The organism is Flavobacterium sp. DSR3-2, assembly GCF_049896525.1.
GTDB lineage: Bacteria > Bacteroidota > Bacteroidia > Flavobacteriales > Flavobacteriaceae > Flavobacterium.
In genome coordinates this window covers 1-115,343 of record NZ_JAFCUM010000013.1, presented here as the reverse complement: position 1 = coordinate 115,343, position 115,343 = coordinate 1, and the positions used below count along the sequence as shown (strand labels likewise).

Sequence of the window (115,343 nt, the reverse complement as noted above, 5' to 3'; positions counted from 1 at the left end):
CTTTATTTTCAATCAAATTCAGATGTAATTTCTCCAATAACACATTAAAATCATACGGTTTCGACAAGTAATCGTTCATTCCGTTATGCAAACATCTTTTCTCTTCTTCTACTGTAGCGTGGGCAGTCAAGGCGATAATAGGAATCATAGATTTATCCCCCATTTTGGTTCGAATGAAACGTGTCAGCTCATTTCCATCCATTTCCGGCATTTGGATGTCCATCAAAATAATATCATAATCATTATTCGTTATCTTTTCAATCGCAATTTTTCCATTAGCGGCGATATCAATTTCTTTGTTCCATTTTCCAAAAACTTTCATTGCAAGAAGCTGATTCAATTCATTATCCTCCACTAAAAGTATTTTTTTGTCTTTTAAAAAATCGGGAGCGATTGCTGTATTTTTTAATTTAGTGTTGCTGGCAGTTCCTTTCTGAGTCTTTTTAAATTTTAATGAAAAAGAGAATTCACTTCCTTTAGAAACAACACTTTCAACAGTAATCTTTCCGCCCTGCAACTCAACTAGTTTTCGAGTAATAGTAAGACCAAGTCCGGTTCCTCCATATTTTCTGGTTGTTTCGTTCGAAGCCTGGTTAAAACTTTCAAATATAGAATCGATTTTATCTTCCTGAATACCAATTCCGGTGTCGATTACTGAAAATTTGATTAGCGAATCTGATTCGGTTTCCAGCATTTTAGTAACTACCATTTCCACATATCCTTTTTCGGTAAATTTTAATGCATTCCCAACCAGATTCATTAAAATTTGAGACAGTTTTGTAGGATCTCCAATTAAATTATCATTTATATTCGGATCAATATTGGATAACAATTTTATTTTTTTCTCTTTTGCATTTAAAAATAGCAACTCAATCACATAATTGACTGTTTTTGACAAAGAAAAATTTACGGCTTCAAAAGTCATTTTATTAGCTTCAATTTTCGAGAAGTCAAGAATATCATTGATAATAAACATCAAATTATGACTGGCTTTTTTTATCGCTTCCACACTCTGTTTCTGGTCATTGTCTAAATTTGTACTTTCGAGAATTCTGGCAAATCCTATGATTCCATTCATCGGGGTCCGAATTTCATGACTCATATTAGTAAGAAACTGTTCTTTTATAACGACCGCATTTTCCGCTAATTCTTTTGCTTTTATTAATTCTGCTTCCGTACGTTTTTGTTCACTGATATCTTGAATGGTTCCCAAAATTTTACAAGGTTTACCATTTCCGTCATTCAAACACTTGATGAATACATTGATATATTTTAACGTCCCTTTTTTACTGGTGATGCTGTGCTGGAACTGTACCTCTGCATTTGTATTTTTGACATGATCAAGATTATTTTCATAAAGAGCTAGATCTTTGGCATCAGTAAAAAATGATTTAAAAAAATCAACAGAAGCAATCGCCTGATTTTCTACTTCAAAAATAGTAAAGAATCCATCTGAAAAATAGGCTTCATTGTTGCTTAAATTGATTTCCCAACTTCCTATTTTAGCCAGCTTTTGTGCTTCCAATAATCGGTTAGCATTTACCTTTAAAGCTAATTCTGTATCTTTTCGGAGTTTTATACTGTCATGTAAATTAATGGCATTTCTGATACTTTGGGAAATTCCATCAGGAGTCAATAAGGTTTTCGGAATATAATCCGAAGCACCGCTTAATATCGCCTGGCTGGCAATTTTTTCGTCTCCTTGTGAGGTTACAAAAATGATCGGGGTTTCAATTCCGGACTCTCTTACTTTTTTCAAAAAAGAAATTCCATCCGTATCCGGCATCATATAATCTAAAAAAATTAAGTCATACTTCAATGATTGAATCTTTTCTATACCTTCATCTGCTGAAAACACACTGTCTACCTCAGCAATAATTCCGGATTTAGATATGGAACGGCTGATGGTAATGGAATCGATTTTGTCATCATCGATTATTAATATTTTTAATACGACGGCCATAGGGTGCTATTATTTTTGATTGGAAAATTCAATGATATTCCAATAGTCATTCAATACCGAGAAAAAATGATTTAATTGTTCCCTTTCGAATGAGAGCGGAATGTATCCGGCAATATTTAAGTCTAAAGCTGCTGTTTTATTTTTACCGTGCTCTGAGTCCGTAATTACGAACACCAAAATCGATTTTAAATGCGGATGATTCCGTATTGAATTTAATAAATTTATTCCTTTGTTCTTTGTTCTATTCACATCAATCAGTAAAATTTTAGGAACAGGTGTCAGTTTATGGGTGCCATTTAACATTAACCATGCCTCATTTTCGTTTTTTGCTGAAAATAAAGTATGTTTAATATTGACCACTGAAAAGGACTTTTTAATATTTTCAATAGTGGTTTTCCTATTATCAACCAGCAAGATGTTTGTGTGTCCCAAAATCAATACAAATTAGATAAATTACATTTCACATAACTGCCAGAAATTTTTTAGCGTTGCGACTGAGGTCAGAAATTTTTCAAAAGAAAGCGGTTTAAGAATGTAACCGGCAACGTTCAAATTATACGCATTGATCTTGTCACTATCTTCGTTTGAAGTGGTCAGGACAAAAACCGAAATATTTTTAAGCTTCTCATTTTCCCTTATAATTTTAAGAAATTCGATTCCATTCATTTTTGGCATATTAATATCCAAAATAATGATTTTAGGCAAAGGAATAATTTTGTCATCCAGCATTTCGAGTGCTTCCACTCCATTTCCGGCTACAAAAAGCGGATTCATAATCTTGTTTTTAGAAAATGCTCTTTTTACATTCATTACATCTATCTCATCGTCTTCGACTAATAAAATATTTACCAATTTTTGGTTCATAATTTTAATTTTTTAATGTTATTATTTTGGGCCAATTTATTGTAAAAACCGAACCGCTGTCTACACCAGGAGAATATTCTATTTTCCCTCCCACTAATTTCATGATTTTATAACTGATAGCTAATCCTGCTCCAGTTGTATCCACAATATCTTTAGAATTAACGGTGGAGAAAATAGAGAAAATTTTATGAATGACCTGTTCTGGTATTCCGGGTCCGTTATCGCTTATTTTTATTTCGTAATCATTGTCATTTTCTACGATGCCAATGAATACCTTCCTATTTTTTTCATGATGAAAGCGAACGGCATTATCAAGGACACTCATTACTACTTTTTGCATTTTCACACCTAAAGTAACACAATTTTCATTAACGATATTAGCCTTATAATGAAAGTCGACATTTAATTCACGGTCAAATAAATCAATACAATTCGCAATCATTTTAGGAATATTTAATTCGTAAAATTCTAATTCTGTTCTGTCAACACGGGAAAGTTCCAGCAATGCATTCATCATATTTTCAAGGCGGTATACTCTGTTTTTCAATAATCCTAAGTTAGTCAAAACGTCTTGATTTACAACACTTCGTAAATCTTCCTCAATCCAGGTTGTTATATTTGTTATTGCTCTCATTGGCGACTTAATATCGTGTGAGACGATATAAATAAACTCTTCAAATTCTTTTTTAAGAGCTACCAATTCTTCTTGGCACTTCTTTTCATATTCCTCCATTTGTATTTATTTTGGTACGGTGAAAATGAAACTACACCCTTTATTTTGTTCGGATTCAATATAAATTGTTCCTCCTTTTTCTTCAATAATTTTCTTGACAATAGACAATCCTATTCCGGTGCTCTCTTTAACATCGCGTGCCTCAATAGTTTGAAAAACTTTAAATACTTTTTTATGATATTCTTCCGCAATTCCGGGACCATTATCTTTGATACTAAATTGGTGAAAACCAGATACCGATTGATAATGACATTCAATTTTCCCCAAAGCTTTATTATTGTGTTTTACTGCATTGCTAATCAAGTTACTAAACACCTGTTGCAGCAATATTCGTTCAGATACAATAATCGGAAAGTTGTCGTCAACTGCGATTTCGAAACCTTCAGCCGGAACTATCGAATCAATCACCTGGCTTAGCATCAGTTTCAAATCAATGGTTTCTTTCTCAATTTCAACCCGACCAATACGGGAATATTCTAAAACTCCGTTAATCAAGTTTTCCATTCGTAACACACGGCCGCGCAATAAATCAAAGTTTGCGCTTGCCTCTTTTGGCATATCCGGCATATCTTCAACAATCCATTCCGAAAGATTATTTATTGCCCTGAGCGGAGCTTTCAAATCATGAGAAACTACGTAAGCAAACTGATCGAGTTCTTTATTCTTCTTTTCAAGATTCAGCAACGCATAATTTAGATTTTCCTCTGCGTTTTTTTGATCCGTTATATCCGTACTTATTGAAATATATTGATAGGGTTTATTTTTTTCATCCAAAAAAGGAACGATTGTGGCTTTCTCCCAGTAGTACGAACCGTCTTTGGCTAAATTGCGTATTTCCCCTTTCCAAATAGTATCCTTAACAATGGTTCGCAATGTGGTTTTAGTCGATTCTTTAGGAAAATGCCCAGTTATACTGCGCTGATCTTTGCCTATAAGTTCGTTCTTGTAATATTTAGAAATAGTACAGAAATTATCGTTCACGTACGTAAGCAGTCCTGATTGATCTGAAATAGATACAATTGCGGATTCATCAAGAGCCGATCGGATGTCTTGTATTTCTTTCGATTTTTGAATGATTTTTTGTTCGGCGATCGTTATCGCGGTGATGTCCTGAACAATACCTTTTAATACGGTCGACTCGCCATTTTCATTTTTAAAAGGCTGACCAATCTCTAATATATGTTTAACTCGTTGATCCGGAAATACTATTCGGTATTTGATTTTGAAATCTTTTCCAGTTTTGTTCACATTTTCACTGACTTTATCCAGCTTTGCTAAATCATCCTTATGAATTCTGCTTCTGTATGCTTTATACAATTGATCCGTAGGCAACTTGTCAATTTCAAAAATACGATAATGACCTTCCGACCAAATTAGGTCATTAGTAACCAAATCAAATTTCCAGCTGCCAATTTTTGCAATACTTTGCGATTCATCCAGTAATCTGTTCCCATCAATTAAGCTTTGTTCTGCTTCTTTCTCTTTTGTCATATTTCGGGCAATACAATATAGATTTCCAGTAGCAGGATCTGGAGAAGTATTCCAGCTCAAGACAACATATTTCCCGTTTTTACATCTATACCTGTTCTCAAAGCTAATGGTCAATTCCCCTTTAGAAAGTTTTTCAACTTCGTGGTACGTGGAAGCCAAATCATCGGGATGAACAAAGTTGACAAAAGGACTTCCTTCCAGTTCTTCTTTGGAATACCCTAAAACAGCTGTAAATGCTGGATTTACTTTATAAAATAATCCATCTACATTTGCAATACAAACCAAATCTTTAGAGAGGTTTATAAAATTTTGCAACTCTCTCTGTGATTTATTAAGGTCTATATTTTTCTTCCGCGAATTTAGTAGCAAAACAACCTGATCGGCCAATAATTGCAATGCGTTTTTTTGTTCTTCAGTAAGCATTTTGGGTTTTGTATCCATAACACAAAGTGATCCTAAATTAAAACCATTTGCATCCTGAAGAGGTGCTCCAGCATAAAATCGGATATTGGGAGCTCCCGTTACGAAAGGATTATCAGCAAATATTTCATTTTCCAAAGCGTCACTTACCTCGAAAACACCATCACCCATGATGGTATATTGGCAAAAAGAATCGTCTCTGGAACTTTCGATAACATCTATTCCAACGGTAGATTTAAGCCACTGCCGTTCATTATCAATTAAACTTACAAGTGCGATGGGAGTTTCACAAATGTAGGAAGCAAGCTGGGTGATGGAATTATATTCTTTTTCTGGTAATGAATCTAGTACCGAATATTCTTTCAGAGCTTTCAGTCTTTCTAATTCATTCTCCGGTTTTGGATGTATTTTCATCAATATGAGACTTTTCTTTAATGGTACTAATAAAAATTAATAATTTCTGGCGGTTGCATTATTGTTTTTTTCAATGTTCACAAACAACCTTTCCATACTTTTATCACAGTAGTAATATGTTTCATTACAAAAATAAAATTAATTTTGAATTAAACAGAAAATTCACAACATAAAATTACGTCCTATCGTAAAGATTAAACTACGGTTTAAAATCCAAATGATAAAGCATCACAAGTACTTGAATGGCAAATTAAAAACCAATTGAAATAAAAATTATCCGTTCTTTATACTAACTTCTTATTAAAAAAACGTCCCTCAATCACCGCCTCTTGCCAAAAATAATAATATTTGAAAAGTACCTAGTAAAAGACACATTATTATGATTTACAACAACTTAAACACAAAATAAATACCATTTTTAAAGATTAGAAAAAATATTTTATTAATTTTACAGTATTAATTTTAGCAAGAAGAATATCCTACTTCTTGTTTCTTTCAACGTAAAAATGTCCTGTGAAATTTAAACCTACCGCCAAATTTCAAAATTTATAATCGGATTAATTTAGAGCCCCTTCCTATTTTTTAATACTATTATTTTAATAGCCTCCAAAGAAAGCTTGTTTTTATTTAAAAAAAAATGAAATGGAAAAGTACAAACACATCCTGTTTTTCAATCAAATTGGTATTGAATCCCTTAGCAAAGTTGGAGGCAAAAACGCTTCTCTTGGCGAAATGTACAATCAGCTAAATCCAATTGGCATTGCCATTCCAAACGGATTTGCAGTTACCGCCGAAGCATACCGATTATTCCGCAAAGAAAACAATCTGGAACAGCCGCTTCAAGAGTTGTTGATGTCACTGGATACTAAAGACTATTCAAATCTTTCTTCCATTGGAGAAAAAGCCAGAAATCTTATTTTATCAGCCACCATTCCGGAGGAAACTCTTGCTGAAATTGAGGTCGCTTACCAATCGCTTGGCGAACAATGCGGCACAAGCAATCTAGATGTGGCGGTTCGAAGCAGCGCTACTTCGGAGGATTTACCGACCGCCAGTTTTGCCGGAAGAATGGAGTCATTTTTGAATATTAACGGAACACAACAATTGCTCGAAGCCATTCGCCGGTGCTATGCATCTTTATTTACAGACCGCGCCATAAAATACCGTTATGATATGGATTTTGCCAAATTAGACATTGCAATTTCCGTTGGTGTGCAACAAATGGTGCGGAGTGATAAAGCATCTTCAGGAGTTGCCTTTACCATAGATCCAGACAGTGGATTCCAAAATACTGTTATTATAAATGGATGCTGGGGATTGGGTGAAAATATTGTTCAGGGAACCGTCACGCCAGATGAATGGATGATTTTTAAGCCTACTTTAGAAAACCCGGATCTAAATCCAATGCTGAAAAAACAATGTGGCAGAAAAGAGTTCACGATGATTTATTCCGATACATCAAAAAGTAGCTCAGCAGAAAACACAATTGTAAATACCGAAACGACTTTGGAAAAACAAAACCAATTTTCCTTAATCGATGAAGAAGTCATCCAACTATCCCGATGGTGCGTTAAAATTGAAAAACATTATCAGAAACCAATGGATATTGAATGGGCGAAAGACGGTTTGAACAACCAATTGTTCATTGTTCAGGCACGCCCGGAAACCGTTCACGGAAAAAAAAATAAGCAGGTTCGGGAGATATACACATTGAAAGAAAAAAGCACGCTTCTGACTAAAGGAATAGCTCTTGGCGATAAGATTGCTTCGGGTAAAGCCCGAATTCTGAACAATCCGCAAGAAGGTGCTTTGTTGCAAAACGGAGAGATTATAGTCACTGATTTGACTAATCCGGACTGGGATCCCATTATGAAAAGAGCTTCGGCGATTATCACCAACAAAGGCGGACGCACCAGCCATGCGGCCATTGTCGCCCGCGAATTGGGAACGGTTGCGGTGGTGGGTTGTGGAGATGCAACCGCAACAATACAAAACGGGCAGGAAATCACAGTGTCCTGTTCCGAGGGCAAAGTAGGCAATATTTATGACGGGAAATTGAAATGGGAAATAACAGAACAGGATTTCAGTAAACTTGAAATGCCTAAAACAGATCCGATGCTAATTCTTGCTGATCCAGAAAGAGCCTTTGAATTAAGCTATTATCCCAATCAGGGTGTGGGTTTAATGCGGATGGAATTTGCGATTTCGAATACCATCAAAATTCATCCTTTGGCGTTGTGCGAACCTGAAAAAATACAGGATGAGGATGTAAAATTGGAAATAGCGGCATTGACAATCGGCTATGAAGATCCTAAAAAATATTTCGTTGACAAACTCGCCGAAGCAGTAGCTATTGTGGCCGCTGCTTTCTTTCCAAAAGAGGTTATTGTGCGTATGAGTGATTTTAAAAGCAACGAATACGCCAACCTCATCGGAGGGAAATATTTTGAGCCTGATGAAGAAAATCCAATGATTGGCTTTCGGGGCGCATCGCGTTATTATAGTGATTTCTATCGAAAAGGTTTTGCCTTGGAGTGCGAGGCGATGAAAAAAGTACGTAACGAAATGGGACTTCACAATGTAAAACTGATGATTCCATTTTGCCGCACGGTCGAAGAAGGTGAACGTGTATTGGCCGAAATGGCTAAAAATGGTTTGATACAAGGCATCAACGGATTGCAAGTTTATGTTATGATTGAAATCCCAAGCAATGTATTGATGGCGGATGATTTTGCAAAACTCTTTGATGGTTTTTCTATTGGTTCCAATGATTTAACCCAACTCACTCTGGGGCTGGATCGCGATTCGGCATTAGTGAGTTACTTGTTCAGCGAAGAAAATTCTGCTGTCAAAGCGTTAATAAAAGAGACCATAAGAGTGGCGAAGCGTTATGAAATAAAAGTGGGGCTATGCGGACAAGCACCGAGCGACATCCCTGAATTCGCCACGTTTTTAGTAAATGAAGGCATTGACAGTATCTCTTTTAACCCAGATGCTTTGATAAAAGGAATCGAAAATATTTTGGAAGCAGAACAAAAAACAAAAAGAAAAATCATAGTCTAAAAAAACCAAATCATGGAAACAATATTTAAGAACAAAGTAGCATTAGTGACAGGTGGTCGCTCGGGAATTGGTAGAGGCACTGCACTTGCTTTCGCCAAAAAAAGAGCCAAAGTAGCCGTGGCAGACTGGAAAGAAAATGATAAAATGGTAGACCTGATCAAAGAATTAGGCAGTAAAGCCATTTTTCTTGAATGGGACGTCTCAAAAACCGATGAAGGGACAGCAATGGTTGCACAAACGATTGCCGCATTTGGCCGATTGGATTATGCGTTCAACAATGCCGGAATCGAGGGTGCGACTGCTTCTACCCAAGATTGATCTGAGGAAAATTGGGGTAAAATTATTGGCCTAAATCTAAAAGCTATTTGGCTCTGCGTTAAATATTAAATTCCCGAAATACGCGAACAAGTCAAAGGGGCAATTATCAACTGTGCCTCTGTAGCCGGAACGGTTTGTTTTGCAGAAATACTGACTTCTGTGGCTTATAAACATGGCATTGCAAGACTTACAAAAACGACTGCTTTATAATGTGTTATTCAAAGAATCTGAGTAAATGTTATGTGTCCTGGCGTTATTCAAAGACCAATAATTGCTTGACTGACCGGAAAAAACAAAGAAAGAATTGAGCGATTTTAAGGCTTTGAACCCACTAGGCGTTTTGGTCTTCCGGAAGAAATAGCCAATGCAGAGGTCTGGATGTGCTCAAATGAAGCGTCTGTTGTAACCAGACATGTGCTGGTAGCAGACAGCGCATTTACTTAACAGTAATTTGAAATGGTATCCAAAAACATTCCAAAATGAAAAGTATAAGTCTTTGTTATTACTGCTTATCCGTTTCTAATAAATAAATTAAAAACCAAAACTGAGTCCCTTTTGAGATAACAAGAATTTAGTTCTTACGAGCCCATCAAAAACCCGATATACACCCAAAATAAATTAGAAACTACATAAAGAAAAAAAGCTAACTATTTAAATCAACCCACGTGGAAAACACACCTTTTTATTGTCAAAGTTGCGGAATGCCACTGACTACAGAAGACACCAAAGGAACCGAAAATAACGGTCAGAAAACGAATGACTATTGTAAATATTGCTATGAAAACAGTCATTTCAAAAACCCGGATATGAACTTGGAACAAATGAAAAATACCGTAAAAATGCACATGAAGAAAAAAAATCTTCCGAATTATATGATACAAAAAGCACTAAATATTTTACCGGTTTTGAAACGCTGGAAAAACATACAATTTTTAATTTAAACCCCAATCGCTATGCATCGCGGACAAAAGTATCAGGCAATTAATGTAAAAACATTGGAAGATTTATTTAAAAAAAAGTTTTGTAAAGCAATGAAAATACTGAAAGCATTATCTCGATGAGCAAAAATTTGAACTAGAAAATGAGAATACCAGATCTAAGAAAAAATGGGTAAATAAGCAGTTGAATACCTTAAAAAAATAAATCAAAATTCCACAAGAACATTATGGTCCAATCGCCAAATTACCAAAACTGACGGCTCACCTTAAAAATAAAAAACCATAAAACAAAAGTATTAGTTTACAGAATTTTTGGGGTATGATAAGCCATTTATGGAAAAAGTAGAGCATCGAAATCATGAATTGGTTTTTACGGAGCAGCATTTGAATAAAAATACGGTTTTGCAAAAACTCCCTATATGCGGTGTTAAACAAATTGCGCTGCGGGCAATACAGTCAGATTTTATTGATATTCCAAGGGCAAAAGCTATGGCAATGAGGGTAGCAAATGTCTCCATGTATTCACCCTATTCTGCTGCTGAACAAGCTGTTGTTTTCGTATTGGCACTGAACAAGAAATTCATTTTAGGGTAGATATTATTGGATATTGAAGATTACCGAATGGATCATTGAGTCGGTTTTGATTTACATCGAAAAACAGTAGAAAATATTGGAACCGGAAAAATAGGCGCTGCTTTCGCACGGATTATGCGTGGCTTTGGTTGTAAAATTATAGCTTATAAAACTGACGAAAATCAGGAGTTACTGCATGAAACCCCTAAATCCTACAAGACTTTGGACGACGTCTTCGCGGTTTCAAGTGTGTGATCGGTACAATCTACCTGAAAAGAATCATCCTATCATTTGTTTGACAAAACTACCTTTTCAATATTCAAAAAAGGCATGATCTTTATTAATACGGCACATAGAAAATTCGTAAATACCGAAGATTTAATAGACGTGATTAGCAACAAAATCATTGCTGCTGTCTTTTAAGACGGTTATCAAAAAGGAAGATTCTATATTTTGTAAGGATCATACCGAAGCTCCTATTACAGATATCTTATTTTTGAAAATCCGCTCCTATCCCAACGTCATAATTACCGGACATCAGTGATTTTTGACCAATGAAACGCTGGCTGGAACTGCACATAGTACGATTTTCAATTTAAATGCTTGGGCTTACAATGGCATTTCTGAAAACGAAATTAATTGATGAAATATGTTGTTTGTTTTTCAAAGAGAATACTCGAAACTGATCGTTAATTATTTTTCAAATTATAATCTTAAAAACGCACCAAATGAAAGGCTCCTTTAAACTCGGAAAAATAGCAAACATAGGTATTTTTGTTCACTGGACATTCTCGTTACTTATTCTGTTTATCGTTTACATTAATTATCGATCAGGTCAAAATGCAACTCAAATTGTATGGTCAGTTGTATTTGTTTTGAGTGTTTTCATAACTGTCGTATTGCATGAATTAGGACATGCTTTGGCAGCAAAAAGGTATCATATAATTACAAAAGATATCACACTATTGCCCATTGGTGGTTTAGCCCGACTCGAAAAAATTCCTGAAAAACCAATTGAGGAACTAATCTTGGCTGTCGCAGGCCTTTTGTCAACATCGCTTTGGCATTTATTACCGGACTTTTCATCACCATTCCCAATACTTCAGAACAATTGATGGCAGAATTATCTAATGGTGTCAATGCCAATAATTTTTTTCTGAATTTCTTTTTGGTCAATTTCTGGCTGGCGCTTTTTAACTTAATTCCAGCGTTATCGATTGATGGCGGCCGCATTTTACGCGCTTTATTATCCTTCCGAATGCAGCGCCATGTAGCTACCAGAATATCGGCACGGATTGGTCAATTTCTAGCTTTGGGATTTATACTTTTTGGTTTTTTTATCTCACCTATTTTAATTTTTATTGGTATTTTTGTAATTATTGGGGCTCAGATGGAAGCGGATTATACCGAATCGAAATTCAAGCTAAAAGGATTTAAAGTCCAAGACGTAGTGATGAAAGACTATCCAAAAATTGATGCCAATGCAACCGTAAAATCTGCTGTAACATTAGTTTTGGACAGCCAAAACAAGAATTTTTTAATCGTGGAAGGAGCGACGCCAGTAGGAACGCTAAATCGCAATCAAATCATAATGGCACTCTCCAAAAAAGGCGAAGATGAATTTATTTATAATGTGATGGATCGGAATTTAATTTTTCTCGATGCAAATTCGCTTCTGGAAAATGTTTTTGAACTGATACAACTCAACAAATCAAGGTTAATGCTCGTTATCGAAAATAATAAAATCGTCGGAACTTTGGACATCGAAAATCTAATGGAATTTATTTTGATAAATGAGATTACAATAAATAAAGTGCATGATAAAAACTAACGATAGCTTTAATGTTCCTAATAATCTGGAGCTGGTGTACAGTGGCGAAGATTATTTTTCCCGTTTAGAAGTTATCATCTCGGAAGCACAATCTCAAATACACCTGCAAATGTATCTTTTTGAAAATGATGCAACGGGAAAAAGAATAGTCAACGCACTAAAAGAAGCCGCGCTCCGGAACGTTGAAATTTACATACTTTTGGACGGTTTGGGCTCATTATCTTTTCCGGCAGAATTGCTAGAGGATCTGAAATATAGCGGCGTTAACATTCGTTTTTTTGCCCCTTTATTTTCGACATATACTTTTTACCTCGGACGAAGATTGCATCGCAAAGTGGTTGTTGCTGATGCAAAAGTTGCGCTGGTTGGTGGCATAAATATCGCTGATAAATACCACGGTTCCGCTACAGAAAAACCTTGGCTGGACTATGCCGTCCAATTAAACGGAGAAATTGCCCAACCACTGCAACAGCTTTGTCATGATCTTTATTTTAAAAAAAGACACCTGAGAAACAAAAAAATTAGATCTGCATTTAATATCCAACAACATACTACCGTTCGCATCCTCCAAAATGACTGGTTAAAAGGGAAAAACGAAATTTGTGATGGTTATATCAAATCCATTCGGCATGCTAAAAAGGAAATCATCATTGTAGGCAGTTATTTTCTTCCTGGAATCCGGATTATTCGAGCCTTAAAAAAAGCGTCTAAAAATAAAGTAGTCATCAAATTGATTCTCTCAGGAAAATCAGATCTTCCGCTGACAAGACGGGCAACTTGCTTCTTGTACAGCAAACTTCTGGGTTATAACATTGAATTATTCGAATGGAATGAATCCGTTTTACACGGAAAAGTTGCAGTTGTGGACGGCAATTGGTCGACAATTGGTTCCTTTAACCTGAATAATTTGAGTTCCTACGGAAGTCTGGAAATGAATGTCGAAATCCTTTCGGAATGTTTTTCAGCAATGTTTCAGAAGCACCTCAACGAAATTATTTCGCAATGCCAAAGCATCACTCCGGAATCATTAAAAACCAAAACCACTATAATGACAAAGTTCATTAACTTGATAGCGTATGTTGTCACCAGAATCGTAGAAGTAGTTGTTACTTACACTCCCTATAAACGGTTTTATAATTAAAAAAGAACAATCCATTCTTGCGTTTTTAATTTTAAAAACGGGTGTAAAAGGCAATTTAAAATTAAAACTAATTTTTTTGACAAATCACGCGGTCAATTCATTTTTTTTGTAACTTTATATTTGTAATGTATTGTATATTAAAACATTGCAAAAATTAAATGTTGATTTTAATTTTTAAAAAATGAAACCGTACCGATTTAAAACCCAAAAAAAAGAGGATTGGATCCAAAAGGATTTTGAAAGACAAATCCCTAAATTGGACTGTAAAAAAATATTTGTCCCCAATCAGGATGAACTGTTTTTTTAATTCATTTTTAAAAAGCAAATTTGTTACCCAAGGTTACCAACGGAGCCGTGAGTCACTGTTCTGTAATTGAATGTTCTTTCAAGCACCAGGTTTAAAAGATTCTCCGCAGAGCTCCGAACTTTTAACCCGGTTTTCTTAATTGGGTATAGGGACATAAATGTCCCTTCCCCATTAATGACCTAACCTTATGGATTTTACACATTACAAAGAAGCTTTTTTAAAGGAATCTCGGAAATTAGGCTTTTCGCTTCCTAACATTCAGCGTTGTCTGGATTATGCCGAAGTTTTATATTCGCATCAGGTTCCGGTGATTTACAATACTACACATCTGTCGGCTCTTGTGGGTTACAAAAAAGAATACCTAAAAAAAGCATCACTGTTTACCAACCATTTTTACAGAGATTTTGAAGTTGCAAAAAAAAATGGAAGCAAACGACTTATATCTGAGCCACTCCCCAGTTTGAAAGAAATTCAAATGTGGATTCTCAGAAACATACTATATAAAGTTCCCATCAGCGCTTTTGCGAAAGCATACAGACCAACCGTATCATTATTGGAGAACCTGAGATTTCATAAAAACCAACCCAAAGTTTTCACGCTAGATTTAGAAAATTTCTTTCCGTCAATACGCGTTGAAGCTGTAGAAAATGAATTTCTGGAATTGGGCTATTCCAGAATAATATCAAAACTTCTGTCCAGATTATGCACCAGAGATGGCAGTTTGCCTCAAGGAGCGCTCACGAGTCCCTATCTTTCAAATATTGTTTTTAAAGTGGCCGATGCTGCAATTGCAGCGTATTGCAAAGAACATAAAATTCGCTATACCCGTTATGCGGACGACATGAGTTTTTCTGGCGATTTTGATGAGAATAAATTACTTCAAATTGTGACAGAAATTTTAGAGAAAATGGGGCTTCGCATCAATTCCAAAAAAACCAAACTGATGACGCCCGATATGCGACAAATAGTTACTGGTGTTGTAGTTAATCAAAAACCGCAGGTGATTTTCCATAAACGCAATCAGTTGCGACAGGCCTTATATTACATTCAGAAGTTTGGTTTTGAGGAACACCGCGAATACAAAGAAATTACTCAGAAGAATTATATGGAACATTTGTTAGGAACAATAAATTTTGTGCTCCAAATAAATCCAAAAGATGCAGAATTTATAAAGTACAAAGCGCTACTTTTTGACTTGAAACACAAACAAGATTTAAAGACAATAGAAAACGAATTGTTTTCGATATAAAAATAAAAAAATCCATTTTAAAAGCTCCATTTTAGGAGCTCTAAATTTTTATAACTAACTATAATAAAACGCTTTATTGCTATTGTATCATCTAATAAATGATTAAATTTGATAGACAATTTTTTTGGAAATAATGATTTTAGATGTCAGAATAAATTCGATTTGAAATTCCTTAACTGCTTTATAGCATGTCTAAATTAAAAAAATAAGTCATGAAAAAAATAGTAACAATTATCACCACATTATTTTTATGCACTTTTCTTTTTGCCCAAACAACTTGGAAAGCTGATCCAATGCATTCTAAATTAACTTTTAGCACGGTACACAATGGTATCTCTGATATTTCCGGATTGTTCAAAATATTTGATATTACCGCAATTACTACTAAAACTGATTTCAGTGATGCTGTTTTTGAACTTTCAACAACTGTAGCGTCAATCAATACCGAAGTGGAAATGCGTGACAATCATTTACGAAGTGATGAATTTTTTGATGTTGAAAAATATCCAAAAATGACTTTCAAAAGCACATCAATACAAAAAACAGAGAAAGACAAATACGAACTAACGGGCCAACTCACATTGCACGGAATAACTAAACCGGTAACGATTACTATGTGGTACAGAGGAACTATTGAAAATCCCCAATCTAAAGCGCCAACTGCTGGTTTTAAATTTAGCACTGTCATAAAACGTTCTGATTTTAATATTGGTCCAAAATTCCCTGCGCCAATGATTAGTGATGAAGTAAAAATTAAAGCCGACAGTGAATTTATAAAACAATAAGTATCAAAAAAACATTTTTTTTGTCTCCAAATGCTGCAAACGTAACCCAATTACCACAACATAAAAATAATCGCAATGGCATTCATAGACTATTACAAAATTCTTGAAGTGGACAAAAAAGCAACCGAAGCCGAGATTAAAAAGGCTTACCGCAAACTTGCGCGTAAATATCATCCCGACCTTAATCCCAACGATAAGGAAGCTGAAAAGAAATTCAAGGACATCAATGAAGCGAATGAAGTGTTGAGCCATGCTGAAAATCGTAAGAAATACGATAACTATGGCGAAAACTGGCAGCATGCGGAAGAGTTTGAAAAATCAAAACAGCAACGACAATACCATGGAAATGGACGACAAGGTGGTTTTGAAGGAGGATTTGGCGGAGGTGGTGATTTCTCTGATTTTTTTGAATCTATGTTTGGTGGTCCTGCCTCTGGTGGCGGTGGACGCGGAAGTGCGCAGTTTAAAGGACAGGATTTTAATGCTGAACTGCATCTGGAACTCAAAGACGTGTACACGACGCACAAACGCACGCTGACCATTAATGGCAAAAACATTCGCATTACTATTCCTGCCGGGGTTGAAAACGGGCAGCAAATAAAAATAAGCGGTATGGGTGGCGAAGTTTCCGGTGGTGGTCCCAAAGGCAATTTGTACATTAAGTTCACGGTAAAAAATCACACAAAGTTTAAACGTGATAAAAATAATCTTTATGCAACAGTGAATCTAGATTTGTATACCGCATTATTGGGCGGCGAGATTACCTCAGATACTTTCGACGGAAAAGTAAAACTGACCGTGAAACCCGGAACTCAAAATGGAACTAAGGTCAAATTAAAAGAAAAAGGGTTTCCGCTATATAAAAAAGAAGGAGAATTTGGTGATTTGTACTTAACCTATCAAATACAAATGCCTACTAATCTTTCTGAAAAAGAAAAAGAATTATTTACGGAACTCGCTACATTAAGAACCGCATAAACATGGAAAACCTGATCCCGATACCAGTATTATGTGATTATTACGAAGTAAAACTGTCTTTTTTTACAAACCTCAGCGACATGGGTTTATTGGAAATAAAAACTATAGAAACCAGCCAATATATTGATTCCGATGCAGTTTATGAAATCGAAAAAATGGTTCGCATGCATCAGGAACTGAACGTTAACATAGAAGGAATTGATATTGTTTTTAATTTGCTACAAAAGATTGATGCTTTACAGAATGAATTAACCGCTCTCAAAAACAGATTGCGTTTGTACGAAAGTTGAAATATGTCCCTATTGAATCTAACCTGACTAAATTTGTTTTTTACTATTTTAAAAATAGAAAAATTCTAATGCCGTTCATATAAACTAAAATTATATAATAGTCATGTCCATCTATTTAAGCAAGCAACAACCAATAAATAAAAAGTAGCTATTATAAACGACCGCTAAAAATAATTTTTACAGCTATGAAAACAATACTTGTGCCAACAGATTTCTCGATTCCGGCAGATTCCGCTATTCATTATGCTGTAAAATTAGCAGTACTTTGGGACGCTTCACTCATTTTGTATCACAGTTTCATTCCGTATGAAAGCGGTTTTTACCTTCTTGCTCTAAACGAAAAAGAAAATATGGAAGCCCATAAAAAAGTAACAAACAGGCTTACTGCCATGAGTAATTCTATTGTAAAAAAAAATCCTAATCTTTCTATTTCAATTCATGTCGATCAGGGTCCGGAAGGTATAAAGATTATTGATTTTTGCAAAAAAAGCAAAGCCGATTTAATTGTAATGGGGACCAAAGGTGCTAGTGGTTTGAAAGAAAAACTCATAGGAAGTTTTACCGCCGAAGTAATCATCAACGCTCCTTGTCCGGTATTAGCCATCCCAAATAAGTATAAATTTAAAGTGCCCGAAAAAATTACATATGCAACCAATTATTCCAAAAAAGATAGGAAGATGCTTCAATCGTTATTGGAATTTAACCGGACTTTCAATGCTGAAATTAACATTTTACATGTTGATTGGGGAATAACGTTATTTACAGCAGATGAAGATTATGATAGGTATAAAAAAACAATCCAAAATCACTTTAAAGATTTTGAATTTACTTATCATCATACTGTTGGAAAAGACATTTCAAAAACCATTTTAGAGGAAACGCTGATTGATAAAACCGACATGATTGTGATGAATCCTTTGAAAAGAAAAGGAATTTGGAATCGTATTTTTCACAAAAGTGTAACTAAAAAAACGGTTTATCATGTTCCCATTCCGTTGCTGACTATCCCAATTAAATAATTCTGCTTTACACTTTAAACAATAGAAAAGTTGTCACTAAAAGCAGCCTCTACTTTAGTAAATTAATTTATTTAAACCCGGGTATTATCGTTGACCAAAGCAGTCATGCAAGGAAACTAAAGACGTTAAGAAAGTAATTACAGCGATACGAATGCTTAATATCTGAATTGTATCGGGTTTCTGATTGCAGAAACAGGGAGTGTAACAACGGGTTCGAAACTTTCTAAATACGTTAATATTATGGTCGTTATGATGGGTTGTGGAAAATGTTAATGGTTATTATTTTTATAATTTTACCTTGTAACGATTGGGGTTATTTTTCTTTATGATAAGAAAGAAAATAATCATCGGGACGTGAAGAAAAATACCTATTCGCTCATCTTACAACAGGTAGTTGTTCCTAATTCAACGAATGATAATGTTTTAATGGCAGTTGCCATGCTATTGCCTTATTTTGGAAAACGTCTTGCGGAACCAAGCTATTTGGAACAGAGTTTTTGTGGTACTTTACTCATTGCAGCTTCCACTTTACTTTCCGAAATGGTAGTGTCCAAAGCCGCAATCCGGATTAGAACTATCGATCCAGTAATTGAAACTATTTTTAGAAGTACTTTTATAATATTGCAATTCTAACTCTTGACGATATGTTAAACACAAAAGGTCATACTTTTCAATTTACAAATCCCAATCATATTGTACCCGTTCTTGACACCATTATCATTACGACAATGGCATTATCGAAATTGTTTTTAAAGAAGAAAAAAAGTAAAAAATTGCCATTGATATTGAATTAATTGCTGCAGCTTATGCAGTCATGATGGGATTCTTGTATCATAAGAAATAAATAAAAGCTATAAACTAGCATATACTCCGACAATCAGAAATAACGAAGTTGTTGAATACAACTCCAAGCGGGCTAGATGAAATAATGGTATCAAACCACTTTTACAAACATGGGGAAAACCAAAGAGAAGACACAAAAAAGAAAACTGTTTTACAGATGATTTTTTCTCAATTATCTGATTTCATGCTTATGATTCTGATTGCAGCGGCAATTATTTCAGTTATCGTGATGTAACGTATACGATAATCATTCTTCCCATTATTATCAGTAATGATACTGCAGGATTTATTCAGAAATATCGAGCCGAAAAAGTAATGAAGGCACTAAAAAATATGGCGGGAAGTCAAGCTCGAATTTTACGTGAAGGAAAAAAGATCGACATTCCAACTTCAAATTTGCTTCCCGGAGATGTTGTGGTTCTGGAGGCCGCCAATGTTATTCAAGCTGAAATACGGTTTTTTAAAACACATCAAACAAAATTTTACGAATTAACACTTATCGGCGAGTCCAATAATGTAAAAAAAGTACCAAGGAACTCGCAGAGGGAAATTACGTTATTGAAGACCAAAAGAATATGGGTTACAACTGCATTTTGGTTATTAATGACTGAGCGCTAGGATCTGTATTGGCAACTGGAATTCAAACGAAACTGGGCCATATTGCCAATATGATCCAAACGGATGAAACCACAACGCCATTATAAAATAGAATCTCCACTTTTGGCAAACGATTGTTTATCGTAATACTCATTATTTGCACAATCATATTCGTAATCTGGTGGTTAACGGGAGCATCTGTAATAATAATGTCGATAACTTCTATTTCCCTTGCTGTTGCAGCAATTCCGGAAACAGTACTAACATTAGTAACTATTGCATTAGCCTTTGGTGCTAAAAAATTAGCGAAAAACAACGCGCTGATTCGCAAATTACCGGCCGTGGAAACACAGGGTTCCGTTACATACATTTGTTCGGATAAGACGGGAAGGCTTGTGATATTCATTTTGCAAACCTGCACTGGCAAACTATAGCTTTTACAGTGTTTTATTTTATTTACTTGGGCCATATAATGGTAATTGGTTTCGGACGAAATCCTATTTTAAAATTATTTTTTTCTCCTACAAACCAATGGTTGACGCATTACTACTTACTGTTACATTGCAGTTTATTATTATTTACATGCCTTTTTTTAATGAAATTTTTAAGACGCAACCACTCACTTTTAATGAATTACTGCGGACATTGGCAGTATCAACCATTATTTTAGGTGCAGGGTAATTAGAAAAATGGATTTAAAACACAAAAGATAAAGACAAGCAGCAACAAAAAAAATGAAAATACCATTGATTTGTTACTTGTAATTTAGCTACAGATTATTATAAATTAAATGGATTTCTCCAATTATGATAAATAAGACTCAATAACTGATAAATATTTTCGATTCATAATCATCTAAATTGTTTTACCGGACATCAGTAAATAATAGTATTATCCGATTAAATCACGGCTTTTTTGACCTTCATTATATCAAAAATCACATCTGTATTTGTAATTTTAAAATTGAAATTATTCGCCCGGATAAAAATAACGATTGCAAAAATGTCTCTCTTTTTTAAAATCGTCATTTTCCCGACAAAACCCTCAATATTATAGGCAAACAACATCCTTAATAAATATGATAATCAGATAAATAACTATATATTTGAGTGGCTAATTTCTGTTGAAAACTAATTCATTTGCTTATGAATACTATTTCTAAAATAACTGAATTATTCAAAGCTGTTTTAATCGAAATTGGCGAACTCTCCTACTTTTCAGCGCGTTTTTTTCAAGAAACTTTTAAACGTCCTACGGAGTTTAAAGAGTTTTTACGGCAGTGTTTTAATATGGGAAATCGTTCCTTGCTTCTTGTTGCCGTTACGGGATTTATTATTGGTTTGGTGTTCACGCTGCAATCGCGTCCCACACTGCAGGAATTTGGCGCCGTTTCCTGGATTCCATCTATGGTTAGCATTTCACTGATCCGAGAAATCGGTCCTATTATAACGGCTCTGATTTGTGCAGGACGCATCGGATCGGGTATTGGCGCTGAATTAGGTTCGATGCGGGTTACGGAACAAATTGACGCCATGGAAGTTTCCGGTACTAATCCGTTCAAATATTTAGTGGTAACTCGTGTACTGGCTACGACTTTTATGTTGCCCGTTTTAGTTTTTTTTGGAGATGCTATCGCAATTTTCGGTTCTTTTCTTGTGGAAAACATCAAAGGAAGAGTTTCCTTTTTATTGTATTATAACCAAGTTTTTAATGCACTAGAATTTGCTGATTTAATTCCTGCAACCATCAAAACGTTCTTTTTTGGTTTTGCGATCGGAATAGTTGGCTGTTTCAAAGGATATTATTGTAAGAAAGGGACAGCCGGTGTGGGTTTAGCAGCTAATTCGGCAGTAGTTTTTACGTCGATGTTGCTGTTTATTATCGACTTTATTGCTGTTTTTGTTACCGGTATATTTTATGATATATGATGATTATGACCGCCCCGAAACCAAATCTTAACCGAATTATAGAAATCAAAGACTTGCGTAAAAGCTATGGTGACAATCATGTTTTGGATGGTTTTAATATGGTGCTGAATGAAGGCGAAAATCTGGTGATTATGGGGAAATCAGGTTCTGGAAAATCAGTGATGATTAAATGTTTAATTGGGCTGGAACAGCCAGATAGCGGCTCTATCATTGTGATGGGAAAAGACATAACGCAACTCGATCGCGAGGAACTGGACGATTTACGGACTGAGGTTGGATTTCTTTTTCAGGGAAGCGCGCTCTATGATTCGATGACGGTCAGGGAAAATCTGGAATTCCCGTTGCGACGGCACAAAAAAAAGTTTGGAGTTATCAAAGACACCACACAATTAGTGATGGAAGCTTTGGAAAACGTGGGATTAGCGCACACGATTAATTTAATGCCTGAAGAGTTATCGGGTGGAATGAAACGTCGAATTGCTTTGGCCAGAACATTGATTCTGCAACCCAAAATAATTTTGTATGATGAACCTACGACGGGATTAGATCCCATTACTGCAAAAGAAATTTTGCTGTTGATGATGTCTATCCAACAAAAATACAATACTTCGGCAATTATCATTACCCATGATGTGGATTGCGCCAGAGTAATTTCGAACCGAATGATTTTATTGGTCGATGGCATCAATTATTCCGAAGGTACTTTTGATGAATTATCCCTCTCGAAAGATCAAAAAGTTCAAGCTTTCTTTAAATAAGAATAAAATGGAAAAAACGACATCACAAAAATTGCGTCTTGGACTTTTTGTAATAATCGGGTTGTTACTGTTCATACTCGCCGTGTATTTTATTGGCGATAAGCAACAAATGTTTGGTAAAACCAATAAATTATCTGCGGTTTTCAATAATGTCAGTGGCTTACAATTAGGAAACAACGTACGCTATTCCGGAATAAATGTGGGAACGGTTCGCGGTATAGCAATGATTAATGATACGGCGATCAGAGTCGATATGCTGATTGACAAAACCATTTTTCCACACATCAGGAAAAATGCAATTGCCACAATAGGTTCTGATGGTTTGGTAGGCAATATGATTATCAATATTATTCCCGGTAAAGAAATAGCCGCCTCAATAATAGCAGGAGATGAGATTCGAACATTAAACCGCATTCGCACTGATGATATGCTGAATACACTTGGTAAAACCAATAAAAATGCAGCACTTTTGACGGCAGATTTACTTAAAATCACAAAAGAAATCAACCAGGGAACAGGTACTGTGGGTTTATTGATTAAAGATTCAATGTTAGCTAAAGATCTCAAATTAACAATGCTCTATCTGAAAATCACAGGAAAAGGAAGTTCGGAATCGATGATAAAACTAAACCGACTTATTTCTTCTTTAGAAAACAAAGACAATGTAATCGGTGTTTTAAAAGATACAGCTGTTGCCAATAATCTTAAAGCAATAGTTCGCAATTTGAAGCAAACAAGCACTGAAATAGATAAAATAATAAGCAAAGTAGATACTACAATTGTGAATATAAAAGATGGAAAGGGAGTGATAAATTACCTTGCAAATGACCCGAAATTAGTTCATAAAATAGATTCGACGATGACTAATATTAATGATGCGAGTTTCCGTTTAAATGAAAATTTAGAAGCCTTGAAACACAATTTTTTATTTCGTGGCTATTTTAGAAAACAGGAAAAAGCCAAATTGAAAGAACAAAAAAAGGAAGAGCAACAAAAATAACTTTGGATATTACTTTGAATTTAGATTTACATAAAAGACGATTGCAACATGGTTACAATAGAAAAACTAGGAATAATTTTAAGTCCCACCGAGCACCAATTTGAAAATAATGGCGTGCTTAATCCGGGGATTTATCAGGAAGGAAATACAATTCATATTTTATACCGAGCAGTGGAACACGGAAATTATTCAACCATAGGTTATGCAAAGATGGATGGTCCTTTAAAGGTAATTGAACGCCACGAAAAACCCCTAATTACGCGTGATTTTGAATATGAAAAACACGGTGTGGAAGATGCCCGTGTTGTCAAAATTGCAGATACCTATTACGTTACTTATACCGCCTATGATGGTGTCAATGCAATGGGAGCACTTGCTACTTCTAAAGATTTAATTCATTTTGAAAAACACGGTATCATAACGCCACATGTCAATTACCAAGAATATGAAAATTTTGTAAACTGTTGTGATCGAAATAAACTCAACCCAAAATACCATAAGTATTACAATCTTTTTGCTCAAATAGGATTAGTTGCAGATGAATTCAGGTTGCTCAGGGATAAAGACGTGGTGTTGTTTCCACGGAAAATAAATGGGAAATTTATGTTATTGCATCGAATTTGGCCCGGAATTCAAATTGTAGAATTTGAGGATTTCAAGGATTTAACCGAGTCTTTTTGGAAAGAATATCTTATAAATCTTGTGGATCACATTGTACTGGATCCAAAGGATGCATTTGAAGTGAATTACATTGGCGCAGGCGGTCCGCCCATTGAAACAGAATATGGTTGGTTACTTATTTATCATGGTGTACAAGAAACTGTCCAGGGAAAAATATATCATACCAAAGCCGCTTTATTACAATTGGACAATCCGAAAATGGAAATTGCGAGATTACCATTTCCGTTGTTTTCACCTACAAAACAATGGGAAATAGAAGGTGAAGTAAGCGATGTTGTTTTTCCAACTGGACATGCGTTATTTGGAAACGACTTATACATCTATTACGGCGTGGCCGACAAAAATATTGCTGTTGCAAAAGTAGACCTGAACGAATTACTTCTCGAACTGAGAAAACAACCCTGAAAAATAACGCTATGAAAATCGAGAAAGGAATAAAAATGCTAATTGTAAGCTCGTATCCTCCAAGAGAATGTGGAATAGCAACTTTTACCAATGATATTGTCAATGCGCTGCATGTTGTTTTTGGAGATACGCTTCCCGTGGAAGTGTGCGCTTTGCAAAATAGGGATCAGGAATTCCAGTACACCCCGGAAGTTACCTACATCTTGCCCGTAGATTCTTTAGTACATTACAGGATCGTTGCTGAAAAAATAAATGAACGTACCGATATTGGACTGGTATGCATTCAACATGAATTTGGTCTTTTTAGAGGGGAATATGGTGATCATATTCTTTCCTTTATATTAGCGCTCAACAAACCTATTGTAACCGTTTTTCATACTGTACTACCTAATCCGGATGAAAAAAGAAAAAAAGTGGTTTATGCCTTAACTGATTTATCCGATAAAGTCGTTGTTCTTACCAAAAAATCAAAGGAAATTTTGAGCGATTATTACAACTGTCCGCATTCTAAAACGGTAGTTATTCCTCACGGCAATCATACCGTGCTTTGGGAACAAAAAAAGGTGCTGAAAAAAAAATATAGTTTTAAAGACAAAGTGGTATTATCAACCTTTGGATTAATTAGTGAAAATAAAGGAATTGAAACCGTATTGCATGCATTACCGGAAATTGTGACTCAACATCCTGAAGTTATTTATTTAATTATAGGAAAAACACATCCTGAAGTTTTAAAAACAGAAGGAGAAAAATATCGAAATTTACTTACTTCTATTGTAAAGGAACTCGATCTGGAAAACAATGTGATTTTCATTAATGAATATCTTCAATTAGAACAGTTATTGGAATTTTTAACTTTATCCGAAATTTATTTATTTTGCTCAAAAGACCCAAATCAAGCGGTAAGTGGAACCTTTGCGTATGCTATGAGTAGTGGTTGCGCTGTGATTTCCACTCCAATACCACATGCTGTCGAATCGCTAGGCAATGGTAATGGAATCCTGTTAAAAAATTTCGATAATCCAAAAGAATTTGAAAAAGCAATACGCTATCTTATTGAAAATAAAGAGCAACGAATAGCATTGGGAAAAAATGCTTTTTCTATGGCTCGTGCAACAAATTGGGAGAATATTGCGATACAATACCGCCTTTTGTTTGACCAATTAACAAACAGAGAAGATGATTTGAAATTCAATTTTCCAACTATAAAATTAGACCACATAAAAAAAATGACTACCAATTTTGGAATTCTTCAGTTTTCAAAATTCAGCCAGCCTGATCCTAAATCAGGCTATACATTAGACGATAATGCCAGAGCATTAATCAATATGGTGATGTATAACAAAGCTTACCCCAATAATGAGAATTTAAAATTAGCAAATATTTATTTGAACTTTATTGAAGGTATACAACAACATGACGGCTGGTTTTACAATTACAAAGACTTTAACAATCAGCTAACAAAGCAAAACGGAGAAGTAAATCTGGAAGATGCCAATGGAAGAGCGTTATGGAGTCTGGGAACTGTGATTTCTAACAGACAAAACTTACCGCTGGACATGATCTGTCGAGCGGTAAAATGCTGGGACAAAGCGATAAAAAAGATTGATAATTTTAAATCTCCCAGAGCCATAGCCTATGCTTTAAAGGGACTTTACCTCTATCATGAAACGTACAAAGACAGCGAAATCAAAAATCACATTACCACACTTGCCGATAAACTTTTACATCATTATAAAATTAATTCAGCTGAGAATTGGTGCTGGTATGAAGATTACATGACCTACGCTAATAATGTGCTGCCCGAAGCCATGATGTATAGTTATTTAATCACCAAAAATCCAAAATATAAAAAAATTGCACTCATCACATTCGACTTTTTGCTTTCTCATTATTTCATGAAAGGACAACTGAAAGTAATTTCGAACAGAGGTTGGTTTAAAAAACAAAACGAAAGAATATTCTATGGCGAACAGCCAATTGAAGTGGCAACTACCATAATTGCATTGGATTTATTTTATGAAATTACGCAAAATAATAAATATAAAGACCAATTAAAACTCGCTTTTATCTGGTTTTTAGGAAATAATCATTTGAAACAAATCATGTACAATCCGGCAAACGGCGCTTCTTACGATGGATTAGAAGACAAACACATCAATATTAATCAAGGAGCAGAATCGACCTTATGCTTTTTTAAAGCGCGCTTAATTATGGAAAAATACGCCTGAACAGTTATCTAAAAATTAATTAATACCCAAAACGAAGCGAATGAGAACCTAAATACCACTAAAGATTTGCTGTACCGCAGAACTTTTATATGGTTTTTAGTGCAACAATAAGTGCATCAATATCTTCTTTTGTATTGAAATGACTAAAAGAAATTCGTAAACTAGGTTTCTTTAAATCTTCATTCGAAAGCATTTCGGCTAAAACATGCGAAGGTTTGATACTTCCGGATTGGCAAGCGCTTCCGCGGGAAACTGCAATCCCTTTCATATCCAAATGAAATAAAATCATTGCTGTTTTATCCGCTGAAAAAGGCAATAAAACATTCAAAACCGTATAAAATCCATCAACATTTCCATTGATTTCAAAAGTTGGAAATTCAAGTTCAAGTTGGGTAATTAAATAATTTCTTAATTCAAAAATATGAGTTCGTTCCGTTTCTAAATTGCTGTACGACAATTCCAATGCTTTTGCCATTCCGGCAATTTGATGCAAAGCCTCAGTTCCGGCCCGAAGTCCTTTTTCTTGTTCACCTCCAAAAAATAGCGGTTGTAACCCGGAATTTTTTCGAATAAAAGCAAAACCAACTCCTTTTGGTCCGTGAAATTTATGCGCACTGGCCACGATAAAATCAACCGATAATTTTTGTAAATCGATTGTTGTTTTTCCAACAGACTGCACCGTATCCGAATGAAATAATGCGCTGTGCTCCTGGCAAATGCGGCTTATTCGTTCCAAATCCAGAACGGTTCCTGTTTCGTTATTCACATGCATCAAACTAACTAATGTCTTCTTTTCCTGCGAAAGTAATTCCACCAAATCTGTGATGTCAATTTGCCCATTCGATTTTATTGCAACATAATCTACCTGAATACCATACTCTTTTTCTAATGCTAAGGCCGTATACAAAACCGCATGATGCTCGATTTTACTGGTAATTATTCGTTTTACTTTCAAATCTTTAACGGCAGAACGAAGAATCCAATTGTTGGCTTCCGTACCGCAAGAAGTAAAAATAATTTCCTGAGCCGTAGCATTCAAATTTTTGGCGATTGCTTTTCTGGATAGCTCCAAGATATTTTTTGCGGTACGTCCTAAACTATGTGTTGACGAGGGATTTCCGTAATCCTCCATTAAAACTTTGGTCATTTCCTGAATTACTTCGGGGCGAATCGCAGTGGTGGAGGCGTTATCAAGATATACTTTTTTCATTTTTTAAAATTATAAAATTATTTTAAACCCTCGATTTCTGTTCGAATCATTTTCGATCTTCTGGAAAAGAGTATTCTTTCATTAAAAACAACTATCGATACCAAAATTAGAAAATAAGAGAACAATTGAATGAAACTTACTTGCTCTTTGTAATAAAATATGGCCAATAAAAAATTAATAATAGGGTTGATGTAAATCATAATTCCTACCGCAGAAGAGTTGATTCCTTTTAGCGCATAAAGATTTAAAAACAATGGAATAATGGTGAAAAACACCACAATCATAAACATACAGCTATAAAATAAAGGCTCCATAGGAATTACTCCACTGTATTTTGGATAAAAAGGAAGCAGTACAACTGCTGTAAAAATCAACTGAATCGTCAGCCCCAAAAATTTATCTAAATCGTTGTTTTTTCGTTGGCTCACTAAATAGAACGCATATGTCGCCGCGGTAATAAGGCTGTAGAATATATCCTGAAAATGGTTGAATGATAATAATATACAACTAAAAAAACTGATTGAAACAGCGACCCACTGCCATTTACTGAGCGTTTCTTTCAACATAAAAAAGGCAAAAACAGTCGTTACAATTGGACAAATCAAATAGGCTAGTGATGCCGCATTGACACTGACATGATTCATCACATATATGTAAACAAACCAGTTTGAGGAGAGAAACACGCCACCGCCAAGTGTCAATAAAATAACATTTCTCTTCTGTTTAAAAGAGATGTTTTTGAAATGATTCCAATTTTGTCGCATTACTTTTCTGCGGAAAACAACATTGATTAATACCATCGTAATCACGCTAAAAAATACCCGATAAAACAAAATATCCAAAGAAGGATAATTATGCAAGGGTTTTAAAGCAAAACTAAAAAAACCCCATATAAAAAAAGCTATGAAAGCAGCCGAATAATATTTGTTAAGTTTCATGAACAGTATTAAATTGGTGCAAAGATAACGAATCCAATTGGCTTTGAATGACAGCAATCCTCACAATAGCACCAACCAATATTTGATATTTACAGTGTAATTATTCGAATATAAAACTTAAAACCCTGTTAAATAATCTATTTTTAAACGGTAATGTAATTGGAACAAATTAAAAATTCTATTTTTGTTATAAATATTATAAAAATGAAAAGAGTCCTTAGCTTGTTGGTTTTTGTCCTGTTCTTAAATGGTTGTGATGATGGCGATTTAATTCAAGAAGACATCAATTTCGAAGATGTTATTGCACAAAAATGTCCCACAAATAGCATTATTTATAAACTAAAAGACAGTGAAGCACTTATTTTTGAAGCAACCGGAATTACTTTCCCAACGGAAACCACTTCACAAGAATTTACTATCAGTGATTCCAATCGCGTTCTTTATCGTTTTTATAATGGTCTAGTAAGCAATTTGACAATCTGCGAATCAATACCGCCAGCAACTCCCATCGTCACGGATCAATGGACCGCTACAGGCGGACAAATAGTGATAAATACAACTGCTGTAAAAACCACAAATGTAACAGATAACAGAACGACAATAACGGGATATAACCATAATATCACCTTTAAAAACATCACATTTAATAAAGGAAATGGAACTCAAGTCTACGAGACATTCGCCTTCGGAGACTATTTGACTGCGGCAACACCTCTGCCTTTCGCATTCAATAAGACTCTTGAACAATGCAGCGCTTCGAAGCAATTATATGATTACAATAGTAGCGAAGCACTAATTCTCGATGTTGATTCTGCTTTAATTGTTAATGAAGCAACTCCCCTTAATGCTCCAAGAACCGGATTAATAAGTGAAACAAAAAACAAACTTACCTATCGATTATTCTCTGGTTTAGTAACTGGCGCTTATTTTTGTAATGCTACTTTTCCGGCTACACCCGTAGTGACTGAAGAATGGATTGGAGTGCCTGGAGTTGCTAATACAAACGGTATAGTTGAAGTAACCACCACTGTTTTTGGAAACGGCTTCAAACACACCGTTGTCCTTAAAAAAGTAAAAATGAAGAAAGGAAACAGCGATTTTATTTTGGGTGATAATTACATTTACGGTGAGTTATTAACTACGAAATAATGCTGAATTCAATCAAAATTCAACGCTAAAAAAAGCTATTATTATGGCAAAAGAATCCCGATTTTAAATGAATTTCAATTAGAAAATTCGTTTAAAATCGGGATTCTTTTTTCTATAACTATTGTAAACAATACTAACTACATGGCACTTTGTTTAATAAAAACTTCAGTGGCTCCTTGACCATATTTTTGATAGTTGCCTTCTTGAAAAGCAATGTTATCATAACGCCCTAAAAGGAAATCCAACTCTGCTTTTAAAATTCCTTCACCAACTCCGTGGATAAAAACAATCTTAGGAATGCGATTCCGAATGGCAAATTCTATGTGGCGTTTTGCTGTTTCAGTCTGCAAAGTCAAAATATCATAATTAGACATTCCGTGTTTATTTGGAACTAGTTTTTCGATGTGTAAATCAAACTCCGGAGCTGAAATCTCATGTTTTGATTTCTTTTCTTTAATAAAACTTCTTGGTTTTGGGATCTCTTTTTCTTTTGAAACTTCACTTACATTTATTCTTCTTATAGAATCCATTAAATTACTGGAATCGTTTACTTTAATCAATTCATTGACAAAAAATGTCATCGTAAATCCATCCTCTGTCTCTATCGTTACCTGCTGCTCTTTTACTGATAATACTACCCCGTTCATCGCTTCATCCAGCACTGAAACCTTATCTCCCTTGTTAAACATTTTCGTCTTCTTTATCTTGATTCTTACTTGGCGTTTTGGCACTCAATTGCATCATTCCCATCATGAAAATTACAATGGCGATTATCATTACATACACATTTTTTTCGGCACTTACCTGCTCATATAAAGCAACAATAATGGCGATAATCATTATAGGAATTATAAACTTTTTCATCTTTTAAAATATAATATTCCAAAAGTAATGAATTTAAAATTGCTTCATTTAATATTGAAAAAGTTTCTTATTTTTTCGTAGAATTGTAAAAAGAAAAACCATTGGATTTAGAAAAATACATGATGCCGTGTTTGAGCAAAACTCTTTTTGGAGTGGAGTGTTTAGGCTGTGGTTTTCAGAGAGGATTTTTGCTGCTTTTGCAAGGCGATTTCGTAGGTGCTTTTAAGATGTATCCGGCCATTTTTACTACGTTGTTATTTTTAGGAATTCTAGGTCTGAATCTTATCGACAAAAATAGGAGTTACAAAAAAATCATCATTACCTCCGCAATCCTCAATGGTGTTTTTATGATTGCGGGTTATTATTTTAAGCACTAATAACACATTATTTTTTTTGACTTTAAAACAAAAAAAGCAATTTACTCCTGGTCAAAATATCATTCATCATTTCGATTTGCACTTTCTAAATTTCTATTAATTCCTCTTTTTGACGCATAATCGAATAATCCAGTTTTTCATGAAGTATTTGGATCTCAAGATCTGATTTTAGATTTAGTATATATTCTTTTTTGGGTCTGCCGCGGTCTTTTACTTCCTGTAGATTTTGACTCTTCATAATTACCGTAGTTTATAGTGCGGCAAGACACGACAAAATTAGATTCAATAAAATAAACGGATACTTATCAAAACCGTTATTCATCGGAATATAAATTTTGGCCAATATTCGCAACAAAATAAATACACCAAAGAAAATGATACATTTCCAGCTTCCGCCAAAAGAAGCTACTTTATCCGCAACTGAAAATTACTTTTTTAGAAATATCACTTATAAAAGTCGAAGTACTTTTCAAAGATTTTTATTTAATAGCTAATTTAAAAAAAACGTTGGTATCAAAACTAAATAATGATATGAGGACATTGAAAATAAGTATGTATGAAATAATTCTTTAGTTTCAAAAATCACGAAACAATCGTAAACACCGTCTTCACGGAATATTTATTTAACAAAATTGTCTCAATAAATTCGATAGCTTTAAGTCCATCAAAGTAATATTCCGAAATAGTTCAATATCTTTGTGGTTCGTTTTAAAACCTTTGAAAATGTCACCGAAATACAAAAACATTCTTTTCCGCTGTTGCTGTTGCTGTTTTTAAAATTAGCGCTTTATAAATAGTTTTTACCAATAAATACGTATTGTAATTTAAGGAATAATCAGATTACTACAATTCAAACACAAGACATTAAACAGCATGAAACCACAAAAAATATTAGATTTAATAGGAAATACTCCTTTAGTCGAATCTACCCATTTGATACAAAATAAAAACGTAAAACTTTTACTGAAACTGGAAGGAAATAATCCCGGAGGAAGCTTGAAAGATCGTGCGGCGTACAACATGATAAAATCGGCATTGGAAAGAGGAGATATTAAAAAAGGCGACAAACTTATTGAAGCGACGAGCGGTAACACCGGAATTGCTTTGGCGATGATTGCGCAATTATTTAAAATCGAAATCGAATTGATTTTGCCTGAAGATTCCACCATAGAACGTATGCAAACCATGCGTGCTTATGGCGCAACCGTAATTTTGACACCCGCAGCAACCGGAATAATTGGCTCCAGAGATTATGCCGATAAAAAAGTAGCCGAAGGCGGTTACATCATGCTTAATCAGTTTGCAAACGACGACAACTGGAAAGCGCATTATAAAACGACAGGTCCCGAAATATGGAATGATACGGAAGGAACCGTTACCCATTTCGTTGCGGCAATGGGAACAACAGGAACGATTATAGGAACGTCAACGTATTTAAAAGAGATGAATCCTATGATTCAAATTGTAGGTGCGCAACCCAGCGACGGGTCCCAAATTCCGGGAATCAGAAAATGGCCTCAGGAATATTTACCCAAAATATTTGATGCCAAGAAAGTAGATACGATCATAGAAGTTTCGGAGCAGGAAGCACGTGCCATGACTAAACGTTTGGCACTTGAAGAAGGTGTTTTTGCAGGAATGAGCAGTGGTGGTTCCGTGGCAGTTGCCGTAAAAATAGCTGAGAAATTAGAATCTGGAGTCATTGTCGCTATTATTTGTGACCGAGGCGATAGGTATTTATCTTCCGACTTGTTTGATTAAATTATACTAAAAACTAAATCGCAACCTTCCTTTTCTGTATCTTTCGAATATAAATGGAAGGTTGTTTGGTTTTAATTCGTTAGTACAAAATTTCCTTTTTGTGCATTTTAAATTCGTTTACAAATGAAAAACATCAAATTAATTTACAGCATATTATTTTTATCAATCATTATGGGAGGAAAAGTACGCGCGCAGGATTGGCCGAATTTAAATAAATATCAAAATGAAAATGCGAATTTGAAACCGGTAGCACAAGGAGACAAAAGAATAATATTTATAGGCGATTCCATAACCGAATTTTGGAGTGTATTAAATCCTGAATATTTCGCCGGAAAACCATACGTTAATCGCGGCATCAGCGGCCAAACCTCTCCACAAATACTTATTCGTTTTAGAGCCGATGTTATAGCATTAAAACCCGCTACGGTAGTTATTTTGGCGGGGATAAATGACATTGCCGGCAATACTGGTCCTTCAACATTAGAGATGATAGCAAATAATATTTTCTCGATGGTCGAATTGGCAAAAGCAAACCAGATAAAAGTGATTTTGTGTTCTGTATTGCCAGCTTACGATTTCTCTTGGAAACCCAATCAAAATCCTGCTGAAAAAGTTTTGGCACTAAATAAAATGATAAAAAAATACGCTGACGCTAATAATATTCTATATCTTGATTACTTTTCGGCTATGGTAGATGAACGGAACGGATTGAAAACTGCTTATTCCGAAGACGGTGTACATCCCAACAAAGTAGGTTATCAGATTATGGCTGCGCTTGCTGAAAAAGCAATCACGGAAGTTTTAGCAAGGAAATGAAGAAATAAATAGAAAACTATTTTTATCAAAAACAAAAAGGCTCGATTTAAATAAAATCGAGCCTTTTGTTATGTAAGATGTCGTTTATGCTAAAATAGCTGTACTTGAAATCGCTGCATTCAACACCTTAGAAACTGGACAGTTTTTCTCAGCTTTTGTTACTAATTGTTGAAAAGCATCCTCTGCTATTTCCTTTACTTTTGCTTGAACCGTTAAGTGTGACGTTACAATTGTTCCGTCCACAAAATCAATGTCGCATTTGGTTTCGATACTTTCAATTTCAAAACCTTCTTCGCTTATGTAAGCCGAAAGTTGCATCGTAAAACAGCCTGCGTGCGCGGCTGCAATCAATTCTTCCGGATTTGTTCCTACTCCTTCTTCAAAACGGGATTTGAACGAATATTGTGTGTCTTTTAATGTGGTAGTTTGCGTGGTTAGTTTCCCAGCTCCTTCTTTTAGTGAACCATTCCAGACTGCTGTTGCATTTCTTTTCATATTTTTCTGTTTTCTGTTGACTCAAATTTACTTCTTTTATTAAAAAATACTTTTAAACAAATGATAATTTAACTAAAATTTAAAGGTCATTTTTCATTAAAAAGATAATATAAATTTCGCTATTTTTAACACATGAAAAAAACTTTACTTATTTTATGTATTTTTTTATCAATAAGTTGCTTTGCTCAATTTAGCAAAACACATTACATACCGCCATTGACCTGTGCTACAAATTTAGCAGGGGATCATTATTTATATATTTCTACACCAAGCAGCACAAATGTAAATTTTAAAATTATTGCAAATGGAGCAACTATTGTTACGGATGTTGTAAAAAATAACACACCTTATATTTATTTTATAGGACAAGGTCAAGACACACAATTGTTTACTCCAAAGAGTAGTATTGGCATTGTAACAAATAAAGGATTTATAGTTGAAGCTGAAGATTTAATTTATGTAAGTGTTCGTGTTAATGCAGGCCTCAGTCAAACAGGTACTTATGTTCATGCGGGAGGACTGGTGTCAAAAGGGAACAGTGCATTAGGTAAAAATTTCAGGTTAGGTGCAATGTTAAATCCACTTTTCGATACTAGTGTATTGAACTTTGCATCGATTTTAGCTACAGAAAATGGTACAAAAGTCACGATCTCGAATATTGAAATCGGAACTAGACTTTCTAATGGCACCTCTGTTACTGGACCAATAGAAGTTATTTTAAACAAAAATGAAAGTTATGTTATAGCACTTGAAAACTACAACAATTCTGTTTCCAATAGTTCTAAAATGATTGGTGCTTTAGTGGAATCAGACAAACCAGTAGTGGTTAATTCAGGTTCCTTTGGAGGGAGCAATAGCACATTGCTTAATCTTCAAGGCTTTCCTGCAGGAAGAGACGTTGGATTTGACCAAATTGTCCCTTTTGAAAAAACAGGAAAAGAATATATTTTTGTAAAAGGGCTTGGTGCGGGACTGAATATGGAGTTAGAACGTGTTTTGTTGATTGCAAATAAACCACTTACCACTATATATTTGAATGACAATACCACACCTTTTATAACGTTAAATAATCCCGGTGATTATGTGGCTATTGATGGAAACCAATTTGTTAATGGGAATCTTTATGTAAAATCATCAGAAAATATATTTGCGTATCAAAGTATTGCGGGAAGTAATTCTCCCGCCAATCAAAATTTATTTTTTGTTCCACCTTTAAATTGTAGTACACCCAGCATTGTGGATAATATTCCATCCATTGAATCGATTGGCAATGTATTATATAATGGCGGATTGAATATTGTTACTGAAACAGGTGCTACAGTAACCATAAATAACAACCCGATCAATAGCGTTGCTGTTCCAGTAACAGGAAATACGAATTATGTGAGATATACCCTTTTTAATTTGGCAGGAAATATTACAGTTAAATCTACGAGGCAAGTGTATGTTTCTTACTTTGGTACAAATGGCGCTGCAACTTATGGGGGCTATTATTCCGGATTTGACACTAAACCAGAAATTGTTACAGATAAAATTGCTGTAGCGAACTCCGCGTGTATACCCAATGTTATTTTGAAAATTAGTACTTTATCTTCGTATGATACTTTTCAGTGGTATTTCAATGATAATCTAATTAACGACGCAAATTCAAATTCATATAAACCCACACAACCGGGATATTACCAAGTAAAAGGAAGTATTACAAATTGCCCTAATACCGACCCTATATTTTCAGATAAAATTCCGGTTAGCGCTTGCCCATTAGATTCAGACAATGACGGTACCAATAACAACATTGACGTCGACTTGGACAATGATGGAATCATAAATAATTCTGAAGCCAATATTTCGCTGCTAAGCCAGTCGAATACCACCTTAAGCCCAGATTATAATGCTACCATTACGGGAAGCGGAACGATTATCGGAAAACCATTATATGGATTTGTATCTGCAGTTCCAGCTGGAATAATAAATTCTGTATCATATACCTTAAATCTAATAAAAACAGAAAGTATTAGCATTAATTATATATCGCAGGATAATCCAAACCAAACTACTAATATTTCTGAATATTTAAATGCTGAAGGTGATTTTGTATTAAAAGTTCCTGCCGATAAAACAATTACTTTGACAGATCCGCAAAATCAGTTACTAGTGGATACTAACTATGACGGAATTTTTGAAAGCGGTGTAACTGAATATTCATCTTTCGAAATCCGTTTCAGATTAAAAAGCACCACTCCATTAGCTCCTGGCTTAGGAAGCTTTCAATTTTCATCTTATCTCACTAATTCAGTTACTCTGTCTCATACTAATCTTTCTGACGTAACAGTAAACAAAGCTATTTTCATGATTAATCGTACACAAACTTTTGATTCGGATTTAGACACAATTCCAGATATATTGGATATTGACAGTGATAATGACGGAATTCCTGATACCATTGAAGCACAAGGCAAAGGCTTTAAAGTTTTTTCTGGAATTGATGCCAATAAAAATGGTCTGGATAACGCTTTTGAACCTGGATTAATCCGAATTAACACTGACGATGATGTTTTTAATCCTTTTCCAGTTGTGTATGATATATTAGACTTAGACAGTGACAATGACGGAATTTTTGATTTAACTGAATCTGGCGGTATGGTTATCGATGCTAATAACGATGGAATTATTGATGGCTCAACTGCTGCTTTTGGTACGAATGGTTTATTTGACGGACTTGAAACGAGTCTAGATAGCGGCAAACTAAAGTATACCATTTCTGACACCGATTTGGATGGCACTTTAAATTACATCGATTTGGATAGTGATAATGATCTCTGTTTTGATGTTATTGAAGCCGGTTTTAGTGACCCCGATGCTAATGGATTATTAGGCAATAACCCCATAATGGTAAATACTAAAGGGAGAGTTACAAGCGGTGTAGGCTACATGATCCCAAATAACAATTACGTAATTGCTGCGCCAATAGTAATCTCCGCTCAACCTCAGGCAAGTCCAACCTGTGAGTTAGAAAATACCACAATCACAGTCCTTGATAATGGTGGAAATACGTATCAGTGGCAATTGTCAACTGACGGAACAACTTGGAATAATATTCTGAATAATGCAAAATATCAGAATGCAACAACAAAAACTTTAACATTGATAAAAGTTACCAATGCAATGAATGGTTATAAATACAGAGTGAAACTGGATAAAATTGGAAATTCATGTGGCTTGATTTCTTCCGAAACTACTTTGACAATTTATACTTTACCGGTAGTCAATGCTGTCACAATTGTACAATGTGATGATGACACAGATGGTTTCTCTGATTTTAATTTAACCGTGAAAAATGATGCGATTTCTTCTAATGCACCGTCGGAAACATTCACTTATTACACCTCCCTTGCCGGAGCTGAAAATACAGATTCCACTAAATTAATTACCAATTCATTAGCTTTTAGAAATAAAGTTTCAGGAAGCATGCCAGTTTGGGCAAGAGTAGAAAATAATAATGGCTGCATCAGTGTCGCTCAAATAACATTGGTGGTATCTACTACCCAAATTCCAGCTTCATTCACTCGGTCGTTTTCTATATGCGACGACTTGGGATCAGTTAATGACGATACGGATGGCATCGCAACCTTTGATTTTAGTAGTGTAACTACTGATATTTCAGCTACTCTTCCACCTTCAAGTTCTTCTTATTCGATTAAATTTTATAAAAATGAAGCTGATGCTTTATCCGAAAATTATGAGATAACAAGTACTTCAAACTACAGAAATGAAGGCTATCCAAATCAACAAAAAATATGGGTTCGAGTAGAAAGCACTGCTAATAATGCCTGTTATGGTTTGAGTCCAAGAGTTACGTTAATCGTCAATCCAAAACCAAATATTGATACAAATGAAGATTTGAAAGAAAATAAATTAGTTTGCTCTAACCTTCCTACTTTTTTTGTAAAAATCGATGCTGGCATTCAAGACGGTTCACCAACCACCGATTATACCTACATATGGTCAAGGGATAATAACATTCTGCCGAATCAGACAAGTTATACTTTGGATGTAAATCAAGAGGGGAATTATGCTGTAGAAGTCAGAACTCTTGCCGGCTGCAGCAGAATAAGAAACATAAAAGTAACCGCTTCAGATGTTGCGAAAATTACAAATATTGCTATCACAGATTTGTCCGAAACCAATACGGTGACAGTTACGGTAAGTGGACAAGGAGAGTATGAATACAGTATTGATTCACCGTTTGGACCTTTTCAAGATTCTAATTTCTTTGATAATATAGCTGCTGGAATACATGAAGTATACATCAATGATAAAAATGGTTGTGGAACAGTGAGCCAAAAAATAGCCTTAATTGGCGTACCTAAATTTTTCACTCCAAATGGAGACGGCCAAAATGATTATTGGAATGTAAAAGGAGTAAATGCTAATTTTAATGCAAATTCTACTATCTATATTTATGACCGGTACGGCAAGTTGCTAAAACAAATTACGGCCAGCAGTCAAGGTTGGGACGGTACGTTTACCGGACAGCCTTTACCCTCTGATGATTATTGGTACGCCATAAAATTAGATGACGGAAGAGAAGCTAAAGGCCATTTTAGTTTAAAGAGATAACAGAATAAAAAAAAATATCTCATAAATTAACCTTCTGAGCATGTTTTTTCCAATAAATTCTGATATTCACCAACATTAATAAATTATCTCTAACGCTTATTTGAGTCAAGAACAGCAAAGTGCGAAATTAGAAACCATAAAAAAAGCCATTCGAATCAACGAATGGCTTTTAAGCTTTATAAAAAATAAAATTAGATTTTAAATCTTTTTCTATCGGTTTCTGTCAGATATATTTTTCTCAAACGAATAGATTTTGGAGTTACCTCAACATATTCATCTTTTTGAATGTACTCTAATGCTTCCTCAAGAGAGAAAATAACCGGAGGAATAATTCTAGCTTTATCATCATTTCCAGAAGAACGAACATTTGATTGTTTTTTCTCTTTCGTCACGTTCACGCACATATCATCGCTACGGGAGTTTTCTCCAATTACTTGACCTTCATAAATTTCATCATTAGGATTAACGAAGAATCTACCACGATCTTGCAACTTATCGATAGAATAAGGAATCGCTTTTCCTTTTTCCATAGAAATCAATGAACCTTTGTTACGTCCAGAAATTTCTCCTTTGTAAGGCTCATATCCTATAAAACGGTGTGCCATAATTGCCTCACCAGCAGTAGCAGTAAGCAATAGGTTACGCAATCCGATAATTCCACGTGATGGAATATTGAATTTTATAATCATACGCTCACCTTTAGTTTCCATACTCAACATTTCTCCTTTACGGAAAGAAACAAACTCCACCGCTCTTCCTGAAAGATTTTCTGGTAAGTCAATTGTTAATTCCTCAATTGGCTCACATTTTTTACCATCAATTTCTTTAATAATAACTTGTGGTTGACCAATTTGCAATTCATATCCTTCTCTTCTCATTGTTTCAATAAGAACTGACAAGTGAAGTACTCCACGACCAAAAACCATAAACTTATCTGCTGAATCAGTTTCACCCAATTTCATCGCTAAGTTTTTTTCCAATTCCTTATTCAACCTGTCTCTAATATGACGAGAAGTTACAAATTTACCTTCTTTTCCAAAGAAAGGAGAGTCATTGATGGTAAACAACATACTCATTGTTGGCTCATCAATAGTAATTGTTTGTAAGGCTTCCGGATTTTCAAAATCAGCGATTGTATCACCAATTTCAAAACCTTCAACTCCGATAATTGCGCATATATCTCCAGCAATTACTTCTTGAACTTTTTTACGACCAAGTCCTTCAAAAGTGTGTAATTCTTTAATACGTGATTTCATTATAACACCATCTCTTTTGCACAAAGATATTGGCATTCCTTCTCTTAACACACCTCTTTCTAAACGACCAATGGCGATACGACCAGTAAATGCTGAAAAGTCTAATGAAGTGATCAACATTTGAGGAGTTCCTTCAGATACTTTAGGAGCTGGTACATTAGCAATAACCATGTCTAATAACGCTTCCACATTATCAGTTACGTTTTCCCAATGATCAGACATCCAATTATTTTTAGCCGAACCGTAAACCGTTGGAAAATCCAACTGCCATTCTTCTGCTCCTAACTCAAACATTAAGTCAAAAACTTTTTCATGAACTTCTTCAGGCGTACAGTTTTCTTTATCAACTTTATTAATAACAACGCATGGTTTTAAACCAAGGTCTAACGCTTTTTGTAATACAAAACGTGTTTGTGGCATAGGTCCTTCAAAAGCATCTACTAGTAGACAAACGCCATCAGCCATGTTCAAAACACGCTCTACCTCACCACCAAAATCGGCGTGACCAGGAGTATCGATAATGTTGATTTTTGTTCCTTTGTATACTACAGAAACATTTTTAGAAGTAATAGTAATACCTCTTTCACGCTCTAAGTCGTTGTTATCAAGGATTAAGTCACCTGTGTTTTCGTTGTCACGAAATAACTGACAGTGATACATAATTTTATCAACCAAAGTTGTTTTACCGTGATCGACGTGGGCAATAATTGCAATGTTTCTAATAGATTCCATCTGTGATTTTTAATGGGTGCAAAGGTACACTTTATTTTGATATAAAAAATATTTATACAATAGTTTACATATTGTTAACCTATTAGACACAAAAACAGAACTTAAAAAAACCTTGAAAAATAAGTTCCCATTGATGTTTAATAATTCGGCAATAATTATTTATATTTGAGTAATGAAAAGCAAAACCAATCAAGTAATCATCATCTACATTCTTATTTCAATCTTTGTAGCTGTTGTTAGTCATAAATTACTACTACAATATATTTCCAATGAAAAACTTCCGCTTTACACCTTTACTACAGACCTATTATTTATACTCTTCACCGGAATAATTTTCAAACTTGTCCTCTCGAAAAACGACAATCGAAACATAGCCACATTTGAAAAAATTAAAAAGTCGAATACCGAAATTAAGGAGTCAAATGAAAAATACGATATCGTAGCAAAAGCAACCAGTGATACGATTTGGGACTGGAAAATACAGGACGACAACTTTTCTTGGAACAAAGGAATCGAAAATGTTTTTGGCTACAAACCAGAAGAAGTTGGCAATAATTCAACATGGTGGTTTGATAAAATTCACCCCGAAGACAGCATCAAAATGTCTATCAAACTGTATTCCTTTATTGAACAAAAAACCGAAAAATGGCAGGATCAATACCGCTTCAGATGTTCTGACAATTCTTATAAATATGTTTTAGACAGAGGTTTTTTATTGAAAGATGAAAACGGAAAAGCAATCAGAATGATTGGGGCGATACAAGACATCACCAAACAAAAAGAGGAAGAACAAAGACTTAAATTATTAGAGACCGTTATTACTCAATCTAAAGATTCCATAATCATTACCGAGGCCGATTCTTTTGATGCAAAAATCCCCAACATTATTTATGTTAACCCCGCTTTTTCAATCATGTCAGGATACGAATCTGATGAGATCATTGGAAAATCTCCCGATCTTTTCAACAGCCCAAACTCTAATGTTAATGCGCTTGAAAAGCTTTTAAAAGCAATTAAAAATAAAGAAGAATGCTTAATAGAAACAATCAGCTACACTAAAAATAAAGATGAATACTGGGTGCGCCTTTCTATGATCCCTATTTACAATTCTGACAACGAGCTTTCCCACTGGATTTCCATTCAAAGAGATATCACTGAAGAAAAAAAGCAAGAAAAGGAAAAAGAACAGCTTATAAGAGAACTGACACAGAACAATAAAGACTTAAAGCAGTTCTCCTACATTACTTCGCACAACCTAAGAGCTCCATTATCAAATTTAACGGGACTACTAAACTTAATTGAAGATATTCCTATTGAAAACCAAGAATTGAAGGAAATTTTAAGCGGTTTTAATAAATCTACTCATTTATTAAACGACACCATCAACGATCTTGTTAAAGTAATCATTATAAAAGATAATCCTTCCATCAAAAAAGAAGCGGTGTTGATAAAAGAAATATTTGAAAATGTTTTTAGTCAACTTAATTTCCAAATTGAATTGTACAGACCAATCATTAAACTCGATTTTGAAAAAGTTTCAATAATAAATATCAATAAAGCTTACTTAGAAAGCATAGTATTAAACCTTTTAACGAATTCCATCAAATACAAATCGGAAAATAGAAAACTAAAAATAACTATTACCACTGACCAAATTGATGATACTGTTGTTTTAACTTTTAAAGACAATGGGATAGGAATCGACTTAGTTCGAAATAAAGATAAAGTTTTTGGGCTTTACCAACGTTTTCACAATTACCCAGACAGCAAAGGACTGGGATTGTATTTAGTAAAATCACAGGTCGAAACTATGGATGGAACTATCGATATAGAAAGTGAAGTTAACCAAGGGACTACTTTTACATTAACATTTAAAAACAAACAATAATGTTAGATCAAATTTTATGCGTTGATGATGATCCCATAACACTTATGCTTTGCAAAAAAGTAATTACTAAATCTTCATTTTCCAATGAAATTATCACATCACAAAATGGCGAAGAAGCGCTTAGTTACTTCAATACGATAAAAAACACCAACAATAAAAACAAGCCAATCCCACATCCACAATTAATTTTTTTGGATTTAAACATGCCTGTAATGGGGGGTTGGGAATTTCTGGATCATTTTAATAGCCAAGAATTTTCAGAATTCAGCACTATAAAAGTGGTTGTTCTTTCTTCTACAATTGATCCTGAGGACTTGGAAAAATCGAAACAATATCCAATGGTAATTGACTTTTTATCAAAACCCATCAGTCAGTCCATGCTCGAATATTTAAAGAATAAATTAAAATAAAAAAAATATAACACATAAAAAAAGCCCTCGTAAATGAGAGCTTTTTCTATATATTAAACATTGTATTGATTACAATTTAGCAACAAGTTTCGTTAATTTAGATTTTAAATTAGAAGCTTTATTATCATGAATGATATTGTTCTTCGCTAATTTATCAATCATAGAAATTACACTTGATAATTTAGATGTAGCATCAATTTTATCAGTTGCTATTCTTAGTGCTTTTATGGCATTACGAGTAGTTTTGTGTTGGTATCTGTTTAATACTCTTCTCTTTTCGTTACTTCTGATTCTCTTTAGAGCTGATTTATGATTTGCCATTTTATTGCTTTTTTATCTTTTACTATTTTTTTGTAGTCCGTAAGGGAATCGAACCCCTGTTACCAAGACGAAATCTTGGCGTCCTAACCCCTAGACGAACGGACCATTATCCCCTAAGTTTTTATCAATCAAAATATTGAAATTTGTAGCCCGTAGCGGAATCGAACCGCTCTTACATGGATGAAAACCATGCGTCCTAACCGATAGACGAACGGGCCAAACTTCCTTCTAAGTTCAGGAATACTTTAACATGCAATAAAAATAGTAGCCCGTAGCGGAATCGAACCGCTCTTACATGGATGAAAACCATGCGTCCTGACCGATAGACGAACGGGCCCTGCTTCTCTAATGCGGATGCAAAAATACAACTATTTTTGAAACGTACAATAGTAGATGCAAAAAAAATTATTTTTTTTTAATACGCCTTCGCAAACAACACTCTTCCAATTGAACTTTCCCCTGTAAAGACACAGCTTCCCGTCTCTTCTACTCTATCCAAAGGAATGCATCTGATAGTAGCTTTAGTCAGGTCTTTAATCTTCTCTTCAGTAGCTGCAGTTCCATCCCAATGTGCTGATACAAAACCCCCTTTAGTGTCTAAAACTTCTTTAAACTCTTCAAAACTATTTACTTCAGTGATGTGCGTATTTCTATAATTTAATGCCTTTTCGAACAATTCTTTTTGAATTTGCTCTAACAAATCACTGATGTAATTCGTAATTCCATCTTTAGAAACCACTTCTTTTGTCAACGTATCTCTTCTTGCCACCTCGAAAGTTCCATTTTCTAAATCTTTTGGACCTACCGCAATTCTTACAGGAACACCTTTTAATTCCCATTCTGCAAATTTAAAACCTGGTTTTTGTGTTGTTCTATCGTCGTATTTCACAGAAATATTTAATTTCTTAAATGCTTTTACCAAAACCTCTACTTCGACCGTAATGGCTTCTAGTTGTTCGTCTGTTTTATATATAGGAACAATTACTACTTGAATCGGCGCCAAATTAGGGGGCAATACCAATCCCTGATCATCTGAATGCGTCATTACCAGAGCGCCCATCAAACGAGTTGAAACACCCCAAGATGTTCCCCATACATATTCTTGCTTCCCTTCGACATTGGCAAATTTCACATCAAACGCTTTCGCAAAATTCTGACCTAAGAAATGTGAAGTTCCCGCTTGCAATGCTTTACCATCTTGCATCAAAGCTTCGATACAATAGGTTTCCTCCGCTCCCGCAAACCGTTCGGTTTCTGTTTTTATTCCTTTGATAACTGGAATTGCCATGAAATTCTGAGCAAAATCAGCATATACATTCATCATTTTTTCTGATTCTTCAACAGCCTCCATTTTAGTTGCATGAGCGGTATGTCCTTCTTGCCACAAAAACTCTGCTGTTCGCAAGAACAATCGTGTTCTCATTTCCCAGCGTACCACATTTGCCCATTGATTAATCAACAAAGGCAAATCTCTATACGATTGCACCCAACCTTTGTACGTTGACCAGATAATGGCCTCACTTGTAGGACGAACGATTAATTCCTCTTCTAATTTAGCATTTGGATCCACCATTAATTTCCCCGGTCTGTCAGGATCATTTTTTAATCTATAATGAGTAACGATTGCACATTCTTTTGCAAACCCTTCCGCATTTTTTTCTTCAGCTTCAAACATGCTTTTTGGAACAAATAAAGGAAAATAAGCATTTTGATGCCCGGTTTCTTTAAACATTCGATCCAACTCCGCTTGCATTTTTTCCCATATCGCATAACCGTAAGGTTTTATAACCATACAACCTCTGACTCCTGAATTTTCGGCTAAATCGGCTTTGACAACCAACTCGTTATACCATTTTGAATAATCTTCTGCTCTTGTAGTTAAGTTCTTACCCATATTGAATAGTTTGGCACAAATTTTGCATTATTGATTTAAAATAAATAGTTCAGCAAAACTAACTATTTTTGTAGTGTACAACAATAAAAACTCCACATATATGAAAACTAGTACTCTTTCTTTCCAAAATACTTCAATTTACTATATTGTTGGATTTTTGAGCCTCTTATTGGCATCTTGTGGCTCTTACCAAAACAGTTCTTACTATGATTCTGACGGAATTTATGGTAATACCGGAAATAGAGCCATTGTGACTGAGACGCAAAATGCACCAAACAATCATTATAAGGATTACTTTGGGTCATTACAAAACACCAATCAACCTGTTGAAATCTTTACAGATGTTGATAATTATAATGATTACAGTTTAGAGAATGATACGTTACAAAACAATAATCCCAATTATCCCGGTTGGGGCAGTAATCCTCAAACTGTAAATGTCAATATTTACGATACCGGATGGGCAATGAATAATTGGTACGGAAATAATTGGGGATGGAATGGCGGATACGGTTGGGGTATGAACAATTGGTATGGAAACAATTGGGGTTTTAACGGTGGTTTTGGCTGGGGTATGAACGTTGGTTTTGGTTGGAATAACTGGGGATGGAATAATTTCTACGGAAACAATTGGGGTTGGAATAATTTGTATGGAAACAACTGGGGATATTCAAATTATAACAACAACAGCGCTTACTCTCACAATCCAGGTCGTAGAGGATCTTCGTACGCAAATTCAGTAAACAGTAATCGAAATTCTGGGAACTACAACAGAACACAAAGCACTACAATCAATAGAAGAGCTGTAAACTCAGAGTATAGAGGAAATAACGCTACTGATTTTGGAAGAGGTTCTTCCGGTCGATTGAATAGAACAAGTCCGACTTTTTCCAGAAACCAAGTACAATCACAAAATAATTCTAATTACAATCCAGGCAGAAGAGGCACTACTACTAATGCTCGGAACGAAAGTAATGCTCCTTCCAGATCATACACGCCTGCTGCAAGAAATGATAACAATTCGAGATCGTATACTCCAAGCTCGAATAGTAGTTCCAGATCAAGTAATTCTGGCGGTGGCGGAAGATCTTCTGGTGGTCGAGGCGGTAGAGGATAATTTAATTTCTCTACTTTTATAGTGTAAAATTAAAAAATTTGAAATACATGAAAAAATATATATTCTTACTAGCATTGGGCTTGACTGCAAATATTGCACAATCACAAGAAATCTCGGATGCGATGCGTTATTCGCAGGACAATTTGAACGGAACTGCTCGGTTTAGAGCTATGAGTGGTGCTTTTGGAGCACTTGGAGGCGATTTATCTTCCATAAATGTTAATCCTGCAGGTTCCGCAATTTTTTCAAATAACCAAATGGGGATTACGCTGAGTAATAACGACACTAAAAACAACTCGAATTACTTTGGTAATACAACATCCGAAAAAACAAATTCTTTTGATTTGAATCAAGCTGGAGCTGTTTTTGTGTTTAACAACAGAGGTAATAACGGCAATTGGAAAAAAGTTTCATTAGGTGTCAACTATGAAAATACCAATAATTTTGACAATGGATTATATTCTGCAGGAACCAATCCAAACAATTCGATAGCTAATTATTTTTTGAGTTATGCCAATAACGGGAATAATGGAACGCCAGTTCCGCAACAGTTTGTAAATAGAGAATCGGGAGAATCCATATCTGATTTATACTCCTTTTTAGGAAGAAATTTGCCCAACAGCCAATTTCCTAGGTTAAGCGGTTTTGATGCCCAACAGGCATTTTTGGGTTACCAAGCCTTTGTCATAAATGCAGTTGATGAAAATAATGAAAATTCGCCTTATTCATCAAATGTTCCGACCGGAGGAAATTATTATCAAGAAAATTCGGTTTATAGCACTGGCTATAACGGAAAATTATCTTTCAACGCAGCCACTTCTTTTAAAGATAAATTATACATAGGATTAAACTTAAATTCCCATTTTACAGATTATCAAAGATCATCCGGTTTTTACGAAGACAACAACAATCCGTTGGATTCCAATTACAAAGTAAAACGAATACAATTTAACAATGATTTAAAAACTTACGGAACAGGTTTCTCGTTTCAAGTAGGAGTCATAGCAAAATTGACGAATGAGGTGCGTCTGGGATTGGCGTATGAATCTTCAACTTGGTACACCCTGAATGATGAGTTATCACAAAGTCTTGTTGCTGTCAGCAGCAATTCGGGTGAAGAATTACCATCCGATGTTGTAGACCCTCAAATCATTAATGTTTACGAAGCTTACAAATTACAAACACCCAGCAAGGTAACCGGAAGTTTCGCTTATATTTTTGGAAAAACAGGATTAATTAGTATCGATTATGCAATGAAAGATTACAGCAACACTAAATTCAAACCGAAAAATGATGCGTATTTTAATGGATTAAATAGCGATCTGGATTCGATGCTGGACACTACAGGCGAATTAAGAATAGGTGCCGAATATAAAATTGAGGCTTTGAGTTTAAGAGCAGGATATCGTTACGAGCAAAGTCCTTATAAAAATGCCGTAACTATAGGTGATTTGACTGGTTATTCAGCAGGTTTAGGATACAGTTTTGGTTCAACCAAAGTAGATTTAGCCTATTCGTATGCAAAAAGAAATTTTCAGCAAGGATTTTTCAACCAAGGATTTACTGACGGAGCAAACATAGACGCCATTAATAACAATGTGTCGTTGTCGCTTTTGTTTGAATTGTAATCACATCAAAAAATAAAATTTAGAATCCGTTTCGTGATTATGAAACGGATTTTTTTTAGCCCTGATGGAAGTGAAAATCCTCCCGATTTTTTTCAAGAGATTACTTCACCTAGTAGTCATTTTTATAGGAGTTCAGTGAACTTTGTTTGTAGCGTACAGCAGGAATAGCTTCATAAAAATCTGAAAAGGAACTGAAATAAGTTCAATTTGAATAAAAAATTGTAATTTTGCAAAATTCCCAAATTATCGGGATTCTAATGTTATGAGAACTAAGTCTTTAAAAAAGAATAAAATAAACGTAATCACTCTTGGGTGTTCGAAAAATGTGTATGACAGTGAAGTGCTTATGGGTCAGCTACGCGCTAACGGCAAAGATGTTACACATGAAGCACCAGAAGCCGAAGAGGGAAATATTATTGTAATAAATACTTGTGGATTTATTGATAATGCGAAAGCTGAATCGGTGAATATGATTTTGGAATATGCGGACAAGAAAGAGCGAGGACTGGTTGATAAAGTGTTTGTTACCGGATGTTTGTCAGAACGTTACCGTCCAGATTTAGAAAAAGAAATACCAAATGTTGACCAGTTTTTTGGAACTACTGAATTACCACAATTACTGAAAGCTTTAGGAGCCGATTATAAGCATGAATTATTGGGAGAACGATTGACTACAACTCCAAAAAATTATGCGTATTTAAAAATTTCTGAAGGTTGTGACAGACCGTGCAGCTTTTGTGCGATTCCGTTAATGCGAGGAAAAAACGTTTCGCAAACTATTGAAAAATTAGTAAAAGAAGCTGAAGGTTTAGCCAAAAATGGCGTAAAAGAATTAATCTTGATTGCTCAAGATTTGACCTATTACGGTTTAGATCTTTATAAAAAGAGAGCACTTGGAGAATTACTGGAAGAATTAGTAAAAGTAGAAGGAATCGAGTGGATTCGTTTGCATTACGCTTTCCCTACCGGTTTCCCTATGGAAGTATTAGAAATCATGAAACGTGAACCAAAGATTTGCAATTATATTGATATTCCGTTGCAACATATTGCTGATTCAGTATTAAAATCTATGCGACGTGGAACAACTCAGGAGAAAACAACAAAACTATTAAAAGATTTCAGGGCAGCTGTTCCTGGAATGGCTATACGTACCACTTTGATTGTAGGATATCCAGGAGAAACGCAAGAAGATTTCAACATATTAAAAGATTTTGTCCAACAAATGAAATTTGACAGAATGGGTTGTTTTGCTTATTCTCACGAAGAAAATACCCATGCTTATTTACTGGAAGATGACGTTCCGGATACTGTAAAACAAGAACGTGCTAATGAAATTATGGAATTACAATCTCAAATTTCTTGGGATTTAAACCAAGAAAAAGTAGGACAAACATTCAGATGTATTATTGATCGAAAAGAAGGTGCCCATTTTGTTGGTCGAACTGAATTTGACAGTCCTGATGTAGATAATGAAGTTCTTATTGATGCCTCTAAACACTACGTAAAAACAGGTGAATTTGTGATGATAAAAATTACCGAGGCAACAGAATTTGATTTATACGGAGAACCAGCATAACTGCAGATAATTTTTAAATTCATTCAAAAACGCTAATATGAAAGCTATTCAATCCATTGTTCTTATTGCATTTGTACTGTTCTTTTCCAATGCTGTTTCGGCACAATACGGAAATGGAGGATATGGAAACGGTTACGGGAATGGCTACGGAAGTAATCGCAGAATGAATAGCGGAATGGACCAAACTAGAGCTCAGGAAAAACCTAAAGAAATTCCTGCTGAAGTAACGGTTGGAAAAATCATGGAGCGAATAAAACCAGAGCTTATTCTTGATGCACTTCAGGAAATTGCAATATCTAATATTCTGGTGGAGAGCATAAAAACACAAGGCATGCTTATAAAAGCAGAAGTTAGTCAAGTGGACAAAATAAAAAACATTCAAGCTCTTTCAGAAACTACTGATAGGAAAATAATGGAATTATTGAACAAAGACCAAAAGGAAAAATATATTGCTATGAATGAAGAAGCAAAAAATCCTAAAAAATCGAAATCTAAAAAGAAAGCAAAACAATAATTTTTTTGTCAAACACAAAAATTAATTCCCAATATGAGAAAAATTTTTTACTATTTAATTTTTGCTGTTGCCATCATTTCTTGCGCGCCAAATCGTTTTAAAAAGAGCGAAAAAATATACGATACTAAATTAAAAACATTAAAAAAAACCATATCCAATAAGGATTCGCAACCTTTACCTGAGATTCCTTATGTGTCGATGAATATTGACACTTTATACACTAAACAATTGCATACGTATAAGGATACAATTTTCAAAATGGGCTCAACACCTCTCGAAAATGGGATTAACACCGAATGGGTAGGAACAGTAAATTTTAACTTACGCAAACCTAATTTAATTGTTATTCACCATACTGCACAGGATTCATTGCAACAAACTATCAAAACGTTTACAAAAATAGAGACTAAGGTTAGTTCCCACTATCTCATTTCAGATGATGGAAAAGTAGTTCAAATGCTGAACGATTACTTACGTGCCTGGCATGCCGGCAATGGTTCATGGGGAAAAAACACCGATATAAATTCAAATTCAATAGGAATCGAACTGGATAATAACGGTTTAGAGGTTTTTTCTGAATTACAGATTAATAGTTTACTGGCTCTTTTGACTAAATTAAAAAAAGAGTACAACATTCCAACGCAAAATATCATAGGTCATGCGGATATTGCACCAACAAGAAAAAAAGATCCAAGTGCATTATTTCCTTGGAAAATATTAGCCGAAAAAGGTTTCGGAGTTTGGCCTGATGAATTTTTAGAAACAGCACCAATTGATTTCAATGCAGAACAAGGATTGCGAATCATAGGATACGACACTAAAAATCTGACTGCAGCAATTATGGCTTTCAAACTTCATTTCATTCAGAACGAAGTGAATGGTCTATTGGACGAAAAAACGATAAATACGATTTATTCTATTTATAAAAAGCAATAATCTATTGTATTCTTACCTAATAAAAACGGTTTTTTGATTCTTTCAAAAAACCGTTTTCTATTTATAATCAGCTCTTTTCTTTCCATTTAATTTCTTAAGCTTACTAATTTTAAAATAAAAAAGCTTCCAAAATAAACTGCCTCCAAAAGTTTGGACAAATTTATAATCAATTTTAAAAATAGGAAACTCGATATTGTCTCGGGCACATTTTGTTCACATTTGACTTAATTCTTTCACTATTGTACTAGTTTACACATTGTTTGATTTCCCGCTTTAGTTCATCTAAACTTGCAAATTTATGTATGTTGATTAATTCTGATTTTAGTATTCCAAAAAAGTTTTTTATGATAGCATTATCTAAACAATTTTCTTTTCTGTACATACTTTGTTTAATTCCTTTTTCTTTTGACTAGTATTGCTATTGTTTCATATGGCATTTCCAGCCTTGGTCTATTGTAAGCTCAAATTAGTGTGTTAGGTGTCTTTTTAAATGTTTTTTCGAGAATCACAACTACTCGATTAATAATAGGCCGTTCGGTAAGTTTATAACTAATTATTTCTTGATTAAATAAGGCAACAATAGCCCATAACTACAGTTTCTTTCGAGAGATATTAAATTTGGTTTTATCGGTTGCCCATTTTTGATTTGGAGCTTTCACTTTAAAATTCCTCTTTTAAAAGGTCTAAAGCTATTTTACCTTGCTCTACTTTGTAAAATTTGTATTTTTTTACTCTAATTAAACTTTTTAGCACTAATAGTTTCATTAATCTTGAAGCGGTTTTATGATTGATACTTATTCCTCTATGGTTCATTTCATCTGTTGTCCTCCTGTAACCTTAGCGACCTTTATCTTTATAATAAATGCGTTTTATCAACTCTTTAATCACTTGATAATTATCAATAAAGCAAATCAAGATTGCAATACAAATAAAACATTAACAGGAAAGACAAATGTCAACATGCGTTTTGAATAAAAGCTAGTTCAGTGTTAAATTGAACATTTATGCTTCTAATTCCGCTTCTTCGGTAAGCCCCAAAACTTGCAGGCTATTGTACTTTAAATAAAAAAAATGCTTTATACTGTGATTTTTCTAACGTTTGCTACACTAATAGAATAGTGACTTCACAATCAAGGCAATTGTTTAATATAAATTAAATTTAGAAAAATGAAAAAAATTATCATCCCTTTAATTTTGTTTTTTTTTATTGCTTCTCATGCTCAAGACCTTTCAGGTAAATGGAGCGGTATTATTGAAAGTGGAAAAAGTGAACCCGTTGTTTTCAATTTCACTATTGAAAAAAGTGGCGAAAATTTCTCAACAACAATAGACATTCCTGCTCTAAGAGCTGCAAATCTAAAACCAAAGAAAACTGTTTTTTCAAATGAAAAATTAGTTGTCGATGGGTCGAATTTGGGTTTTAAATACCAAGGCACCTTCAAAAAAGATTTGCAACAAATAGATGGAATTTTTACTGAAGGTTTAAATGCTTTGCCATTGGTTCTAAAAAAAGTACAAATTGAAACTCACAATGCTTTTAAAAGACCTCAAGAACCAGTAAAACCATATCCATATAAAGAAGAAGAAATAACATTCCGCAATAACGAAGCAAATATAACTTTATCAGGAACACTTACACTTCCTGACAGAACTGGGGAATATCCAATTGCTATATTAATTAGCGGTAGTGGACCACAAGATCGGGATGAAACTTTTTATGAACACAAGCCGTTTCTTGTGCTTTCGGATTACCTGACGAGACATGGAATTGGGGTGTTCCGTTATGATGACAGAGGTGTGGGAAAATCTACCGGCGACCATAGTGCTGCAACATCAAAAGATTTGGCTACCGATGTCTTGAGTGCTATTAAATATTTAAAATCGAGGAAATTTAGCAAGCAAATTGGACTGATTGGCCACAGCGAAGGGGCTATTATTGCACCAATGGTTGCCAATCTCAATAAAAATATTTCCTTTATAGTTATGCTTGGAGGAACAGGAATCTCTGGAAGTGAAGTTTCACTCTATCTTTCAAAAAAAACAAGAGGTTTTCCTGTGCAAGATGAAGCTTTGTATGAGTCCGCAATCAAAAAAGCTATTCAAATAGCCGCTACAGATAAAGAATTAGTTGACATCAGAAAAGATTTAAAAATACACTATCATGAAGCTATAGTTCCCATGTTGAAACCAATAATTAATTCTGCCGCAAAAATTGAAGAAATTATTGCCAACCTAATCGAAATAAGAACCTCTCCTTGGAACAGATACTTTTATAATTATAATCCAGCAAATGAGCTCGAAAAAGTAACTTGTCCTGTCCTTGCTTTAAATGGCAGTAAAGACATGCAGGTTCAGCCAAAAATTAATCAAGAGGAAATTACAAAGGCTTTAAATAAAGGACGTAATAAAGATTTTTCAATCTTTGAAATTCCAAATCTCAATCATTTATTTCAAGAATGTGTATCCGGTGAAATGAACGAATACAGTTCTATAACGTAAACGATAGCACCATTTGTGCTAAAGCAAATTTCCGATTGGATATTGGTTCATAGTAAGTAATTTTGATAGTAACTATTTTATTAAATCTTAACGGATAAAAAAGAAAAATTTACAACTGCCATAAAAGCTAATCAAGGTACAATCTACAAAATTGCATCAATTTACACCGACACGATTGATGATAGAAAGGATTTATTACAGGAAATCATTTATAACCTTTGGAAATCATTTGACAGTTTCAATCAAAAATCAAGTTTTAACACTTGGCTGTATAGAGTTGCTATGAATGTTGCCATTTATAATTTAAAAACTGCAAAAAGAAAAATAACCACTGTTCCAATAGCGGATCAATATTTAGATGTAAATGAGGATGAAAACAACCATTTTGAAGAAAAAGTAACCCTGTTGAAATAACATCTCGATAATCTTAATTTACTGGATAAAGGAATTGTAATGCTATATTCAGAAAACAAAAGCTACCAGGAAATTGCCGAAATTACAGGGCTGTCTGAAAGCAATGTAGGAACAAAAATGGCACGTATTAAAGAAAAGTTGAAAAAACAAATAAATAACAAAACTGATTATGGAACTAGATGATTTAAAAAACTCTTGGAGTGAAGTATCCGGCCAGGAAAAAATAGATATAAAAATGACTGACCAAATAACAACATTTAAATACAAATCAAATTTTAAAAAAATTATTTATCCTGAAATAATCGGCATTCTGATTTGCATTCTTGGCGTTATTTACATTGGGTTACATTTTGATAAATTAAACACCAATTTATTGAAAGGAACGGGCATTCTAACCATTGTTCTTTTATTACTAATCCCAGTAATTAGTTTAATCAGTCTTCTGCAATTCAATAATGGCGTTGATACAAATAAAACATATTCAGAAACATTAAAAGATTTTGCAACCCAAAAAATTCGATTTTATACACTTCATAAAATAAGTACCACGTTATCTTATTTATTATTAGTAGGTATTATTATTTTACTTTCTAAACTTTTTGGAGAAACTGAAATTTCTAAAAGCAAGTATTTTTGGATTTTTTCTTTTTCATTTGGTTATATATTTTTGTTATACTATTCGAAATGGGTTTCAAAAAAATACAAGAACACATTACAACAAGCAGAATTTTTGTTAAAAGAATTAGATCATTAAACAAAAACAATAGCTTACAACAGTCAGAGTTTCGTTGCTTGAGCAGCACGAACAATGAATTAAAATCATTGAACACCAAAATAAATTTACCTATAGTGAAGTAAACTCTTGTTGAATGCGTCCGGTTATAAGTCTACTCATACAACAAGCTTACTTAAAGTTTTGAGAGGGATTTTCAAGAGGATTTTTTATCTTTTTTTTATGAGCTTTATAATTGGTATTTTCGTGTTTTATTTTAGAAATCTGCAAATGACTTTTCCCCAGAAAGAATTTTAATTGTAGTTTAAATCAAATGTATTTACAGTCGGCGAAACAAAAAAATTGGTTTGCGGATTTTTAGACGAATTGACTCCAATTTTCACTCATTTGTAGCCAACATTAATTTTAATTTAGAGCACAATTCTAACGTTTACAAATCGATTACTTAAACTTTCTTTGTACAAATCTGTTACTTTACCTCTACTTAACGATCGAATGTAACACAAATTTGGCTTCCGGGCTACCTCTTATTATTGTTACTTATCTAGACCAAGCATGTCATTTTGGTTTCCTTCTTTTTTGCAGTCATGATTTACATTCTTATTGTTTTTATCAGCCAGCGAATAAAAAATGTCAACAAAATATTTCAGGATTTGATAAAGCATGTCTTTCAGAATTTTTATTTAAGACAGATGAGAATTACGACTAAAAAATATTATGGACAACTTTTTATTACTTTCCATTGGTGCGAAAAGCCATAACAAATCTTTCAAAACCACTTAACAATTCAATTTAATTAACTAACTTTCATACACTTAATCCGAATATCTCTATTTTAAATATTGCGATTACTACTATTTAATTTTTATACCGTACAAATATGAAAATTTCATTAGAAAAAAAAATAATCATAGGATTTATCATCAACTTGTTGGTTGTTTTTGCAATAGCTTGGGTTTTTATTTTAAGGATTGACAAACAAAGAAACCAAGCTTTGGATAATTCCCTAAATTGGTTAGAAATTGCATTGATAATTCTCTCCCTTATTTTGCTGACCGTTGTTTATTTTATAATTCGGTCCCAACTTCGGGCGAAAAATATTTCTCAAAATTTACTTTTGGAAAATAAACACTTGCTGCAATCAGTTATTGATACTACTTCGAGTCCAATATTCATCAAAAAAATAAATGGAGAATATCTTTTGATTAACAAACAATTTGAATCTTTATTTAAAATTTCAAATGAAGAAGTAATAGGCAAAACAGACCATGATTTTTTGCCTGCAACAACAGCTGATACGTATCGCAACACCGACTTTGAGGTACTAAAAGCATCTAGAGAATTGAAAACAGAGGAAATTATTGAACAATGGGACGGGAAACATACATACATCGCTGTTAAATTTCCTTTGTACGATTCTGCTAAACGGATTTATGCCATTGGTGGGATTTTTACGGATATTTCCGAAAGAAAAAAATTAGAAGAATCATCTAAAGCCGCTGATACATTCTTTATGATGTCAGTAGACATGATGATTATTTCCTCTATGGATAAATTTATAAAAGTAAATCCGGCCGTCAGTAAAATTTTAGGCTACACCGAAGAAGAATTATTGAGCAAAAACTTCTTAGAATTTACGCACCCGGATGATATCAAAATCACTAAAAAAGAAGTGCTAAAGTTGCAGACCGGCGCCTCATCAATTAAATTTGAAAACCGGTATATTTGTAAAGACGGATCTTTCAAATGGCTGGTTTGGTCAGTATTCCCAGATTTAAAAAATGGCTTATTGTATGCCGTAGCCAGCGATATAACGGACAAAAAAGAAATTGAAAACGCGTTAAATGTCGCAAATACCTTTTTTTACATGTCATTTGATATGTTTGTCGTAATTAAAGATCAGAATTTTGTAAAAGTTAATCCTGCTTTCTCCAGAATTCTTGGATATGAACAACATGAAATAATTAACAAACCTTTTTTGAGTTTCATACATCCTGACGATGCTGTGATTTTCATGGATGGTATCACAAAACTAAGAATAAGTGATTCTGTTGTCACGCATACGGTTCGGGAACGCCTGAAAGATGGTTCTTATAAATGGTTGGACTGGACGAGTACAATCGATCTTCAAACCGGAATTATATATGCGGTTGTCCGCGATGTATCTGATTTGATTAAAAATGAAGAATCTTTAAAAATATCAAATATGTTTTTTAATATGGCTTTTGATATTTTAACAGTGGCAAAAGATGAACATTTTATTAAAATCAATCCCGCTTTTACCAAAACACTTGGCTACAATCAAGAAGACATGAATCAAATGAAATTCATAGATTTAATTCATCCGGATGACAAACAAACTGCCGCCGAAATACTACAAAAACATTTGAAAGGAGAATCCGTTATCAATTTCAGAACCAGGTTTCTTTGTAAAGACGATTCTTATAAATGGATTGATTGGAATAGTAATATTGACCTTCAACATAGTGTGTTTTATTCTGTTGGACGTAATGTAACGGAGCTTGTCGAATTAGAAGACAAACAACAAAATGCCATTGATGATCTCTACGAAAATGAAGAGAAATTACGGCTAATAGTTGAAAATATCAGTGAAGGAATTATTGTGGCAAATGCCGATAAAAAAATAATCATGGCCAATAATATGGCCAATGAGATTTTTGGAATTGAAGAAGACGATAAGATATCTACTAATTTAAGCAATCACTTCGAGCTCTATTTCCCTGATGAAAAGACCATTTTCCCTTCGCAAAACTTACCTATGGAACGCGCACTAAGCGGGGAAGCGACTTCTGATATTGAAATTATTCTTTGGAATCCAATAGCTCAGGAAAAGAAAAGAGTGCTGATAAGCGGCAGACCATTAGTGGATCAAAATGACAATGTGGTCGCAGCAGTTGTAACTATAAAAGACATTAGCAAATACAAACAAATGGAAAAAGATTTGAAAGAATCCCAATCAAAATATCGACAGTTAATCGGATTCAGAAAAGGAAATGCTGATACGATGATTTAAAAATGACGCGGAATCCAATATCACTAGTTTTGCACTATAATTTGCTTTTCAGATTCTCTAACCCTATCAAACCAGTCGTTTCTTAAAATACTTAGCATAATACCGTCACGGTGATCATCACTTTCTTAAGTTGGCACTTGATTGCGCATCACTCTTCTTTTTTGCAACCTATACTTCCCATTGCGGCAATTCTTTGTTTGTTATTAAAATCCAATATAAATTCAACAAGTCACATTGCTAAAGTTTTCAAGGCAAATTGAAACAATAAAAATTTACAATGCTTATTTAATCATGTTCCACGAAACTGCTTTCCATACCAATTGTCGTCTAATTATCGTTTTTGAAATTGAATATTAATATCATAAAAACGAGTGCTTCCCGCCTATTTTCCTGATTTTTTATCGAAAACTACAAAGGAAAATTCTTTTCGCTTTTCTCTGGATTTTAACGCAATTTAAATGTGTTTTCTCCAGATTTTCTCTACTAATGGTGTGCACCAAATAATATTCCCAAGTCTCCCGCTTATTGATGGAAATTTCCAATAAATTTTTGAAATCTGACACCGTTAAGAGCTTTAAAACATTTTCACTCTCCAAAACTATAGAATGAAAAAAGTTAAAATCCATGTTTGTATTTAACTTAAAGTTGAATATTAAGGACAACCAAATATAAATTATAAAGAATGGTTTTAATTTTTTTTGCTGTTACATTTCTAATTTTCCAAATATGTTGCGCTGCGGATAATAAACTAAAAGACAAAATCCAACTTAACAGCTGCTAATGCTTTATTATTTTATTTTTTCTTACTTTTAGTGTCTAAAGCAAAATATTCTTTGCTATAAAAATAACGTTGAACCTAAATTAAAAAAATGAAACCAATCCAGTTATTAATGTGTTTTTTGGTGCTTTTTAGTACTTTTTCATCTCATGCCCAAAATCAAAAATCAAAAGAGTTCAAAGTAGCATTTGAAAAATTCACTTTAGAAAACGGATTGCAAGTCATCCTGCATATTGACCGCTCAGATCCTGTGGTTGCAGTTGCTTTGACCAGCCATGTAGGTTCTGCCAGAGAAAAAGCGGGTCGCACCGGATTTGCGCATTTATTTGAGCATTTACTTTTCTTGGAATCGGAAAACTTAGGAAAAGGAGGTTTGGATAAAATGAGCGCACGTATTGGTGGTGAAGGTGCTAATGGTTCGACCAGCAGAGATCGCACTAATTATTTTCAAACTGTTCCAAAAGATGCTTTAGAAAAAATGATTTGGGCCGAAGCCGATAAACTAGGTTATTTCATCACTACGGTAACAGAACCGGTTTTAGCCAAAGAAAAACAGGTCGTTAAAAATGAAAAAAGACAAAGTTATGACAACAGACCTTACGGACATAATTTTTCAGTAATCTCTAAAAACTTATACCCGGCAACGCATCCTTACAATTGGGACGTTATTGGTTCTTTGGAAGATTTACAAAATGCGACACTTGAAGATGTAAAAAGTTTTTACAATCTCTGGTATGTGCCAAATAATGTTACGCTAACTATTGCCGGAGATTTTGATGTTAAACAAACGAAAGCTTGGGTCGAAAAATATTTTGGAGAAATAAAACGTGGTGAAGCAATTCCTAAAATGGAAAAGCAGTCGATAACATTGTCCGAAACTAAAAAACTGTATTATGAAGATAATTTTGCCAAGTTACCGCAACTCACACTGACATGGCCTTCCGTTTATGAATACCATCCGGACAGTTATGCATTGGAAGTTTTGGCAAGTTATCTTTCAAAAGGTAAAAAAGCTCCTTTGTACAAAACTTTAGTTGAAGATAAAAAATTAACAGATGCCGCTGAAGTTTTCCAATACAATTCAGAAATAGCGGGTCAGTATATGTTGAGCGTAACGGCATTTGAAAAAATAAATTTGAATGACGTAATGAAAGGCGTGAACGAAGCTTTTAAAAACTTTGAAACTGAAGGAATTTCTCAACAGGATTTAAATCGAATTAAAGCCGGCCAAGAAACGGCTTTTTACACGAATTTATCTAGTGTATCAGGAAAAGGATTCCAACTGGCGCAATATGAAATTTTTGCAGGAACTCCGGATTACATCAACCAAGATGTTAAAAATATTCTTGCGGTAACCACCGAAGATGTGATGCTTGTGTATCAAAAATACATCAAAGGAAAGCATTTTGTTGCCACTAGTTTTGTTCCAAAAGGAAAGGCAAATTTAACATTGGCAGGTTCAACATTGGCCGCAGTTGTTGAGGAAAAAATCGTTGAAGGAAAAGAAGACTCCTTTGATGCCAGTGTTGCTGCAACTTATGAAAAAACACCTTCTAAATTTGACCGAAGCAAAGAACCAGCTTATGGAGAAAGCCCTGATGTAAAATTACCATCAGTGTGGAAAAATAAGTTATCATCGGGGATAAATGTTTTAGGAATCGAAAACCATGAAGTACCGCTTGTTCAATTTCAACTGCAAATAAAAGGCGGAATGTTGCTTGAAAATACGGATAAAATAGGCGTTTCGAATATGTTAGCGGAACAGATGACAAAAGGAACCAAAAATAAAACTCCGGAACAGCTGGAAAATGCTATCGAAAGTCTTGGCGCAACCATTAGAGCGTATGCAACTGATGAATCCATTTTTATTGCAGGAAATACCTTAACTAAGAATTACAATGCAACTATGGCATTAGTTCAGGAAATAATTTCACAACCGCGCTGGGATACTAAAGAATTTGAATTGATTAAACAAAGTGCTTTAAGCCAAATTTTACAACAAAAAGCAGATCCAAATAGTATTGCGAGAAATGAATTCAAAAAATTAATTTATGGCGAAGAATCAATTTTATCCAACAACCGCATCGGTACCGAAAACTCTATCAACAGTATTACTATTGATGATTTAAAAAATTATTACATTAAAAACATAGCTCCATCAGTTACTAATTTTCAAATTGTTGGTGGTGTTTCAAAAACGGATGTGACCAATTCATTAGCGACTTTAAATAAAAACTGGGAGGCTAAAGATGTTCCGTTTCCGAAAACGATAACTACAAATACGGTAGGTTCTTCAAAAATTTATTTTTATGATGTTCCGGGTGCAAAACAATCTGTAATTAGCATAGGATATCCTGCACTTGCAGCCACTGATGCTGATTTTTATCCTGTTCAAATCATGAATTACCGTTTGGGTGGTGGTGGTTTTGCCTCACAATTGACTCAACAATTGCGTGAAGGAAAAGGATATACGTATGGTATCAATTCTTCGTTTAATGGTTCTGTCAACAAAGGTCCATTTACAGTTTCGAGCGGTGTACGTTCCAATGTTACCTTTGAATCCGTTAGTTTGATCAAAGAAATACTTTCACAATATGGTAAAAACTTTACCGAGAATGATCTTGAGGTGACTAAAGGATATCTAATTAAAAGTAATGCCCGAGCATTTGAGACCCTGTCTTCTAAACTGCAAATGCTCTATGAAATTAGCAACTACAATTACGCTGATGATTATGCCAAACAACAGGAAAAAATTGTAAAAAACAGCACTATTGACGCCATAAAAAAGCTTTCAGAAAAGTATTTGAATGCTGATAAAATGATTTATTTAGTGGTGGGCGATGCTGAAACGCAGTTGATAAAACTAGAGCAAATTGGTTTTGGATCACCAATTCTTCTGAATAAACCAAAGGTAAAATAAGCTGATTTTAAACTAATTTGGGTTACACATTACTGATTGTCTTAGCCCAGATCGAAGTGAAAATCCCTACCGCAAAAAAAATAATTTTTCTTGTCCTGAAAGAGCGACCAACGGAAGCTCCTTTCAGGATTTAGAAAAATATTTTATTTAAGGGAGGATTGTAACGGAGCGCTGGATTAGCTCCTCAATTTTATTCGTTCATTTCGTCATGACGCTCCGGAACTTGCGGATCGTACAGCGGGCATTTGAATTCTGCCATTATATTCACTAAAGTATCCATTGTTTTGCCTTCAGTGCCATAACAATCAATTTTTATACTTTGGGGCGTCGTTCTGATGTGAAAAGCACCTGCACCATTTTTATTTTTCCAACTACTATCGTCCACTTTATCCCATTTTGAAAATACCGAAGCGATTCTATTTAAGATAACTGTAACAGGTAACTCTTCCAGTCCTTCAATTTCAGCTTGCTCCTCTGTAATAGTTTCATAAACTAAGTGATGGTTGAGATAAATTCCCTCAAGATATTTCCAAAAAACCAATTCGTACATAGCTAAAAAATTAAAAGATTAAAGAATTGAAAGATTGAAAATTGAAGTTAAATTGAAGCTTTTTAATATTCGAAAGTTCCGTATTCACTGGTTATAGTCAGTTTTTTTGAAGTAGCAGCTTCTACTCTACCTACTATTTGTGCATCGACATTGAATGATTTTGAAATCGCAATAATATCTTCGGCAACTGCTTCCGGCACATAAATTTCCATACGGTGACCACAATTAAACACTTGGTACATTTCTTTCCAATCCGTTTTAGATTGTGCTTGAATCAACTGAAATAATGGTGGAACAGAAAATAAATTGTCTTTTATAATGTGTAAATTTTCTACGAAGTGTAAAATTTTAGTTTGCGCTCCTCCACTGCAATGCACCATTCCGTGAATTTCATTGGAAGAATATTGATCTAAAATTTTCTTGATGATTGGTGCATAGGTTCTGGTTGGGGACAGCACTAATTGTCCGGCATTGATTGGTGAATTTTCAACGACGTCCGTCAATTTTACTAGTCCGGAATAAATTAATTCTTCAGGAACTAAAGCATCGAAACTCTCCGGATATTTGGTTGCCAAATATTTCCCGAAAACATCATGACGCGCTGATGTTAATCCGTTACTTCCCATTCCGCCATTATAGCTTTTCTCGTAAGTGGCCTGACCGAAAGAAGCCAATCCTACAATTACGTCACCCGCTTTAATATTTGCATTATCAATAACTTCAGAACGCTTCATTCGAGCTGTAACTGTTGAATCTACAATTATCGTTCGAACTATATCGCCTACATCTGCCGTTTCTCCTCCAGTTGAATGTATGGTTACACCAAAAGACTCCAGTTCTTTGATTAATTCTTCAGTTCCGTTGATAATTGCTGAAATTACTTCGGCAGGGATTAAGTTTTTATTTCTTCCAATTGTAGAAGAAAGCAAAATATTATCCGTTGCACCCACGCACAATAAATCGTCAATATTCATGATTAAAGCATCTTGAGCAATACCTTTCCAAACGGAAATATCTCCTGTTTCTTTCCAATACATATACGCCAAAGAGGATTTAGTCCCGGCTCCGTCCGCATGCATGATCAAACAGTATTCTTCGTTTTGCGTCAAATAATCAGGGACAATTTTGCAGAAAGCTTGTGGAAATAACCCTTTATCAATGTTTTTTATGGCATTATGAACATCTTCTTTGGATGCTGAAACACCGCGAAGTGCATATCTTTTTGAAGTATCTGAACTCATGTAATATAGTTGTGAAGCCTGCTTTTAAACAGGTAGTTGTGTGGCAAAGATAATTATTTTTTTGGGTTTTAACTATTGAGTCACAATAAGTGTTTCTTGATAAAATGGTCTAGCAAAATTTATTTATACCCTAAGTTTAGCATCTAAGAGAAGAATCTCTTAAAAAAATCTGTCAAAAAAAAATGTCCACCGGATACAGATAGACATTTTTATTATATTTCAATGGCTCAATAAATTACTCCCAGTCAGGCATGTATGCATCAGAAAATAATACCACTCTAGATGCACCTAAATTATTTATAGCAGGGGTAAATCGAACAATATTTTTTACAGACAGCCCATCATTAGAAGTATTAACAATAATTATTTCGGCTTCGTTTGGAGAATATCGAGCATCTAAATCTAAAGTCCCTACCTGCTTATCAATTCCTATCTCAGAAGTGACACTAGCACTAAAAACATGTTGAAAAACCCTAGTATCTAATTGTCTATAGTTTGCATCTTCAAATCCGGAAATATCTCTTGAAAAAATTATTTTTTGGCCTGTTACCGAAAAATTTAATCCCCCAATTGCGCCGGTAAATCCAGATATTACCTGATTTATAATGACACCCGAAGTGTTAATAACGAATATTTCTGCGTTATAACCATTAGCATTATTAACCTTCAATGCTATTTTTGTATTATCAAAACTCCAATCACATTCTGAAATAAACTTACCATCTGCAGTTTGATATATTTTAGTCAGTCCGCTGCCATCACTATTTATCCTGTATAATTTATCAAAATAGGGATAAATTATCTGGCTACCTGAAGTATTCCACGAAAAATTAATAAATTCACTATTAAATCCTGCAATAGGAATCGAATTTGTCACTTTAAAAACTCCTGAACCATCTTCATTCATGGTGTATATATGATTTTGAGCCCCACTAGCCCTTATAAATGCAATCTTATTGGATTGCTTATTTTTTCTGGGTCTCCAACTGTTCATATTTGAACTTGTTAATTGTATTATATTCCCCCCATCATTGCCTGAGTAAATAACATTATTGTCGTTTACTTTTTTTACAAATGTAAAACGAGCGTTTGGAAATGAAGTTGTAGTAAAAGAGCGTACCTCACTCAAAACAGGTACATTTACCCCATCAGATACAGAAACTTGCCAATAATATTTAGTACTGTAGGTAAGATTTTTTAAACTAAAATTTGGTTTAGTGATCTTTGAAAAAACTACAATATCACTACTACTATCTTTTCGCAAAGTAATTTCATAAGTGAGACTATCTTTTTCAGGATCAGAAGCAGTCCAAATTAAATTTAATTCCAAATTTTGATTCTGGGCATTATCTTTTGGAGTAACTAATATTGGAGCTGTTGGCGGTTTATTATTAGTCGTCGACAATTTAAGTTCGAATACAATATTTGTTGCGTTATTTATATTAACATTTGCAGGTTCAAATTTTGTGACATAACCCTCTTTTTGAGCTTCAAAGGAATATTGTCCAATTTTCACTCCCGAAATAGAAAATTTTCCTTCTTTATCTGTAAAAACTATGCTTGAACTTGGATTTGAAAATACCTTTACATTTGCTAAAGGCAAAAACGTTACTGAACTTACAACTTTTCCTTCAACGGTCCCATAGTCTTCTCCGGTAATCTTTTCCTCACTACAAGAAAAAAGCATTACTAAAAGTACCAAACTAGATTTTAGATAAATATTTTTCATTATTACAGAATTAAGATTTTTTAAAATAACCATTTTTTAAAAGCGTTTTACTATTATCTTGATTTTTTATATTTTCTATCTTTTTTGTAAAAAATAATAGGTCATCCCTAAGCCAAAACGATAATAGTAATCATCCCTTACTCCTCTTTGTAAATAGTCAATATTATCACTAAAATTTAAGTTATGCTCACCATATAATTTTATCCCAATTTTGTCTGAAATCATATATTCCAATCCTAAACCATACTGAACTTTAATATGCGCATTATCATAGATCCTATTTGAACCAAAACCTCCACCAGCAAATATAAAGGGACTCAATTTGTCTTTTGGCAATATGATAAGCTCCCCATTGAGATCGAATGTTACATAACCGACATCTAAACGATTTTTATTTGCAAGATTTATAACATTAGTTGATGCACTGAGATTAAAATTTGGCGTAATAAAATATTTTACTGCCCCTCGTACCATTGGTCGTAATAATGGACTTCCGTAATCGCCATCCATCAATGTAGCTCCGCTTGTAATCTCTATGGCTAACTTGGATCTTCTTTCTTGAAGGTGTCTTCCGTAAATTGCGGCTACATCTGCTTCCTGATTTTCCTCATTATATTTCAACATTACAGCATCGATTTCAGGTTTAGGAGCATCTGTTTCCCAAATATTGTCTTTAATACCTTCTAAAACAAGCGAAGAAACCGCTTTCTCAATCGCCTCTGTTACTGCCATTTGGATCGGTTCGTTAGTTGTATAACCTGTTTCTACTTCCAAAAGTCTTTTAAAATTTACATATTTAAAGAGACTTTGATCAATTGCTTGAGAAAGTATAGTTTTAGAAACATAAACTGATTTCATTATTTTTCCATTTGAAGTAGAAATCATGCGTAGGTAAACGGTTACTCTGTCTTGTCTATATTTTACGGAGCCACCAGTACCAAAATATCTTGCACCAAATCCTCCTGTAATTATATTAGAGTCATAAGAAATAATCCCACCTTCAAGCAATACGCCAGCGTACAGCAAAGGCGTTATTTGAATTTCATTAGGATCTGTTTTTTTTGAATATTCCTGCCTGGTGGAGCGTATCAGATTTCTTTCTTGAAGTAAATTTCCAATATTTTCACGCTCAATGGGTATAAACCACTTTGAATCTTCAAGTGCTTTAATTAATATTGAAGTTGCCCCTTGAGTAACAGCAGTGCTAAAGTTACTTCCGTTTTCAGAAGCTTTATATTGACCTGTTTGATCTCTAAATTTATAGAGCCCAACCACAATTTGTTCTTTTGGTTTTGGGAGTGATTTTAATAAAGAACTGGCTGGAGTACTTTCTCCAATAACTGCTTTTTCAACACCTGTTGGCTGATTGTAATAAGCACCACAACTTAAGAATAAAAAAACAAATAGGATCGCTGAGTAGGTTTGTAATCGCATATTACTGATTTGGGATGATTACTTGAGTTCGCTCGCCTGTTTTTGTATCGAGAATATCAACTGTAAGTCCTCCAGATGACGGGTATACCTCAACTGCCAAACTACCAAAAGTATAGGTCCCTACAGTTATGCCATTTGTCCCAAATTGTTGTCTGAAAAGAGAACTAGATAGTTGGCTCAATAATTGTGCGTTCAAATTCGCGGTAAACCGTTCCAACTCTGTTTGCTGAGTTTGAGAAGAAGAAACTTCCCTAAATTTATTTTGAGATTCCGCAGAACTTGCCAACCATTGGTAATTAAATGTATCACCTCCAAAAGCAGGGTTTTTTGGTTTATAAACTAAATCTTGAGCGTTCACTGACAATGCCAGTAAAATGATTGTTACTGAAAATAGAAATTTCATAAGATAAAAAATAAGGTTAATATTGAGTGAAATATTTGCTTTGCTTTTCTACATTTTTTAAATACAGATAAGTTGCATAAATAGATTGTTGAGCCATTTCATTCAGATACTCTTCATCTGGTTTAGCTAAAAATTCATACACTACTTCATTATCAATGCTGATAATTATTTTCGTGTTTCTGGCGAAACTAAATTCTTCGTTTAACGTAACTATTTTTCCTGCATTGATTTTATAATCGTTATATAAGTAATAATACAAATCATAAAAATCTTTACCAACTTTAGTTTTTGTATCATCGGTTACAATACCGATTAATTCAAATCCATCGGATGGAAGAACTATTATTTCATCTTTTTTTTTTTGTCACCAACTACTACCCTATCTTTTCCTATTAATTCTTTATTTTCATTATAAAAGAGTAATAAAATTATAATCTCATCCCCACTCCCTATATTAGCTTGAGTGGTAGATAAATTTTTATTTTCACTTCTATTAAGAGTAAAAAATCCCTCTTGTTTATTATTGGATTGGTTTCCACTCTCGTTGTTGTTTTTTATAACTGATAATTGATAAGACAAACTTTGAACTATATCAGATAAATTTTCCGCAGTACCAGTTATTTTTATATTTCCTTCAACTTCTTCAATTTCGATTTTTGCCTTAACAATTGTATTAGTTATCTGTGAATAAGACAAAAATGGAATTATTAGCAAAAACAAAAATTTATATTGAAAGGAAATATTCATGTCTTTATTTATTTATTATAATTACAGAAGCACCATTGCCAGATTGTATTATTTTCATATTTTTTGATAGGGAATTTGTGCCATAATTTTGAATATTTTGATTATTTCCCTTTTGAATAATTTCCATATTTATATCGTAATTAACATATAATGAAAAATCTTTGACATAGTTACTTTGCCCTTCTTGCACAATTTTTTGAACAATTGAATTGGCATTTTTATCCATAAAAATTTCATTATCAATACCGTTTTGCACTAAAGCTACATTGATGTCTTTCGCCTTTAGATTTGCATTTACGTAATTGAAAGATCCTACTTGCTGAATCATCACATCTCTTTGCAACTTTTTAGATCCCAATAAATCTTCTTGATTTTTTATCGTGTTAGAGACTAATTGCAAATTTTCCTTAGAAAATAAAAGAAATGAACTTTTTTGACTGTAATCATTATTAACCGCTGTTCCTTGTGCAAAAGACACAGTTGCAAAAGAAACGCACATTATAACAATATTTGAAAATGAGGATTTCATCTTTTTTTTTTAAAATTTAAAAAAACAGGATAGCTTTTTTTGAGCTATCCTGTCCTTAATAATTGTATTAATTGCTTTGAATAACAGTTGATGTATGATTGTTGCCTTGTTGTGATACAGAACTATTATTTCCTGGTCCAATAACTGAAGTAGATTGAGTTGTAAATGACTTATGACCCGTTCCTTCTTGCAGAATATTTTCTAAATTTCTATATCCTGTTTGAGTAGACATAGCATAATTATCATCGCCATATTGATAATGGTTAGACACATTTCTTGCAGAAGCACTTGTCGAACGACCATTGCTATCTTGGTTTTGAATGGATCTATTTCTCATTCCTCCTTGACTAGCATATGCTTCATTAAAATTCCCTTTTTGGGTTTGCGTAGCATCGTTTTTTCCATGAGGTGCAAAGGGTATTGCAGAACTAAGTGAAGTCATAAGTGGAAAAACTGACATAGTTGGAATAGGCGCATTACCAGAAGTACCTTGATCAATAGTAGCTTTGTTTTTGTTACCTGTTTGAGTTTGAGTAGCAGTATCATCACCCACTAATGAAGATAAAGAAACTGAAATTTCATCTTGCCAAATTGTAGCATCATTCTCGTTTCCTACTTGTTTTTGTGTAGCATTGTTATCCCAATTATTTTGAGAAATAAACGCATTGTTATCAATCCCCGCTTGATCAACATCAGCTGTATTACTTGCAGATCTGTTTGGGGAACCTATTGTACCAGGCTTTACCCCTTGATAAACATCAGCTTCGTTACTTTGAACTGTTTGTTTGATTTTTGATTTTTGATTTGTTCCCATTTGATCAACAAATGCATCTTGCGATAATCCAGATTGAGCGACAACACTTCCATTTACCCCAGCAACTGGACCGGCACCTGTCTGAGCGAATGCTACTGATCCTACAAATAGCATCGCGGAGATGCTTAAAACTACTTTTTTCATAATAAATATATTTAATTGGTTATTAATACAAATTATCATGTAGGTTATAAAAAAATAATTGGGGCGATTACTTTTTTTAGGTAATAAATAACAAGATATAATGTATTAAATTATCTCTTATTGAACTATCACATTTCAAAGATAGAAAAGATTTCTAATAAAATAATACGGCATATATACTTGTTTTTCAATTAATTATTGTTTTTCGATGAAAGGTAAATCTATATCGATGAACGGCTAAAATACCTTATTAATAAATAAGAAAAATACTCCCAAAGACAAAATAGAAAAAACCAATACTAAAATACCATTATACATCTAACTAAATGACAGTCAATTAAAAAATATAGTTTTGTAAATTAATTTTCGAATTGCAATTCGAATTGTGAAAAACTTCTCCTCATGTAAGTACATAATAGGGATAGTTAAAATTTTTGACACAACCTCCATTTTTTTAGTAGTTTCAACTATATACTAGATAATTTTTCACGAGAAGTGTTTTTTGAATAGGAAAGAATACCAAGTGAACGATTATTAGCGCTAAATAATTTCCAAAAAAATAAAACTGTCAACCTCAAAGTGTAACCATAAAAAAATGCCTACCCAAAATGGATAGGCATTCTTATTAAAATGATGCTTGTTATTACTTAGTGAATAACAACTCTCTGTATTTAGTTAAAGTCCAGATTTCATTGTCTACCAACAACTCTAATTTGTCACAATGATTTCTGATGATTTCAAAATATGGTTTTACTTTATTACAATAAGCTTCTGCCGTTTCCTGAGCGTCGGTCAAGTTATTTGCAATCTTTCTCTCATTTGTCATTTCCTCAACTTTAGAATTGATTCCTTCGATATGACCTGATATTTCTTTAATCAAAACGATTTGCTCTTTCGCTATAGTTTCAAAATCATCTCCAAAAATATCTTTCAATCCTTTTACATTTGCAATTAAAGTATTTTGGTAACGGATTGCTGTTGGTATTACGTGATTTTTTGAAATATCACCTAGAACTCTACCTTCGATTTGAATTTTCTTGGTATACTCTTCTAATTCAATTTCGTATCGTGCTTCAACCTCAATATGGTTCATGATATTCAATTCAGAAAAAAGATCCAAAGATTGTTTAGAAACCCTTGCTTTTAATGCCTCAGGAGTTGTTTTGAAATTACTCAAGCCTCTTTTCTTGGCCTCAATTTCCCATTCTTCGCTATATCCGTCGCCTTCAAAAAGAATTTTTTTAGATTGTTTGATGTATTCTCTTAAAACATTGAAGATTGCATCGTCTTTCTTCATGTCTTTTGAATCAATCAAAGCATCAACCTCCACTTTAAAGTCTCTTAATTGTTTCGCCACAATTGCATTCAAAGTCGTCATTGCATTAGAACAGTTAGCCGTGGAACCTACTGCTCTGAATTCAAATTTATTTCCTGTAAAAGCAAATGGAGAAGTTCTGTTTCTATCCGTATTATCCAAGAGAACATCTGGAATTTTCCCTACAACGTTTAATTTTAAATCGGTTTTTTCTTCTGGAGATAATTTCCCTGTAGTTACGCCTTCTAACTCCGCTAAAACTTTAGTCAATTGTCCACCAATGAACACTGATATAATTGCTGGTGGCGCTTCATTTGCACCTAATCTATGATCATTACTTGCAGAAGCTATCGCTGCTCTTAATAATGATTCATTATCATTTACCGCTTTGATCGTATTAATAAAGAAAGTCAAAAACTGTAAATTACTCATTGGCGTTTTGCTTGGGCTCAACAAGTTTACACCAGTATCAGTAGCTAATGACCAGTTATTGTGTTTCCCTGAACCATTCACTCCTTTGAAAGGTTTTTCATGAAACAACACTTTCAATTCATGACGTTCAGCCACTTTTTGCATCACGTCCATCAACAAACAATTGTGATCTACTGCCAAGTTTGTTTCTTCAAAAATCGGTGCCAACTCAAATTGGTTTGGCGCTACTTCATTATGACGTGTTTTTACAGGAATACCTAACAACATACATTCTTGCTCTAAATCTCTCATGTACGTTAGAGCACGTGTTGGAATTGATCCAAAATAATGGTCATCTAATTGCTGTCCTTTTGCAGAAGTATGTCCTAGCAAAGTTCTTCCTGTCATAATAAGATCAGGACGAGAATTTGCTAACGCTCTGTCTACTAAGAAATATTCTTGTTCCCATCCAAGGGTTGCAGTAACTTTTTTTACATTTTTATCAAAATATTTACATACTTCGGTAGCTGCTTCGTCCATAACCGTTAAAGCACGCAATAAAGGTGTCTTATAATCTAGAGCTTCTCCCGTGTACGAAATAAAAACGGTAGGTATACATAATGTAGTTCCAAAAATAAATGCTGGAGATGTAGGATCCCAGGCGGTATATCCTCTTGCTTCAAAGGTGTTTCTAATTCCACCATTCGGGAAACTAGAAGCATCAGGTTCTTGTTGTACTAATTGAGCTCCTCCAAATTTCTCTACCGCATCGCTACCATCATAAGATGTCTCAAAAAAAGCATCATGTTTCTCAGCAGTCGTTCCTGTAAGTGGTTGAAACCAATGTGTATAATGAGTAACTCCCTTAGCCAAGGCCCACTCTTTCATACCCATAGCGATATAATCTGCTAATTTTCTGTCTATTTTAGTTCCATGCTGTACTGCATCGCGCACGCCTTTAAAAGCATCTGAAGTTAAATATTGCTTCATTGCTTTATCATTAAAGACATTTGCACCAAAAATAGTTGATTTCCTATCAGATTCTTCAAATTTAACTGGCTTTCTAGTCGATGCTTCTCTCAAAGCTTGAAAACGTAATGTTGACATAAAAATTGATTTTAATTAATTAGACCCCTATTATTTTGATGCAAATATAAATTAATTATTACTTTTATAAAATTTTACCTCTAATTTTTATGGGCTAATTCCCAAAATTTATCAAATTCATAAAAAAAAGTATCAAAAATCAGAACTTGGTAATTTTAATGGATCATATTTTTTTAGTAATAAATCCTAAAAAAAACCAAAAGAACATCAGTTATCCATTTTTCCTTGAAATATCTATTAAGTTAAAAAATCAAAAAGTATCTTTACGCAGAATATAAATACCAACTTTATGATTGTCTGGATTTCTTTTTTAACCGCGGTTTTGATTTTTTTAGCCCTTGATTTAGGAGTTTTTAATAAAACGCCACATATTATAAGTTCCAAAGAAGCAGGAAAATGGACGGCAATATGGGTCGTATTATCATTTATGTTCTCCGGAGTAGTTTATTGGCTTTACACTACAGATTATCTTGCTAATCCAGATAATCTGAAACCTACAACGGCCGCAATAAAATTCATCACTGGTTACTTGATTGAATTATCATTAAGTATTGACAACATATTTGTGATTGCAATCATCTTTGCTGCTTTTAAAATTCCACAGAAATACCAACATCGTGTATTGTTTTGGGGAATATTAGGTGCCATAATCTTCAGAGGATTAATGATATTCTTTGGGGTTATGCTAATCAATAAGTTTTCTTGGACGACCTACGTTTTTGGTGCTTTCCTGATCTATACTGCGATGAAAATGTTATTTAGTGGCGAGGATGAGCAGTTCCAACCTAAAAAATCATTTGTATATAAAACACTCAAAAAAATAATGCCAATTTCTAATCATATCGATGAGGAGCATTTTTTTGTAAAAAGAAGACATATCACTGCTGCAACGCCACTGTTTGTTGCATTAGTAGTAATTGAAGTTATGGATGTAGTATTTGCTATTGACAGCGTTCCCGCAATCTTAGCCATCACAAACGATCCTTTTTTAGTTTTTAGTTCTAATATATTTGCCATTTTAGGATTGCGATCCATGTATTTCTTCCTCGCTAATATGTTAGCTAAATTCAGTTATTTAGAATACAGTTTAATTGCAATTCTAAGTTTTGTGGGCCTTAAGATGTTACTTCATGATTTCATTGAAATTCCGGAATGGGGATCATTAGCATTTATAGCAATTGCCCTTATTTTAGGAATTGTTGTTTCGTTACGAAAAAGCAGTAAAGAATTCGTCTAAAACTCAAGAAACTACACCATAAAAAAAAGGGAAATCATATTGCGATTTCCCTTTTCTGTTTTAATATCAAACAATCAATTATTACAAATTCACTTTCTTAATTGCACTGTTATTAACATTTAACGCTGACATTACAGAATCAATATTGTTCTTATTTACCGTTTTAGCAAAACTACCTGGTATGATTACGATTCTAAAAGTTTGATTTTGTGTCCAACTCGACGGTACAGTATTAAGACTAAAATTAGCCGAAAGAAAGATATTTACGTTAAATCTAGAATAATCAAAATTGAAATCTAACTCACCACCATCATTAAAATAATACGTTTGAGGCATTAGCTTCCATATATCTTGTCCATTGACCGTATCATACAAATGATATACTAAAACAGAATCAGAGGAATAAATTGGTGGATCAAATACGACCAACCTACTGTAATTATTATTATAATTAAATGAAGTAGTAACTTCAAACACTTCAGTTCTTGGTCCATTATCAACATCATCATATACTTCGGTTACTTCACAACTTTGTAGTGCCATCATCCCGATGAAAACTAAAAATAAGGTAATTTTTTTCATTCTTTATCGTTTTTATAATTTATCTTAAAAAACTCTATCCACTAATTGTGCCAAACTTTATTTTATAAAATAATGTACTTTTGAATTATGGAAAAAGAATTTAAATTATACATGATAATGCTAGGCTGTATTCCAGAAGGACGGTTTACAGAACAGCATGATATTTTTTTTGGAATTGGCACATCCTTAAAAGAATTGATTCCGCAAATAAATCTTTTTTGGCCAGAAGCTAAAGGTAAAATTCACATCGATGCCTGGCGAGAAGTTTCTGTAGTTGATGACTTCTCTATTGAAATTGTTCCAAAAAATACTGAAACACAAGTTACACCAGAACAATTATTCTTCATCAATTTAGGAGGTTACAAAGAAAATGAATTTGAAGAGTACCATTATAAAATAATCACAGTTGCTGGTAGTTTAGCATTGGCATCAAAAAAATCAAAAAAAACTGCATTTTATAAACATTGTGGTTTCAAAGACGCACCTTCACATATTGACGATCAATATGGAATTGATGTAGACGATATTTATAATGTTGCAGACATGCTGCCATCGCAATTCAAAGCTTTATATTCGTTAAAAATCACCAAGTCTGAAATTCAATTAGAACAAAATACGCTGCATATAGGATATTTAAAATTGAAAAAAATTAAAGATTAAATTAATCACTATTTGAAATTTTTTCAATTGATTACAACAGGAACGCCTTTCAATATTATCATATGAAAAGCCTTTTAAATTTTTAAAGAATACAAAGTCTATTTCACCGCTGCAGCATTATTTTTTAAAATTTTACTAAAAAACAGCACATGAGCGGGTAAAGCATTTTCCCAATACTCCCAAGTATGCGCACCTGAACGTTCTGTATAATCATGAGAAACTTTATTGTAAACAAGTCTTCTGTGTAATTCGCGATTGGATTCAATCAAGAAATCATCCACACCACAATCAATAATCAATTCCAGTTTGTTGCTTTTTATTTTGTCCACCATATTCAAAACGGCATTCGAGGCATATACTTCCTGGGGCGCACCTTCAATTCCAAAAACTGGCTCCATTAATTTAGTAACTCTTTCCTTAGATTCTGGATTGATCATGTTGCCCATATCTACTGCTCCGCTCATACTTCCTGCGGCACAAAAAAGTTCCGGGTGTTTTGTCGAAAGATACAATGCCCCGTGACCTCCCATAGAAAGTCCCGTAATTACACGTCCTTTTTTATCATTTATTGTTCGATAAGTATTATCTATTTTCTGAATTACTTCTTTTGTAATGTAAGTTTCAAACTGACTGCCTTTATTCACGGGACTATCCAGATAAAAACTGAATGTTTCTCCTTCCGGCATTACGATTATGATATTGTACTGATCGGCTAAATTGTGTAGTAAATTCTTATCCGGAGTTTTAGACAGCCAATCATTAAAATGACCATAAGCACCATGCAATAAATAAAGAACTGGGTAATTCATTTTGCTTTTAGCATAAGAACTTGGTAAAACAACCGCAGCTTTATATGTTTTATTCATTACCACACTAGGAATTTGCAAGGTATCGGCTTTTGCTGCATAAGAAACTACAGCATGACCAAGAAGAAAAAATAAGAATACAATTTGAAGTTTTTTCATACTATTTGGTTTTAAGGTAAAATGTAAATATACTACTTTAACTCGTTGGGTGTAAATAATGAAAATTTCAATTAATCTTAACTAAAAAAATTGAACCACGTAGAAACGTAGAAAAAAAGAGTTGGACAGCCCAATTTTTGGCTTCACCTAGCTATAATTTTCTCCAAAAAAGTGAAACGACTTACATAATTTTAAAATCTATGTTTCTATGTGGTTAAAAAATTAAATGCATTGAATTACATCCAACAGCTACTTTAGAATAAATGTAATAAAGTCGCAATAATTACATGAACAAAAAAAGACCTCTCATTACTGTAAGGTCTTTTAAAAAAAAATTATTTAGATCACGCCCGCTTGAAAGCGGGATAAGCGATTCACACACTTTCTGCTATCCAAAAAGTGGTTCTCCGTTTACATATTACGTCTATATTGGCCACCAACCTCAAATAAAGCAGAAGTAATTTGTCCTAAAGAACAAACCTTAGTTGCTTCCATTAGATGTTCAAATAAGTTTTCATTTTTAATGGCTGCTTCCTGAAGCGTATTTAAATGCTCATTCACTAAATCCTGATTGGACTGGTGCAAAAGATTCAACATATCAATTTGGTATTGTTTTTCTTCTTCGGTGGCACGAATTACTTCTGCTGGAATCACCGTTGGAGAACCTTTAGAACTCAAAAATGTATTTACACCAATAATTGGAAATTCACCTGTATGTTTCAAAGTCTCATAATATAAACTTTCTTCCTGAATTTTAGAACGTTGGTACATCGTTTCCATCGCGCCAAGAACGCCGCCACGTTCTGTAAGTCGGTCGAATTCCTGTAAAACCGCAGCTTCCACTAAATCAGTTAGCTCTTCGATAATGAAAGCACCTTGAATTGGGTTTTCGTTTTTGGCCAATCCTAATTCTTTATTAATAATCAACTGAATTGCCATCGCACGACGTACAGATTCTTCCGTAGGCGTTGTGATTGCTTCGTCATACGCATTGGTATGCAAGGAATTACAGTTATCATAAATCGCATACAACGCTTGTAATGTAGTACGAATATCATTGAAATCAATTTCTTGTGCGTGAAGTGAACGTCCAGAAGTCTGAATATGGTATTTCAACATTTGCGCACGTTCGTTAGCTCCGTATTTATTTTTCATGGCTTTCGCCCAAATTTTACGCGCTACACGACCAATAACTGCATATTCCGGATCTACACCATTCGAAAAGAAGAAGGATAAGTTGGGCCCAAAATCATTAATATTCATACCACGACTCAAATAATATTCCACGTACGTGAAACCATTTGAAAGTGTGAAAGCCAATTGCGTGATAGGATTTGCTCCAGCTTCAGCAATATGATATCCTGAAATAGAAACCGAATAAAAGTTTCTAACATTCTCCATAATGAAATATTCTTGAACGTCACCCATCAATCGCAACGCAAATTCAGTAGAAAAAATACAAGTGTTTTGTGCCTGATCTTCTTTCAAAATATCAGCCTGAACGGTTCCACGAACTTGAGATAACGTTCTTGCTTTAATTTCGTTATAGACCTCCGAAGGTAAAACCTGATCTCCGGTAACTCCCAAAAGCATCAACCCTAAACCGTTATTCCCTGCAGGTAAATCACCTTGGTAATGCGGTCTTTCGACTCCTTTTGCTGCATATATTTTGTTGATTTCTACCTCAACTTCTTTTTCAAGACTATTTTCTTTGATGTAAAACTCACATTGTTGGTCAATCGCAGCATTCATGAAAAAGCCTAATAACATCGGCGCCGGTCCATTAATAGTCATACTCACCGAAGTCATGGCATGAACCAAATCAAAACCAGAATATAATTTTTTGGCATCGTCCAAACAGCAAATAGAAACTCCGGCGTTACCTATTTTTCCATAAATATCCGGACGTACATGTGGATCGTTTCCGTATAAAGTCACGCTGTCAAAAGCCGTTGACAATCGTTTTGCAGGCAATCCCGCGCTTACATAATGAAAACGTTTGTTGGTTCTTTCCGGTCCGCCTTCTCCCGCAAACATACGAGAAGGATCTTCTCCTTCGCGTTTGAAAGGATACAATCCTGCCGTAAAAGGAAATTCTCCAGGAACATTTTCCTGCAAACACCAACGTAAAATATCACCCCAAGCTTTATACTTTGGTAACGCGATTTTCGGAATTTGGGAATGTGAAAGTGACTCCGTATGAGTAGCCATTTTTATTTCCCTGTCACGAACTTTAAAGGTATAAACTGGATTCTTGTACTTGTTAACTTTCTCGTCCCAAGTCAAAATGATTTCCCAATTGTGAGGATCCAAATCCATTTTTACTTTATCGAATTGATTTAGTAAAAGGTTCAAAAAGATTTTGTCCTCAGCCGCACCAACTTTTTCAGATTCTAAAACCGTCGGCAAAACTGAATCGTCATTAATTCCTGCTTTGTTTATTTCAGGAATTTTCTTAGCAACCGTTTCAATCGTTTTGTAAATCCCATATAATTTTTGAGCCACTTGTTCCTGACTAACTGCCGTATCATCGTATTTACGGTTACTTTCAGCAATTTCAGACAAGTAACGTGTTCTGTGTGGTGGAATAACAAAAATCTTTTCGCTCATTTCACGAGTGATTTGGAACGTTGATTTCAAATCAGAATTTGTTTTTTCATGAACTTTGTCCATAATCGCTTTGTACAACGTATTCATTCCCGGATCATTAAACTGCGAGGCAATGGTTCCAAAAACGGGAAGTGTATCTAAATTAGCATCCCAAAGATTATGGTTGCGTTGGTATTGTTTTTTCACGTCTCTCAATGCATCAAGAGAACCACGTTTGTCAAATTTGTTTATTGCTACCAAGTCTGCAAAATCAAGCATGTCGATTTTTTCCAATTGCGTTGCAGCACCAAATTCAGGTGTCATTACGTATAAAGAAACATCGGAATGGTCCATAATTTCCGTATCCGATTGCCCGATTCCCGAAGTCTCCAGAATTATAATGTCATAATTTGCTGCTTTTATTACTTGAATTGCATCAGCAACATATTTAGACAAAGCCAGATTCGATTGGCGTGTAGCCAAAGAACGCATGTAAACACGGGGATTATTGATGGCATTCATTCGGATTCTATCGCCTAGAAGAGCTCCACCCGTTTTACGTTTAGATGGATCAACCGATATTAATCCGATAGTTTTTTCTGGGAAATCAATTAGAAAACGACGCACTAATTCATCTACCAAAGAAGATTTTCCTGCTCCGCCCGTTCCTGTAATTCCAAGAACTGGAGTTTTACAATCGATATTCTTTTTTTGTATGGCCTCCAATGTATTGGCCGCAACATCCGGAAAATTTTCTGCTGACGAGATGATTCTGGCAATTGCTTTTGGATTCTTTTCGTCTAAATGATTGATTTCATCAGTCAGTTTATCTCCAACCGGATAATCAGATTTTTGTACCAAATCGTTTATCATTCCCTGCAAGCCCATCGCACGTCCGTCATCCGGAGCATAAATTCTCGTAATTCCGTACGCTTGCAATTCGGCTATTTCAGAAGGCAGAATTACGCCTCCACCACCACCAAATATCTTGATTTGCCCTGCTCCTTTTTCTTGAAGCAAGTCATACATATATTTAAAATATTCGTTATGTCCTCCTTGGTAAGAAGTTATTGCAATTGCATTGGCGTCTTCTTGGATAGCTGTGTTGACAACTTCTTCAACACTGCGGTCGTGACCTAAATGGATCACCTCCACACCTGTTGACTGAATAATTCTTCGCATGATGTTAATTGCTGCATCGTGACCATCAAAAAGGGCCGCAGCGGTTACAATTCTTACTTTATTAATAGGGATATACGGTTTTACGAGTTCCATTTTATGAATATGATAATTTAAGTCGGCAATTTACGATTTTATTTTAAAAATTATTTGTCGTTGCTGCTTGTTGTTAATAAATAAGGTCGGATTTTGTTATTTAGCCCCGATTGAAGCGGCATCCCTCGCTTTTTCAGCGAGGATACAGCGGAAAGCGGGACCAATTACGATTAATAAAACCAAAATTTGTGCTCTTAAAGAATAGTTGGCTTTGTTTTTGAATAAATAGTATTTTTACAAATGCCAAATGGCAAACACAGGAAGTAAACTAATAAAATAATTACGATGAAGAAAATTTTAATTTTAGCGGTAGCAATTTCGCTTTCGAGTTGTGCCGAAATGCAACAAGTTTTGAATCAATTCCCCCAAACACAAGGAATTGGTGGTGTTGATATTGCTGGTGGTTTAAAAGAAGCCCTTAATAATGGGATTTCGAAACAAGTCACCAAATTGACTACCACCGATGGTTTTTACAGAAATGAAGCCGTGAAAATTTTATTGCCGGAAGAATTGAGAAAAGTAGATGCGGGTTTAAGAAGAATTGGATTGAGCTCTCTGGCTGATGAAGGTTTGAAAGTATTGAATCGTGCTGCTGAAGATGCGGTGAAGGAAGCGACTCCAATATTTGTAGACGCCGTAAGAAACATGACTTTTATGGATGCCAGATCAATTTTGATGGGAAATGAAAGTTCGGCCACCAATTATTTACAAAACAGCACTTCGACTGCTTTGTACGGAAAATTTAATCCCGTGATTAAAAATTCGTTCACTAAAGTAGGTGCCGATAAAGTTTGGACCAACATTATTACAAAATACAACAGCATTCCTTTAGTGAATAAAGTGAATCCTGACTTGACGGATTATGTGACCAATCAAGCATTGAATGGTGTTTTTAAGATGGTTGCCGTTGAGGAGAAAAACATAAGAACCAATATAGTGTCAAGAACATCTGTTTTATTGCAGAAAGTTTTTGCAATGCAGGACAACAAATAGATTGAAATTTGGTTGTTTTCATAACATAAAACAGCCAAATCAAACTTTTTTACAAAACAAATACGTTTAATTTTGAAAAACGCTACTTATTACTAAGAACTAAGCTGAAAAAGACGTCTTATGCAGAAAATTACTATCCTAATTCATTGCGAAGATCAAAAAGCAATTATTGCCTCCATTACAAATTATATTTCCGCTATTGATGGAAATATTACGTATTTAGATCAACATGTTGATGCCGATGAAAATGTATTTTTCATGCGCTTAGAATGCGAATTCAGCGCCAAAAATTGGAATATTGAAGCTATTAAAACTGATTTTCAAGTTAAGTTAGCTTCTCCTTTCAATATGTCGTGGGAAATGTATACTCAAGAAGAAAAACCAAAAATGGCTTTGTTTGTTTCCAAATACGAGCATTGTCTGTATGATATTTTAGGACGGTACAGTGCTGGTGAACTGTCTCTTGAAATTCCTTTGATCATCAGCAACCATGAAGAATTAAGATTAGTGGCGGAACGTTTTTCAATTCCGTTTCATTATGTTCCTTTTACTAAAGATAGCAAGGCCGAAGGAGAACAAAAGCAGTTGGATTTACTGAAAAAATATAATGTTGACTTCATTGTTTTGGCACGCTACATGCAGATAATAACGCCCAATTTGATTGCGCGATACAAGAATCAAATTATCAATATTCATCATTCTTTTCTTCCGGCATTTCCCGGAGCAAAACCCTATCATTCAGCTTTTAAACGCGGTGTAAAAATCATTGGTGCCACCAGTCATTATGTAACCGAAGGATTGGATGAAGGTCCGATTATCGAGCAAGATATTGCCCGAGTTTCACACAGCCATTCTATAGAAGATTTTATTATGAAAGGGCGCGATCTGGAACGCATGGTTTTAGCGCGGGCTATAAAACTTCATGCTGAGAGAAAAACAATGGTTTATAATAATAAAACGGTGGTATTTTTATAAATCCTCTTCCTTGCCGAACCTTTATGACTCTCCAAAGGAGAGAGAGCCATAATCGAGGACTAAAACTAAAAAAATGCTCAGTTTGCTGCGCATTTTTTATTTAAATTCGACAACATTTTTATCTTTCTAGCAAGTCAACATCTACACCTAATCCGTTAGCAATTCGAGCAACTAAACGTCCGTCAACTCGACACCGATGACACAATTAACGGTTAACTATTTTGTCTTTTTTAAAACCATCAATGTCAGACATGTAAGCAATACCACTGTGTATCGTATTTTGTTGTTAATCCGGAGTCATGATCTTAAATAAATTTCCACGTTGCGTATAATGATCATTTTCTCCTTCGCAATTTCCGTAGTACTAATCCGCAAAATCAATACAAATTTCCATTGGCGGTTCTTTATATGCGAGGTCAATTTTGATAGCATCAAAACTTTTTGGTAAATAATTCGGATTACTGCCGCCATTCTCATCCACTCTCATTTGTCGATCCAGCTGGTAATTATGGCTCGCAACTGGACAACGATTTACCGCAATTTGCTCATAATTAGTTGCCAAACGATGGCGTTGCGAATCAGGATAGGACAACAATTTACCCTGCAACATTTTATGATGTGAGTTTCCACTTCCGTCAACCACCTGCGCCATTGCAAATGCAAAGTGCTCAATATCTTCAAAATAATTATGTAGATTTTGATTTAAATTTAAAAAACCAGCGATAATCTACTGAAAATCGTCTTGAGGCCACACTAGCGTTGCATCAGATGGATTTAAATAATAGTTTGGGAATTCGCCTGTTCTTCGGTCAGGATTTGAATCTGCAAGTTTCCTTTTGGAAAATTTCTCGCCACAATATTCTCAAAAAAAAATCGCGCTGTACTAAATTCATATCATGCGATTTCATTTTGGCCGTCTCTTCAATGATAAAATTCCTAATTCCTTGTGCAGTTTTAAAATGAAATTTAACGTAAGTGCGTTCATTCACTGCATTAATTATCATAAAAGTATTAACCTACAAGCCGTTCATGTCACTGTATCCATAAGGTGTTCTTATGTCCTAAATTGAAATTAACACCCGACGCTAACTCTCCTGATTTAACAACCAGCAATCTCACAGTATCGTTAACGATTTTATACTAGTATGCGGATCTTGTTTTTAGTTATAAATTAAATCGCAAAATTTTTAAGATTTTTGACAAAGAAAACCCGTATACTATTGCCTACGCAATCCCAATTGCCATCTTCTGTGTAAAACTATATGGCGAAATCCCATAAACCTCTTTTCGTTTCCGCTGAATCTCTTTTGCGTCACAGCAGAAATATTTTGCCAAAAATTTAAATAATTTTCACAAATTAAACATTAAACAATATTGGAAACCTACCTGATTATCTATGCTAAGTAATAAATTATACTAGCAAATATATTTTTTATTTACTATTGAACAATGAGCACCAAAAACCGAAAACGGAACACTTGTACACTATCTCAAAACCACATCTTTCACCACATCACGTCTTAATTCCTCATTAATCATAGCGACAATTTTGGACTTTCCGTGGCTTAATTCTTCCCTTAAAACAGACGAGGTTAACTCGACATACAAAGTACTTCCTTTCAAAACTACATTATTAGTATAACTATTGACACCATTGCCCATTAGATTTTTCCAGGCGTCTTTAACATCAATTTGATCCATTCCTGGTTGCAGTTTATTGACTTGAATAATTTGTTTCAAAACATCCCCTATCGTACTCTGATTATTTAATCGTTTTGCCATCGCCCAGTAAATTTATCGGTGTTGCTTTTTTGTAATGATACTCTATTTTTTCCTTATTCAACAGCACTAATTCTTCCGCTGACAAAGCAATCAATTCTTCACTCCATTTCATGTACGGTGTCGAATAATCCAAGAATACTTTTCCACCATCAAATCGCACCGTTACGTTTTCATAAGCATTATTCACTAAAAAAGTCCCGTCCAATTGCGGCATTACTTTCTTCCGAATCCCTTTATTTTTATCTATTTCAAAATAATCATACACTTCATTCATCTTGTATTCCTTGTCCTTTATGGAATCAAAAACAACCTTTTTAACCTCCCAATATCCGTTTATTTTTGAAATGTCTTCTGGTTTTATCTTTTGCTGACAAGCCACAAAGAGAAATGCTATCAAAAGAATGCTGTAAGTTTTTTTCATATAATTATTATTTTTTTAGGAGCTGTTTCCTGCTTTCCGCTTCAATCTTTATATCCGCAAAAAAAGCGGCTAAAAAGGATTTCCGCTTCAATCAGGGCTAGATAATTTAAGGAAACAACAACTTTATTTTATACTACAAAGTTACTCTTATTAAATTCAAAGAAAACAAAATTAGCAGAAACACATTAAACTATTTTCTATATTTTTGGTCTTAACCAAATTAGAAATAAATCAGCAGCAAGATGTCAAAAATAATTTACAGTTTCCTCATCGTACTATTTTGTAGTAGCTGCAGTTCCGATACTGCTGAACCAAATCCAACCCCAACACCAACAGAAACGCTCTATTTCCCGCCTTTGACAAGCACAACTTGGGAAACAAAATCAATAGCGAGTTTAGGTTGGAAGCAAGTTGCCGTGAAACCGTTATTGGATTATTTAGAACTTAAAAATTCAAAATCTTTCATCATTCTTGTCAACGGTAGAATCGTAATGGAACAGTATTTCGACGGTCATGACGCGAATGCATTTTGGTATTGGGCAAGCGCTGGAAAAACGCTGACAGCAACTGTAACAGGAATTGCACAACAAGAAAACTTAATCAACATCAACAATAAAGTTTCGCAATATATATGAACTGGTTGGACGAGTTTGTCTTTAGCCAAAGAAAATTTGATTACAAACAGACATTTACTCACTATGACTACCGGATTAGATGACAGCACGGATGACGTTAATCCAGCAAACCTAAAATATAAAGCCGATGCAGGAACACGTTGGGCGTATCATAATGTATATGTAAAATTACAGGATGTGATTGCTCAAGCCAGCGGTCAAACTTGGAATACCTATTTCAATACCAAATTAAAAGATAAAATAGGAATGGATGGCGCATGGTTTCAATTAGGGAATAATTCCGTTTATGGAAGTAATACTCGATCCATGGCACGCGTTGGCTTGTTAATCTGCAACAAAGGAAAATGGGAAAGCAATAGGATATTGAATGAAAATTTTATCAATGAAGCTACAAACACTTCACAAACTATAAATCTGGGATACGGCTATTTATGGTGGCTGAATGGAAAAACAAGTTATTATTTACCGCAAAGCCAACTGCAATTCAATGGCAGTTTAATACCAACAGCTCCAGCAGATATGTTTATGGCACTGGGGAAATACGATCAAAAAATCTATATTATTCCAAGCAAAAAAATGGTCGTTATCCGAATGGGAGATGTTGCAAATCCAAATAATCCAACTTTTGCTTTATCCGATTTTGATGAAATTTTGTGGCAAAAAATTAGTGCTTTATACCAATAAACTTACTTAGTTTTCAAACGTTTCATAAAACCTAAAACAAAGAAAATCAAACCAATTATTAGTAAAAAATAATAGAAACCAACACTTTTGTCTCGAATAAGGTTGGCCAAAATAAAAGAAACAATACTTATAAAATAAAAATAAATTAAGTTACTATTTTTGACAGAAGAAAAATTCATTCCTATTATTATTTAAAAAAACTATCTACAAACTCGTATTTATTGAAAACCTGAAGATCCTCAATTCCTTCTCCTACACCAATATACTTTACAGGAATTTGAAACTGATCCGAAATTCCAATTACAACGCCACCTTTTGCGGTTCCGTCTAATTTAGTAACTGCTAAACAAGTAACTTCTGTAGCAGCTGTAAATTGTTTTGCTTGTTCAAAAGCATTCTGACCGGTTGATCCATCCAAAACTAATAATACATCATGTGGCGCATCACCAACAATTTTTTGCATCACTCGTTTTACTTTGGTCAATTCGTTCATTAAATTAATTTTATTGTGTAAACGTCCCGCAGTATCGATAATTACGATATCCGCATTTTGTGCCACTGCTGATTGTAAGGTATCAAAAGCTACCGAAGCCGGATCACTTCCCATATCTTGACGAACAATAGGAACGCCTACTCGATCCGCCCAAATCTGCAATTGATCGATGGCAGCGGCCCGAAAAGTATCGGCAGCACCAAGAACCACATTATAACCTGCTTTTTTAAATTGATAGGCTAATTTACCAATGGTAGTTGTTTTTCCAACACCATTAACACCAACTACCATTAAAACATAAGGCTTAGTCTGAATTGGAATTACAAATTCCGTTGCTTCGCCAGAATTGGTCTCTGATAACAAAGCCGCAATCTCTTCCCTAAGAATTTGATTAAGCTCTTCTATACCAAGATATTTATCCGAAGCGACGCGGCTTTCAATTCTTGTAATTATTTTCAATGTAGTATTTACGCCAACATCTGAGGCCACAAGGATTTCCTCTAAATTATCTAAGACTTCATCATCCACTTTTGACTTTCCGGCAACCGCTTTGGTTAACTTCGAAAAGAAATTTGTTTTTGATTTTTCAAGACCTTTGTCTAATGTTTGCTTCGCCTGTTCGCTTAGGCTCGGGTCTTTTTTCTCTGATGAAAATATTCTTTTGAAAAAACTCATTGTATAAATAGTATTAGGAATGAAGCATTTAAGTCCAAAGAACTTATATACTTTCTGCCAGTAAATATAGAAAATAAAAAAGCTACTTTCGAATGAAAGTAGCTTTTCTATATAATATGAATGTTGATTATTTCTTTTTCAAGAATTCATCCACTGATTCAGGAGTCATAATAGATTCTACGAATGTATATGCACCTGTTTTTGGAGATTTCACCATTTTGATGGCTTTAGATAATCTCTTAGAAGATGTTTGTAACGATGCTACGGTTTTCTTTGCCATGATTCAAATGTTATTTAAATTTAAATAAAATCTTCAAATGCTGATCATTTGAGACTTTTATTAAAATCTCTAATTATTACTTAATTTCTTTGTGAACAGTTACACGTTTCAAGATTGGATTAAATTTTTTAATCTCTAATCTGTCCGGAGTATTCTTTTTGTTCTTCGTTGTTATGTATCTTGAAGTTCCTGCAACACCTGAAGTCTTGTGCTCAGTACATTCTAAAATTACCTGGATTCTATTACCTTTCTTTGCCATCTTGCTATTTTTTTATTTTGGAAGAGATTATTTGATAAATCCTTCTGACTGTGCTTTTTTCAAAACCGCAGCGATTCCATTTTTATTAATTGTTTTTATCGTAGATGCAGCTACTCTTAGAGTAATCCATCTATCTTCTTCTGGAAGATAAAAACGCTTTTTAACTAAGTTTACAGAAAATTTTCTCTTAGTTTTGTTCATAGCGTGAGAAACGTTATTTCCTACCATCGCTCTTTTACCTGTAAGGTCACAAACTCTTGACATTATACTTATCTTTTATCGTTATTCAAAATCAGGGTGCAAAGAAAAGAAAAATAAACCTATTAACCAACAATATTATCGTACATTTTTTAAAATTTCTTTCTGTAAAAGTTCCAAACTTTTATTTACCGCTCTATCTATCACTTTTTCACGGGGTTGACCAAAATTAAATTCTTCAACAATTATTTCATTTGGAGTAGCCAATGCAATAAAAACTGTTCCAATTTCTGCATTTGATTCCCCTTTTGACGGTCCGGCATTTCCTGTTGTCGCAATTGCATAATCTGTTTTCATCATCGCTTTCACATTCAAAGCCATCGCTGAAACTACTTCTCGGCTCACGACAGAATATTCTGTTATCAAGCTTTCAGGAATACCCAAAACATCAATTTTTACCTCTGTTGCATAGGAAATCACACTTCCTTTAAAATATTTTGAAGAACCTGAAACTGATGTTAAAACTTCCGCAATCTTACCTCCCGTACAACTTTCTGCAGTAGAAATAGTTTTGTTTTGTTTTCCCAGCAACCTTCCTACAACCACTTCGATAGTTTCATCTTCATCAAAACCCACAATGATATCATGTATGATTGCATCCAGTAATTTTACATTTTCTTCAATCGAAGCTTCTAGTTTTTCTTTATCGATGCCTCGCGCGGAAAGCCTTAAACGAACTCTCCCTGGTGCGGGCAAGTAAGCCAATTTAATGAATTCAGGAAGGTTATTTTCCCATTCCTCTATACGTTCCGCCACCAAACTTTCGCCCTGTCCGTATGTGAGAATTGTTTTATGGATAATATAAGGACGTTTGTATTCCCGAATTACTTTTGGGATGATTTCATTTTCTACTAAATATTTCATTTCATAAGGAACTCCGGGAAGCGAAATAAAAACGGTATTTTCCTTTTTCATCCACATTCCTGGCGCGGTACCCACCTGATTGTGAAGAACTGTACATTTTGACGGAACTAATGCCTGATCTCTATTGATTTGCGATGCTGTTCTGTTCATCACACGCTCAATAAGCTCAATTACATGATTTTCGACCGCTTTATCAATGATTAATTCGTCTTCAAAATAATCACAGAAAGTTTTCTTAGTCACATCATCTTTTGTTGGTCCTAAACCGCCCGTAATAATCACTAAATCTACTTTGTTTTGAAGCGAGGCAAACGTATCTAAAATGTGTTTTTTATCATCACTGATCGAAATCATTTCGTTGATTTCAACACCAATTTTATCCAACGACTTGGCAATAAAACCAGAATTCGTATCGACAATTTGACCTATTAAAATTTCGTCACCTATGGTAACTATAGTTGCTTTCATTTTTTTGGAATATTTTTTTTGTGAGATTGCAATCTAAAAAAAAGAATTGCGTAAATTACTACATTCCGGTTTTTTTAGCGTGAGGGATAAAAGTGAAAATCCTCCCGATTTTTATTCGGGAGATTACTTCATCTAACAATTATTTTCATAGGAGTTCATTGAACTTCATTTGCAACGGATAATCAAACCACGCTGTAACCATATTCATAGCGTGGTCGAGCAAGATTACAAATTAAAGTCTTTTTTAATTTCTTTGATAGCGTCGTTGACTTGATTTTTTACGCTCTTAAAAGTTTCTTTTATATCTTTCTTTTTACCTTCGGCTTTGGTCCAGGCTTCGACTTGAAGGATCTCTTCAAAAGCCACGTTTAAGCCCATCAAATCTAAGGTTGGTTTTATCTTGTGCGCAAAAGCATAAGCATGGTTGTAGTCTTTCTTTTTAATTCCCTCTTTTATTTGTTGTAAATCATCCGGAACTTCGGTAACAAATAAAGTCAAAATTTCATTTACAAATTCAGGATCGTTGTCTGAAAGTGCGTACACTTTTGACAGGTTGTAATTTATAGCCATTATTTTACTTGTATTCTAAATAGTTGTTGTCCTTCTAAAAACCCTTCTAAAACGTCATCTGGCTTAACAGCAGCGACTCCTTCCGGGGTTCCTGTAAAAATAATATCGCCAATTTTTAACGTAAAAAACTGAGAAACGTATGAAATCAGTTCGTCAATTTTCCACAGCATAAAACTAGAATTGCTTATTTGTACTGTCTTATTATTGTTGGTTAATTCAAAAGTAATATTTTCTAATGAACTAAATTGATTTTTTGGCAAAAATTCACCTAGGACCGCAGAGCCGTCAAAGGCTTTTGCTTTTTCCCAAGGCAACCCTTTTGCTTTTAATTTATCCTGTAAATCGCGAGCGGTAAAATCAATTCCCACACTGATTTCGTCATAATATTTATGAGCAAATTTAGGTTCGATGTATTTTCCTACTTTACTTATCTTGACAATAATTTCAATTTCATGGTGTACATCTTCCGAAAATTCCGGAATTACAAATGGGTGTTGTTTCAATAAAACTGCCGAATCCGGCTTCATGAAAACTACTGGTTCAGTTGGTCTTTCGTTATGCAATTCCTCTATGTGATTGGTATAATTTCTACCGATACAGATTATTTTCATTTCTTATTAATTAAAAAAAATTTAATGATTGAAGGATTCAAAAATTAGCTTAATTTATTATTTAATTTTCGAAGTTTGATTGCCGTTAAAACTTTTTTGGTGTACAGAGGAAAATCAGCATTTTGTATCCAACTGAAATAACCGGGTTCCGTTTCCAAAATTTTATCCACTTTTACTCCTTTGTGTTTTCCAAAAGTAAAAATTTCTTGATTGTCTTTATCAAAAGCAATCATTCCAGCGAAATCAGCAATTTTCTTTCTTGTTGTAAACTCGGATAATGATTTCATGTCATTTTCTAGTTCCGGATAACGATCCAATTGTGCTTTCAAAATTTCGTAAGTTGCCATGGTATCCGCTTCTGCTGAATGTGCATTTTCAAGCGTTTTTCCGCAATAAAACTTGTGTGCTGCGCCCAATGTTCGTTCTTCCATTTTATGAAAAACAGTCTGAACATCAACTGAAACTCTGTTTTTCATGTCAAAATCTACTCCGGCACGTAACATTTCCTCTGCCAATAACGGAATATCAAAACGATCCGAATTAAATCCAGCTAAATCACTGTCTTTAATCATGTTGTAAACTTGCGCCGCCAGTTCGTTGAAAGTAGGCTCATTCGCTACTTTTTCATCGGTGATTCCATGAACCGCTGTTGTTTGCGGCGGAATTGGAATCGTTGGATTTACCAACCATGTTTTGCTTTCTTTGTTTCCGTTTGGAAAAACTTTGAATATTGAGATTTCTACAATTCTATCTTTTCCGATGTCAATTCCTGTGGTTTCAAGGTCGAAAAAGCAAATTGGTTTATTGAGTTTAAGTTCCATTTTTAAATTTTGTGTGGCTACAAATATAGAAATTTGGGATTAATTTTATTTAAAGTTCAACGTTTAAAGTTGCAGAAAACCTCAAAAAAAGAAAACCCGATTGATTTTTGAAAATCAATCGGGTTTTTATAGTAATTATAAACTTTTAAACATCTCTGTTAACATCAAAAGCTTCTAAGTATTCCGCTACTCTTTTCACAAAACTACCTCCTAACGCGCCATCTACCACTCTATGATCATAGCTGTGTGACAAGAACATTTTCTGGCGAATCCCGATAAAATCTCCTTCTGGAGTTTCGATTACTGCCGGCATTTTACGAATTGCTCCAAGAGCTAAAATACCCACTTGCGGCTGATTCAAAATTGGCGTACCAAAAACACTTCCAAAAGTTCCCACATTGGTAACCGTATACGTTCCGCCTTGAGTATCGTCCGGTTTTAGTTTTCCAGCTTTTGCACGACCTCCTAAATCGTTTACCGCTTTGGCCATTCCAACCAAATTCAGCTGATCGGCATTTTTAATAACAGGAACAATTAAGTTTCCGTTTGGTAACGAAGCCGCCATTCCTAAGTTAATATTTTTCTTCTTGATAATGTAATCGCCATCCACAGAAATATTCATTCCAGGATAATCTTTCAGCGCTTTCGCAACTGCTTCCATGAAAATTGGCGTATAGGTCAACTTCTCCCCTTCTCTTTTTTCGAAAGCATTTTTATTTTTCTCTCTCCATTTCACAATATTCGTTACATCGACTTCGATAAACGACTGAACGTGAGCTGAAGTTTGTACCGAAGCGATCATGTAACCCGCAATAAGCTTGCGCATTCTGTCCATTTCTATAATTTCATCACCACCACTTACAGATACCGGAGCTGCTTTTTGAGCGACTGGAGCTGCAATTGGTTTTTGAACTGCAACGGGAGCCGAAACTACAGGTTGGCTCGTTCTATTTTTCACGTAATCTAAAATATCATTTTTAGTAACTCTTCCCTCTTTTCCTGTTCCAGAAATTGCTGCTAATTCTGCAACAGAAACCCCTTCTTCTTTGGCAATGTTTTTCACTAATGGCGATAAGAATTTTTCAGAATCAGAGAAATCTACCGGCGCTGCAACACTTTCTTTGCCGTCATCCACTGTTTTTGTCACTTCAGCAATAACGTCGGGAGCAACCGCTTCTTTTACAATAGATACTAATTCTCCACCTTCAATTTCAATAATTGCGATAGTCTGACCCACTTGAACCAAATCGTCTTTTCCGAACAATTGTTCTACCAAAATTCCCGAAACTTCGCTTGGCACTTCACTGTCCACTTTATCAGTAGCAATTTCAAGTACTGCTTCGTCAGCTTCAATTCTGTCTCCAACTTCTTTTAACCAGTTTGTAATAGTTGCTTCTGCAACGCTTTCTCCCATTTTTGGAAGTTTTAATTCAAATCTTGCCATATTGTTAACCTAAAAGGTGATATTGATTTTCAGTTTGCGAAATTACTAAATATTTCAAATATAAATTACATTAAATGCAATTTTTTACTCTATTTCTATAATCTCACCTCTCTCGTTACTATTGTTACTTCCTATTAAAAAATTAGCGTTTTTTGGTATAATTTTAAAGGTAAATCCTTTATTCCTTGAATATTCGAGAATTTCTATACACTTTTTGAAGGTTATAAATTCGTTGTCCAAAATAACTTCTTCACCTACTTTGCTTTTAACAAAAGACGAAATTACCATTTTTTCTGTTTTTAAATCGTGAAACTGGACTTTATTTTGTGAAATCAAACGCAGTTTTTCTACTAATTTTTCGTTCGCCGAATACAACAGATATGATTTTGGATTTGTTTTCATTCCGAAGTTTTGGAAAAGTTTTCCTTGAAACATCTTTACAAAAGAGAAAAATACAATTCCCGTTTTCATGAAAATCGAGAAAAATACCGATCCCGTCCCAAAACTTCGGGATCGAGAATTAAAATGCTTTTTGTAAAAGAAGTTCATCGCTTCTTGGAAACGTTTCATGTACGTTTCATCCCTAACGGTACTTTCTCCTTTAAAGTGGATTACGGTAGTTTCATGGAAATAATAATTCGACTTTCCTTTTTGCAAAATTCGATACGACAAATCAATATCGTCAGAATACATAAAACAGTCTTCGTCAAATCCGCCTACTTCAAGATACAAATATCTTTTTAGGAACATAAAAGCACCCACTAAAATGTCTGTTTTTCCTGTTTGGTTTTCGTTTAAATGTTGTGCATAATATTTTCCAAATGTTTCTGACTTTTTAAATAATTTATACAAACCCGTGATTTTTGTAAAAGCAACCCAAGGAGTAGGAACGCCACGCTTGCTTTCGGGCAGAAATTTTCCGGCTCCATCAATGAGTTTACAACCCACAATTCCTAAATTCGATTGTTGTTTGGCGAAAGCCAATACTTTCGTAAACGTATCTTCAGCGACAACAGTATCCGGATTGAGAATGCAAATATATTCGCCTTTAGCATGCGCTACACCAATATTATTTCCTTTCGGAAAACCTAGATTTTCTTTGTTTTGAATGAGTTTTACATTTGGAAAACGCTTTTCCATCATCGCACAACTATCATCGGAAGAATAATTATCGATTACAATAATTTCACCGTCAATGCTTTCTAAAGCACTTTGCACGCTTAATACGCATAGTTCGAGAAAATACCGAACATTGTAATTGAGGATGATGACGGATAGTTGCATTTTTCAAAGATATATTTTACGAGGCAAAGACACAGGTTAAAAGTTTAAAAAACATTAAAAAATATTTCTCCCTAGCCCCGACTGAAGTGAAAATTTTTTAAAAGAATTAACAAAGATTGCAACGAAAAGTGGAAACAATACCTGTGAATAAATCCAATCCCAATTCTTCGGGACAATCTAACCTTCTTTTATTCCTTAGAATCGATTACTTTTGGTGAATAGTAACGATTCGGTAATATTTTAATGCATGAAAAAGATCTTCTTCATATTATTTCTGATTTCTATTATTTCCATACAGGCTCAAATTTCGGGCTGCACGGATCCAATTTCCAAAAACTTTAATCCAGCTGCCATCGTAAATGATGGAAGTTGTGACTATGCTTCGGCAAGAATTAAACCAATATATTCGGTAAAATTAAATGCCATTCTCAAAGAAACTTCCAGTTTGACACAAAGTGATTCTCTTTTTTGGACCAATAACGATGACACCAACACGGCTCTTTATGCAATTAACATAAAAGGTGTTATTAAAAATAAAATTGAATTAAAAAACGTAACCAATACCGACTGGGAAGAAATTACGCAAGACGCAAACTATTTTTACATTGGCGATTTTGGAAATAATGCCTCCGGAAACAGAAAGGATCTTCATATATTACGAGTTGAAAAACAGTCGCTTTTGCAGAACAATCAGAAAATCGACACGCTTTCGTTTTCATATTCCAATCAAATAGATTTTACCAAAACCAAGTCCAATACAACCAATTTTGATTGCGAAGCTTTTATTGTTTCCGGTGACAGTATTTACTTGTTTTCCAAAGAATGGAAAGAAAAAAGAACTAGTGTTTATGTGATTCCAAAGCTTCCCGGTCAACATATTGCACAACTGAAAGAATCCTATAATGTAAAAGGATTAATTACCGCAGCAACCTATGTAGCTGAAAAAAAGCTGCTGGTGCTTACCGGCTACAGCAAGTCTTTATCGCCTTTTATTTATCTGTTTTACGATTACAATGAGTCCGGTTTTTTTTCCGGAAACAAGAGAAAAATAAAAATTGCACTTCCGTTTCATCAGATGGAAGGGATCAGCACGCTAGATGGACTTAATTACTTTTTAACCAATGAAAATTTCGCCAAAAAACGAATCATTAATGTCCCGCAGCAGTTACATCAATTTGATTTAAATGCTTTTTTAGCCAATTATCTACAACAATAATTGTTAATGAAAACTTAGATTCAACTAAACTGTTGGCAAATCGGTATTTAATAGCTTACTTTTGCAAAAAATTTAGCCCTGTGAATTACCTTTCTGTAGAAAATATCTCGAAATCTTTTGGTGAACGTACGCTGTTTAAAGACATCTCGTTTGGGATTAACAAAGATCAAAAAATTGCTTTCATAGCCAAAAATGGTTCTGGAAAAACGACTATCATGAGTATTATTAATGGTCTTGAAGAATCAGATACCGGACAAGTTGTTTTAAGAAAAGGCATAAAAATGGCCTTCCTGTCGCAAAATAACAATTTGCAGGAAGAACTGACTATTGAGGAAAGTATTTTCGCGTCGGATAATGAGACTTTGAAAGTGATTGAAGCGTATGAAAAAGCATTAGAAAATCCAGAAGATGAAGAAGCTTACCAAAAAGCTTTTGACGGAATGGATCAGCACAACGCCTGGGATTTTGAAACGCAGTACAAGCAAATTTTGTTCAAACTGAAGTTGGAAAATTTCAAACTGAAAGTAAAAAATCTTTCGGGTGGACAGAAAAAAAGATTGTCACTGGCTATCATTTTGATCAATCGTCCTGACTTATTAATTTTGGATGAACCTACGAATCACTTGGATTTAGAGATGATTGAATGGTTGGAAAGTTATTTTACCAAAGAAAATATTACGTTGTTTATGGTGACGCACGACCGTTTCTTTCTGGAGCGTGTTTGTAATGAAATCATCGAATTGGACAACGGAAAATTATACCAATACAAAGGAAACTACTCCTATTATCTAGAGAAAAAAGAGGAACGCATTGCCTCCGAAAACTCGAGTGTGGATAAAGCGCAGAATCTTTTTGTGAAAGAACTGGAATGGATGCGCCGCCAGCCAAAAGCGAGAACAACCAAGTCAAAATCGCGTCAAGATGATTTTTATGACATTAAGGAAAAAGCACAAAGTCGCCGTCGTGAAAATAAAGTAGAACTGGAAATCAACATGGAACGCATGGGAAGCAAGATTATCGAGCTTCACAAAATTTCCAAAAAATTCAAGGATCATATGATTATGGATAATTTCAGTTTTGATTTTCAACGTGGCGAACGCATCGGAATCATTGGAAAAAACGGAACCGGAAAATCGACTTTTTTAAATTTATTGACTGGAACTATTCCGCTTGATGGTGGAAAAGTGGTGATTGGCGAAACAATAAAAGTGGGGTACTACACACAAAGTGGAATCAACCCGAAACCCGGTCAGCGTGTGATTGATGTGATTAAGGAATATGGAGAATTTATTCCGTTGATGAAAGGGAAATTAATTTCGGCTTCGCAATTGTTAGAGCGTTTCTTATTTGATGCTAAAAAACAATATGATTTTGTCGATAGATTGAGCGGTGGAGAATTGAAACGTTTGTACTTGTGTACAGTTTTGATCCAGAATCCAAACTTCTTGATTCTGGATGAGCCTACGAATGATTTAGATATTGTGACGCTGAATGTTTTGGAAAGCTTCCTTTTGGATTTTCCGGGTTGTCTTTTAGTGGTTTCTCACGACCGCTATTTTATGGATAAAATTGTGGATCACTTATTCATTTTTAGAGGTGATGGTGTAGTGGAAAATTTTCCCGGCAACTATTCTGATTTCAGAGCCTACGAAGACAGTACCGATGTAGCTCAAAAAGAGGAAAACAAAGCCGAAAAGAAAGACTGGAAACAAAACAATCCAACTGGAAACCTGACGTTCAATGAGCAAAAAGAATTCCAGAAAACCGAGAAAGAAATCAAGGATTTAGAGCTTCAGAAAATAGCTATCGAACAATTATTTTCGGAAGGGAAAATTGCCGCAAGCGATATTGAGAAAAAAGGAAATGAATTGCAAAACCTAATCCAAAAGATGGAACTCAAAGAAGAGCGTTGGTTTGAATTAAGTGCCAAAATGGAAGGATAAAAAACTTATAATTGTATTCAATTATTGTAAAAACCCCATCCCAATTTACGTAATCGTAGCTTGTGGCGGGGTTTTTCGCATGAATATATTAACAGAAAATTAGCACAATTACACTACTTGAGTATTAAAATAACATATACATTTGACTATCAATTTCAATCATCAAACTCATAATCAACTCAAATGAAAGTAAAATCTACAAACATACCCATTAAAAAAAAATCTAAATTCATACCATACCTGCTCTTGTTGAGTACGATTTTATTTTTTCATTATTCTTGGTCACAAAATATTTCAGTAAAAATAATTGATGCAACTACTAAAGAGCCCATACCCTACGCCACCATCAACATTGATAAAAAAGAACATTTGATCTCAAATGCCGAAGGTTTTTTTAACCTTGCTGAAACTGCAATTCAAGACGAAAATACACTAACCATTACCTATCTAGGCTACAAAAATCTTGAAGTTAAGGTAAGTCAATTATCAAAACTAGATTACATTATAGCACTCACTCCTACTATTTTTGAATTGGATGATGTACCAGTAAATGGTGAAAAACCTAATCCTTACGTTATCATGGCTACGGTAAAGGCTAATCTTTCTATAAATTATAGCAATACCGATAATCCTACTAAAGACATGTTATTTGTGAGAAAATCAAATGCTACGTATCCTAAAGAAGTTGTAGTTGATGTTAATCAGTCGACAGGTTTTTCAAAACAAGCGCTTAAGCAAGTCAATAGTGATGTTCAAAATTTTACCAATTCCTTAATTAAATCACCTCCTAAAGAGTACAAGGACATGTTGTGTAATTTGTATACTCATACCGTAAAAAAAGATAATAAATCATTTGAATCGCATAAAATTAACGTTCTAAAAGCAACTGTTCTCAAAAATGAAGGAAGTGCAACCTCATCAGAAGAGTTGAAAGAAATTGGTATAAAAACAATGTTAAAGCACTTAGATTCTACAAAGTATTACCGCATTAAAAGTGGACTCATCGGTTCTCGAGATACCATTTCTTTAAGAAAAGATTTCAATAAAAAGAAAACAAAATCTAAAACAGCAGATAAAAGCACTCTGTTAATATCCACCAAATACAATTTAACAGAATTCATACAAAAAAATAATTTAATCAATTCTTCCGAGCATGATTTTATAAACAATCCAGAATTGTACCGCTACAAATTTGAAGGAACTACTTTTACTGAGGATAACGATTATGCATTTGTACTTTCATTTTCACCAAAAAAAAGCAGAGCAAAATATACAGGTAAACTCTTTATCAATGAGTCTGATTATGCCGTCCTTAGAGCTGAATTCCAACTTAATGAAGGAGAAAAACTAAACAATGTTAATTTAAAATGGCTCTTAGGCATTAAAGTAGCCCAAAATAACAATAAAGGAATTTTAATGTACCAAAAAAAATCAGATGAAAAGAACTATTACCTGCACTATGCCTCTGAAGAATTAGGTCAATATTTTTATGTAAACCGTCCTTTGAAATTTATTGAAATCACAAAAGAAGACAAAGATATTCTATCATTAAACATAAAATTTGAAGGAAATTCTACGACTAAAACTGAATTTTTAAATTTATCACATTCCCCTGTAACAGATACTGATATTACTAAAGTTGTTGAAAATGAATTCAAACTTGTAGCCATAAAATCATACGATCCTAAAATATGGAAAGGATACCATGCTATTGAACCAGTAGCAGAATTAAAACGTTTTAAAGCTAAAGAATAATTCCTCTGCCCAATGTTTCTATACCAAATCTTCTCAAAACTAATTATTTAATTAAAAAAAGACATTATTCAATATAATTTATGAGATGGACAATTTTAGTAACGACACTTTTATTATTCGCATGCAATAAGAAGGAAACTCAACGCACGACAGTTGCTAAGGATACCGTAATGGAAATTCCTGAAACCACTACAGTAATAAAGGCTAAAAAGCCAGAAATTCTTTTGCCTAAGCAATATTCTAATGTACGCTTCAAAGAGGTAACTGTGGAACGGATAGACGAAAACAAATTCCGAGTACGCGGAAAAGGACAAATATTTGAGGCAAGCTTCAACTGGATTATTGAAGACGGACACGACGAGTTAGAGACGGGATTTCAGACGACTGATGCGGGAGCTCCCGAGTGGGGCAACTTTGATTTTACAATTACGGTTCAGAAAAAACGAGAGAATTCGAAATTGACGCTGGTTTTGTTTGAATCAAGTGCTAAAGATGGTAGCCGTCAACATGAATTGCCGATTGCTCTTTTTTAAGTTGAGTTAGCGAAATACACAATAGTTCTTGATTATGCTGCGCAAATGTCTTTGACTTTGCACTCACAATAGTGAACCACACAATGGATCAAATAGGAATTCGAATAGTCAAACTTCCCGTAAATGAATTATTTTGCGTATTTTTGAATTAAACTATTTACACCATGAATCCAATAGAAAGCCATAACGCTGATATAACAAAATTATGCAAAACGCATAATGTTAAGTCATTGTATGCATTTGGTTCTGTTTTAACTGAAAAATTCAATCCGGATAGTGACATTGACTTAATCGTCGAATTTCAACCGTTAGATGTCTTGGATTATGTAGATAATTATTATGATTTAAAATTTTCATTAGAAACGATATTAAAAAGAGAAATTGATTTGCTTGAAGAAAAAGCAATTAAAAATCCTTATTTTAGAAAAACTATAAATCAAAATAAACAACTGATTTATGGACAATAATATTAAAACTTGGCTTTATGATATTTTAAGTTCCATTAATGAAATTGAAAGTTATTTTATTGACAGATCTAAAGAATTTAAAGTCTATGAAAATGACATAAGAACAAAAAGAGCTGTCGAAAGGAATATTGAAATCATTGGTGAAGCTATGAACCGAATTTTAAAAGAAGATAGTGAAATAATTATTTCGAACTCCCGAAAAATAGTAGATGTTAGAAATAGAATAATTCACAGTTATGATTCGGTTTCGGATGACGTGATTTGGGGAATTTTAATCCTCCATTTACCCATTCTACAAAAAGAGGTCGAAAAAATGCTTCGAGAATAGTAAACAATGCTGACATTAACACATAAAGAAAACCACAACAAATTTAATTCTGTTGTGGTTTTGTATTTTATAAACTTATCGCTTTTACCAAGGAATCGGATTGTAATCTTTCAAAAACTTCCCACACCAATGTTTTCCTGTGTTGATACCGTCAAACAACGGATCCATCACTCGTGCTGCTCCATCCACAATATCTAATGGCGGTTGAAAATCCTCTTCTTCCTGTTTTCTTTTGGCCAATTCTGCGGGATCTTCGTCGGTTACCCAACCGGTATCGACTGCATTCATAAAAATTCCATCTTTGGCTAAAGTTCCCGAAGAAGTGTGCGTCAGCATATTCAACGCTGCTTTTGCCATATTGGTATGCGGATGACGGTCTTCCTTAAAAAAGCGATGAAACTTCCCTTCCATTGCCGACACATTGATGATGTGTTTTTTTCCGGTGTTCTCTTTCTTCATTACTTCCGAAAGGCGGTTACATAATACAAAAGGCGCTACGGAATTTACCAATTGCACTTCGATCATTTCTGTGGTTTCTATTTGTCCCAATCGCAAACGCCAGCTGTTAGTTTTTCGCAAATCCACTTGCTGCAAATCGGCATCAAGTTCTCCTTCAGGGAAAACTTCATTCGCCACCAAAGCATTATCAAATGAATACGGAATCTGGGATAACTTGGCGGAAGCCCGCAACCCAATTCCGGGTTCTGGTCCGTGCCAAGTCACGGGCATATTTTGATTGGAGGAAGCTCCTAAAGTCAATACTTTTAATTCATCCAGACAATTGGTATGATCCAGTAATAATTCTTGCGCCTGTTGCGGCAAAGAAGCGATGGAACGCTCCTCGTTTTCCATTAAATGCGTATAAAATCCGGCGGGACGTCTCACGGTTTGCGCTGCATTATTGATCAGAATATCCAAACGCTCGTATTTTTGTTCAAGAAAATTACAAAAAATCTCTACACTGGGAATGTGTCGTAAATCCAATCCGTGAATTTTCAAGCGATGTCCCCAATCGATAAAATCGTCTTCCCTAGAAAAACGCAAAGCGGAATCCACCGGAAAACGAGTCGTTGCAATAACTGTGGCTCCACCACGCAACAACATCAACGTAATGTGGTACCCAATTTTCAGACGAGAGCCTGTAATAACGGCGACCTGCCCTTTTACATCTGCGGTTTGAAAACGTTTGGCATAATTAAAATCACCACAATCCATACACATCGTATCGTAAAAATGGTGCATTTTAGTAAACTCCGTTTTACACACGTAACAGTTTCGTGGCGTTTCCAGTTCCAATTGTTCTTTGTTTACAAGATCATTGTAAGCCAAAAGTTTTGGCGCCATAAAAACGCTTGCTTCACGGGCATACCGAATTCCAGTTTCCTTTCGGGCAGTTCGGTCTCGCTTTTCCATTTTGCGTTTGGCAGCCACTTTTCCGTCTTTTTTTCTCCGAGAAAGCTCGTCACGATCGGGTCTGGAAAACATTCCCGCCGCTTTGATTAAAGCGGTGCGTTGTTCTTTTGGAATATCAAATATTTGGTCAGTATCGGTATTCAATTGTGCCAAAATAGCGATGCAACGGTCGATTTCTTCTATGCTTATGGCACTTTTATGCTCTATCTGTTCATTCATTATTATAAAAAATGGTTCTTATTTTTGTGCAAATTCAAGGGCGCAAATATATACCTTTTAAAGTCGTAAAGTTCTAAACTTATAAACTTGCAAATCCAAGCATTAAGATGTTGTTTCGTTTTTGACTTTCGACTATTATCTTACTATCTTCGCGCCTACTTTGCAGCTATCTTTATGTTATTCCAAATAAAATCGTATTTACAATTCCTTTGGCACTCAAAAAATGAGCATGCTGTACATTCTCCGTTCGTCTTTAATTTATTGACGAAATGTTTCTATGATAAAAAGACAAAACCGGAATATGCTGTTTTAAAAAACTACCGAAACTCGCTTTTAGCAAACAATAATACTATTGAAGTCACTGATTTTGGGGCGGGTTCAAAAGTTTTCAAATCGAACACCAGAATTATTTCCAAGATTGCCAAAACAGCGGGGATTTCTTCAAAACGAGCCGAATTATTATTTAGAATAACCACTTATTTTCGGCCTTCAACTATTTTAGAATTTGGAACATCATTAGGATTGGCTACTTCGGCGCTTTCTTTAGCGTCCCGAAGCGTTGTAAGAAAAGCAACAATAATCACTTTAGAAGGTTGTCCAGAAACTGCAAAAATTGCTCAATTACAATTCCAAAAATTCAATTGCAACAATGTAGAATCTATTGTAACTACGTTTAATTCTTATTTAGAGAAACGAAATTCATCACCAGAAACTACAACTGAACACTTCAAACTAAACACTGAACACTTTTCCTTAATTTATTTCGACGGAAATCACTCCAAGAAAGCGACTTTAGATTATTTCGAAGAATTACTTCCGACAATTACAAACGAAACTGTTTGGATATTCGATGACATTCATTGGTCGTCACAAATGGAAGAGGCGTGGGAAATCATAAAAAAACATCCCAAAGTGACGGTAACTATTGATACGTTTCAGTGGGGACTAGTGTTTTTTAGAAGAGAACAACCTAAGGAACATTTTATAATCCGAATTTAACGTAAAAAAAATGACAGTCGTTGCTGACTGTCATTTTTAATATTGAATTTATTATTCGCTATTCTTTAGCTCTTTTCATTTCTCCTGATTTAGCTCCCATTCTGTTCAATGTATACATTGGGCCGAATTTTGCTTTCAAACCAGCAATTTTTCTATTATCTTCAGAAGAAAGTCCTTCTTTTTCAACAGTATTTTTTCTGCTATCCAATGCTTCATACATTACTTTAATTTCATCCCAGTCTTCACGAGAATATCTGTCTTTATTATCCTCAGCAGTATGTACAAATTGTTGGTAAACATTATGAATATTCGTTGCATTTACCCAATTAAAATTCATATCCTCACCCATTTTTCCTTCACCAAACAATGCATTTCGTAGTTGTTGTTTTGGGTTAGGTGCCGCCGCTGCTACAGCTACTTCAGCCTCCGCTTTTTGAACTTCATATTTGGCTCTCAAAGCTTCATATTTGGCTCTACTTGCGTCAAGACGTGCTTGCGCCTCCACATTATCTTTCATGTTTGCGATAGCTGCTTCAGCTTCTCCGCTTCTTATTAAGTAAGCAGCTTCTATTCCTTCCCAATTGCTTTTAGCGTCTTCAGCAGTAACATTACCTAATGAATCTACATACATTACATACGTGTCCACTTTTTTCTCTGCTTGTTCCGTTTTTTCATCTTTGCAAGATGTAAATCCAATAGCGATTACCGCTAATCCTAAAACTAATTTCGTATTTTTCATAATATCGGTTTGATTAATTATTATTAAACAAATGTAAGTAACGTTGTGTTATATTCAACAGATACCCAATAATTATGTAAGTTATTTAATTAATTGTGAAATAAAAATTATAAAAGTGTGAATTCTATAAATTTAGATTAAAATTATATAAAATATCAAACCCACATTTTATGTAGACGTGAACTTAAAAAGACCACTACCACGGCAGCAGGTCAAAAAAAATAAAAGTAAAGTCTGAAATTTCAGCAGTTAGAATGTGTAACAAATTTTAAAAAACAACTACTTATTAATAATTCAAAAGTTTTTGTACTTTTAAAATCTAATTTAATAGCAGCCTACGCGCAGTAGGAGGTCAAAAATCATATATTCTAATGGCAAACCCGCTAATCAAAATAACCAATATAAAACGAGATTTTGTACTTGGAAATGAAATCGTTTATGTTCTAAAAGGCATTAATTTAGAAATAAATAAAGGCGAATATGTTGCATTAATGGGACCTTCAGGATCTGGAAAATCAACTTTAATGAATTTATTAGGCTGTTTAGACACACCAACTTCCGGGACTTATATTCTGAACGGAAAGGACGTCAGCCAGATGAAAGATGATGAGTTAGCTGAAATTCGAAACAAAGAAATCGGATTCGTTTTCCAGACTTTCAACCTTTTACCCCGAACAACCGCCTTAGACAACGTGGCTTTACCGATGATTTACGCCGGTTATTCTAAATCAGAAAGAAACAAACGCGCCACTGAAGTTCTTGAACAGGTAAATCTTGCCGACAGAATGGACCACCAGCCCAATCAATTGTCAGGAGGACAACGCCAGCGTGTAGCCATTGCCCGCGCTTTGGTCAACAAACCCTCTATCATCCTTGCCGATGAACCAACCGGAAATCTGGACAGCAAAACATCACTCGAAATCATGAAACTTTTTGGAGACATTCACGCCAATGGCAACACCGTGATTCTGGTAACACACGAGGAGGAAATTGCTGAATATGCTCACAGAGTCATTCGTTTGCGTGACGGACTTATTGAAAGCGATACAACCAAATAGTTTTTTTTTCGGGAGCTTTTTCCGGCTATACGCTCTATCTCTTTCTTGCCATTCTTCCTTCGTCTGAATGTCAAGAAAGAGGATGCCGCTTTTATCCGGGCTAGGAAATCCCAAACACGATACCATTTAATTTTCCAAATAACACCTACTCAAAAATGAAAATCGCTATACTAACCTGCGAAAAACTTCCAGATTTAAATCCCGAAGATCGAAAAATAATTCCGGCTTTAGCCAAACATAATATAGAAGCCACCGCCGCTATTTGGGATGACAAAACCATCAATTGGAATGATTTTGATTATTTAATTTTTCGCAATACTTGGGACTATTTCGAAAAAGAAACCGAGTTTAAAATTTGGCTTGACCAAATAGCGCAACTGGAAATAAAAACGCTGAACCCAATTAAAATAATCACGCAAAACATTCATAAGTTCTATTTGCGTGAAATGGAACAGCAAGGAATCACCATTTTGCCTACCGTTTTCATTGACAAGACAGAACATCTCAATCTTGTTGAACTGATTCCTCCACACTGGAAAAAAGCCGTAATAAAACCGGCATTTTCGGCAGGATCTTATCTTACCGAAGTTTTCGAAATTTCCGAAATTCAAGCCATTAGCGAGAAATACAAAACTATTGCGGCTGACAAAGAATTGCTTTTGCAGGAATTCATGCCGGAAATTCAAACATTGGGTGAAACTTCTTTTATCTTTTTCAATAAAAAATTCTCTCACGCGGTAAATAAAAAACCCGTTGAAGGCGATTTTAGAGTACAATCCCTCTTTGGAGGAAAATATACTTTGGTTCAACCTAATAAGGAAGTGATTGAAAAAGCACAAAAAATTGTTGATTCGTTACCAAAGGATCTACTGTATGCAAGAGTTGACGGAATCCTTATTGAAAACGAACTCTATTTAATGGAAATTGAATGTATAGAACCCGATTTATATTTTGATCTAAGTGAAAATTCACTGGAACGATTTGTTGCGGCAATAATAAAATTAATAGCCTAAATTTGTTTTTTTTTAAAATCAAATAAACCTTCGATGGATGAAAGTATATACAAAAACTGGAGATAAAGGAACAACAGCACTCTTTGGAGGAACCAGAGTTCCAAAAGACCATGCCCGAATAGAAAGTTACGGAACCGTTGACGAATTAAATTCTCATATTGGTTTGATTCGCGATCAAGAAATGAATGCGCATTACAAAGAAATTCTTATTGAAATTCAGGATCGTTTATTTACTGTTGGTGCTATTTTAGCAACGCCTGCGGAAAAAGTAGTAATGAAAAATGGGGAACTTCGTTTGAAAAACCTGGGAATTATCGAATCTGATATTGAATTATTAGAAAATGAAATTGATGCTATGGAAGAAGCATTACCTCCAATGACTCATTTTGTACTTCCTGGCGGACACACTACCGTGTCATATTGTCATATTGCACGCTGTGTTTGTCGAAGAGCAGAGCGTTTAGCGGTCCATTTAAGCCACAATGAACCCGTTGCTGAAATCGCAATCAAGTACTTGAACCGACTTTCTGACTACCTTTTTGTGTTGGCACGAAAGTTGTCTCATGACTTGAAAGCTGCCGAAGTTCAATGGATTCCGAGGAAGTAGTTGGGAGTTTAAAGTTGTAAGTTTGCAGTTTAAAGCTGAACAATAATTCTGAAGCGTCGGGACCAAACACTGAATACTAATTAAAACGTTCTTAACTTTAACTAAAAATAAATCATTTTTTACTTGTATTTTTCAGTAAAAAATTTATTTTTGCACAAAACTAAATCGACAACAGATGTATTGGACATTAGAATTAGCATCCTATCTTAGTGATGCACCGTGGCCTGCTAACAAAGACGAACTTATTGACTACGCTATTAGAGCAGGGGCTCCATTAGAGGTAGTAGAAAACCTTCAATCTATCGAGGATGAAGGCGAAATATATGAATCAATGGAAGAAATATGGCCAGATTATCCTACGGACGAAGATTATCTTTGGAATGAGGATGAATATTAAAAGGTAAACCAATAAAAAAGTCTCAAAAGAGGCTTTTTTTTGGTTTAAATTTACAGAATTACACAATTAGAAATAAAAACATATCATGAGTTTTATAAATAGTATTATTAAAGTCTTTGTTGGGGATAAATCTCAAAAAGATGTCAAAGCCTTACAACCTTATCTCAACAAAATAAAAACTTTCGAAGAACCTCTAAAAACATTATCACATGATGAACTTAGAGAGAGAACGATCTTTTTTAAAGACAAAATAAAACAAGCTCGTTCGGAAAAAGACACGAAAATTGAAGCTCTGAAACAAGAAGTTGAAAACATTGTAGATATTGATAAAAGAGAAGATATCTACGTAGCTATTGACGCACTTGAAAAAGAAGCCTACGATATTTCGGAAAAAACATTGATGGAAATTCTTCCTGAAGCTTTTGCAGTGGTAAAAGAAACAGCAAGACGTTTTAAAGACAACACGCAAATAGTGGTAACGGCAACTCCAAAAGACCGTGAACTTTCAGCAACAAAAAGTTACATTACCTTAGATGGTGATACTTCTATTTGGGCAAATTCATGGAGTGCTGCAGGGAAAGAAATTACTTGGGACATGATTCACTATGATGTTCAATTGATTGGCGGAATGGTTTTGCATGAGGGAAAAGTAGCTGAAATGCAAACAGGTGAAGGAAAAACATTAGTGGCAACTTTACCGCTTTACTTGAATGCATTGACTGGAAACGGTGTGCATTTAGTAACCGTAAATGATTATTTGGCAAAAAGAGATAGCACCTGGAAAGCGCCATTATTCGAATTCCATGGTATGTCTGTAGAGTGTATTGACAATTACCAACCAAGTTCAGAAGGAAGAAAAAAAGCTTACGACGCTGATATCACATACGGAACCAATAATGAATTTGGTTTTGACTATTTAAGAGATAACATGGCACATTCGCCAGAGGATCTAGTGCAACGAAAACACAATTTCGCGATTGTCGATGAGGTCGATTCAGTTTTAATTGATGATGCCAGAACTCCATTAATTATTTCAGGTCCGGTTCCGCAAGGAGATCGTCACGAATTCATGGAAATGAAACCGAAAATTGAAAACTTAGTAAGCATACAGAGACAGTTGGCAAACGGTTTTTTATCTGAAGCAAAAAAGTTAATCAAGGAGGCGAAAACTAAAGAAGGTGGAGTTCAATTACTTAGAGCTTACAGAGCGTTGCCAAAAAATAAAGCATTAATCAAGTTTTTGAGTGAAGAAGGAATTAAACAATTGCTTCAAAAAACTGAAAATCAATACATGCAGGATAACAAAAGAGAAATGCACAAGATTGATGAGGCATTGTATTTTGTTATAGAAGAAAAAAACAATCAAGTTGAATTGACAGATAACGGAATTCAATACCTTTCTGGAGATACTGATGCTGACTTTTTTGTACTTCCGGACATTGGAACTGAAATTGCCGCTATCGAAAAGAAAAAATTAGATAAAGACACGGAAGCTGAAGAAAAAGAAAAATTGTTTCAGGATTTCGGTGTAAAAAGCGAACGTATTCACACTTTGACACAACTTTTGAAAGCCTACGCTTTATTCGAAAAAGATGTAGAATATGTAATCATGGATAATAAAATCATGATTGTTGATGAGCAAACCGGTCGTATCATGGATGGTCGTCGTTATTCTGACGGATTGCACCAAGCGATTGAAGCCAAAGAAAATGTAAAAATCGAAGCAGCTACTCAAACATTTGCAACCGTTACGTTACAGAATTACTTCAGAATGTACAACAAACTGGGAGGAATGACTGGAACTGCAGTAACTGAAGCGGGTGAGTTGTGGCAAATATATAAATTAGACGTTGTAGAAATTCCTACGAACAGAGGAATGGCAAGAAAAGACAAAGAGGATTTTATTTATAAAACGACTCGTGAAAAATTCAATGCCGTAATTGAAGACGTTACCGAATTATCTAAAGCAGGAAGACCGGTTTTAATAGGTACGACTTCTGTAGAGATTTCAGAATTATTAAGCCGAATGTTGAAAATGCGTGGTGTTGCACACAACGTATTGAATGCAAAGATGCACAAACAAGAAGCGCAAATTGTTGAAGAAGCCGGAAAACCAGGAGTTGTAACTATTGCAACAAACATGGCGGGACGTGGTACCGATATTAAATTATCTGCCGAAGTAAAAGCCGCTGGGGGATTAGCAATTGTAGGAACAGAGCGTCATGATTCACGTCGTGTTGACCGTCAGTTGCGTGGTCGTGCAGGACGTCAGGGCGATCCTGGAAGTTCTCAGTTTTACGTTTCTCTTGAAGATAACCTAATGCGTTTGTTTGGTTCCGAAAGAGTCGCTAAAGTAATGGACCGAATGGGATTACAGGAAGGTGAAGTGATTCAACATTCGATGATGACAAAATCGATTGAACGTGCTCAGAAAAAAGTAGAAGAAAACAACTTTGGCGTTCGTAAACGTTTATTGGAATACGATGATGTTATGAATGCACAACGTGAAGTAGTTTACAAACGTCGTCGTCATGCTTTGTTTGGAGAGCGATTGAAATTGGATATTGCCAACATGCTTTATGATACCTGCGAACTAATCATTGATGATAATAAAGCAACTAATAATTTCAAAAACTTTGAATTTGAATTGATTCGTTATTTCTCAATCACGTCACCGGTTACCGAAAGTGAGTTCACTAAGTTGAGCGAAATGGAGTTAACAGGAAAAGTGTATAAAGCAACATTAGAATATTATACAGAGAAAACGGAAAGAAGTGCCAGAGAAGCTTTCCCAATCATAAAAAGCGTTTACGAAGATAAAAACAACCAATTTGAGCGCATCGTTGTTCCGTTTACGGATGGAATAAAATCGTTGAATGTGGTTACTGATTTGAAAACAGCTTATGACACAAAAGGTGCGCAATTAGTGGCTGATTTCGAGAAAAACATCACTCTGGCAATTGTAGATGAAGCTTGGAAAAAACACTTGCGTAAAATGGACGAATTGAAACAATCGGTTCAATTAGCCGTTCACGAGCAAAAAGATCCGTTGCTAATTTACAAACTGGAAGCCTTCAATTTGTTTAGAGCCATGATTGACAATGTCAACAAAGAGGTAATTTCATTCTTGTTCAAAGGTGATTTACCGGCTCAGGAAAACCAACAAATTCAAGAAGCGAAAGAAGTTGCTCCAGTAGAAGATTACACTACTTCGAAAGATGAAATCATCAGTAGTGAAGCTTCAAATCGTGAAGCTGGTCAAACGCAACAACGACAAGTTACCGAAACTATCGTGAGAGATATGCCAAAAATCAATCGCAATGACAACGTAACGATTCAAAACGTGGCTAACGGACAAACACAAGAAATGAAATATAAAAAAGCCGAAAGCCTAATCGCTTCAGGACAATGGGTTATTGTAAACTAATAATCGTTTCGATACCTTACAATTAAATTCTCCAATTACGAAAGTAGTTGGGGAATTTTTTTTTATTCTAAATTTATTTCAGGATCTTTTTTAAATGTTATTTTAAATCTTTTTCAGGATTTATCCTGAATTTATTTCAGTAGCAATTTCCCGCCTTACGCTGCAAGCGATTTGGTTTCAAACCCTTTTTCTAGCCGCTGGCAGGAGCTTCCTTTGGTCGCTCTGCCACCACCAGAAAAAAGTGGTTTTCAACCGGCATAGGCTTTCCGCTACTGTCGGGGCTAGGGATTTTGTGATAAATAAGTCCGTTTACAGTTTACCTTAATAATCCTGCATCGAAAAAATATATGTTTGAAAAAAAAACGAATTACTGTTTTCTTTATAAGTATTTTCATCTATTTATTTATATATTTGAAAATAAATAAAGGATGACATTATCAGACATATCAATCCAATTATGGAGTAATAAATCTGATAACGTCAGACTTATATAATAGTTAGCTGCAATATTAAAAACCTGACAAATAATAAAAATGGATTTAAACGCATATACTCGAACAATTAGTACATTATTTTCAACTAATGTAAAATATGTTGTCCCAAGATTCCAAAGAGAGTATTCTTGGACTAAGGATGAAGTTTCAGAATTATGACACGATGTAATAAACAATCTAAAAATTAAAGACGGTAGAATTGAAAATTTGGAATACTTCATCGGTTCATTAGTTTTAATTGGTGAAGATAAATCGCCAGAGATGCTAATAGTTGATGGTCAGCAGAGGCTAACAACAATAACGATAGTACTATCAGCTTTAGTAGAAACGTTCAAAAGTGTTGGTGAAAATGATTTAGCACAAGGAATTTATAGTACATATATCGAAGGAAAAGACGTGAGATATAAACCTTTTTTCAAATTAGAAAATGAAAATCCTAAACCTTTTTTACAAGAATCAATTCAACACATTACAAAAAAAGAAAATCAACCGCAAAATAAAGAAGAAAAAACTCTTTGGGAGTCATATTTGTATTTTATAAATAAGTTTAAAATTGACAGTTTAAAAAAAGATATAAAATTCTGGAATGATATTTCTGGAACAAATAGTCAAAAACAGTTGGCAATTCTAGAAGCAGTCCGTGATGAAATCTTACTTAATTTAAAAGTCATTTACATCACTGTTGCAAACGAAGATGATGCATACATGATTTTTGAAACACTTAATGCGAGAGGAAAAAATTTATCATCCGTTGATCTAATAAAGAACGATTTATTCAAGGTTCTTAATGGGACTCACCCAGATGATACAGCAAAACGAAATTGGAAGCAAATTCAACATAGTTTATCATCAAGGGCAACAAAAATCAACTTTGAAACATTTTTTAGACATTTTTGGCTTTCTAAATATAATTTTGTAACAGAGTCTAAAATCTACAAAAATTTCAAAATTGAAAGTAATAAAGATTCATTTAATCATTATGATTTTATTATTGATTTAGAAAAAGAGGGAGCTATTTATAATAAAATAGCAAACCCTTTAAAGAGCGATTGGCCAGATCAAAACGATGCAACAGTCTTTAATAGTTTAAATGCATTAAGTTTATTTCAAATAACTCAAATCAGGACATTTATATTAGCCTTAATAAAAAAAAGAGACGATCGCTTAATTAATCATTCTGATTTTTGTAGAGTATTAAATGAAATGGAAAAATTCCATTTCAAATATTCGGGTATTTCTTCTTTAAAAATGAATATTTTTGAAGGTAAGTATTCAAAAACAGCTAGAGATTTAAGAAGATCAACAACAAAAGCTAAATCAAAAGAAGTTATTGAGCAATTATTATCATTCTACAGTGAAAAAGAACCGCCTTATGAGTTATTTAAACAAAAATTTTCTGAGTTAAAATTCACAAATCAATATACACGCGATAAAAAATTAATTCAATATATTTTTAGCAAAATTGAAAATTCCTATAGAAATACAGATGAACTCTCAATCAATAAAATAACGTTAGAACATATTGACCCACAAACAAATGGAAATGGAAATTATGGCTGGTTAGGAAATATTTTACCATTAGATAAGTTACTAAATGAGCAGTGTGGAGATAAAAATTTTATTGACAAATTACCTATTTATAAGCAATCTGATCTAAAAATAGTTCAAGAGTTTCTTTGCAAAAATAAATTAGAAACATCTTATCATCAGGCTAATCAAGATCAATGGTTTGATTTTTTAGCCGACGTTGCTTACAATCGAACATGGAAACTGGAAAAATAAATACTGCAGCTAACCCAGCACCCACTAGCGCTCGTTTGCAACGAGTGCCAACTTAAATTATAAAAACAAATCATAGCGTTTGCAACGAGACTAACTAGTATAGAATTATTTTTAAAAAAGATACTTCCTCGCTTCTTTAACAAGTTGTAAACCGTTAACGAAAACCATAAAAAAAAGAATAAATATTAAACCTTAAAATAAATTACAAAATGAAAAAAATGATTAAAATTAGTTCGCTTTTAGTTTTTGCAATGCTTTTGAATAGTTGCGCTTCTGGGTATAAAAAAATAAATCCTGAAACAATAAATTACGCTTCAAAAAGTATTGAAAACAATATTTTACTAGAATACAAATATGATTTGTTAGGAAAAAAATATAAAAAGAAAGAAACTAAAAATAACATTAAGCTAATTGCAGTTAAGATTACAAATAATACCGAAAAAGAAATAGTTTTGGGAAGAGATTTTAAACTTTCTTATGAAAACGGTAATGAAGTTAGTTTAATTGAAACTGAAAAATTATTTAAAACTATCAAACAAAGTCCAACTTCCTATTTATGGTACTTACTTTTAGCTCCAGTTCAATTACAATCAGGAACTACAACCACATCAAATGGATTTTATACTGAAACTAAACCTGCAAACACATTTCCAATTGGATTGATAGCAGGCCCAGGATTAGCTGCTGGTAATATGATTGCTGCAAGTTCAGCAAATAAGAATTTTAAAAATGAATTAATACAATTTGATCTTAATGGAAAAACAATCAAACAAGGCGAAACCGTTTATGGATTGATTGGTTCAAATTCGAATAGCTATGATTCACTTAAAGTAAAGGTGCAATAACAGTCCTAAAAATAAATAATTTTTTCGTAAATGGTGCGCAAATGTCTCTGACTTTGCGCAATTTTTATAACTTGAAAGTATTATAAAGTGGCTGACTTTCATAAACCTGTTTTAGTATCGGAACGTTAGCAAATATCTTAAAAAATAAAGAAGTTAAATAATTAGAAATAACTATGAAAAAAATAATTTTAATTACAATAATCCTTTTAATGGGGCAAAATTTTGCAAATGCGCATACTTGTGAAAATGAAACTGTAAAATGCCCAATAGATGGACAAAACGTAACATTTTGTGTAACGATGAGTATGACAACTTTTGGTTCTTTTAAAGATTTTCAACAGCAAGGTGCAATTGGAGAACATTACGAAGGACTAATAAACACTTGTCCAAAATGTCATTTTTCCGGTTATATTGATGACTTCAAAACAGAACTGACTGGAGAAGAAAAAATTAAAATCAATGAATATCTAACAAAATTTGATGACACGAAAATTGACGATGCGAAACAATGTTTGATTGCGGGCGAAATCAAGGAATTACAAAAAAAATCAAATAAAGAAATTGCCTTTTGTTATGTCACAGGTTCGTATTTATTACGCAATAATGATAAACAAGTTGAATTTAGAAAAGAATTCCAATCAAAAGCTAAAGATAATTTGATTTCAGCTTTAGATAAAAATGAATATGAAGACAAATCAGTAATTGCAAACATTAATTATTTAATTGCTGAAATGGAAAGAAGAATTGGAAATTTTGATGAAGCAATTAAACATTATGATTTAGCAATCAGCGATTCAAATAAAAAAGATTGGGTCGAAAAAATTGCGAAAGAACAAAAAGAATTAGCAATAAAACAAGACGAAGATAATAAAATATAAAAAACCATCTGCCAAAAGATACTAAAACGGAGTTGGCAATTGGCTCCATAAATACAATACAGCTCAAAGCTAATGTCCCCGATATCGCGGATTTGAAATCCGTGCGCACAACGACAAGCGTTAATCAATAGAAAATGCAAGATCTGTTTGCTTCGCTCCTCGCTATGACCATGAAATGGTCAGTTATCACTTTTTAAGCAACAATTGAAGATTAATAAACTATGCACTTTTTCTGCATCGACATTTATAATCTGCAATTTGAAAATTTCAAACAGGTACAGTAAAATATAATATAATTGATTGTTGTAATGGGCACGGATTACAAATCCGCATTATCGGATATTGAATTGATTTTTTCAGCCTACATCAACCTGATTGATTCCTATTTATTTAGACAATATCTAAAAGTATTGGCTTTGTCTTTTGAGGTTCTAACACCGGTTTTTAACGCTTTTTATAGATTGTTTTAATTTAAGAATGAAGAATGCTTTTTTCCAAAAAAAATTTCAATTATAGTTTAAATCACATAAATTTATTTACTGATTAACTGAAACGAGTTGGTTAGGAGGTTTTTAGAAGAAATGACGTTACCAGTAATTCTAAAAGACACCGTAAATGAAATTAACGTTAATACAAAAATTTAAATCTTTAGAGCCGTTTCCAATCGACTTGCCAGACTTTGTTGTTTTGACAGGTATAAACGGTGCTGGTAAAACGCAATCATTGACAGTAATTATGCAAAATCAATTAATTGTCACTGATGTAAACAGTACAGAATTAAATCCCAAAAAATATGTAACATCTCAAACTTTATCTCCAAACGAAAGTGCAATTGTAACGAGAGAACAGGTAAATGGGAATACTCAAAATTTATGGAATCAATTCAATCAATACTTACAGAATAGGCAAAACAATCCAAGTTTTACACTTGAAAATAATGTATTTGGACACAATGCACCACAAATCAAAGTAATAGATAGAATAGCAAAAAGTGCTAAAAAGACGAAGGAAGAATTAAACTCAGACGACTGCTTTAATCATTACCCACTTGAAGATGGCCTGACCCAATCTGATGTTTTTTACCAAAACTTCTCTAGCTTGTTTAAGCGTGATCAGGATAAACTGGATGATAATGAATACCGACAATATAGAAATCAAACAAAAGGACATACCGAAATAACATTTCTGACTAACAAAGAATTTATAAATACATTTGGAGAAGGTCCTTGGGAATTTGTAAATAAAATCATTAAGGAGGCAAGTTTAGACTATCATATAAACTCTCCTGCAAATGGCCATAAAGACGCTCCGTTTGAGCTTAAACTAGTAAGTAATTTTAATAATACAGAAATTCAATTTGGAGATTTATCTTGTGGGGAAAAAGTGCTTATGTCTTTAGCTTTAGCTCTGTATAATTCAAATTTTGATATTGAGTTTCCAAAAATCTTACTGATGGACGAACCCGATGCTTCTTTGCATCCTTCTATGTCAAAAAAGTTTCTTGATGTTATTCAAAATGTATTTGTGAATGAGAAAAAAGTAACAGTTATAATTACAACACATTCTCCTTCAACAGTAACTTTAACACTAAAGGAATTAATATTTGTTGTAAACAAAACAGGAGTTAGAATTGAAAAAGCTAACAAATATAAAGCACTTAAAATTCTAACCGCTGGTGTACCTTCGTTTAGCGTAAATTATGAGAACAGAAGACAGATATTTGTCGAAAGCCCAAATGAGGTAACTTATACGAAAAATTATATCAACAGCTTGCAAATCACCTTATCCCTGAAATATCGCTTAGTTTTATTTCATCGGGAGAAAGTAAAACAGACAAAAATGGAATTAAAGTTTCTAGTTGCGGACAGGTTATAAACATCATGGAAACATTAAGAAAAGCAGGCAATAAATTTGTTTCGGAAATAATTGATTGGGACACAACAAATATCAGCAATCAAGATGTAAAAGTCCTTGGCAATGGCAATAGATATAGGATTGAAAATTACATACTAGACCCATTATTAATAGGAGCATTACTATTAAGGGAAAAAATAATTACAAAAGAAGAATTGAACTTAAACACGAATGAAACCTACATAGATTTTAAAAATTTCAACAAAGAAAGAATTACTAGATTCAACTAATTAATGCAACTTTTAGGGGGAAGATAAAGACATTTTTTCAAAAGAAAGGACTTTTAAAAAGCCCTCTCTCTCGAATGGAATAAATGTTCTTTATTTGCTCCTGACCAAAGTTGTAAATAATGAGCCACTTAACCAGCGAA

General features: G+C 34.3%; 106 protein-coding genes, 3 tRNA genes and 5 pseudogenes (1 of these 114 running past the window's edge). 65 read left to right on the top strand and 49 right to left on the bottom strand.

The window, feature by feature from the left end; translation table 11 throughout:
- The 5 genes in view from ACP7AV_RS14500 to ACP7AV_RS14480 are tightly spaced (at most 39 nt apart) and all read right to left on the bottom strand, a layout consistent with a single transcriptional unit that may run on beyond the window.
- Positions 1 to 1,963: the 5' portion of a response regulator gene (locus ACP7AV_RS14500; protein ID WP_426092553.1), read on the bottom strand. 389 nt of this gene lie to the left of the window's left edge; 1,963 of the gene's 2,352 nt are visible here — the first part of the coding sequence; its start codon is at positions 1,961 to 1,963; the stop codon falls past the left edge of the window.
- Between the two features lie 9 nt (positions 1,964 to 1,972).
- On the bottom strand, positions 1,973 to 2,377 hold the full coding sequence (locus tag ACP7AV_RS14495) for a response regulator (protein WP_426092580.1): 405 nt from the start codon (positions 2,375 to 2,377) through the stop codon (positions 1,973 to 1,975).
- A gap of 39 nt (positions 2,378 to 2,416) precedes the next feature.
- Positions 2,417 to 2,827 carry a response regulator gene (locus tag ACP7AV_RS14490; RefSeq protein ID WP_426092552.1) on the bottom strand — a complete coding sequence of 137 codons (411 nt, stop codon included), beginning with the start codon at positions 2,825 to 2,827 and terminating at the stop codon, positions 2,417 to 2,419.
- Between the two features lie 4 nt (positions 2,828 to 2,831).
- A complete protein-coding gene (locus ACP7AV_RS14485; protein WP_426092551.1) occupies positions 2,832 to 3,560 on the bottom strand; it encodes a sensor histidine kinase in 729 nt (242 codons plus the stop codon).
- Between the two features lie 6 nt (positions 3,561 to 3,566).
- The gene (locus ACP7AV_RS14480; protein ID WP_426092550.1) at positions 3,567 to 5,885 is read right to left on the bottom strand and encodes a PAS domain-containing protein; all 2,319 of its coding nucleotides are present in this window, start codon (positions 5,883 to 5,885) and stop codon (positions 3,567 to 3,569) included.
- A gap of 642 nt (positions 5,886 to 6,527) precedes the next feature.
- Between ACP7AV_RS14480 and ppsA the strand changes: the two genes are divergently transcribed.
- From ppsA to ACP7AV_RS14360, 24 genes and pseudogenes are all read left to right on the top strand, one after another.
- Positions 6,528 to 8,948 carry a phosphoenolpyruvate synthase gene (ppsA, locus tag ACP7AV_RS14475; RefSeq protein WP_426092549.1) on the top strand — a complete coding sequence of 807 codons (2,421 nt, stop codon included), beginning with the start codon at positions 6,528 to 6,530 and terminating at the stop codon, positions 8,946 to 8,948.
- Positions 8,949 to 8,960: 12 nt separating this feature from the next.
- Positions 8,961 to 9,266, top strand: a complete 306-nt coding sequence (locus ACP7AV_RS14470; RefSeq protein ID WP_426092548.1) for an SDR family NAD(P)-dependent oxidoreductase — start codon at positions 8,961 to 8,963, stop codon at positions 9,264 to 9,266.
- 665 nt (positions 9,267 to 9,931) lie between these two features.
- Complete coding sequence (locus ACP7AV_RS14465; RefSeq protein WP_426064674.1) at positions 9,932 to 10,207, top strand: zinc ribbon domain-containing protein; 276 nt, start codon at positions 9,932 to 9,934, stop codon at positions 10,205 to 10,207.
- A gap of 330 nt (positions 10,208 to 10,537) precedes the next feature.
- Positions 10,538 to 10,798: a hypothetical protein gene (locus ACP7AV_RS14460; RefSeq protein ID WP_426064672.1), complete on the top strand. Its 261-nt coding sequence runs from the start codon at positions 10,538 to 10,540 to the stop codon at positions 10,796 to 10,798.
- A 75-nt stretch (positions 10,799 to 10,873) separates the two neighbouring features.
- Positions 10,874 to 11,200, top strand: a pseudogene (locus ACP7AV_RS14455) (NAD(P)-dependent oxidoreductase).
- 305 nt (positions 11,201 to 11,505) lie between these two features.
- On the top strand, positions 11,506 to 11,892 hold the full coding sequence (locus ACP7AV_RS14450; RefSeq protein ID WP_426092547.1) for a site-2 protease family protein: 387 nt from the start codon (positions 11,506 to 11,508) through the stop codon (positions 11,890 to 11,892).
- Positions 11,838 to 12,608 carry a CBS domain-containing protein gene (locus ACP7AV_RS14445; RefSeq protein WP_426092546.1) on the top strand — a complete coding sequence of 257 codons (771 nt, stop codon included), beginning with the start codon at positions 11,838 to 11,840 and terminating at the stop codon, positions 12,606 to 12,608. Before ACP7AV_RS14450 ends, ACP7AV_RS14445 begins: the two co-directional genes overlap by 55 nt.
- Positions 12,595 to 13,749, top strand: coding sequence for a phospholipase D-like domain-containing protein (locus ACP7AV_RS14440; RefSeq protein ID WP_426092545.1), 1,155 nt, complete (start codon positions 12,595 to 12,597; stop codon positions 13,747 to 13,749). The genes ACP7AV_RS14445 and ACP7AV_RS14440 overlap by 14 nt, the downstream gene beginning before the upstream one ends.
- 494 nt (positions 13,750 to 14,243) lie before the next feature.
- Positions 14,244 to 15,305 (top strand): reverse transcriptase domain-containing protein, encoded by a 1,062-nt coding sequence (locus ACP7AV_RS14435; protein WP_426092544.1) that lies wholly within the window; start codon positions 14,244 to 14,246, stop codon positions 15,303 to 15,305.
- A gap of 212 nt (positions 15,306 to 15,517) precedes the next feature.
- On the top strand, positions 15,518 to 16,090 hold the full coding sequence (locus ACP7AV_RS14430) for a YceI family protein (protein ID WP_426092543.1): 573 nt from the start codon (positions 15,518 to 15,520) through the stop codon (positions 16,088 to 16,090).
- 75 nt (positions 16,091 to 16,165) lie between these two features.
- Positions 16,166 to 17,068 carry a DnaJ C-terminal domain-containing protein gene (locus tag ACP7AV_RS14425; RefSeq protein ID WP_426064665.1) on the top strand — a complete coding sequence of 301 codons (903 nt, stop codon included), beginning with the start codon at positions 16,166 to 16,168 and terminating at the stop codon, positions 17,066 to 17,068.
- 2 nt (positions 17,069 to 17,070) lie between these two features.
- Positions 17,071 to 17,358 carry a chaperone modulator CbpM gene (locus tag ACP7AV_RS14420; protein WP_426064664.1) on the top strand — a complete coding sequence of 96 codons (288 nt, stop codon included), beginning with the start codon at positions 17,071 to 17,073 and terminating at the stop codon, positions 17,356 to 17,358.
- 185 nt (positions 17,359 to 17,543) lie between these two features.
- Positions 17,544 to 18,377, top strand: coding sequence for a universal stress protein (locus tag ACP7AV_RS14415; protein ID WP_426092542.1), 834 nt, complete (start codon positions 17,544 to 17,546; stop codon positions 18,375 to 18,377).
- A gap of 354 nt (positions 18,378 to 18,731) precedes the next feature.
- A complete protein-coding gene (locus ACP7AV_RS14410; protein ID WP_426092541.1) occupies positions 18,732 to 19,010 on the top strand; it encodes a hypothetical protein in 279 nt (92 codons plus the stop codon).
- Positions 19,011 to 19,021: 11 nt separating this feature from the next.
- Positions 19,022 to 19,171 carry a hypothetical protein gene (locus ACP7AV_RS14405; RefSeq protein WP_426092540.1) on the top strand — a complete coding sequence of 50 codons (150 nt, stop codon included), beginning with the start codon at positions 19,022 to 19,024 and terminating at the stop codon, positions 19,169 to 19,171.
- Positions 19,172 to 19,242: 71 nt separating this feature from the next.
- Positions 19,243 to 19,455 (top strand): cation-transporting P-type ATPase, encoded by a 213-nt coding sequence (locus tag ACP7AV_RS14400; protein WP_426092579.1) that lies wholly within the window; start codon positions 19,243 to 19,245, stop codon positions 19,453 to 19,455.
- Between the two features lie 80 nt (positions 19,456 to 19,535).
- On the top strand, positions 19,536 to 19,838 hold the full coding sequence (locus ACP7AV_RS14395) for a hypothetical protein (protein ID WP_426092539.1): 303 nt from the start codon (positions 19,536 to 19,538) through the stop codon (positions 19,836 to 19,838).
- A gap of 113 nt (positions 19,839 to 19,951) precedes the next feature.
- Positions 19,952 to 20,251 carry a hypothetical protein gene (locus ACP7AV_RS14390; RefSeq protein WP_426092538.1) on the top strand — a complete coding sequence of 100 codons (300 nt, stop codon included), beginning with the start codon at positions 19,952 to 19,954 and terminating at the stop codon, positions 20,249 to 20,251.
- The gene (locus ACP7AV_RS14385) at positions 20,238 to 20,498 is read left to right on the top strand and encodes a cation transporting ATPase C-terminal domain-containing protein (protein ID WP_426092578.1); all 261 of its coding nucleotides are present in this window, start codon (positions 20,238 to 20,240) and stop codon (positions 20,496 to 20,498) included. The genes ACP7AV_RS14390 and ACP7AV_RS14385 overlap by 14 nt, the downstream gene beginning before the upstream one ends.
- A gap of 464 nt (positions 20,499 to 20,962) precedes the next feature.
- On the top strand, positions 20,963 to 21,745 hold the full coding sequence (locus ACP7AV_RS14380) for an MlaE family ABC transporter permease (RefSeq protein WP_426092537.1): 783 nt from the start codon (positions 20,963 to 20,965) through the stop codon (positions 21,743 to 21,745).
- Positions 21,746 to 21,750: 5 nt separating this feature from the next.
- Positions 21,751 to 22,503 carry an ABC transporter ATP-binding protein gene (locus tag ACP7AV_RS14375; protein ID WP_426092536.1) on the top strand — a complete coding sequence of 251 codons (753 nt, stop codon included), beginning with the start codon at positions 21,751 to 21,753 and terminating at the stop codon, positions 22,501 to 22,503.
- Positions 22,504 to 22,510: 7 nt separating this feature from the next.
- Positions 22,511 to 23,503, top strand: coding sequence for an MlaD family protein (locus tag ACP7AV_RS14370; RefSeq protein WP_426092535.1), 993 nt, complete (start codon positions 22,511 to 22,513; stop codon positions 23,501 to 23,503).
- 48 nt (positions 23,504 to 23,551) lie between these two features.
- Positions 23,552 to 24,589, top strand: coding sequence for a pesticidal protein Cry7Aa (locus ACP7AV_RS14365; RefSeq protein WP_426092534.1), 1,038 nt, complete (start codon positions 23,552 to 23,554; stop codon positions 24,587 to 24,589).
- An 11-nt stretch (positions 24,590 to 24,600) separates the two neighbouring features.
- Positions 24,601 to 26,817, top strand: coding sequence for a glycosyltransferase (locus ACP7AV_RS14360; protein WP_426092532.1), 2,217 nt, complete (start codon positions 24,601 to 24,603; stop codon positions 26,815 to 26,817).
- 85 nt (positions 26,818 to 26,902) lie between these two features.
- On the opposite strand, the gene ACP7AV_RS14355 is transcribed toward ACP7AV_RS14360, so the two are convergent.
- The gene (locus ACP7AV_RS14355) at positions 26,903 to 28,027 is read right to left on the bottom strand and encodes a cysteine desulfurase family protein (protein ID WP_426092531.1); all 1,125 of its coding nucleotides are present in this window, start codon (positions 28,025 to 28,027) and stop codon (positions 26,903 to 26,905) included.
- A gap of 17 nt (positions 28,028 to 28,044) precedes the next feature.
- A complete protein-coding gene (locus ACP7AV_RS14350; protein WP_426092530.1) occupies positions 28,045 to 28,965 on the bottom strand; it encodes an EamA family transporter in 921 nt (306 codons plus the stop codon).
- A gap of 204 nt (positions 28,966 to 29,169) precedes the next feature.
- On the opposite strand from ACP7AV_RS14350, the gene ACP7AV_RS14345 reads away from it, so the two are divergent.
- Positions 29,170 to 30,114, top strand: coding sequence for a hypothetical protein (locus ACP7AV_RS14345; protein ID WP_426092529.1), 945 nt, complete (start codon positions 29,170 to 29,172; stop codon positions 30,112 to 30,114).
- 137 nt (positions 30,115 to 30,251) lie between these two features.
- Here the strand turns inward: ACP7AV_RS14345 and ACP7AV_RS14340 are convergent, their stop codons facing one another.
- Together ACP7AV_RS14340 and ACP7AV_RS14335 are read right to left on the bottom strand one after the other, a co-directional pair.
- Complete coding sequence (locus ACP7AV_RS14340) at positions 30,252 to 30,803, bottom strand: Smr/MutS family protein (protein WP_426092528.1); 552 nt, start codon at positions 30,801 to 30,803, stop codon at positions 30,252 to 30,254.
- A complete protein-coding gene (locus tag ACP7AV_RS14335) occupies positions 30,796 to 30,978 on the bottom strand; it encodes a hypothetical protein (RefSeq protein ID WP_426064647.1) in 183 nt (60 codons plus the stop codon). Before ACP7AV_RS14335 ends, ACP7AV_RS14340 begins: the two co-directional genes overlap by 8 nt.
- 101 nt (positions 30,979 to 31,079) lie before the next feature.
- Between ACP7AV_RS14335 and ACP7AV_RS14330 the strand changes: the two genes are divergently transcribed.
- A complete protein-coding gene (locus tag ACP7AV_RS14330; RefSeq protein ID WP_426092527.1) occupies positions 31,080 to 31,355 on the top strand; it encodes a DUF2752 domain-containing protein in 276 nt (91 codons plus the stop codon).
- An 85-nt stretch (positions 31,356 to 31,440) separates the two neighbouring features.
- Here ACP7AV_RS14330 and ACP7AV_RS14325 read toward each other — a convergent pair.
- Positions 31,441 to 31,740 (bottom strand): annotated as a pseudogene (locus ACP7AV_RS14325) (DUF1003 domain-containing protein); the annotation flags it as partial.
- 488 nt (positions 31,741 to 32,228) lie between these two features.
- On the opposite strand from ACP7AV_RS14325, the gene cysM reads away from it, so the two are divergent.
- Both cysM and ACP7AV_RS14315 read left to right on the top strand, forming a co-directional pair.
- Positions 32,229 to 33,116: a cysteine synthase CysM gene (gene cysM / locus ACP7AV_RS14320; RefSeq protein WP_426064644.1), complete on the top strand. Its 888-nt coding sequence runs from the start codon at positions 32,229 to 32,231 to the stop codon at positions 33,114 to 33,116.
- Positions 33,117 to 33,239: 123 nt separating this feature from the next.
- Positions 33,240 to 33,932 (top strand): SGNH/GDSL hydrolase family protein, encoded by a 693-nt coding sequence (locus ACP7AV_RS14315; protein ID WP_426092526.1) that lies wholly within the window; start codon positions 33,240 to 33,242, stop codon positions 33,930 to 33,932.
- An 84-nt stretch (positions 33,933 to 34,016) separates the two neighbouring features.
- On the opposite strand, the gene ACP7AV_RS14310 is transcribed toward ACP7AV_RS14315, so the two are convergent.
- Positions 34,017 to 34,427 (bottom strand): OsmC family peroxiredoxin, encoded by a 411-nt coding sequence (locus ACP7AV_RS14310; protein WP_426092525.1) that lies wholly within the window; start codon positions 34,425 to 34,427, stop codon positions 34,017 to 34,019.
- A gap of 132 nt (positions 34,428 to 34,559) precedes the next feature.
- Here ACP7AV_RS14310 and ACP7AV_RS14305 point away from each other — a divergent pair, with 132 nt between their 5' ends.
- Complete coding sequence (locus tag ACP7AV_RS14305; RefSeq protein WP_426092524.1) at positions 34,560 to 39,047, top strand: T9SS type B sorting domain-containing protein; 4,488 nt, start codon at positions 34,560 to 34,562, stop codon at positions 39,045 to 39,047.
- Between the two features lie 191 nt (positions 39,048 to 39,238).
- Here the strand turns inward: ACP7AV_RS14305 and typA are convergent, their stop codons facing one another.
- Positions 39,239 to 41,035 (bottom strand): translational GTPase TypA, encoded by a 1,797-nt coding sequence (gene typA / locus ACP7AV_RS14300; RefSeq protein WP_426064638.1) that lies wholly within the window; start codon positions 41,033 to 41,035, stop codon positions 39,239 to 39,241.
- A gap of 172 nt (positions 41,036 to 41,207) precedes the next feature.
- On the opposite strand from typA, the gene ACP7AV_RS14295 reads away from it, so the two are divergent.
- Complete coding sequence (locus tag ACP7AV_RS14295) at positions 41,208 to 42,923, top strand: PAS domain-containing sensor histidine kinase (protein WP_426092522.1); 1,716 nt, start codon at positions 41,208 to 41,210, stop codon at positions 42,921 to 42,923.
- Entirely contained in the window at positions 42,923 to 43,333 is a 411-nt protein-coding gene (locus ACP7AV_RS14290) for a response regulator (RefSeq protein WP_426092521.1), read from the top strand. Before ACP7AV_RS14295 ends, ACP7AV_RS14290 begins: the two co-directional genes overlap by 1 nt.
- A gap of 69 nt (positions 43,334 to 43,402) precedes the next feature.
- Here the strand turns inward: ACP7AV_RS14290 and rpsT are convergent, their stop codons facing one another.
- From rpsT to proS, 5 genes are all read right to left on the bottom strand, one after another.
- The gene (rpsT, locus tag ACP7AV_RS14285) at positions 43,403 to 43,654 is read right to left on the bottom strand and encodes a 30S ribosomal protein S20 (protein ID WP_426092520.1); all 252 of its coding nucleotides are present in this window, start codon (positions 43,652 to 43,654) and stop codon (positions 43,403 to 43,405) included.
- Between the two features lie 33 nt (positions 43,655 to 43,687).
- Positions 43,688 to 43,759: transfer RNA gene (locus ACP7AV_RS14280), tRNA-Glu, on the bottom strand.
- A gap of 41 nt (positions 43,760 to 43,800) precedes the next feature.
- Positions 43,801 to 43,872, bottom strand: a tRNA-Glu gene (locus tag ACP7AV_RS14275).
- A 47-nt stretch (positions 43,873 to 43,919) separates the two neighbouring features.
- Positions 43,920 to 43,991 (bottom strand) — tRNA-Glu (locus ACP7AV_RS14270).
- Between the two features lie 78 nt (positions 43,992 to 44,069).
- Positions 44,070 to 45,548 (bottom strand): proline--tRNA ligase, encoded by a 1,479-nt coding sequence (gene proS / locus ACP7AV_RS14265; RefSeq protein WP_426092519.1) that lies wholly within the window; start codon positions 45,546 to 45,548, stop codon positions 44,070 to 44,072.
- A gap of 100 nt (positions 45,549 to 45,648) precedes the next feature.
- Between proS and ACP7AV_RS14260 the strand changes: the two genes are divergently transcribed.
- From ACP7AV_RS14260 to ACP7AV_RS14240, 5 genes are all read left to right on the top strand, one after another.
- On the top strand, positions 45,649 to 46,665 hold the full coding sequence (locus ACP7AV_RS14260) for a hypothetical protein (protein ID WP_426092518.1): 1,017 nt from the start codon (positions 45,649 to 45,651) through the stop codon (positions 46,663 to 46,665).
- A gap of 47 nt (positions 46,666 to 46,712) precedes the next feature.
- The gene (locus ACP7AV_RS14255; RefSeq protein WP_426092517.1) at positions 46,713 to 48,293 is read left to right on the top strand and encodes an OmpP1/FadL family transporter; all 1,581 of its coding nucleotides are present in this window, start codon (positions 46,713 to 46,715) and stop codon (positions 48,291 to 48,293) included.
- 262 nt (positions 48,294 to 48,555) lie between these two features.
- Entirely contained in the window at positions 48,556 to 49,869 is a 1,314-nt protein-coding gene (gene rimO, locus ACP7AV_RS14250; RefSeq protein WP_426092516.1) for a 30S ribosomal protein S12 methylthiotransferase RimO, read from the top strand.
- 37 nt (positions 49,870 to 49,906) lie between these two features.
- On the top strand, positions 49,907 to 50,383 hold the full coding sequence (locus ACP7AV_RS14245; RefSeq protein WP_426092515.1) for a hypothetical protein: 477 nt from the start codon (positions 49,907 to 49,909) through the stop codon (positions 50,381 to 50,383).
- A gap of 33 nt (positions 50,384 to 50,416) precedes the next feature.
- On the top strand, positions 50,417 to 51,319 hold the full coding sequence (locus ACP7AV_RS14240; RefSeq protein ID WP_426092514.1) for an N-acetylmuramoyl-L-alanine amidase: 903 nt from the start codon (positions 50,417 to 50,419) through the stop codon (positions 51,317 to 51,319).
- Between the two features lie 244 nt (positions 51,320 to 51,563).
- On the opposite strand, the gene ACP7AV_RS14235 is transcribed toward ACP7AV_RS14240, so the two are convergent.
- Positions 51,564 to 51,713: an IS3 family transposase gene (locus ACP7AV_RS14235; RefSeq protein WP_426092577.1), complete on the bottom strand. Its 150-nt coding sequence runs from the start codon at positions 51,711 to 51,713 to the stop codon at positions 51,564 to 51,566.
- 266 nt (positions 51,714 to 51,979) lie between these two features.
- Positions 51,980 to 52,144 (bottom strand): annotated as a pseudogene (locus ACP7AV_RS14230) (IS3 family transposase); the annotation flags it as partial.
- 342 nt (positions 52,145 to 52,486) lie between these two features.
- Here ACP7AV_RS14230 and ACP7AV_RS14225 point away from each other — a divergent pair.
- The 6 genes from ACP7AV_RS14225 (at position 52,487) to ACP7AV_RS14200 (ending at position 61,697) form a co-directional block, all read left to right on the top strand.
- Complete coding sequence (locus tag ACP7AV_RS14225) at positions 52,487 to 53,818, top strand: alpha/beta hydrolase family protein (RefSeq protein ID WP_426092513.1); 1,332 nt, start codon at positions 52,487 to 52,489, stop codon at positions 53,816 to 53,818.
- 84 nt (positions 53,819 to 53,902) lie between these two features.
- A complete protein-coding gene (locus tag ACP7AV_RS14220; RefSeq protein ID WP_426092576.1) occupies positions 53,903 to 54,232 on the top strand; it encodes a sigma-70 family RNA polymerase sigma factor in 330 nt (109 codons plus the stop codon).
- 39 nt (positions 54,233 to 54,271) lie between these two features.
- Positions 54,272 to 54,415: an RNA polymerase sigma factor gene (locus ACP7AV_RS14215; protein ID WP_426092512.1), complete on the top strand. Its 144-nt coding sequence runs from the start codon at positions 54,272 to 54,274 to the stop codon at positions 54,413 to 54,415.
- Complete coding sequence (locus tag ACP7AV_RS14210; protein ID WP_426092511.1) at positions 54,402 to 54,986, top strand: hypothetical protein; 585 nt, start codon at positions 54,402 to 54,404, stop codon at positions 54,984 to 54,986. The genes ACP7AV_RS14215 and ACP7AV_RS14210 overlap by 14 nt, the downstream gene beginning before the upstream one ends.
- Positions 54,987 to 55,845: 859 nt before the next feature.
- Complete coding sequence (locus ACP7AV_RS14205; RefSeq protein ID WP_426092510.1) at positions 55,846 to 57,999, top strand: PAS domain S-box protein; 2,154 nt, start codon at positions 55,846 to 55,848, stop codon at positions 57,997 to 57,999.
- 869 nt (positions 58,000 to 58,868) lie between these two features.
- Positions 58,869 to 61,697, top strand: coding sequence for a M16 family metallopeptidase (locus ACP7AV_RS14200; RefSeq protein WP_426092509.1), 2,829 nt, complete (start codon positions 58,869 to 58,871; stop codon positions 61,695 to 61,697).
- A gap of 190 nt (positions 61,698 to 61,887) precedes the next feature.
- Here ACP7AV_RS14200 and ACP7AV_RS14195 read toward each other — a convergent pair whose 3' ends face one another.
- The 10 genes from ACP7AV_RS14195 to ACP7AV_RS14150 form a co-directional block, all read right to left on the bottom strand.
- The gene (locus tag ACP7AV_RS14195) at positions 61,888 to 62,247 is read right to left on the bottom strand and encodes a hypothetical protein (protein WP_426064618.1); all 360 of its coding nucleotides are present in this window, start codon (positions 62,245 to 62,247) and stop codon (positions 61,888 to 61,890) included.
- A 62-nt stretch (positions 62,248 to 62,309) separates the two neighbouring features.
- Positions 62,310 to 63,488, bottom strand: a complete 1,179-nt coding sequence (locus tag ACP7AV_RS14190; protein ID WP_426092508.1) for an AIR synthase related protein — start codon at positions 63,486 to 63,488, stop codon at positions 62,310 to 62,312.
- Positions 63,489 to 63,723: 235 nt separating this feature from the next.
- Positions 63,724 to 65,217: a carboxypeptidase regulatory-like domain-containing protein gene (locus tag ACP7AV_RS14185; RefSeq protein WP_426092507.1), complete on the bottom strand. Its 1,494-nt coding sequence runs from the start codon at positions 65,215 to 65,217 to the stop codon at positions 63,724 to 63,726.
- A 75-nt stretch (positions 65,218 to 65,292) separates the two neighbouring features.
- Complete coding sequence (locus ACP7AV_RS14180; protein WP_426092506.1) at positions 65,293 to 66,651, bottom strand: CsgG/HfaB family protein; 1,359 nt, start codon at positions 66,649 to 66,651, stop codon at positions 65,293 to 65,295.
- Between the two features lies 1 nt (position 66,652).
- On the bottom strand, positions 66,653 to 67,054 hold the full coding sequence (locus tag ACP7AV_RS14175) for a curli assembly protein CsgF (protein WP_426092505.1): 402 nt from the start codon (positions 67,052 to 67,054) through the stop codon (positions 66,653 to 66,655).
- Positions 67,055 to 67,070: 16 nt separating this feature from the next.
- Entirely contained in the window at positions 67,071 to 67,361 is a 291-nt protein-coding gene (locus ACP7AV_RS14170; protein ID WP_426064709.1) for a CsgE family curli-type amyloid fiber assembly protein, read from the bottom strand.
- A 35-nt stretch (positions 67,362 to 67,396) separates the two neighbouring features.
- Positions 67,397 to 67,801 (bottom strand): hypothetical protein, encoded by a 405-nt coding sequence (locus ACP7AV_RS14165; protein ID WP_426064613.1) that lies wholly within the window; start codon positions 67,799 to 67,801, stop codon positions 67,397 to 67,399.
- A 4-nt stretch (positions 67,802 to 67,805) separates the two neighbouring features.
- Complete coding sequence (locus ACP7AV_RS14160) at positions 67,806 to 68,330, bottom strand: hypothetical protein (RefSeq protein WP_426092504.1); 525 nt, start codon at positions 68,328 to 68,330, stop codon at positions 67,806 to 67,808.
- Positions 68,331 to 68,397: 67 nt separating this feature from the next.
- A complete protein-coding gene (locus tag ACP7AV_RS14155) occupies positions 68,398 to 69,288 on the bottom strand; it encodes a hypothetical protein (RefSeq protein ID WP_426092503.1) in 891 nt (296 codons plus the stop codon).
- A 643-nt stretch (positions 69,289 to 69,931) separates the two neighbouring features.
- Positions 69,932 to 72,121: a glutamine synthetase III gene (locus ACP7AV_RS14150; RefSeq protein WP_426092502.1), complete on the bottom strand. Its 2,190-nt coding sequence runs from the start codon at positions 72,119 to 72,121 to the stop codon at positions 69,932 to 69,934.
- A gap of 289 nt (positions 72,122 to 72,410) precedes the next feature.
- Here ACP7AV_RS14150 and ACP7AV_RS14145 point away from each other — a divergent pair, with 289 nt between their 5' ends.
- Complete coding sequence (locus ACP7AV_RS14145; protein WP_426064608.1) at positions 72,411 to 73,358, top strand: TerC family protein; 948 nt, start codon at positions 72,411 to 72,413, stop codon at positions 73,356 to 73,358.
- Between the two features lie 81 nt (positions 73,359 to 73,439).
- On the opposite strand, the gene ACP7AV_RS14140 is transcribed toward ACP7AV_RS14145, so the two are convergent.
- Complete coding sequence (locus tag ACP7AV_RS14140) at positions 73,440 to 73,940, bottom strand: hypothetical protein (protein WP_426064606.1); 501 nt, start codon at positions 73,938 to 73,940, stop codon at positions 73,440 to 73,442.
- 87 nt (positions 73,941 to 74,027) lie between these two features.
- Between ACP7AV_RS14140 and ACP7AV_RS14135 the strand changes: the two genes are divergently transcribed.
- Entirely contained in the window at positions 74,028 to 74,600 is a 573-nt protein-coding gene (locus ACP7AV_RS14135) for a DUF1543 domain-containing protein (protein WP_426092501.1), read from the top strand.
- 98 nt (positions 74,601 to 74,698) lie between these two features.
- On the opposite strand, the gene ACP7AV_RS14130 is transcribed toward ACP7AV_RS14135, so the two are convergent.
- Both ACP7AV_RS14130 and ACP7AV_RS14125 read right to left on the bottom strand, forming a co-directional pair.
- Positions 74,699 to 75,565: an alpha/beta hydrolase gene (locus ACP7AV_RS14130; protein ID WP_426092500.1), complete on the bottom strand. Its 867-nt coding sequence runs from the start codon at positions 75,563 to 75,565 to the stop codon at positions 74,699 to 74,701.
- A 411-nt stretch (positions 75,566 to 75,976) separates the two neighbouring features.
- Positions 75,977 to 79,429 (bottom strand): methylmalonyl-CoA mutase family protein, encoded by a 3,453-nt coding sequence (locus tag ACP7AV_RS14125; protein WP_426092499.1) that lies wholly within the window; start codon positions 79,427 to 79,429, stop codon positions 75,977 to 75,979.
- 285 nt (positions 79,430 to 79,714) lie between these two features.
- Between ACP7AV_RS14125 and ACP7AV_RS14120 the strand changes: the two genes are divergently transcribed.
- Both ACP7AV_RS14120 and purU read left to right on the top strand, forming a co-directional pair.
- Complete coding sequence (locus ACP7AV_RS14120; protein WP_426092498.1) at positions 79,715 to 80,422, top strand: DUF4197 domain-containing protein; 708 nt, start codon at positions 79,715 to 79,717, stop codon at positions 80,420 to 80,422.
- Between the two features lie 120 nt (positions 80,423 to 80,542).
- A complete protein-coding gene (purU, locus tag ACP7AV_RS14115) occupies positions 80,543 to 81,397 on the top strand; it encodes a formyltetrahydrofolate deformylase (RefSeq protein WP_426092497.1) in 855 nt (284 codons plus the stop codon).
- 364 nt (positions 81,398 to 81,761) lie between these two features.
- Here the strand turns inward: purU and ACP7AV_RS14110 are convergent, their stop codons facing one another.
- The 5 genes and pseudogenes from ACP7AV_RS14110 to ACP7AV_RS14090 all read right to left on the bottom strand — a co-directional run bounded on the left by ACP7AV_RS14110 (position 81,762) and on the right by ACP7AV_RS14090 (position 83,600).
- Positions 81,762 to 82,121: a catalase gene (locus ACP7AV_RS14110; protein WP_426092575.1), complete on the bottom strand. Its 360-nt coding sequence runs from the start codon at positions 82,119 to 82,121 to the stop codon at positions 81,762 to 81,764.
- 85 nt (positions 82,122 to 82,206) lie between these two features.
- Entirely contained in the window at positions 82,207 to 82,401 is a 195-nt protein-coding gene (locus ACP7AV_RS14105; RefSeq protein ID WP_426092496.1) for a catalase, read from the bottom strand.
- A 167-nt stretch (positions 82,402 to 82,568) separates the two neighbouring features.
- Positions 82,569 to 82,643 (bottom strand): annotated as a pseudogene (locus tag ACP7AV_RS14100) (hypothetical protein); the annotation flags it as partial.
- Between the two features lie 239 nt (positions 82,644 to 82,882).
- The gene (locus ACP7AV_RS14095) at positions 82,883 to 83,179 is read right to left on the bottom strand and encodes a DUF721 domain-containing protein (RefSeq protein WP_073355171.1); all 297 of its coding nucleotides are present in this window, start codon (positions 83,177 to 83,179) and stop codon (positions 82,883 to 82,885) included.
- Positions 83,160 to 83,600 (bottom strand): lipocalin family protein, encoded by a 441-nt coding sequence (locus tag ACP7AV_RS14090; protein ID WP_426092495.1) that lies wholly within the window; start codon positions 83,598 to 83,600, stop codon positions 83,160 to 83,162. Before ACP7AV_RS14090 ends, ACP7AV_RS14095 begins: the two co-directional genes overlap by 20 nt.
- Before the next feature lie 242 nt (positions 83,601 to 83,842).
- On the opposite strand from ACP7AV_RS14090, the pseudogene ACP7AV_RS14085 reads away from it, so the two are divergent.
- Positions 83,843 to 84,919 (top strand): annotated as a pseudogene (locus tag ACP7AV_RS14085) (serine hydrolase domain-containing protein).
- A gap of 187 nt (positions 84,920 to 85,106) precedes the next feature.
- Here the strand turns inward: ACP7AV_RS14085 and ftsY are convergent.
- The 10 genes from ftsY to ACP7AV_RS14035 form a co-directional block, all read right to left on the bottom strand.
- On the bottom strand, positions 85,107 to 86,087 hold the full coding sequence (ftsY, locus tag ACP7AV_RS14080) for a signal recognition particle-docking protein FtsY (RefSeq protein ID WP_426092494.1): 981 nt from the start codon (positions 86,085 to 86,087) through the stop codon (positions 85,107 to 85,109).
- A gap of 127 nt (positions 86,088 to 86,214) precedes the next feature.
- Positions 86,215 to 86,367, bottom strand: coding sequence for a DUF4295 domain-containing protein (locus ACP7AV_RS14075; RefSeq protein WP_091205215.1), 153 nt, complete (start codon positions 86,365 to 86,367; stop codon positions 86,215 to 86,217).
- 76 nt (positions 86,368 to 86,443) lie between these two features.
- Positions 86,444 to 86,626 (bottom strand): 50S ribosomal protein L33, encoded by a 183-nt coding sequence (gene rpmG, locus ACP7AV_RS14070; RefSeq protein ID WP_017495179.1) that lies wholly within the window; start codon positions 86,624 to 86,626, stop codon positions 86,444 to 86,446.
- A gap of 27 nt (positions 86,627 to 86,653) precedes the next feature.
- The gene (gene rpmB / locus ACP7AV_RS14065) at positions 86,654 to 86,890 is read right to left on the bottom strand and encodes a 50S ribosomal protein L28 (RefSeq protein WP_024980263.1); all 237 of its coding nucleotides are present in this window, start codon (positions 86,888 to 86,890) and stop codon (positions 86,654 to 86,656) included.
- A gap of 72 nt (positions 86,891 to 86,962) precedes the next feature.
- A complete protein-coding gene (locus ACP7AV_RS14060; RefSeq protein ID WP_426092493.1) occupies positions 86,963 to 88,216 on the bottom strand; it encodes a CinA family nicotinamide mononucleotide deamidase-related protein in 1,254 nt (417 codons plus the stop codon).
- A 225-nt stretch (positions 88,217 to 88,441) separates the two neighbouring features.
- Positions 88,442 to 88,786 (bottom strand): Hpt domain-containing protein, encoded by a 345-nt coding sequence (locus ACP7AV_RS14055; protein ID WP_426064588.1) that lies wholly within the window; start codon positions 88,784 to 88,786, stop codon positions 88,442 to 88,444.
- Complete coding sequence (locus tag ACP7AV_RS14050; protein ID WP_426064587.1) at positions 88,786 to 89,397, bottom strand: fumarylacetoacetate hydrolase family protein; 612 nt, start codon at positions 89,395 to 89,397, stop codon at positions 88,786 to 88,788. Before ACP7AV_RS14050 ends, ACP7AV_RS14055 begins: the two co-directional genes overlap by 1 nt.
- Positions 89,398 to 89,441: 44 nt before the next feature.
- A complete protein-coding gene (locus tag ACP7AV_RS14045) occupies positions 89,442 to 90,218 on the bottom strand; it encodes an exonuclease domain-containing protein (protein ID WP_426092492.1) in 777 nt (258 codons plus the stop codon).
- Positions 90,219 to 90,363: 145 nt separating this feature from the next.
- Entirely contained in the window at positions 90,364 to 91,662 is a 1,299-nt protein-coding gene (locus tag ACP7AV_RS14040; protein WP_426092491.1) for a dihydrolipoamide acetyltransferase family protein, read from the bottom strand.
- An 84-nt stretch (positions 91,663 to 91,746) separates the two neighbouring features.
- Entirely contained in the window at positions 91,747 to 92,946 is a 1,200-nt protein-coding gene (locus ACP7AV_RS14035; protein ID WP_426092490.1) for a glycosyltransferase family 2 protein, read from the bottom strand.
- 247 nt (positions 92,947 to 93,193) lie between these two features.
- Between ACP7AV_RS14035 and ACP7AV_RS14030 the strand changes: the two genes are divergently transcribed.
- The 6 genes from ACP7AV_RS14030 (at position 93,194) to ACP7AV_RS14005 (ending at position 99,188) form a co-directional block, all read left to right on the top strand.
- Positions 93,194 to 94,162, top strand: a complete 969-nt coding sequence (locus tag ACP7AV_RS14030) for a T9SS C-terminal target domain-containing protein (protein ID WP_426092489.1) — start codon at positions 93,194 to 93,196, stop codon at positions 94,160 to 94,162.
- A gap of 80 nt (positions 94,163 to 94,242) precedes the next feature.
- Complete coding sequence (locus ACP7AV_RS14025; protein WP_426092488.1) at positions 94,243 to 96,105, top strand: ABC-F family ATP-binding cassette domain-containing protein; 1,863 nt, start codon at positions 94,243 to 94,245, stop codon at positions 96,103 to 96,105.
- 183 nt (positions 96,106 to 96,288) lie between these two features.
- Positions 96,289 to 97,860: a carboxypeptidase-like regulatory domain-containing protein gene (locus tag ACP7AV_RS14020; protein ID WP_426092487.1), complete on the top strand. Its 1,572-nt coding sequence runs from the start codon at positions 96,289 to 96,291 to the stop codon at positions 97,858 to 97,860.
- A gap of 80 nt (positions 97,861 to 97,940) precedes the next feature.
- Positions 97,941 to 98,393, top strand: a complete 453-nt coding sequence (locus ACP7AV_RS14015) for a Gmad2 immunoglobulin-like domain-containing protein (RefSeq protein ID WP_426092486.1) — start codon at positions 97,941 to 97,943, stop codon at positions 98,391 to 98,393.
- Positions 98,394 to 98,557: 164 nt separating this feature from the next.
- Positions 98,558 to 98,860, top strand: coding sequence for a nucleotidyltransferase family protein (locus ACP7AV_RS14010; RefSeq protein WP_426092485.1), 303 nt, complete (start codon positions 98,558 to 98,560; stop codon positions 98,858 to 98,860).
- The gene (locus tag ACP7AV_RS14005; protein WP_426092484.1) at positions 98,850 to 99,188 is read left to right on the top strand and encodes a DUF86 domain-containing protein; all 339 of its coding nucleotides are present in this window, start codon (positions 98,850 to 98,852) and stop codon (positions 99,186 to 99,188) included. Before ACP7AV_RS14010 ends, ACP7AV_RS14005 begins: the two co-directional genes overlap by 11 nt.
- 84 nt (positions 99,189 to 99,272) lie before the next feature.
- Here the strand turns inward: ACP7AV_RS14005 and ACP7AV_RS14000 are convergent, their stop codons facing one another.
- Positions 99,273 to 100,820 (bottom strand): SDR family NAD(P)-dependent oxidoreductase, encoded by a 1,548-nt coding sequence (locus ACP7AV_RS14000; protein WP_426092483.1) that lies wholly within the window; start codon positions 100,818 to 100,820, stop codon positions 99,273 to 99,275.
- A 174-nt stretch (positions 100,821 to 100,994) separates the two neighbouring features.
- Here ACP7AV_RS14000 and ACP7AV_RS13995 point away from each other — a divergent pair, with 174 nt between their 5' ends.
- Positions 100,995 to 101,819, top strand: a complete 825-nt coding sequence (locus ACP7AV_RS13995; protein ID WP_426092482.1) for an O-methyltransferase — start codon at positions 100,995 to 100,997, stop codon at positions 101,817 to 101,819.
- A gap of 58 nt (positions 101,820 to 101,877) precedes the next feature.
- Here the strand turns inward: ACP7AV_RS13995 and ACP7AV_RS13990 are convergent, their stop codons facing one another.
- Positions 101,878 to 102,558: a hypothetical protein gene (locus ACP7AV_RS13990; protein ID WP_426064571.1), complete on the bottom strand. Its 681-nt coding sequence runs from the start codon at positions 102,556 to 102,558 to the stop codon at positions 101,878 to 101,880.
- A 371-nt stretch (positions 102,559 to 102,929) separates the two neighbouring features.
- Here ACP7AV_RS13990 and ACP7AV_RS13985 point away from each other — a divergent pair, with 371 nt between their 5' ends.
- The 11 genes from ACP7AV_RS13985 (at position 102,930) to ACP7AV_RS13935 (ending at position 115,203) form a co-directional block, all read left to right on the top strand.
- Positions 102,930 to 103,616 carry an ABC transporter ATP-binding protein gene (locus tag ACP7AV_RS13985; RefSeq protein ID WP_426092481.1) on the top strand — a complete coding sequence of 229 codons (687 nt, stop codon included), beginning with the start codon at positions 102,930 to 102,932 and terminating at the stop codon, positions 103,614 to 103,616.
- 155 nt (positions 103,617 to 103,771) lie between these two features.
- On the top strand, positions 103,772 to 104,629 hold the full coding sequence (locus ACP7AV_RS13980) for an ATP-grasp domain-containing protein (RefSeq protein WP_426064569.1): 858 nt from the start codon (positions 103,772 to 103,774) through the stop codon (positions 104,627 to 104,629).
- A gap of 37 nt (positions 104,630 to 104,666) precedes the next feature.
- Complete coding sequence (locus tag ACP7AV_RS13975) at positions 104,667 to 105,236, top strand: cob(I)yrinic acid a,c-diamide adenosyltransferase (protein WP_426092480.1); 570 nt, start codon at positions 104,667 to 104,669, stop codon at positions 105,234 to 105,236.
- Positions 105,237 to 105,411: 175 nt separating this feature from the next.
- Positions 105,412 to 105,633 carry a DUF2795 domain-containing protein gene (locus ACP7AV_RS13970; RefSeq protein ID WP_007138072.1) on the top strand — a complete coding sequence of 74 codons (222 nt, stop codon included), beginning with the start codon at positions 105,412 to 105,414 and terminating at the stop codon, positions 105,631 to 105,633.
- An 85-nt stretch (positions 105,634 to 105,718) separates the two neighbouring features.
- On the top strand, positions 105,719 to 109,060 hold the full coding sequence (secA, locus tag ACP7AV_RS13965; RefSeq protein WP_426092479.1) for a preprotein translocase subunit SecA: 3,342 nt from the start codon (positions 105,719 to 105,721) through the stop codon (positions 109,058 to 109,060).
- A 662-nt stretch (positions 109,061 to 109,722) separates the two neighbouring features.
- A complete protein-coding gene (locus ACP7AV_RS13960) occupies positions 109,723 to 111,336 on the top strand; it encodes a DUF262 domain-containing protein (protein WP_426092574.1) in 1,614 nt (537 codons plus the stop codon).
- A gap of 209 nt (positions 111,337 to 111,545) precedes the next feature.
- A complete protein-coding gene (locus ACP7AV_RS13955) occupies positions 111,546 to 112,181 on the top strand; it encodes a hypothetical protein (protein ID WP_426092478.1) in 636 nt (211 codons plus the stop codon).
- Positions 112,182 to 112,354: 173 nt separating this feature from the next.
- Positions 112,355 to 113,059, top strand: coding sequence for a DUF2225 domain-containing protein (locus ACP7AV_RS13950; RefSeq protein WP_426092477.1), 705 nt, complete (start codon positions 112,355 to 112,357; stop codon positions 113,057 to 113,059).
- Between the two features lie 308 nt (positions 113,060 to 113,367).
- Positions 113,368 to 113,529, top strand: coding sequence for a hypothetical protein (locus ACP7AV_RS13945; RefSeq protein WP_426092476.1), 162 nt, complete (start codon positions 113,368 to 113,370; stop codon positions 113,527 to 113,529).
- 145 nt (positions 113,530 to 113,674) lie between these two features.
- A complete protein-coding gene (locus tag ACP7AV_RS13940; RefSeq protein ID WP_426092475.1) occupies positions 113,675 to 114,934 on the top strand; it encodes an AAA family ATPase in 1,260 nt (419 codons plus the stop codon).
- A gap of 5 nt (positions 114,935 to 114,939) precedes the next feature.
- Entirely contained in the window at positions 114,940 to 115,203 is a 264-nt protein-coding gene (locus tag ACP7AV_RS13935; protein ID WP_426092474.1) for a hypothetical protein, read from the top strand.
- Positions 115,204 to 115,343 lie beyond the last annotated feature (140 nt).

Excerpts from the sequence above, each read along its gene's own strand:
- ACP7AV_RS14205 (WP_426092510.1), top strand. The coding sequence starts at position 55,846 with ATGAAAATTTCATTAGAAAAAAAAATAATCATAGGATTTATCATCAAC.
- ACP7AV_RS14010 (WP_426092485.1), top strand. The coding sequence starts at position 98,558 with ATGAATCCAATAGAAAGCCATAACGCTGATATAACAAAATTATGCAAA.
- ACP7AV_RS14350 (WP_426092530.1), bottom strand. The coding sequence starts at position 28,965 with ATGAAACTTAACAAATATTATTCGGCTGCTTTCATAGCTTTTTTTATA.
- ACP7AV_RS14105 (WP_426092496.1), bottom strand. The coding sequence starts at position 82,401 with ATGATAATTAATGCAGTGAATGAACGCACTTACGTTAAATTTCATTTT.
- ACP7AV_RS13950 (WP_426092477.1), top strand. The coding sequence starts at position 112,355 with ATGAAAAAAATAATTTTAATTACAATAATCCTTTTAATGGGGCAAAAT.
- ACP7AV_RS14185 (WP_426092507.1), bottom strand. The coding sequence starts at position 65,217 with ATGAAAAATATTTATCTAAAATCTAGTTTGGTACTTTTAGTAATGCTT.
- ACP7AV_RS14195 (WP_426064618.1), bottom strand. The coding sequence starts at position 62,247 with ATGTACGAATTGGTTTTTTGGAAATATCTTGAGGGAATTTATCTCAAC.
- ACP7AV_RS14060 (WP_426092493.1), bottom strand. The coding sequence starts at position 88,216 with ATGAAAGCAACTATAGTTACCATAGGTGACGAAATTTTAATAGGTCAA.
- ACP7AV_RS13985 (WP_426092481.1), top strand. The coding sequence starts at position 102,930 with ATGGCAAACCCGCTAATCAAAATAACCAATATAAAACGAGATTTTGTA.
- cysM (WP_426064644.1), top strand. The coding sequence starts at position 32,229 with ATGAAACCACAAAAAATATTAGATTTAATAGGAAATACTCCTTTAGTC.
- ACP7AV_RS14370 (WP_426092535.1), top strand. The coding sequence starts at position 22,511 with ATGGAAAAAACGACATCACAAAAATTGCGTCTTGGACTTTTTGTAATA.
- ACP7AV_RS14130 (WP_426092500.1), bottom strand. The coding sequence starts at position 75,565 with ATGAAAAAACTTCAAATTGTATTCTTATTTTTTCTTCTTGGTCATGCT.
- rpmB (WP_024980263.1), bottom strand. The coding sequence starts at position 86,890 with ATGTCAAGAGTTTGTGACCTTACAGGTAAAAGAGCGATGGTAGGAAAT.
- ACP7AV_RS13975 (WP_426092480.1), top strand. The coding sequence starts at position 104,667 with ATGAAAGTATATACAAAAACTGGAGATAAAGGAACAACAGCACTCTTT.
- ACP7AV_RS14405 (WP_426092540.1), top strand. The coding sequence starts at position 19,022 with ATGTTAAACACAAAAGGTCATACTTTTCAATTTACAAATCCCAATCAT.
- rimO (WP_426092516.1), top strand. The coding sequence starts at position 48,556 with ATGAGAACTAAGTCTTTAAAAAAGAATAAAATAAACGTAATCACTCTT.
- ACP7AV_RS14425 (WP_426064665.1), top strand. The coding sequence starts at position 16,166 with ATGGCATTCATAGACTATTACAAAATTCTTGAAGTGGACAAAAAAGCA.
- ACP7AV_RS14225 (WP_426092513.1), top strand. The coding sequence starts at position 52,487 with ATGAAAAAAATTATCATCCCTTTAATTTTGTTTTTTTTTATTGCTTCT.
- ACP7AV_RS13945 (WP_426092476.1), top strand. The coding sequence starts at position 113,368 with ATGGGCACGGATTACAAATCCGCATTATCGGATATTGAATTGATTTTT.
- ACP7AV_RS14165 (WP_426064613.1), bottom strand. The coding sequence starts at position 67,801 with ATGAATATTTCCTTTCAATATAAATTTTTGTTTTTGCTAATAATTCCA.
- ACP7AV_RS14155 (WP_426092503.1), bottom strand. The coding sequence starts at position 69,288 with ATGAAAAAAGTAGTTTTAAGCATCTCCGCGATGCTATTTGTAGGATCA.
- ACP7AV_RS14345 (WP_426092529.1), top strand. The coding sequence starts at position 29,170 with ATGAAAAGAGTCCTTAGCTTGTTGGTTTTTGTCCTGTTCTTAAATGGT.
- ACP7AV_RS13970 (WP_007138072.1), top strand. The coding sequence starts at position 105,412 with ATGTATTGGACATTAGAATTAGCATCCTATCTTAGTGATGCACCGTGG.
- ACP7AV_RS14015 (WP_426092486.1), top strand. The coding sequence starts at position 97,941 with ATGAGATGGACAATTTTAGTAACGACACTTTTATTATTCGCATGCAAT.
- ACP7AV_RS14075 (WP_091205215.1), bottom strand. The coding sequence starts at position 86,367 with ATGGCAAAGAAAACCGTAGCATCGTTACAAACATCTTCTAAGAGATTA.
- ACP7AV_RS14180 (WP_426092506.1), bottom strand. The coding sequence starts at position 66,651 with ATGCGATTACAAACCTACTCAGCGATCCTATTTGTTTTTTTATTCTTA.
- ACP7AV_RS14395 (WP_426092539.1), top strand. The coding sequence starts at position 19,536 with ATGAAGGCACTAAAAAATATGGCGGGAAGTCAAGCTCGAATTTTACGT.
- ACP7AV_RS14050 (WP_426064587.1), bottom strand. The coding sequence starts at position 89,397 with ATGAAAATAATCTGTATCGGTAGAAATTATACCAATCACATAGAGGAA.
- ACP7AV_RS14150 (WP_426092502.1), bottom strand. The coding sequence starts at position 72,121 with ATGTCAACATTACGTTTTCAAGCTTTGAGAGAAGCATCGACTAGAAAG.
- ACP7AV_RS14315 (WP_426092526.1), top strand. The coding sequence starts at position 33,240 with ATGAAAAACATCAAATTAATTTACAGCATATTATTTTTATCAATCATT.
- ACP7AV_RS13940 (WP_426092475.1), top strand. The coding sequence starts at position 113,675 with ATGAAATTAACGTTAATACAAAAATTTAAATCTTTAGAGCCGTTTCCA.
- ACP7AV_RS14135 (WP_426092501.1), top strand. The coding sequence starts at position 74,028 with ATGGAAAAAGAATTTAAATTATACATGATAATGCTAGGCTGTATTCCA.
- ACP7AV_RS14000 (WP_426092483.1), bottom strand. The coding sequence starts at position 100,820 with ATGAATGAACAGATAGAGCATAAAAGTGCCATAAGCATAGAAGAAATC.
- ACP7AV_RS13980 (WP_426064569.1), top strand. The coding sequence starts at position 103,772 with ATGAAAATCGCTATACTAACCTGCGAAAAACTTCCAGATTTAAATCCC.
- ACP7AV_RS14375 (WP_426092536.1), top strand. The coding sequence starts at position 21,751 with ATGACCGCCCCGAAACCAAATCTTAACCGAATTATAGAAATCAAAGAC.
- ACP7AV_RS14020 (WP_426092487.1), top strand. The coding sequence starts at position 96,289 with ATGAAAGTAAAATCTACAAACATACCCATTAAAAAAAAATCTAAATTC.
- ACP7AV_RS14240 (WP_426092514.1), top strand. The coding sequence starts at position 50,417 with ATGAGAAAAATTTTTTACTATTTAATTTTTGCTGTTGCCATCATTTCT.
- ACP7AV_RS14335 (WP_426064647.1), bottom strand. The coding sequence starts at position 30,978 with ATGAAAAAGTTTATAATTCCTATAATGATTATCGCCATTATTGTTGCT.
- secA (WP_426092479.1), top strand. The coding sequence starts at position 105,719 with ATGAGTTTTATAAATAGTATTATTAAAGTCTTTGTTGGGGATAAATCT.
- ACP7AV_RS14255 (WP_426092517.1), top strand. The coding sequence starts at position 46,713 with ATGAAAAAATATATATTCTTACTAGCATTGGGCTTGACTGCAAATATT.
- ACP7AV_RS14340 (WP_426092528.1), bottom strand. The coding sequence starts at position 30,803 with ATGTTTAACAAGGGAGATAAGGTTTCAGTGCTGGATGAAGCGATGAAC.
- ACP7AV_RS14480 (WP_426092550.1), bottom strand. The coding sequence starts at position 5,885 with ATGAAAATACATCCAAAACCGGAGAATGAATTAGAAAGACTGAAAGCT.
- ACP7AV_RS13955 (WP_426092478.1), top strand. The coding sequence starts at position 111,546 with ATGAAAAAAATGATTAAAATTAGTTCGCTTTTAGTTTTTGCAATGCTT.
- typA (WP_426064638.1), bottom strand. The coding sequence starts at position 41,035 with ATGGAATCTATTAGAAACATTGCAATTATTGCCCACGTCGATCACGGT.
- ACP7AV_RS14485 (WP_426092551.1), bottom strand. The coding sequence starts at position 3,560 with ATGGAGGAATATGAAAAGAAGTGCCAAGAAGAATTGGTAGCTCTTAAA.
- ACP7AV_RS14175 (WP_426092505.1), bottom strand. The coding sequence starts at position 67,054 with ATGAAATTTCTATTTTCAGTAACAATCATTTTACTGGCATTGTCAGTG.
- ppsA (WP_426092549.1), top strand. The coding sequence starts at position 6,528 with ATGGAAAAGTACAAACACATCCTGTTTTTCAATCAAATTGGTATTGAA.
- ACP7AV_RS14055 (WP_426064588.1), bottom strand. The coding sequence starts at position 88,786 with ATGGCTATAAATTACAACCTGTCAAAAGTGTACGCACTTTCAGACAAC.
- ACP7AV_RS14435 (WP_426092544.1), top strand. The coding sequence starts at position 14,244 with ATGGATTTTACACATTACAAAGAAGCTTTTTTAAAGGAATCTCGGAAA.
- ACP7AV_RS14355 (WP_426092531.1), bottom strand. The coding sequence starts at position 28,027 with ATGAAAAAAGTATATCTTGATAACGCCTCCACCACTGCGATTCGCCCC.
- ACP7AV_RS14035 (WP_426092490.1), bottom strand. The coding sequence starts at position 92,946 with ATGCAACTATCCGTCATCATCCTCAATTACAATGTTCGGTATTTTCTC.
- ACP7AV_RS14045 (WP_426092492.1), bottom strand. The coding sequence starts at position 90,218 with ATGGAACTTAAACTCAATAAACCAATTTGCTTTTTCGACCTTGAAACC.
- ACP7AV_RS14470 (WP_426092548.1), top strand. The coding sequence starts at position 8,961 with ATGGAAACAATATTTAAGAACAAAGTAGCATTAGTGACAGGTGGTCGC.
- ACP7AV_RS14040 (WP_426092491.1), bottom strand. The coding sequence starts at position 91,662 with ATGGCAAGATTTGAATTAAAACTTCCAAAAATGGGAGAAAGCGTTGCA.
- ACP7AV_RS14160 (WP_426092504.1), bottom strand. The coding sequence starts at position 68,330 with ATGAAATCCTCATTTTCAAATATTGTTATAATGTGCGTTTCTTTTGCA.
- ACP7AV_RS14450 (WP_426092547.1), top strand. The coding sequence starts at position 11,506 with ATGAAAGGCTCCTTTAAACTCGGAAAAATAGCAAACATAGGTATTTTT.
- ACP7AV_RS14095 (WP_073355171.1), bottom strand. The coding sequence starts at position 83,179 with ATGGCAAAACGATTAAATAATCAGAGTACGATAGGGGATGTTTTGAAA.
- ACP7AV_RS14490 (WP_426092552.1), bottom strand. The coding sequence starts at position 2,827 with ATGAACCAAAAATTGGTAAATATTTTATTAGTCGAAGACGATGAGATA.
- ACP7AV_RS14215 (WP_426092512.1), top strand. The coding sequence starts at position 54,272 with ATGCTATATTCAGAAAACAAAAGCTACCAGGAAATTGCCGAAATTACA.
- ACP7AV_RS13995 (WP_426092482.1), top strand. The coding sequence starts at position 100,995 with ATGTTATTCCAAATAAAATCGTATTTACAATTCCTTTGGCACTCAAAA.
- proS (WP_426092519.1), bottom strand. The coding sequence starts at position 45,548 with ATGGGTAAGAACTTAACTACAAGAGCAGAAGATTATTCAAAATGGTAT.
- ACP7AV_RS13990 (WP_426064571.1), bottom strand. The coding sequence starts at position 102,558 with ATGAAAAATACGAAATTAGTTTTAGGATTAGCGGTAATCGCTATTGGA.
- ACP7AV_RS14210 (WP_426092511.1), top strand. The coding sequence starts at position 54,402 with ATGGAACTAGATGATTTAAAAAACTCTTGGAGTGAAGTATCCGGCCAG.
- ACP7AV_RS14310 (WP_426092525.1), bottom strand. The coding sequence starts at position 34,427 with ATGAAAAGAAATGCAACAGCAGTCTGGAATGGTTCACTAAAAGAAGGA.
- ACP7AV_RS14120 (WP_426092498.1), top strand. The coding sequence starts at position 79,715 with ATGAAGAAAATTTTAATTTTAGCGGTAGCAATTTCGCTTTCGAGTTGT.
- ACP7AV_RS14295 (WP_426092522.1), top strand. The coding sequence starts at position 41,208 with ATGAAAAGCAAAACCAATCAAGTAATCATCATCTACATTCTTATTTCA.
- ftsY (WP_426092494.1), bottom strand. The coding sequence starts at position 86,087 with ATGAGTTTTTTCAAAAGAATATTTTCATCAGAGAAAAAAGACCCGAGC.
- ACP7AV_RS14190 (WP_426092508.1), bottom strand. The coding sequence starts at position 63,488 with ATGAGTTCAGATACTTCAAAAAGATATGCACTTCGCGGTGTTTCAGCA.
- ACP7AV_RS14290 (WP_426092521.1), top strand. The coding sequence starts at position 42,923 with ATGTTAGATCAAATTTTATGCGTTGATGATGATCCCATAACACTTATG.
- ACP7AV_RS14380 (WP_426092537.1), top strand. The coding sequence starts at position 20,963 with ATGAATACTATTTCTAAAATAACTGAATTATTCAAAGCTGTTTTAATC.
- ACP7AV_RS14030 (WP_426092489.1), top strand. The coding sequence starts at position 93,194 with ATGAAAAAGATCTTCTTCATATTATTTCTGATTTCTATTATTTCCATA.
- ACP7AV_RS14420 (WP_426064664.1), top strand. The coding sequence starts at position 17,071 with ATGGAAAACCTGATCCCGATACCAGTATTATGTGATTATTACGAAGTA.
- ACP7AV_RS14440 (WP_426092545.1), top strand. The coding sequence starts at position 12,595 with ATGATAAAAACTAACGATAGCTTTAATGTTCCTAATAATCTGGAGCTG.
- rpsT (WP_426092520.1), bottom strand. The coding sequence starts at position 43,654 with ATGGCAAATCATAAATCAGCTCTAAAGAGAATCAGAAGTAACGAAAAG.
- ACP7AV_RS14305 (WP_426092524.1), top strand. The coding sequence starts at position 34,560 with ATGAAAAAAACTTTACTTATTTTATGTATTTTTTTATCAATAAGTTGC.
- ACP7AV_RS14005 (WP_426092484.1), top strand. The coding sequence starts at position 98,850 with ATGGACAATAATATTAAAACTTGGCTTTATGATATTTTAAGTTCCATT.
- ACP7AV_RS13935 (WP_426092474.1), top strand. The coding sequence starts at position 114,940 with ATGGAAACATTAAGAAAAGCAGGCAATAAATTTGTTTCGGAAATAATT.
- ACP7AV_RS14245 (WP_426092515.1), top strand. The coding sequence starts at position 49,907 with ATGAAAGCTATTCAATCCATTGTTCTTATTGCATTTGTACTGTTCTTT.
- ACP7AV_RS14125 (WP_426092499.1), bottom strand. The coding sequence starts at position 79,429 with ATGGAACTCGTAAAACCGTATATCCCTATTAATAAAGTAAGAATTGTA.
- ACP7AV_RS14090 (WP_426092495.1), bottom strand. The coding sequence starts at position 83,600 with ATGAAAAAAACTTACAGCATTCTTTTGATAGCATTTCTCTTTGTGGCT.
- ACP7AV_RS14365 (WP_426092534.1), top strand. The coding sequence starts at position 23,552 with ATGGTTACAATAGAAAAACTAGGAATAATTTTAAGTCCCACCGAGCAC.
- purU (WP_426092497.1), top strand. The coding sequence starts at position 80,543 with ATGCAGAAAATTACTATCCTAATTCATTGCGAAGATCAAAAAGCAATT.
- ACP7AV_RS14260 (WP_426092518.1), top strand. The coding sequence starts at position 45,649 with ATGAAAACTAGTACTCTTTCTTTCCAAAATACTTCAATTTACTATATT.
- ACP7AV_RS14460 (WP_426064672.1), top strand. The coding sequence starts at position 10,538 with ATGGAAAAAGTAGAGCATCGAAATCATGAATTGGTTTTTACGGAGCAG.
- ACP7AV_RS14430 (WP_426092543.1), top strand. The coding sequence starts at position 15,518 with ATGAAAAAAATAGTAACAATTATCACCACATTATTTTTATGCACTTTT.
- ACP7AV_RS14360 (WP_426092532.1), top strand. The coding sequence starts at position 24,601 with ATGAAAATCGAGAAAGGAATAAAAATGCTAATTGTAAGCTCGTATCCT.
- ACP7AV_RS14140 (WP_426064606.1), bottom strand. The coding sequence starts at position 73,940 with ATGAAAAAAATTACCTTATTTTTAGTTTTCATCGGGATGATGGCACTA.
- ACP7AV_RS14415 (WP_426092542.1), top strand. The coding sequence starts at position 17,544 with ATGAAAACAATACTTGTGCCAACAGATTTCTCGATTCCGGCAGATTCC.
- ACP7AV_RS14200 (WP_426092509.1), top strand. The coding sequence starts at position 58,869 with ATGAAACCAATCCAGTTATTAATGTGTTTTTTGGTGCTTTTTAGTACT.
- ACP7AV_RS14145 (WP_426064608.1), top strand. The coding sequence starts at position 72,411 with ATGATTGTCTGGATTTCTTTTTTAACCGCGGTTTTGATTTTTTTAGCC.
- rpmG (WP_017495179.1), bottom strand. The coding sequence starts at position 86,626 with ATGGCAAAGAAAGGTAATAGAATCCAGGTAATTTTAGAATGTACTGAG.